The organism is Mycolicibacterium lutetiense (genome assembly GCF_017876775.1).
In the GTDB taxonomy this organism is placed as follows: domain Bacteria; phylum Actinomycetota; class Actinomycetes; order Mycobacteriales; family Mycobacteriaceae; genus Mycobacterium; species Mycobacterium lutetiense.
On record NZ_JAGIOP010000001.1, the window covers coordinates 1,768,417 to 1,857,441 of the forward strand.

An 89,025-nucleotide genomic window follows, 5' to 3' on the forward strand; every position below is an offset into this window, starting at 1 on the left:
ATACGAGGTAACGCGCCAGCCCCGAGCAGTCGAACCCGATCTTGTCGTAGTCGCCCGCGGCGTCGGCCGCTCCGCCGTCGCTGATGCCCTGGCTGGGCCCGTCGATGCTGCCTCCGCCCCATGCGTACGGAATACCTTCAGCGACAACCTGTTTAGCTAGCTCGATGATCCGCTGTTGGTACTCGGTGGAGCCAGGTGAAGTCGGCCCGCCCGCGCCGACTTTGCCCTTGGCGGTGAGAGAACCCGTGCCCATCGAGCCGTCGCCACCGAGCAACCTGGACAGTGCCTGCGCACCGTTCGGACTGGACAGGGGCGAATTGATCGATCCACCGGGACTGGAAGGCGGCACCTGCGGCATCTGCATCCCCGAACCCAGGTTGCCGGCACCGCCGAGCAGTGAACTCGCTCCGGCACCGAACGCGCTGAGCAAGGCAGCGGGGATCGCATTGACACCGTCGCCGCCCTTCTTGTCGATGCTTTTGACGCCCTCGCCAAACTTGCTGGTCTTGTCCGAGCCCTCCTTGACCTTGTCGCGCGCTCGCTCACCGTCCTTGGTGGTGTCGTCGACTGCTGCTGTTAAGCCGGGATGTACGCCTGGGCTGGCGGCGGTACCGCCGGAGCTGGCCGGCAGATCCTGCGCGATCTTGCCGGGCTCGGTGATGATCAGCTCGTTGCTGCTGATTTCCCCTGCCATGTCAGACCGCCCTCGCTGTCTCTGCCGCTGTCGTGTCGGTGCCAGTGATTCCCCGCAGAAGCGCCGCCAGGTCTGAGGTCACCGACCCGATAGAGCCGCCACCGGCGTTTACCAGCTCATTTACTTTGGTGATGTCTGTGTGCAGCGATGAGGTGAATGGCTCAAGTGCCGGGGCGATTTCGTCCGAAGCGCCGGTGCCGGGCTTGGCGGCTGCCTCGGCCGCCTCGGTCACCGCGTCGGAGGCCTTCAACGCAGAGTCGAGCTGACCGCGCAGCGTTGTGAGCGTGTTCAGGGTCGCCTGGAACTGCTCGGGCGAGCTGATAGTGACGTCGTTTGCCACAGTCTGTCCTTTCAGAGTCGTCTCGAAGTCGTTTCGGGTCTACTTCATCGAGAACGCGGGCGGTATCGACGGATCGGGTGTCAGCGGATTCGGCTTCGGCGTCGTTGCCGCGGCCGGGGCGGAGGAGTCGCCGTACGGTCCAGCGAAGATCGAGGAACCCGGGGCCGCCGGCACCGTGCCGGGCGGTGCTGGAGGCGGTGTCACCGGAAGCAGCGGTGCACCGTTGGGAGTGCCCGTAGCCGGGGAATCAGCGGTACCGGCCTTCGGCGCGGGATTGGAACCGCCGGCGCCGGGAACTGCGGCAGCCGCTGTGACATCGATGTTGTGCGTCGTCTTGGCCCACGTCTGCAACCCCGTCACCGCCGTACTCAGCGCGGCTGCCGAGGATTTCGCAGGCGCGCTCTCCTTGGTCAACGTGCTGGTGAGCGCGGAGACGAACGGCGACAAGGGAGCCGAAGCACTGGGAACCGCGCCCGCGGCCGGGCTGCCGCTTTTCGACGCCACGGTTGTCGCGACCGTCTCGGTTTCGGTTGCCACACTGGCCAACGCTTTTGCGACGGTGTCGAGTTTCTGCCACGCATCGCCGAACCTGTCACCGATGGTGACATCGTCCGCGCCATCCACGCTCATCCCTGTCCTCCTCAGTCCCCGGTGCCCAGTCAGGCCTTGCGGGCGTCGTCAGCAGCTTTCAGGTCGATGCCAACCATGGCGTAGCCCTTTGTCTTGGCGGTGTCTGCGCAGTTCTCGGCGCTGTCGCAGGTGGCGGTGATCGCGTCGTTCAACGCGGCTGCCCACGCCTTCAGCGAAGCGACCACGGGTGTGTACACGGGGGAGACCGCACCATCGGCGGTGAACGTCTTGGCATCAGATTCCGCCGCTGCCCCAACGGCGTCGAACGTCTCGACGAACCCGCGCAGCTCAGCTGCGATCCGCTTGATCTCCGCTGTGTCCCGATCCAATGCAGCCTTGTCGACTGCGATTGAGCCTTCATTGCCACCCATTGCGCGCCGCCTCTCGTTCGATGCCGTCACGGATACCATCAGTGTGTCGCAGCAAACGACATGGCACCTCGACCGGCATCCGCAGTGTAAGGCGATCGGGAACCCAAGGATCGCCGCGGCGCGGACTGGCCCCACCAGGCGACAGCCTCAGGAACGGGCTACGGCAGGCCCGCGCCGCTGGTGACGGGGTACGGCTCGGCCGCCTACCGTGCATTCCACGAGACCCTATGGACCAGGAGGACTACCTTGGACACCCCGTGCATCGTCCCGGTTCTGTTACCAGTTCACCGCGACCGAGCCTGGCGCGCCCGCTGCGGCGGCACATGGTCCTGGGACGAAAGCCGCGGCATGTGGCTCGACGAGTCGAAAGGCGAGGCCGACCGGGACGCATGGCGAGGCCAGAAGTCCATGGAGAGCTTCAGTCGCCTCGTCGGCCCGTTCACCGAAGTCGACTGAGCCAGAGAAGAGCCCACCGGTAGTGCATGGTGCAGAACCGAATCACCGGCGAGAAGGTGGAATTCGAAACCGACGACGCGGCCGATGCGATCGAGAGTCTGCGGTCTACCGCAGGTAACACCAGCTAGTTTGGGGGTGTCTACCCGTCATAGGTGTGGGGAGAGTGCGAAGGGAGCGAACTGATGGCGAAGACGACTAAAGGGGCTCTTCGATCTTGACCGGGCAATCATCTGCAAGTCCGGGTTGCGGCCCGCTGTTTGCGGGTGCAGTGGAATCGTATCCGTCGTACCGAGTTCTCCCTGTTCCTGAATCCGCAGGCGGTCCGCTTGACCGTCTTCACGAGCCGGTTGTAGCCCTCGGTGCGGGCGTTCGTGATCCCGGTCGTTACGAACGCGTTGATCTCCGGCCACCACACGTCGACGGTCTTAGCGAGGGCGAGAAGTTCCGGGATGTTGGAATCCACGCACCAGGCCAGGAACCGGTACAAACGGTGCCGGGTCAGGTGCCCATCGCCGCCGACACGGACGGTCGCCAGTAAAGTGCGGAGTTCCTCCTTCGCGATGTAAGCGGACAGGATCTGCCCACTCGGGTCCTCGTCGACAATCGCATTCCACATTCGTGCGAACCTGTTGTCCGACAGTCGCTCCCGCCCTGTGAGCAATCGACGGCGGTTCGCCCACTCCGGATCGACCCTGCGGCCGCGACGGTCCCGCAGTTCCCACGTCACTCGGCGGCGGACCTTCGTCACCGCCTGGTTTGCCAACTGAACCAGGTGGAAGTGGTCGACCACCAGCGTCGCATTTGGCAGCAGGCCCTCGGTATGGACAGCGGCCGCGTAGACGGCCGCCGGGTCGATGGCCACATACTCGATCGACTCTCGGAACTCGGGTGTGCGTTCCGTAAGCCAGCCGATCACGGCGGCAGTGGTGCGCCCTTCCCGTTGCCCCAGCAGACCCTGCCGGCCGGAGAGATCGACGAACCCGGTGTCCCACGGATCGATCCGCACCCAAGTGCAGGTCTTCTCGCATCGCTCCCAGCGGGGTTTGCCGCGCCGGGTCTCGTCGATGCCGAGTACCCGGACGGGCTCGGGCTCGGCGAGTAGTTGCTGCGCATGCTCGACGAACGCGCGGTGAGCTGTCGGCCAGGACACCCCATGTGCGGTGGCCACCTCGACGACCGATCGGGCGGCGTCGCCGATCGCGGCGCCTATCTGGGTGCGTAGCCGCAGGGTGGTGCGGGACCTGGCCGGAATCTGCCCGATGGACTCGGTGAATGAACCCCGTTCGCAGTAGTCCTCCAGGCACCGCCACCGGATTTTGTTCCATCGCAGCAGGATCCGATTCTCCCCGTAGGGGATGTCTTTGGGCCTGGTGGTGACTCGCTCCTTGACCGATGTCGATAACACCCCGCAGGACGGACATGCCGCCGCGGTCTCCTCATCGGTCACTAGCTCAAGCACCCGAGCCCCGTCCGCCTCATGATTGACGCCGACAACCCGGACGCCGGGCATCCCGAATAGCAGGGTTGCCTGCTCAGTCACCTGTGATCGCTGGAGTCGCTGCGACGGCTTGCTGAACGTCCTGCTCGAGGAGGAAGTGGTTGAGCGCAATCGCAGCTTTCGTGCCTGCACCTGCGGCGTTGATCAACTGAGCCGGCGAATCAACGACGTTGCCCACCGCCCACACCCCGGTCACACTCGTGTGGCCCGTGGGATCGGTGCTCACCCACCCGCCCTCGCCAGCTTCACAACCCAAGCAGGTCAGCAGCTCGTCGTAGGGTACGAACCGCGGACCGACAAACGCGACCGACCTCGGCACAATCTGGCCGTCGACAAACTCGACACCGCTCAACTGGTAATCCTTCACCACCAGGCCGGCAACCTCGCCTTCGACGATACGGATCCCTCGGGCGGTCAGCCGAGTACGTTCCTCGACGGTCAGAACTATCCGGTTCGGGAAAAAGATCACATCCGAGGACCACTGCCGCACCAGCGACGCCTGATGCAGCGTGAATGGCCGGTTGTTGCCACCGAGCACCGCGAGTGGCATGTCCCGCACCTCGTATCCGTGACAGTACGGGCAGTGCAAAACGTCGACGCCCCATTGTTCCCGCAGGCCGGGGATCTCGGGCAACTCGTCGCGCAGCCCTGTCGCGACGACAACGCCACGCGCTGTGAGATCGCCGGCGCCGTCGCATCGCACGACGAACCCTCGGTCTCCGAGTTGCTCGATCCCCGTCGCCCGAGCCTGCACAACCTGCCCGCCGTACCCGAGTAGCTCGTCCCTGCCGATTGAAAGCATCTGCGCCGGAGCGATGCCGTCACGAGACAAGAAACCGTGCACGTGCTGGGCCGGGGCGTTCCGAGGCTCGCCGGCATCGACCACCGTCACCCTGCGGCGGGCACGCGCCAGCACCGTCGCGGCACTCAGCCCCGCCGCTCCGCCACCGATCACCACGACATCGTCTTCCACTACAACTCCCCTCCAAAATTCCCAGGGCCCCGTAGACGCGCTTCAGTCAGGGCCGCTAGGCCGATAAACGTTGACGCTCACGGTTTTCCGGACAGCGTTGACGGCCACGCACTCCAACGGGCGCAGCACATCCCACCCGGCACGCGTCAGAGAACTACACGAGGCCATCGCGGTCACCGCCAGGAACCGTGGGTAGGCTCGCAACCTAACAGATTTGTTCACCAGTTAACAAAGGGGGCGGGATGTCCGATCCTTCGCTTCGAGCACAGACGATCACGCTATGGACTGAGCGCAACCCCGCGCTGAACACCTCCCCGATGGAGATCGTGGCCCAGATCAAACACATCTCCTCACTGCTCGATGCCGCCGTCGAACCGGTCTACGCCGAAGCCGTGCTTACCGCCGCGGAAGTGGAGCTCCTCGTTCCGCTGCGCTACGCAGACGAAGCGGTCACAGCCATCCGTCTCGCCGAGCTCCTCGGCATGTCGAGGGCAGGGGTGAGCAAGACCCTGACCAATTTAGAGCGCAAGGGAATGATCAGTCGCACAACTAATCCCGCTGACCGACGGTCAGCGCTGATTGCACTGTCGGATGCAGGAATGAGCGCCGTCGATGACGTGTTCCCCCGCGAACTCGAGGCACACGCAAGACTGCTGGCGGGGCTGGGGAAGGACTGGAACAAGGTGCTGAATGCGTTGACTCATCTCGCCGAGACTCTGGAATCTCAACTCAACCCGTCCGAGGGCAAGTAACTCCTCGCATGCCCGGTCAAGATCGAAGAGCCACTAAAGGCGTCACGCGCGATGCCGTTGACCCTTGTCGCTTGCCAGGGTGATGGGACCACCTGATTGCCAGGGGGATGGGACCACCGTGGCGCGTTATCGAGGATGCTCGTCGGGTTCTTCTGGGTCAAGCTGGCCGGGTCGAGTGCGTTGGCGGTAGGACGGTCCTTCGATGACCAGGGTGTGGGCCGCAGCGGTGAGTCGGTCGATGGCTGATTGGGCGAGCAGGGTGTCGGCGGTCATGGTCAACCATTCGGCGGGTTCCCGGTTTGATGTCACGATGGTGGTCTTGTTCTGGTGGCGTTCGACGACGATTTCGTAGAAGTCGCTGGTTTCGGTGGCGTCGAGGGAGCGCAGCGCGAAGTCGTCGATGATCAGGACGTCGACGGCCGCCAGCCGGCGGATCTCGGCGTCGACGGTGTGGTCGAGTCGGGCGGCGCGTAGCCGGGTGAACAGTTTGTCGGATCGGGCGAACAGGACGCTGTGGCGGCGCCGAATGGCTATGTGTCCCAGGGCTGTTGCCAGATGTGTTTTGCCTACGCCGACGGGCCCGAGGATGATTGCGGACTGTCCGGCGTCGAGAAATCGTAGCGAGGTCAGGTCGCCGAGCAGGGTGCGGTCGTAGCGCAGGTCCTGTTGTGCGGTCCAAGAGTCGAAGCGCATGCTCGGGTCGAGTCCGGCTTTGGCCGCCCGCAGGGCGGCTGAACGGGATTCGCGTCGGGATACCTCGTCGGCGAGCAGTGTTTCCAGGAATCCGATGTGGCTGAGTTTGTGCTGGCGGGCAAGTGCGGCCCGTTCGGGCAGGGTGTCGGCCAGGGCACCGAGTTTGAGTGCTTTGAGCAGTCGGAGCAGGTCAGCGCCCACCGGGTCTGCGGCCACGCGGTTGGTGGTAGTCATATCAGCAGATCCCCTCGGAGTCGGCATTGGCGATCACGGTCAATGATGTTGAGGTGGTGCTGAATTCAGAGGGATCACGCGAGAACCGGGTAGCGGTGTGGCCGACGGCCAGCGGCAGTACCGGGATCGTGTTCTCCGTGGCACGCTCGAGCATCGAGGCGATCTTGTTGACCGAGACGACATCGAGATCCAGTGCCACCGAACAGGCCTGCTCGACGCGTTGCGCGCCGTAACGACGCACCAGACCCTGGAGTCGGTAGACGGTGCGCATCCGCGTCCACGGCAGCGGATCGTCGAGGATGCGTTCGGCGTAGATCCCGATATTGGGGCCGTGCGCGGCGCAGGTGGCGATCAGCGTCGTCAAGTCCCGCAGCGCGTAAACGGCTTTGTGCTCGGGTAAATCGGCACGGTCGGTACTGCGGCCACCCGGAGGCTGACGGGGGTGGACTTTGACCAGCACACCGCGGTGATAGAACTTCACCAGCTCACCGTCAGCACGCACGTCGACGGTGGTGCCGATCCACTGCTCGGGAAGCGAGTAGAGGGCTTTGGCGACTTCGGCGTGGAAGTCGCGGTGCACCTTGACCGCTTTGAACACCGGCACGTCGTAGGCGCCCGGCACCGCCAGCAGCAGCGGTTGCTCCTCGGTGGTGAACACCTCCACCGGCCGTGCACAGGTGCTGCCGTGGATACGGGTCCCGGCAGTACGCAGACACCACACGGTGACAGCCTGCTGCGCCTGCTCAATACTGATGAATGTTTCACCGTCCCAAAAGTTTCGGCGGACGTACTGCACTGCGCGTTCCACTCGCGGCTTGTCCTTGGGGGAGCGCACCCGAGCCGGATCGGTGAGGAATCCGACATGGCCCGCGTAGTCGAGCCACCCCTGGGTGAACCGGGGATTGACCGCATCAGCGGCAGCGATCACCGGCTTGAGGTTGTCCGGGATCAGCACCGCGAACACGCCGCCGAAAAACTCCCACGCCGCCTGGCAGCCAGCGACCACCGCCACCAGGGTCTGCGAGTAGGTCAGCCACACGAACATGTGCCGGGAGTAGACGGCGGTGAAGATCAGCGCGTGCACCTTGCGGCGCCGCCCATCATCGGCGTCGGTGAGCATCCCGAGGTAGCCGAAATCGATCTGGCATTCCACCCCGGGATCCCCGTCGGCGACCCGCACCGTGGTGTCCTTGCGGCCGAAACCGCAACGCTCACCAGCGAATCGGTTCAACGTCCGATACGGCACCACGCACCCCTGACGGGCCAGCAGGGTCTCGATCTTGGTGATCGTCAACGGACGCTGCTCACCATCGCCGGCCACCCACGCGGTGATCTGGTCCTCGAACCCCAGCAGCTGTTCCCACGCTGCGCCGTGGCCATCCGGGCGTACCGGGCGCACCGCGTCGGCGACAACCCCGATCAACCCGTCATCGACGGCCTCAACGCCGTCGCTGCGGTGCAGACCAGCCGCTTGCGCGGCCTCGACGTAGCGGCGCACCGTTTTGCGGTCCACGCCGCAATGCGCGGCGATCGTGCGGTAGCCCGGTGCCGGTAGCCCGGCGACCCCCAGCCACACCCGCAGCACTTCCCTGATCTCGTTCACACTGACCTCCCGAAAAGCCATGCCCGCCGCCTCCGTGACTTGGACCGTCACGGCGATCAAACGAACAGATGAAGAGACCACCGACGCGACGCGCCGGTGGTCCCATAACTGGCAATCCAGGTGGTCCCATCACCCTGTCAAAATCAGCTCACACTGGTCCCATCCTCCTGGCAGACGACAACCCTGAGGCGCTTGCCCTGCTGCGCTCTGACCCCGACAGGTATATCCGCAGCACCCACCGGAAGCTGCCGTTCGGTTTCACCAAGCCCCGTCCATCAACCGGCGACAAGAAACAGTAGGTTCTCGGGCACCACTCAAGCAGCGATCCTTGACTTGACAGGTGCGTTCCACGCCCATCCGGGAAGAGTTTCAAGTTGAGTGATCCGCTCGCGTGACAGCTTTCCGGAACGGTATTCGCCGCGGCGACGTGCAACCCACCTTCCCAACCTGAAACCCGCAGCGGTGTCGTACCTCGATAGAACGCGTGCGTGACCATTCTCGGAAGCAAACGCTTGCAGTTCCCGGAACCCCTCATCCCACTGGTCGTCGTGGGCGTCCCAGGTCCATCCGGGAAGAGTTTCGAGTTGAGTGATCCGCTCGCGTGACAGCTTTCCGGAACGGTATTCGCCGCGGCGACGTGCAACCCAACTTCCCAGATTGAAACCTGCAGCGGTGAGGTGACGTAAGAGGACTCGGGCGTGACCATTCTCGGAAGCAAACGCTTGCAGTTCCCGGAACCCCTCATCCCACTGGTCGTCGCGGGCGTCCCAGGTCCATCCGGGAAGAGTTTCGAGTTGAGTGATCCGCTCGCGTGACAGCTTTCCGGAACGGTATTCGCCGCGGCGAAGTGCAACCCAATTTCCCAGATTGAAACCTGCATCAGTTTCGTACCTGTTCGGAACTCGAGCGTGACCATTCTCGGAAGCAAACGCTTGCAGTTCCCGGAGCCCCTCATCCCACTGGTAGTCGCGGGCGTCCCAGGTCCATCCGGGAACCGCTTCAAGTTGGGTGACCCGCTGGGTTGACAGCTTTCCGGAACGGTATTCGCCGCGGCGAAGTGCAACCCAATTTCCCAGATTGAAACCTGCATCAGTTTCGTACCTGTTCGGAACTCGGGCGTGACCATTCTCGGAAGCAAACGCTTGCAGTTCCCGGAACCCCTCATCCCGCCGCTGGTCAAGGTCGCCCAGTATCCGTAGCCCGAACCCACCGCTGAGTACACGTTCCGGCACATCCAGTGCCAGCAACTTCTCTGCCCATGTGACCTCGTCATCGCGGGGTCGATCCGGACTGCCCTGACTCGGCGTGTAGGCACGCGATAGAATGCGAGCAGCCTCGACAATCCGTGGGTCGTGATCCTCCAACGCGGCGAGCACCTGGCGGATCTTCTTGAACTGCTGCTCCTCGATCGCGGTCTCGACATCGTCACCGTCGCCGACACGTACACCGAGGATGATCAGCGCGGTGCGGTCACCATTCTTCCGGATTGCGCGGCCGACACATTGCACCACCTCGATTTGGCTGGCTCGCGGCTCGCCAAAAAGCACGGCGTCCAATGTCGGTACATCGATTCCCTCCGACAAGCACCGGGCGTTCGAGACGAGGCGGTAGCCCTCCTCACGAGGTTTGGCCAGCCGATCAAGCGCCTCCCGCCGCGTGTCCAACTTCATTGCACCGTCGATGTGCTCGGCAGTGCCCTCCGCCAGTTGCTCATCGGTGCACGCCGCGTGTACCAAGTTGAACGCGGCGACGAACGCCTTGCTTGCCTTTATGCTGTTGTAGAAGGCGATGATCGAGCGCAGGCCGTGTTCCTGCGCAGATTTCGAGAGCGCCACGATCGCGGCGACGTGATCGAGCGAGAGCTGCTGCCCGTTCACGGTCACATTGTCGAGCACCTGTGCGGCGGCGTGCAGCTCGCTGTCCTCGATACCGATCACGGCGACCTGATATTCGGACAGGATTTTCTTCTCGACTGCCTCGGCCACCGAGAGCGTGTAAACCGGCGGCCCGTACAGCTGCTCGTTGTCCATCGACGCCAGCAACGCCGACTTCTCGGGCGAGGTTTCCTTCTCTGAGACCATATGCACTTTTGGCGTCGCCGTGAGGAACAGGCGTCGGCGGGCCGGCACATGCTGGTCATGCAGCACCCGCGCGAACGGCTTCGTCTTCTTTCCTGCGGTTCGGTGCGCCTCATCGCACACCACCACCGACCACGGCGCCATTCCCTGGTCAGCATGCGCAGTGATCACAGCGCCGAGCGACTGGTACGTGCCGAACACGACGCGCACCGTGTCGGCACTGTCTGCGAGAAACGCAGCGAGCTCACCGGAATAGGTGGTGGCCGTCAGCGAGAGCTGATCGGTGTCAAGGTCCTCCTCGGTGCCGATCGCGCGGCACTCGGACGCAGTGAGTTTCGAGCACACGGCTATCGCGTCGAAAGCGAACGGGGCGTGCTCCGCCCACGCCTCGAACGTCTGCTGCAACAACGTCAGTGTCGGAACCAGGATCAGCACGGTGCCAGGCTCACCTTGGAGCAGCTTGGCCACCGCGTACATGCCGGTCAGCGTCTTGCCGGTGCCACACGCCATGATGAGTTGCTGGCGGCCGAGGTCAGCACGGATCGCCTCCACGGCGGTCCTCTGGTGGGGACGAAGCTGATTCGGCACTGCCTGTCGTCTGGCCGGGGGCGCAACCTGCGCGGAGCCCGCACCCTCTGCCAGATCGCGCACGGTTGCGGAATCGACTCTTGGGAAAACATCGTGAGACACGGTTACGGAGGCCCTTCCACCTTGAGGGTAATCTCTATTTTGGAGAGTAGCAGACGGTTTAAGTTGCCAGCTCCGTCAACGAACTCATCCTGAGCGCCATGTGACCTGGAGTGCGATGGCTGAGGCTCGAACGCACCACCTCAAGTTCGGTGTGAGTCGCACGCTCACGCTGCGTTAAGCCACGTTTCCTGGATCCAGCGGGTCCTTTTTAGCTATCGTTCCGCCACGGACCGACTCGGCGATGGTTTGTTCACCCCAAACTTCCGCGACGTCAGGGCCGACCTGCCGAACCCGAACCGGGTCAGCCTGTTTCGTGCTACCGCCGCCCTGTCCCACACCGCCCATTCCAGGCATGATCGGCACGCCGCCGGCACCGTGGGGCGCCGTAGCAGCAGGGGTTCCCTGCTTGCCCATCGCGTTACCGGATTCCGCGGCGCTCAGACGCGTCTGCGCCGTCGCGCCTTCGGGCCGGCCAGTCACGTTCGTTTCGGTCTTCATCCCCTGTACCGAGTTCCCGGTGGGGCCACCGGACACTTCGGCCGGCCCGGCTGCGGGCCCGCTAGCCGGTGACGGTACCGAAACCCGAGATGGCGGAGTTGGCGTGGTGGCCAGGGCAGCCAGACCTGGGGGTGTTCCGATCGCGTTGTCGAGGTCAGAGTTTGTGATTGCATCGGATTTGTCGTTCTTCCCCGGCTGGGTGGACGACACCGGCTGTGCAGTCGCTGCGGGCTGTTGACCGGTCCCGGCAGGCTGCTGTTGTTGTCCCGCGGCAGGCTGCTGGCGCAATGCGTTAAGAACCGCGACCGGGTCCACGCCACCGGAACTCGACGACCGAGTGTCGGGCGATGGGCCGCTGCCGGGCGCAGCGGCACCAGCCGCTTTGGCTGAACCCGGGGCCGCGTTGCCGGGGGAGCCGGCGGGGCGGGATGAATTGGTGACCGGATTATTGGGGGTGTTGCTGAAGTTGCCTTCGCCGGACACATCGTCACCATCACCCTGACTCGGAATCATCGCCGTTGCTTCGGCGACGGCGGCATCGAGTGTTTCGTCGGCCGTCTTGCGGGCGGCTTTCGCGTCGTCGTATTCCCGTTGCGCCGCAATGAAATCCCTCGTTGCGTTCGACACGGCGGTGCGGGCTTTGGTGATCCGGTCCGAGTCCTTGGAGCTCTGGGCATTCTGCAGCTCAGTCTCGGCGTCAGCCATCGCTGTGCGCTTCGAATCAAGCTGCGCACGCAGCCAGGTGAGCCACGTCTTGTCGTAGTGGCCGGTTTCGACGCCGTCACGCCACGCTTTGGCGGCTTTCTCGATCGCTGCAGTCGCCTTGGCCGCGATACCGATTGAGTCGCCGAGCCGTTGAGCTTCTGCCTGCTCTTTACGCATTTGGTCGAGGTTTGTGGTCGGGGTCGCGCCGGACGCCTGAGCGGCCATGCCTGCGATCGCAGCCTTCAGTTGTTCGGCGGTGTCGTGGTAACGGGCTGATTGTTCGGAAAGGGTTTTGCTCATGCCAAGATCGGCGAACGAGAGATCAGGATCTTCGGGTTCCATAACGAGAGTGTGAGCTGGTCAAGGGATGTGGGACGAGCGCGGCGCGGCCTGCGGTCAAGCTTCAGAGAACGGCCACGTCGACCCCTGTATCAGTTCTAGCTAGCTAGCTAGTATCAGTTTTGAGTGATGCCTTTGTCCTGTGCCGATACGACGGTGGGAGGTGGACACGACACTGATCCACGACTGGATCGTCGGCCTGGACGAAGCCACGCAGGACAGCGTCCTGTCGGCGTTGGAGTACCTGGCCGATAACGCCCCACCGCGGGTCGACCGTTCGTGGACCGCATCCACCACTCACGGCACCAGAACATGAAGGAGTTGCGTCCGCGCGGCCCGGCGGAAGCCGGCAGTTGCGCATCCTGTTCGCGTTCGACCTGCAATCGCACGCGATCACACTGGTCGCCGGTGACAAGACCGGCGACTGGAACAAGTGGTACCGGGACAACGTTCCGCCGGCGGACGATCTATTCGACCGGCACCTGTAACGGACCACCGAGAAGAAGCAGCGGAAGGGGAAGGGACGATGAGCACACTCGATGAACTACTGTCCGGTCTGCCCGTGGAGCGTCGCGAACGCATCGCCCGCGGTGCCGCCGACATGGAACGCGAGGCAGCTGAGTACCGCCTCCGCCAGCTTCGTGAGGACGCCGGCTACACGCAGAAGACTCTCGCCGGTCTCATCGGCGTGGGGCAGAACCGGGTCTCCCAGATGGAGCACGGGCAGATCGCCGCCGCGCAGGTGTCGACCCTGCGCAAGTACGTCGAGGCCACCGGCGGCGAGTTGGAGCTGATGGTCAAGCGCCCCGACGGGACCCGCATCCCGCTGGCGATCTGATCGCTTGCCTCGCTCGGGGTTTCAGCTGTGGCCCCGAGGCGACCGGGCGCAAGGAAGATCGAGCAGCGATGACGGCCGCTGTCAGGGGTGAAGGTCGGTGATTTCCTTGGGCGCCATAAGAACCAGGGACATCCAGGAACACTCCATCGGGCTGAGGCCGTCTCCAGATGGGAGATATCCCAGCTTTCGAGCTGCGGGTGTGTCAGCCTGTGACGATTTCGACACCGAGACGAGATAGGGCCGGTTCGAGGTATGTGGCCGAGCCCTCACGCTCGACCAGGCCTATCAGCACTGCTTGGTCGTGCTGATCCACAAGAAAGACTGGGCCGCCGCTGTCGCCCTTGACGGCCGTGCGTGGGAAGTGGATCACGGTGTCCATGCGCAGCAGCGGTGTGCACACAACCCCGCTGCGAGCACCGTCGAGACAAATGGGGGTGCCAACCGGCAGCTTCCGCACCTCGTCCACCGGCATCACGCCGGTAACCGCGAACTTGCCCGCGATCTTCGTCGCATCAGGGGCGGGTGCGAGGACAGTCGCCAGTAGCGCTGAGTCTTGTGCTTCGCCGTCGTCGAGCTTTCCGGCGAGCGTTCCCACTACTTTCGGGCCTTCACCATTGGGACCGGACCAAATGCTCACCACCGCCCCAGGGTGTTCGTCGCAGTGGCCAGCGGTCACGAAAACGTAAGCGCCGTCGGCGATCCTTCGGGCCAGTGGTCCGAGAGTGCACTTGTTTGGTGAGGTGCCGATCTGACCTTGTCCGATGTTGATACCTGGGTAAGGCTGCGCACCATACTGGATGCCGGCCGCATCTGCTTGGCGGACAGCGGTCCCTCCCACGTCGATCCACTGCTGTGCGGGTGCCGCCGGATCCTTCGCGGTCTCCGCTGCGGGAACTGCTTGTGAACCAGGTACAGGAGCGCTCTGGGCGGCATCGCTGGACGAGCATGCCGACACCGCTGCGCTGGCCGTAACCACCACAGCCGCCAACAGTGCCGTGCACCTGTTCATCGTTCAATTGTCGCACCCGTGTGCTACCGGCCTGCGCACGCGTTGTCACGTCCTTTAAGAATCCGGCTAATGGGCGTAGCCCGCTCTCAGCCCACGGCCGGAAGCAGCTTCCATTCCTGATGCATGCCCATGGAATCAGGAACTATGCGGTTGTGGTCAACCGCGAGGTGCCTCGCTGTCGTCTGCGTGCGGTGAAGCCCCTCCGGTGATCGCGCGGTCGTACAGGGGCCGTAGCAGCGATTTGAGCTCTGCAGCGGTCGCGGAATTTGCGGTCGTCATTACTTGGAACATCACGTCGGCCAGGAATGTCCGGAATTCGACAGCTCCCCGTTGGGCCTCGTGTAGGGACTGCTCGATTTCGGATGGCGTTGGAAACTCCGGATTATTGTCGGTCGCCGCCTCAAGTTGTCGGGCCAGCTGGGTCATCGCCTGATGTGTGGCCTGGCTGTTGTCGACCATGTCGAGCAGGGTTTTGAATCTTTCGGCGAGTTCTTCGATGGAAACCCCATCGACCAACATCGGATGCTCCGAGATGTACCTGGCGGCCGGATTCCCGAGAGCCTTGACCGAAGCGGTCTCAGCCGGCGTTTCGGGCTTGGGTTCCTGTTCGTCGAGCGCCGACATCGTCCGATCAGCAGCGGCGCGCATGATGTCAGCGGCATCGCTTCGGCCGACGGCGTCGAGTTCTTCAGGTGAGGCTTGAACGACCGTTGCCATTCGAGCCAAGGTATCGGCGGGTGCACGGACAGGGATACGCAGGTCTTTCGTCTCCTGCCGATAGCCCTTGATGATCTGTCGCCATCGCGAATCTGAGATGCCAGCCTCCTTGGCGGCCGCGCGTACCGAAAGGCTGGGCTTTGCTGCGGTACGCAGACGTTCTAAAAACTCCGCCTCTGGTGGCTGCATAGGTTCGCGCACAGGATAAGTGTCGGCTACGGGACTGGTGAAGTCCAGCAAGCTGCATAGTCGCCGATCTCGGGGACACGAACGTTGGGTCCGTGTTGAGGACGCGACTTTCTTGACGTACGCGCGAACGTACGCAATAGTGATCGTACGTTTTGAGACTTGGGGGATCTGATGAGCGCTGAACTCATTCCGATAGCACTGCCCGGTACCAACCGCGAAGTCGTCGCGACCCTGATCGACAGCACGCCGATGGTGTCGCTTCGTCACGGCTGCGAATCGCTCAATGTCGACTACTCGGGCCAACTTCAGAAGCTTAAGGGGAAGCCTTGGGCAACCATGGGGCTCGTCTCCACGGTCGCGGAGGATGGCAAGAACCGCGAGATGGTCATGATCGACCGCCGCACGTTCACGATGTGGCTGGCGACCATCGACACCAACCGGGTCTCCGATGAGACCCGTCCCATCATCGAGGAATTCCAAGCCGAGGCCGCCGACGCTCTCGATGCGTACTTCAACGGGACATCTCCAGCACTGGATCTACCCGCACCCGCAGCCGGGGCGATCGCTGAGGCCAACCCGCGTGTCGGTGGGGATCGGCTGGCGTGCGTCGTCGAGGCAGTGCACGCCAAAGCGACGGTGCTGCGCGCGTTTCGGGACCTTGTCGACGCGGATCATTTGGAAGCCGAGGCGCGCAGAGCCCTTGCCGGCGCACTCGGCGAGATCGCGGGCATCGACCCCGGCGATGCTCCGCTGCGCGTGCGCGACTACCTGCAGCAGCGGGGGATGACCTCGGCTGCTGCCGAGGCGATGGAGCCGGAGTTCGACGCATTCCTGGGCAATCGCGGCATCGAGTCCCTCCCTGCCCTTCCCAAGTCAGGGGCTCCGAGGGGGACAGGACTGCGATCGTTCACCTACACCGAAGCTGACCGGTCAGCGCTCGATGCCATTTATTTGGGAGCAGCTATTCGGTCCACATGCCGCCGTCTATGTCACTCGCCCGTCGAAAGGTTCGCGATGAAAACCAGCACCATCCCCACCACGCTCGTCTCCGCTGGGGCGATCGAAACGGTCAACCTGACCGACACCGAATACGCTGAGCTGCGGGACCGGATCGAGACGGTGTTCCTGCTCGCCACCGTTGCCGTGCGCGGTGCCAGCGTGCTCGACGGTGACGAGACCGTGCTGGTCGAGGACCGGGTCCGTTACGGTGTCGCCGCCCGGATCTGGTCCAACTTGCTCAGAGATATCGCGAACCTGGATCGGTGACTGCCGTCCACTAGCGAGTAGACATGGGCTGCTGTCTGGACGGCGAGAAAGCCTGTGGCGCCAAAGAATTCGGTTACTCCGTGGCGCTGATCGCTTCGACGTTCAGGATCGTTGAGGCGCGCTGCGACACAATTTCCCAATTCTGATGCAGCCACCCCCGCATGACGTGGGTTCTGCGGCCGGTGCGTGCCATCTCCTCCAGCGCCTCGGTCACCGCCGGATCTCCAGCCGCTATCTCGTTCGGCGGCTGGCCAGTCAGCTTGGATTCGGTTTCGATTGCGTAGAACAACACGGCGCCTGCGGGCAACGGGTCATCGCCGCTTGATTCTCGCGCCAGCTCCATCGCGGCGCGCTTAAAAGCCGCAATGCGGCGGGCCTGATCTACCGGGTCGGCAAGGTGGGTCCGGCGGGTCTCAACGAGGGCGGCCAGCCTGTCGAGTTGTTCGGCTGTCGCGCGCTCGATCATCGGCTCGAACGTGTCCATCAGACGCTGTGTCAGTGCCATTTCGAAGACTTCAAGCGGTCGATTGACTTCACAATTGGCCATTGCAGTCCCTTCCGTCGGCGCCCCGTTGTCGCGCACTGTGCCACAGCGCGCAGCTGACGCGGGTGTCCGGCGCGGCAGCGCTTGTAGCGTGCCTGCGTGCGGCGAATCAGGGGCGCCGACACCATTTACGCGGCGGTATCCCGCTGAGGACTATCGGCTCGGAAGGCGGATGCGCCGTGGGCACTCAATGGGCCGGTCGAAGGCACGTGCAGTGCGTCGTAACGAAAGGCCGGTCGGCCGGTCGGCAGGGGGACGTGCTCGCCGACCGTCGGCCAGGCGGGCGGTTACCAGGGGCCGAGGGAGAAGGTGGAGTCGAGGAAGGCTGCGACCAGGTCGGCCTGGTCATCGAGGGTCTCCTCGCAGAGGGACTCGACGCCCTCCTTGCGCCGCCACGCGGCCCACTTCGCCTGTCCCACTGCGCCGTAGCCCTCCAGGAGCGGGGCAACCGGACCGAGCACAACCTTTCGGTATCCCGCGACGGCCCGGGCCGCGCGCAGAAGCTCCGCCTCGTCGAAGCCCGCCCGCCCGAGCGCGACGATGTCGACATAGTCCCGCCAGCGGGTGCTGGTGATGCCGCGCTCGAGGATCGTCACGCCCTTCTCGGCCATGCTGGTCTCGGCGGCGTAGCCGAGCAACGTGATCGGGTCGCCGAGAATCCGCTCGATGGTCACCGGCCGGGGCGCCGGAACGACCGGGTCACCGGTGGAAACGTCCCACAGCGCTACGCCTTTCCACCGACCGATCGTCGCAGGAACCCGCACCCGCAAGCCGGGGTATTCGGCTTGCTCGCGGATGTCCTGAACGGTGATCGCGTCGATGTCGAAGACGACTCCGTCGTCGACGGCCACAGCGGCGATATCGCGGACCACGTCGACGAGGTGCTGCGCGGTGACGTCGGCGCTGACAGCGTTAGCGTCAGCGTCCTTCGTCGGTCGGCGAACACCGTAGGCGGCCAATAGGATCCCGCCTTTGAGGATGAAGTCACGGGCGTGCGGCGTGCGGGTGAGCCGGTCCAGGAACGACTCGAGAACATGACGGATCAAGTACTCCTGGGTCGGCGCGGCGGGGCCGCCCCTGTCCTTGGCCGAGCGGGCGGCGGACTGGATGCGGCGGAACACCTTGTCGCCGTCGCTCAACCCAACATCTCCAGCGCGCGCAGAGCGGGGGTCTTGGCCCTCGGAAGCCGGGTCGCGATGTCGATCAACCGCGCGGGCTTTCCACCGCGGCGCAGCCATTCGCGCAACGCATCGCGTGCCAGCTCGTGTCCGACCTCGCCGCGGAGGCGGAACGCGTCGGCGATCGAGCGTTCCGGGGAATAGATCCCGATCGTTTGGTCCGATCCGGCGATCGTGATCTGCTCGCGGCCAATGTCGAACGTGTCCCGATCGAACAGGTGCCACGTGATGGCACCTGTGCTGGCCGGTGGGCGCGCCCCTCGCCGGATCGCGACGTCCAGCGTGGAGGGGATCGCGTCGGTCAAGTCGTGATAGGCGAGAGCAGACGTCAGGCAGATCGTCGCGTCGGTACGTCGGGTCGCGGCTTCGAGTTGGTCCCAGTCGGCAGCCGGCGCGTTAACGGGCAGGTAGATCCCCCGTGCGATGCGGTCCATCCGTCCGTCGTTCGCGAGGCGGTAGAGCGCGCTGCGCGACAGTCCCCGCAGCTTGGCCGTGTTCGGGGTGAGGGCTTCCACAGGGCACCTCCTCAATCGCACAGTGAAACGAAACGTGTACAGATGATCATACCTGTGTACGTTTCGCTTCGAAAGGTGATTCGCACTGTCATTGGAACGTAACGTATGCAGATGAAACTATCTGTATACGTTATGTTCCGGATTGCCGATCCGCGACCGCGACACCGATCACTCAGCCGGCCAAGTGCAGCCCCGGTCGGCAGATGGGGCAGTTCGAACGTGCGGGACGCCTGGTTCTCCTGTCGGCAACCGCATTCCAGCGATCGATGAACAGAGTGAACGGCGATCACCCGAGGGGTGCCTCCCTTAGCGACCGGTGTCGGTATCGTGAAGGTATTGCTGAAGCCGTGATTAGTGGTGCGTCCTAAGTGATAGCTACGTCGGCCGGATTCAGTCGGATGGCGGCAAGAACTTCTCCCACAGCGAAGCCTCCAATGCCGCATGCTCAGAGCGGGACCGGCGGCGCAGCTCCTTCTCCGCCCGGGCGAAACGCCGGGACAAAACCCAATCCTCGCGACGTCCGGGCTCCACGTTTATTAACCAGCGCATCTGCTCATCAGTCAGACTTGCCAGTCTGCCAGCCGCGTCGCGACCGGAAACAACAACGCCGCCATACAGCAACGGAACATCGCGAGCTGTGAAATCCGACGCCGCGAGCAGCATCTCGACGCCAACATGATTCAGCACCTGGATGGTCCTATATGGCGAGAACCAGAAAACTAGGCTCCCGCCGGGACTTGTAATGGTCTCGAGTCGTTGCGCGCGGATGGTGTCTTCAATATCTGCGACGCCATGAATCCTGGCCTTGTACAGGCATTTGTTGGTGCTGGCGTGAAGCGTCCAGATCATGACCGCATCCTAATCGGGCAGCCGGGCCCGGTCTTCCGTGGCGTTGCTCGACACTCTTTAGTCGCGCGTCAGCCGTCTTCCAAAATGGCCGAGGCGATCAAGATCTCCAGCAGGAAGAAGGACGTGACAGCCAACGCGAGAATGATTTGCGCTTGCCGCGTTAGATTTGCTCGCAGCAGGCAACACTTGCACATCCGAACGGATCTGACGAAAGGAGCGGACCATGAAACAGCACGACCCCGGCGGTGCACTCTTCACAAGCGTTGGTCTGCTCGCGGTGGCCTTCTACTTTTCTGAAGGCGGCCCGACCTGGCTCGTGTTTGGGGGAGCGGCCGCAATCGTCGTCGGTCTCCGAAAGATCTGGTCGGACGTGCAGCGCGAAGAGCGTGAAGGCGTGGCGCCAGCGTCGCTGGTGGCCAAGCGGGTCCGGTTCGCCGGGACAGATTTCATGATCCTCGACGACAGCTCCCCGTCGCTGGTCAGCGCTCGCACGGGCGGGCGGGCGACGGTGACCGCCAGCTCCAGCGGCAAGATCGGAACCCTGTTCGTAGGCTTCGACGCCGACGGCAATCTGGTCGAGGCGGCCACCGAAGCCACACCATGGGACTCAGCGCAGCTGCTCGTGAGCTGACCTGATCCGGGCGCCGGCGGGCCACGCCACCGGACGGGGCGGTTTCGCCACCGTCCGGGCCGGTGCGATTACTGATCCATCCACCATCCAGGATGCGCAGACCGGGCTCTGGACCGCCACTGCACCAAGGTTCCGCTAGTTGTTGCGGGTCATGACGTTGTAGACGCCTGGGTGTAGGACCTCGACCGCTTCGCATACACGGTTGCAGATAGATCTACTCGTTCCTTCTGGTGGACGATCTCAGGATGAGCATCGATGGTCACTGGATGACGGCAGACGAAGCATCGGCCGCCCTCGGCGTCCGGAAGCAGACGCTCTACGCGTATGTGTCGCGAGGGCTTGTTCCACGGGACGTGGCCCATGACCCCGATGGGCGCCGGGTATCAAGATTCGACCGATCGCACATTGTGGCGCTCGCCGCCGAGCGGTCGCGTGCCCGCGCCGGAGTCCTCACTGTGCTGATCGAGTCCGATGTTTCCGCACTGGATCCCGAGGGACGGCTGGCCTTTCGCGGTCATTCCATTGCCGGTCTTGTCGATCGTGGGTCGTTCGAGGACGCGGCAGCACTGGTACTTCAAACCGATGGGTACCAGCCGCAGCCTGCACTGATTCCCGAATCGTCGGACGCTCTGCCGGTGAAAACGGCAGGTCGCCGCAGTGATGCTATCCGCGCAGCTGTGCTTACGGTCGCAGCGACCGATCCCGACCGTGGCAGCACCAGCGCCATGCATTGCGTGTCGGTGGCCATGACAGCCGTCGAAGCTGGCTGCGTCGCGATCACCGGACTCACCTTGGAATCCGGATCGGTCGCAACTCGGCTCAGCAGCGCGTTCGCGCGGTCAGCGACCACACCGGCCCTCGTCCGCTGTTTCAACGTGGCGCTCACGTTGCTGATTGACCACGAACTCACCGCGTCGACTCTGGCCACGCGTACGGCAGCCAGTGTCCAGGCCGACCCTTGGATGGCGATTCTCGCCGGCCAGTGCGCCATGAGCGGTCCACGCCAAGCTGGGGCAATCCAGTTGGCGGTCGATGTACTGCGCCGTTGGCTGGACGGAACAATGCTGGACTGGGGCAATCCATTGCCGGGGTTCGGGCATCGCGTGTACGTCGGCCCGGACCCTCGATACGAGCTGCTGATCACCGAAGTCGCCCAGCTCGATGCCGAACTTGTCCGGCGTGTCGAAGGACTGTGTATTGAAGTGGCGAGGAGGCAGAGCCGGTATCCCAACGTCGACCTGGCGTTGGCGGCACTGACCGTGGCGGTCGATGCGGATCCCGATTGCGGTGAGGTGCTGTTCACCCTCGCTCGAACGATTGGCCTCGCAGCACATGCAATCGAGGAGTATCCACACCGGCTTCGGTTACGTATGCGAGCACTCACGAGCCACCCTTGACGGTCGCGAGGTGGACACGTTGATTGAGTCAATGCCAGGCCCTGATCGGGACGGCCCGAGTCTGAAGAGATGGACGAGCACACTCAGATTGGTAGGCGGTATCGACAGTTCGCCAAACAGCAGGCTCACGGCAGTTCGCCAACGTTGGAAGCATGGGCCCACGTCGTCGCCGATGACCCGATCCTTCAGGGACGTCTGGCAACTCTTCCTTCATACAAGCAGCAGCCGAACCTGGTGTTCGCGGCCCTCCGCTGGCACGGTGCCACACCAGGCGACGAAACCTCCTTGCGCCACGGGCTACTCGAGATTTGGCGCGATGTCGAGCAGACCATCCTGCTGCGATCAACCCAGACGAACGAAGCGGCGAGATGCGCCATTCTCCTGCCGCTGCTGCACCATATCGGTGGGCCGATTGCGCTGATCGAGCTCGGAGCCTCGGCCGGACTCTGCATGATTCCCGATCTATACAGCTACCACTACTCCGACGGAACGGTGGTCGTTCCGTCGGCAGGACGTAGCGACCTGCTGATCGAGTGCGACGTCACGGCAGGACACCTGCCACCGACGCTCACGCCGCCGCAGATCGAATGGAGAGCCGGCATCGACCTCAACCCGCTCGATCCGGCAGACTCCGACACGCGTGCGTGGCTGACTGCCCTTACCTGGCCCGAACACGAGCAGCGACGCCAACGGCTTGAGACCGCTCTGCGTCTCGCAGCACAAGCAGATGTGCGCATCACTCGAGGCGATGTCAGGGACTCAGCCCAGATCGAGGCACTCGTGGCCGAGGCACCCTCCGGCACCACGCCTGTTGTTGTTCACTCCGCCACGCTGGGTTATCTGAGTCCTGACGATCGCGCCGCGACAGTCGAAGCCATCAAACGGACGCGTGCCCGCTGGATCAGCTTCGAAGGCCGCGGCATTGTCGAGACCACACGGACGATCGTCGAACCACTGACCCCGACCACACTGTTCGTCGGTTCACTCGATCAGGTCCCACTCGTGCTCGCCGACGGACACGGTCACACGATGGCGTCGCTCGACGATCACCGAGACAGCATGCGCGCCGCACAGACCGGTAAGGGAGCCGCACTGTGACCCACCAAAACTCACCGCTTTCCGTGGAAGGGCGCCGGAGGCTCGTCGCGCGTTGTCAGCATCGTCCCATTGCTCATGTCGCTGCCGAAATGGGTATCTCCCGAGCCTGCGCCAGCAAATGGGTGAACCGGTATCGCCGACACGGTGACCTCGGTCTCCAGGACCGCTCCAGCACCCCTCACCATCAGCCGACGGCTACAGATATCGAGGTGATCGCCCGGATCGAGGTCCTGCGGCGAGAACGCAAATGGCCCGCCACAAGGATCGCGTTCGAACTCGCACGTGAGGGCATCAAGATCAGCCGCCGCACCGTCACTCGCCATCTGCACGACCTTGGGCTCAACCGCCGCAAATTCATCGATCCGAGTGGCGAATCCAACCGGGTCCCTCGCACGATCGTCGCTTACAGACCCGGACACATGGTGCACGTCGACGTCAAGAAGGTGGGTCGGATCCCGGACGGGGGCGGCTGGCGCACTCACGGCAAAGGATCAGCACAAGCGAGGGCAGTCGAACGGGCCAAGACCGCCGGAGCCCGTGGCGGTTACGTCTACCTGCACTCAGCAATCGACGGATTCTCACGCCTCGCCTACACCGAAGCACTCACCGACGAGAAGGCAGCCACAGCAATTGGGTTCATGCACCGAGCGCGAGCCTTCTTCGACGCGCACGGAATCACCCATATCCAGCGGATCGTCACAGACAACGGCGCCTGCTACCGCGCCAAGGACTTCGCCAAGGCACTCCTGGGGGCACGGCACCAGCGAATCACGCCGTACACCCCACGGCACAACGGAAAGGTCGAGCGCTACAACCGGATCCTTGCTGAAGAGTTCCTCTACGCCCGTGAATGGCGCTCTGAACAACAGCGGTCGGAGGCCCTCGGCGTGTGGAACATCCACTACAACTATCACCGGCCACACAGCACGGCCCGAAATCAGCCGCCAGTGACCCGGCTCCAGAAAGGCGTCACCAACGTCATGGCCTCATACAGCTAGTGCTCGTTCATGAGGCGCAAGTGCATGCCAGCACGACCAGTTCCAATGCTCGAACGCCTACTCGGGTGTTCGTCTTCGCTGCGGTTCGCCGCTAGCTGGACCTCCCCGAGTTTCGGCGAAAATTTCCCATTTGACCTGCGGTAACTGTCAGTAAATCGGTGACTTTTCGGTTCACCTGCAGCAATGCGTAGCTGTCGTGGCAATGGGGGGTGCCTCGGACAGCTCGGCGTGACAGAAGGCAACAGGGTCTATAGGTGAAAGCTCATTAGTTAGTTGTTCTAGATACGTATCTTTACCTGCATTCTCTCTGAAACAGAGAATATCCGCTGTCGGAGGCACCCCCTATTCCCACGACAGTTGCGTGTTTGCCCAGTTGGGCAGTGAAGTAACCGGATCGGTGACAGTTACCGCAGGTCAAATGGGAAATTAACATGGAACTACGGGGAGGTTCAGCGCGACCGGGACAATTCGCATCCGACAAATCCAGCCGGACACGGGAACCGGATACGGGACCCGGTCTGTCGAAAATCTGGTCGGGCGTGTCGTGATTTTGTCGGCTGCTCGGCGTGCCCCGCGTCGTGGGAAAGCGCATCCGCGTGTGGCCATTACGTTGGCGCCCATGGCCGCGGACTACACCCAGTGCGACTTCGACGAGCTGCCCGAGTGGCTCCGTTCCGCGTGCGAAGGCCTGACCCCCGAAGAGCGCCAGATGATGCTGCAGTCCATGACGGCGATGGCGGCCTACGACGAGCAGCAAGAGCAGCAGACGCGGATCGAGGTGCCCGCACCGCCGTCAGTAGACGACCGGGAACTGGTCACCGGGCTGCTCTACCCGGGACGCGACCTCGATGCCGAACCGCTGCCGGCCGACCGCGCCGGTGAGATCGACGCATTGCTGGGCACGCCAAACCCGGACCGCGGCTTCTACCCATCGAGCTACAACCAACCGGTCCGCATGCTGACCCTCGCCGAGACAGCAGCAGAGCTGGGACTGGGGATGGCTCGGGTCCGCCGAATGGCCCGGGGCGGTGGACTGCCTGCGCTGCGGATGTTCGGAACGATCCGTATCAGATCGGATTACGTGTGGGCGATGGGCAACATCTTGGAGGCAGGCCTGCCTCCAGAGATGGGCTGCGGCTGGGCCACAGACCGACCTCGCGGAGCGCTCGACCGCGGTGTGCCAGCCGAGGAGGTGGCCCGCATCTTGCGGGTGCACCCGCAAACGATGTGGCGGTGGTGGCGCAGGTTTGCCAAGGCCAACCCGGATATGAAGCCGCGCAATTTGATGTGGCGCTGTATGGGTCGGCGTGAACGGGCGCTGGTCCCCGAAGACATCCTGATGGTGTGGGGGATTCCTTACGAGAAATCCTCGCTGCGGCGCATCTATTTCGAGGAGGCTTATCGCATCGACGCCGAAGTGCGCGCGGCGATCGCCGAGAACCGCCGCCGGACCGATGGTGTCGCTCCCGACCTGCTTCGGCGCAAAAACAGGATGATCCGCGACCGGGTATCGGGGCTGCAGTGTTTCACGATTGCCGATGCTGCCTCGATGATGGGGATCAGCGCCTCGGGGACCCGCAAGGCGTTGCAGCGCGGAGGGGCCGTCACCTGGACCATTGCGGGGACGACGCGAGTCTGCCAAGACGACTTGTTCGCTGTGCTCCAGCTGCGCAGCGACAAGATCCGCAAATCTCGGGGCCTTCCGCCCGGCGGCTTGATGAAAGACCCACTGCTGGTGCCGATCGCGATGGCCGCCGACAAGATCGGTGTCACCGTACGCACCCTGCGCCGCCGTGCCGCTGCTGGCAAGCTTGAAATAGTCACCTCCGGATCCAAGCTGTGGTTGCGGCGCCACGAGGTGGATGCGCTCGTTGCCGCCCAGGCCGCCAAACCGGCACGCGCCGCCGAGGCTCGCGACCGCCGCCGCGCCGCTGCTGAACGGGGTGCGAACCTGACCGATGCGCACGTGGAGAACTTCCTGGCGTGGCTGAAGTGGAGCCAACCCGACATCGACCCCGCATTGGCGCTGCACACGCGTTCCAGCGCAGCTACGTTCGCCGGCACCCGACCGAATGTCATCGAGGCGCTTGTCGCCGAAGGGCTGCTGCCGGCCCAGCGCCGTGGCCGCGATCTTCGGATCCGCACCGTCGATCTGGTTGCGGCAGGGGTGTTCAGTGCCAAGGTGGCGCGGATGTGCCCGAAGCTGCGGATCGGTGATCCGCGTCAACGGCGCAGCGTCACCGCGGAATACCTCACTTTTGACCAGGCCGCCCAGATTGTCGAGCGACCCGCATCTGAGGTTCGCTATCTGGCCAGGATCGGAACCTTGCACGCGGTGCGCTTCGGGTCGGGGAACCATCGATTGCATGAAAGCGAGGTTTACGGCCCCGGTTTGGTGCGCTACCGGCAGACGGCCCGGCCGTATCGAACGATCAAGCACAGGCGGTTCGGTGGCTACAACCAGACTGTCAATGAGACGGCCAACCACCTCGGTGTCAGTGAACGAACCGTGCTGCGCATGATCGAACGGGGAGCGCTGTTGGCGATCGAGGCGGCCAAGCAGCGTTGGTGCCGCATCGAGGGCGGGGCATGGGTACAGCGCGACTTCCCCGTCAACCATGGCGGGTTCCTGGTGTCGGACAAGAGCGTTCGTACCGCGATCCGGCTGCGACAGTGCCGCGGTGACCTGCCGCGGACACCGATCCCGGTCACTGTCGAGCATCTGCGTGACGGCCGCGCCCCAGAGCTGGAACCGTGGCAGGAGTATCAGCTTGTCGACCGGCAGGGGAACCGTGTCGACGAGTACGGCCGGGCGAGTTGATCGGGTGAAAACTGTAGCCGGAGTGCTACCGGCGCTTGAACTTCTTGCCGTAGACGCCTGAGACACGTGGCGGCGGTGGGCCGGTCGGGTCGGGTGCGTCGGGATGGCCGGCGGTGTGCAGGGAGACGTAGATCAGTTTGCGCAGGCTGTTGTGTGGGCCGTGTGGTTGGTGCTTGTAGTGGCCACGTACGAACCATCGACGGTAGGCGCGATCGTCGTTGTCTGGGTTGCCGTTGACGCCGCTGACCCCGGGTGGGCGCAGAATGTCGAGCATCGTGACGTCGTTGCGTGTGGTGCGGGTTGATTTCTTGGCCGGGCCAGTGTTGACCCGTTTCTGGGTGACAACGCGCTGCTGGCCGATCAGTGCGAGCAGCGAGAGCACTGTGGCGGTCAGTGTGGGTGGTCCGGATCGATTCAGTTCGGGGTCGTCGAGCGGGCTTACCAGGTCGAGGACGCCGGAACCGCGGTCGACCACTGTGGCTAGCTCGTGCTGGTCGAAGCGGAGTACTTTTCCTGGTGATGTTTTGGGGCGCATGTCGCTGAGCTGTCCGTGCTTGCGTGGATCGCGCATCTGGGAGAGCAGGTAGCTGGTGATGTGGGTCTGGTCGTAGATCCAAGCGATACCGTCCCAGGTGACCGGAACCGTTGATTGGCCCGCGTCTTTCATGTCAATGCTTCGCCAGCTGAATGTTGCGAGCGGTTTCGGCCACAGCATCAGCCCGACTGGTGCCAGATCTGACGTGGTGATCAGCTCTTGGAAAGTGGTCTCCGGCATATCGCGGCTGGCGAGGTCGGCTGCAACGGATGCCGCTGTGCGGCTCATCCAGTACAGCTCGGCGTCAGCGATGTTGTCGGCGAACATCTTCATGTACGGCCTGGTGGGGTGGTTCTTCATCTCGTCTGGGACGGTGTCGATCTCGTCGATCGAGGCCTGGTAGCAGCGTTCGGAATCTGCGAGTGCCTCGGCGATCCACGGCATGCTGAATGCATCCCACCGGTGCGAACGTCCAGCCATTTCCCCTCCCGACCTCCAGGCAGCGTGTGAGTCGCAATATAGCGGCGCAGGGCGACAGTGCCGTGGGCCCGGCCCCGGGAAAGCTGGGCGCGGAATTCTCAGGTCTTGGATTCGGCGTCCGTCGCCGCGACGCCGCCGCGCTTCAACACCGTATAGGTGAAACCGGGTTTGACGAGGTGGTAGCCCTTGTCAGTGAACAGATCCCGGTACGAATCACCGCCGAGGATGGACCGGATGTGGCAGTTCACGCCGCTGAGAACAACCACGTCACCCTCTTTCAGATCCCGTCCGAATACGCGCATCGTTCGTCCCTTCCCGTTCAGAAGCAGGCGTCGCAGGTGCAGTGGTGGTGGCCGCCGGAGCGGCACGCTGGAGAGGGGCGGTGATTGGGCATGAGCTCGTTGACAGCGGTGCGCCCCTGGCACATCCGGCACGCGGAGTCCCAGAACACCCCGTCAATGTGGCGGTAGAAGATCACATTTCGACCCTCCAGAGTCCCGGGGGCCAGATGCTGTGGGAGAACTTGTGCCCAGTCGGGGAGTGCGGGCTTTAGCGTTGATGTGGGCACGGGTGACATTCCTTGTCTGTTCTGGTTGACGGCGTTTGGAGCGGTGATCGACCGCGGCAGCTGTGGAGGCGGTTCGGGTTCTGCGGGTCTCGCGACAGGGTCGGTGACTGCTCTTCGTAAATCTCTAAAATAGAGAATATCACCGAAGGGGCTTCTCTGCATCCCGCCGTTCTCGCCGCGCTGGCCGCCACACCGGGTCCTATTCAGAGCGGCGTTCAGGCGTCGTTATGTGCCCGTACGCATCGGCGTGTGCTCTGATCGACGCGACAGTCGCCGTGCCACAGCCTCACGAGCACACCTGAACTGATGACAGGTGCGTCCTGAACATCCACTACATCCTGCGGTCCGTTCAGGTGTCGAGTTCGCGGTAGTCGAACTCGTATCCCTCGCCGTGGAGGTAGTTCTGCAGACTCCCGCTGCCCTCGTCGGCGTAATAGCCGCCGGGATCGTAGGTGGCGCGAATATGGTCGAACACCTCGTCGTAGGTGGCGTGACGCGTGACTACAGGCTCGCCCGCGCTTGGGTCGGCGGTGGTTAGTTCCCAGACCATCAGACGTCCCAGCTAAATTCGCGGCCGACCAGCCCTGGATCGGCGGAACAGGTGGCGATCTCGGCGAAGTAACCGGACTCGTCGGCACCGACATTGCTGCCAGTGCGTGGGCGCAGATGTTCATCGGCCCACTCGTCGAGGTCGCCAGTCGGAGCTGGCACGTCGAAGGTCTCTGTGCGCGGATACTCCTGGCCGTCATAGACGTCGGTGAATTTCACGGTGATCTGCACGGGGGCGGTTCCTTTCGTAGGGGCGAGGTGCGTCGCCACGGTGTCAGGTGACTCCATGGGCAGGAGCACGCGGCGCGACGTGCTCGGGCTGGTGGCTGTCACGTCCCTTCCTTCGGGCGAGTCGCAGCCCGTGGCCGGCGGCGGGCCGTGGCCCGGTGTGTCGGTGCATGTGGCTAGGTCGAGCGGCCGGGGAATGGTTTCCTGCTCACGGTGTCCCGCCTGGAATGCAAGGAGAATCCATGTCTGAGAGCGCATCGCGAGTCGCAGCCGAAGCGGCGCTGTTCCTGGCCGGCCGCAGCGCCGATGATCTCGGCTGGCCCGACCGCTCCTGCGTGGCACGGCAGTTCGACGCCGCGCTTATGGGTGGTCTCGGTCCCGCGCAGTGGGTACCCGATCCGGTTATGTGGTGCATCGCGGTGCTGGAGCCGGCCATCGAACGTCGCATGCCCGGTCCCAGTGACGATCTGCGCGCCTTGGGGTGGCCGCACGCGCCCACAGTTGCAGCGCGGCTGGTTCAGTGGCTCGTCGAGGACGGAATCTTGACTGACTAGTGGCTGACTAGCACCGCTTTTATTGCACAACGCGAACTTGTCGGTGGCTGTGTGTAATCTCTAAAATAGAGATCAACCGACACCCCTTCAGGAGCTTGAGATGCGTCTTCCCGCCCCCGTTTCGACACTGGTCACCACTGGCGATGTCACTGCTTCGGCACCGACGATGGCTAGCCGTGTGGACCCCGAGGGGGCGCGGCGCATGATGGACATTCTCATCAACCTTTACGCCGACCGCCGCCTGGCGGTGGTGCGCGAGTACGTCTCCAACGCCGTCGATGCCACTCGCGTGGCGGGCAGCACCGCCCCGGTGCAGGTGACCAGCCCGACCGAACTGGAACCCAACCTCATTGTCACCGATGCCGGTATCGGTATGTCCGCAGCCGAGGTCGAAGCCACGTTCCTGGCGTTCGCTGCCTCGACCAAGCGCGACAGCAACGACCAGATCGGCGGTCTTGGTGTCGGAGCGAAATCGGCTCTGACAGTGGCCGAGTCGTTCCTGGTGGACACCATCAAGGGTGGTCGCCGCACCCTGGTGCGCGCCGCCCGTGACCTCACCCATCAGGTGCTGCTCGCTGATGCGCCCAGTGACCTGCCCAACGGCACCACGATCACCGTCGCCGTGGAAGTCGCAGGCCAGCTCGACAAGTGGAACACGGTCATCCGTGAGGTCTCCTCGGCCCACCCCGAAGGTGCCGTCCTGGTGGACGGTAAGCCGGTGGCGAGCCTGTCGGGTGGGCTGCGCTGGATCGGACCCGTCGGCTGCCTGCGCGCGGGGGATCGCACTGTCGCGGTGCTGTCCGGCGGCACCCTGTTCGACGCCGTTCCAGAGGTGGTCAACCGAGTCCTCGCAGCCACACGGTTGCAGGCGGCGGTGATCGAACTGCCCATCGGATCGTTCGATCACACCCCCAGTCGCGAATCAGTGGTCGCCACCGAGCGCACGCTGAGCGCCGTGGACGCCGCGCTCGAGACGTTCGCGCAGGTCTACGGAGACCTTGAGGAAAAGGTGGCGACCCTGGCCCTGACCGACGTGCACGCCGCTGCGACCCTGCGTGCCAGCATCCTGGGCGATGTGGCCCGCGCCGATCTGCTGCCGGTCCCGTTTCACGCCGTGGTTCCCGGCGGTTCGGGTGTTCGGTTCGGGTCGGAAAAGGGGCGCCGGACCAACCGGCGTCGCTGGAAGATCGCCGAGGCCGGCGAGGTGGTGTTCACCGCATTGGGGGCCGAGCGCGTCCTCAAAGACGTTGTGGTGGTTACCGATGTGCCCGCGCGACGCGGCCTGCGAAGCTTCGCCACGCTGATGGCTGAAACGCACTCTGAGGCTCGGTGGGTGGTCCCAATCGTCGAAGGCACCGACCGCATCGATCTTCCGATACTGGGAGAAGGCGACACCGCTACCGGGCAGGTCTGGCCGATCAGTGCCGACACCCCCGGTGTCACCGTGTACAGCTTCACCGAGTGGCTGGCGGCCACGACGACTAAGCGCGCACCGCGCAGCGGGCTGTCCGGATACGAGACCCGCATGGTCGCCACGGATGGCGGGCCGCAGACCCGGCAGGTGCTGACCGGCGCGGAGATCGCCGCGCTCGGGTTGCCGGTCTGGTACATCGAGGGCGACCCTCACTACAGCCACGATTCCCGACTGGATTCCATTGTGGCAGTGGCGGTCTACCTGGGTAGGCGCAAACCGGGTCCGTTGCTGGCTGCGGTCCCCGAGGCGCAGCCCTATCACCAGTGGGCGCGGGCGCGGTTCGACGCCGAGTCCGCCGGTTGGACCGACATCGAACGTATCGCTGCTGCGGTGGATGCGCAGCCCTACTGGACCGGCGACAAGATGCGCCTGGCGCTCGCCACCGATGCGGTGGCCCGGATCGCTCCGGGCCACCCGCTGCGCGAGATGGTGGTGCGCCTTGCCGAGATCGAGACTGCACGCCGGGCGCTGTCCGCTGACCATGCCACGGTAATGGCCCGTGCGGCCGTCCTGGGGGTCGGCAGCGGCGCCCTGGCCGAGGTGCGGCAGCTGACTACAGCACTGAACAAGGCGTACCCGCTGCTGGACCACATGCGCAGCAACGTCTCTGAATTCGACCGCCGGAAGTTTGTGGACTACATCGTGCACACCCCGCCGCGATTGCCCACCGCCGACAACGCCTCCGCTAACGCTGCCTGACCGGTATCTCCCATCGAGCTTCGAAAGACAAGGAAACACACACCATGCGCGCATTCATCGACGCCAACTCCATCATCGTCACCGAAGGCGATGACACCGTGATGGTCGGCTCCGCCGACCCCGCCTACCAGAACGTGCGGACCTACCTCGTTGATGACCACGGCCAGGACTTCGCCACCGTCAAGAGCCTGGTGGAGGTGGTGCGGGTCACCGTAAGAGCAGCCGTCGCCGAGGCGGTGTCGGTAGTGGACGGCAACGACGACGACGCCGACGACGCCTACCGGGTCACTCACGGTGACCCGGTGGCCGAGACAGTGCTGTCTACCGCTCTGCGGCTTGCCCGCGAGACCGCCGACATGGCACCACTGGGGGCGTTCCTGCGCCGTCTGGAGCGCAACCCGTCGGCCGCATCGCGCTCACAGCTGTTCGGCTGGCTCAAGGCCGGAGGCTTCGTGCTGACCACCGACGGGCTGATCGTCGGCTACAAGTCGGTACGCAACGATGGCTTCTCGGCGCACGCCGGTCGTGAGGCGGTGACGGTGGTCCACCAGGACGGCACCAGCGAGACCATTACCGGGAACATTCCGTACCCGGTCGGTGCGACGGTGTGGATGGACCGTGATCTGGTCAACCCAGACAGGCACTCGGCGTGCTCGGTGGGCCTGCATGTCGGAACCTACAACTATGCCAGCGATTTCAGCGAGCAGATGCTGGTGGTGTTGGTGGACCCGGCCGATGTGGTGTCGGTGCCCGCCGATCACAACGCGCAGAAGATGCGGGTGTGCCGCCTGACGGTCGCCGCTCGTCACGACGGTGAGCAGATCTCGGACGCGGTGATTGAGCATATCCGTACGGTGCCTGATTTCGAGGCGTCCGACGAATACGCCCGCCGAGAGGGGAATAAGCCACGTCCGACGTTCGGCGTCGTGGTGTCGTTCGGTGATTCGGACGACGAACTCGATAGCGATCACGAAGACCACGAAGGTGATGAACAACAGGGCGATCAGCGCTGCGATGAGTACGCGGGTGGCGACGAGGATGAGATCGTTGTGCCGCTGGGGGAGACGCCGTGCATGCCGGATCAGTGGTCGCTATGAGGACTACCGAGATCCACGCTGAGCCGCTTCGGGCGGGAGACTTCTTCGAGCATGGGGCTCGGCTCCGCGTAGAGGATCCCTCCATTGGAGGAGTCCGAGAGGGGTACGTCACTTACGGCCCACACGCGATTGTGTCGCGTCTCAGGGAGATGTGAGCACGGCCATGCATTTAGTGAAGCAGACGGATCTTCCCAAGGATCTGCCCGAGTTGTTGACCGCGGAGCAAGAAGTGGAGCTTGCCAAGCGGATAGAGGCCGGCTTGTACGCACAGTTCCTACTCGCCAAGGGAGCCTCGCAGTACACCCCGGCACAGTTGAGATTGGTCGCTGCGGACGGTCGAGCAGCATTCGAGCATTTCGTGACCGCGAATGTTCGTCTCTCCGCGTGGTGGGCGCGTAAGCGGGCGGTAAGGGGCGCCAGTGCGTTGCTGACAGTCGACGACCTCACCCATGAAGGGATGCTCGGCGTCATTCGGGCTGTTCAAAAATTCGACTACACACAGGGATTCAAGTTCTCCACGTACGCGCTTCATTGGGTGCGTCTCCATCAACAGCGAGCGATCGCCAAGGCAACCCCCGCCGCGCTGTCTTCCAGCGACCAGGAGCGTTGCAGGGAACTGCTTATGGTCACCTCCCAGCTGGGTACTGACCTGGGTAGGACGCCTAGCGATGCCGATGTCGCGGCTGTGATGGGTGTCAGCCCAATGGGCATCGCTCAGATGCGCGCCATGATGTCCCGCGCAGTTTCGCTGGACGCACCGCTAAGCCTTGATCCACCGATGAATGGGCTGGTTGTTGGGGTGTCGGAATGAGGAAAGTGCCCTCTGAGCTGGAAAGATTGGTGTTCTCTACGCAACAATCCGACCAGCACAAGAAAGGCACTTCCAGTGCGAGTGTCCCACACGTTCGGTCCCGACTCCGCGGTGTTCGACGAGGACAACCTCGTGTCGTGCGCCGGGCTGGTCCCGGTGATGGCCCTGGCCGAGCAAGCTGGCCTGACACGGTTGTTGGACAACACAATTCACATCAGGTCGTCTCGGGTCAAGTCCGGGGCGGCTAACCCTCGATCCACCGATGAATCGCCTGTTCGGAGGGTGTTGATGTAAGGAAAGTGCCCTTTGAGCTGGGATGATTGGAGTTACCACACTTCGATCAGCCCACGTTCAGAAAGGCGCTTCCGGTGCAAGTGTCCCATAGGTTCGCCGTGTCGTCGGCGGTCTTCGATGATGCACATCTCGTGTCGTGCGCCGGGCTGGTGCCGGTGATGACCCTGGCCGACCAGACCGGTCTGTCGCAGCTATTGGCCGACAAGATCCGGTTCACCTGTGAGCGGATCCGTTCGGCCGCGGCCCATCCGTCACCGAAGCTGACCACGCTGATCGCCGGGATGTGCGCCGGCGCGGACAGCATTGATGACCTAGACGTTGTGCGCTCGGGTGGGATGAAGACCCTCTTCGGTGGTGTGTACGCCCCGTCGACGATCGGAACCTTATTGCGGGAGTTCACCTTCGGGCATGCCCGCCAGCTCGAATCTGTCCTGCGCGAACACCTGGCCGCGCTGTGCGGGCGTGTCGATCTGTTGCCCGGCGCCGACGGACGGGCGTTCATCGACATCGACTCACTACTACGCCCGGTCTACGGGCACGCCAAGCAGGGCGCCAGCTACGGACACACCAAGATCGCCGGCAGGCAGATCCTGCGCAAAGGCCTCTCACCGTTGATCACCACGATCAGCACCGACCACGGTGCGCCGGTGATCGCCGGGGCGAGGTTGCGGGCGGGCAAGGCCAACTCCGGCAAGGGCGCAGCCCGCATGATCGCTCAAGCGGCCGCTACCGCCCGTGCTGCCGGGGTCACCGGGCAGATCCTGGTGCGTGGCGATTCGGCCTACGGCAATAGCACCGTGGTCACCGCCTGCCACCGAGCAGGTGTCCGGTTCTCGCTGGTGCTGACCAAGACCGCAGCAGTTGCCGCCGCCATTGACGCAATTCCCGAGACCGCGTGGACCCCGGTGAACTATCCCGGTGCTGTGCGTGACCCCGACACCGGCGCCTGGATCTCCGATGCCGAAGTCGCCGAAACCACCTACACAGCCTTCGGTTCCACCAAGACTCCGGTGACCGCCCGGTTGGTCGTGCGCCGGGTCAAAGACGCGCGGTTCCTCGATGCGCTGTTTCCGGTGTGGCGGTACCACCCGTTCTTCACCAATTCCGACGAACCCGTCGACGCCGCTGACATCACTCATCGCCGCCACGCCATCATCGAAACCGTGTTCGCCGACCTCATCGACGGACCTTTGGCGCACATGCCCTCGGGGCGGTTCGGCGCGAACTCGGCCTGGATCCTGTGCGCCGCGATCGCCCACAACCTGCTGCGCGCCGTCGGCGTCCTGGCCGGAGGTGCCCACGCGGTCGCCCGCGGGGCGACACTGCGCCGCAAGATAATCACTATCCCGGCCCGCCTGGCCCGTCCGCAACGCCAACCTATCCTGCACCTACCAGCGCACTGGCCCTGGACAGAGCACTGGCTCACGTTGTGGCGCAACACCATCGGCTACAGCCCACCAGAAATCGCCACCACCTGACCATATGCCGAAAGGCCCGACCGGAGCGCACAGGAACAGCTGGACAGACCAGCAGATACCCCCTGCCCGCGACCAGGACCAGCCCTCAACAGCCCAGCGAGGCACACCTACCCCAATTCATCAGTGGATCGAGGCTAAGCGAGGGAGGTCGCGATGGCTCCTCCAGCCTGCTCGACTTCCTGGCAGGTCGAGACTGTGGCGGCCACGACAATGATCATGACATTGCCGCCCAACAGCTTTCGCAGTTGATGGAGCGGCTCTCTCATCGCGAGCGGCGAGTCATCTCTGAGGTGTTCGGTCTGGATAGGGGAGAGCCGCAGTCGGTGGCCGAAGTCGCAGACAAGTATCGGCTCCCCGTCGTCAAGGTCCGCGGGCTCATTGAAGGGGCGATGGCCAAACTTCGCGGCGAGCAGCAGGTGGCGGCATGACTGCGCTACTGCAGGGGTGCTCACCGATCAGTGACGCTGTGCCGCAACCGCGTCCGCATCAGCGTGCCGCGCTCGACGAGCTAGCCGACGCAGGGGAACGAGCGCAGCTGCGGATGGCGTGTGGCACCGGTAAGACTCTCATCGGACCGTGGCACGCGCTCGAAGTCGGGGCCCGCACAGTTGCGGTGTTCACGCCCAGTATTGCGTTGGTGGCACAGACCGCCGCCGAATGGCGACGCGTCATACCTGGTGTGCGCGTATTGGCCGTATGTTCAGATCCGACAACGGATGCCGGGCGCGCGGAAATCGGCGTTGACGGAATCGACCCGTTCGAAGGGCAACACGACCAAGGCGGCAACGTGACCACCCGAGCTGAGGTGGTTGCCGGGTTCCTTGAATGTGCTGAGACATTCGGTGCGTCCATGTCTCTCGTGGTGTCCACTTACCATTCCTCGCAAGTGGTCGCTGACGGGATCGGCTTGACGCGCAGCGGACAACCCCTGGATCTGGTGGTCGCTGACGAGGCTCACCACCTTGCCGGCCGCACCAACGCTGCATTTCTCCCGGTGCTCGATTCGCGCAGTGTGCTGGCGCGGCGCCGAGTATTCGCAACGGCAACGCCCATAGTCCTGAAAAGCCGTGGCGGCGCTGAGGCCATCGACGATTTGTCCGGAGCGAGTGCGGTCGCAAGATCCATGGATGACACTGGGTTGTTCGGGGAGATCGCATACACCTTGAATGTCGGGGAAGCCGTCAGCGCTGGATTGTTGGCCGACTACCGCGTCTTGGTGACCACCACAACCGAACCAGCAGGGGAAGCGACCGGAGAGCGAGCTGCGTTGGCCGCGCTGCTCGATGTAGTGCGCCGGTACGGTGTGCGGCGCATCCTGACCTTTCACAATCGAGTAGATTCTGCACGGGCATTCGCTGAACGTGTCAGCGCACTCATCGATGTGGACGGCACACCCATCCGTGCGCTCGCCGTTGACGGTTCAATGCACGACTCAGAGCGCGTGAAGATCCTGGCCAGACTCGCCGACACACGGATGGATGGGATCACTGTGGTTGCCTCGTCGCAGTGCCTGCGTGAGGGCATCGACGTACCGGCAGTCGACGCCGTCGTGTTCGCCGATCCACGCACCAGTCAGGTGGGAATCATCCAGGCCATCGGTCGAGCCTTGCGTAAGCATCCCGGAAAATCCCACGGCACCATCGTCATTCCGCTGATTCTCGACCCCGACGCTGATGATCAGGACCAGCTGTCCACGTCCTCCTACGCCCACGTGTGGCGGGTTCTGCAAGGGCTGCGTGCCCATGACTCGCGGATCGGTCACGACATCGACAGGGCACGCCGCACTGGTACCAACGGCTACATCGACCCGGATGTTGTGGACTGGTTGGAAGTCACCGGGAGCCAGTCCGGGACGATAATCACGCGGCTGCTGCAGCGCACATCGTCGGTATGGGAGCGCAACTTTCAGCAGCTGTGCGACGAGGCGGATCGGCTAGGGTCAGCCGCGCGGATTACCACGCAAAGCACAGCGCTGGGCCAGTGGATCACCCTGCAGCGCATTCTATTCCGTGATGGGATGCTCGACGAAGACCGCCGCAAGAGGCTTGAATCGGTCAACGGCTGGCGATGGGATGCGAAAGAGGCCTCCGACGAGCGAACCTTGGACCGGCTCCGCGCTGTTTGCACTGGTCGGGGAAGCCTTGATGACACGTCTCCTGGCGATTCGATCTTCACGGGATACGTCGACGGACTGAACCGGCCACTGCGGCTGTGGGTGGCGACGCAGCTGTGCCGATACTGGGACAACGAGCTGGACAGCTGGATCGCCGAGGCGCTCCGGCAGATGCCGGGCTGGGACTGGTATCCGTTGTCAGAGGTCGATCAAGCCGGCGTGGCGGCATTTCGCTCCTTCGCCGCGTGGGAAGGTCACGCCGATGTCCCACCGGGGCACATCGAGGATGACATCGACCTCGACGCTTGGCTCGGAACAGTTCGGCGCCGCAAGATCTACGGGACACTGCCACCGATCCTGGAATCGGTCCTACTGGCATCGACACCGACCGGCCGCAAAGGAGAACGGCGCTTCCTGTGGAAGCCATCGGAAACTCATTGGCAGATAGCGGAAATGGCGTGCCATCAGTACATCGCCAAGCACGGCACACTGGCGCGGATGCCGATTGGGACCGTCGAGGACGTCGAAGGCAAGCGTTTCGAGCTGTACCAATGGTGTGCGGCCACCCGGTCTCGGCGCAAGCGCGGAGACTTACGGCCGCAGGATAGCGCTATCGAACGATTCACTGGATGGACCTGGGGTTCACCCGGGCAGGGCGGCACCGACATGATCACCGGTCCAAAGCCGGGCGTCACCGACCACAGCACCCGTGGATTCCAACAGGGTTGCCGCTGCGTTGTCTGCGTCACCGAGAACCGCAGTTACATGCGACGCGTCGCATCGGAGCGGCGAGCGACGTACCGCGCTGATTGGGTGTCCGCACAGGACGTCCGTGAACACCTCCAAGGCTTGCTTGCGCTGGAGACAAGCAAGGACCGATCTGATGCCACATTCACGATCGGTGCGATCGCCGCGGCTGCATGTGTCTCGCGAGGTCTAGTGTCGCTGCTCGTTGGGCGAGCAGCGGAGCCCAGGTGCAGCAAACTGCATCGGCGCATACTGCTTGACCTCACCGCGGACGACGTCCGCGCGGTGCGGACAGTGCAGCGGTCCCGGGGACGTCAAGGCATCCGTGACTACAACGCGCAGGTCGACGACCCGGAGCCCACCTGGATGCTGCTCAACCAGGCCGCAGCGGCGGGTTGGACACGCCAGCAGCTGACCGCAGCGCTCGGTTACAGCAGCACGGCCAACACGCCGATCAGCGGCAAGCCCATAACCATCGCCCAGGCCAAACTCGTCCATGTCTGGTTCGAGTCGCTGGACGGCGACTTGACCCCGCCCCCGTTGCCACCAGCGAAGAAGCCGGGAAAGAAGAAATCGCCCGCACGGCGAAACAAGCGAGTCGACCGCGCTAAGTCGGTGACACCCGATGCGGAGGCTTGGGCCAAATCGTTTTTAGATCAAGGGTATTCGGTCAAGCATTCCGCTGAGAGAAGCGGAATGCCAATTGAATTTGTGTCCACGTTGGAAAAGTTGCGGCGATGAGTGATTTTGGTCGAACGCGCCGAACAGGCAGCCGGCTGTCGCTTCCCTCGGTGCGGCATCTGCGACCCGCCGTGGCTCCTCGCAGTGGTCGTTTTGTACGCGGGATCCCCTCACATGGTGCAACTTCTCCCGCCTGCACGCGCTCACCAGCCAGCCGCTTTCTCGCACGCTTGTTGCGCGCTGCTGGCGTCGATGTGATCTGCCCACGACTGGAATCCGTTGTAGTTCAGGGCACCGTCCACGCGCAGCCCCTCGGCGCGGGGATGAGGTGCGCCCGGTGATCACGGCATAGACAGCGGTATGCTAATCTCTAAAATAGAGATTAGGCTGACGGCGGGAGCTCAACGCCATCGACCCGTGATGTCAACTGTTGAAAAGGGGTACGAGCATGAGCAACGTTCTGTTCACTGCCGACTTGTACCGGATTATCAAGCAGGCGATGGCATTCGCCGAGCACGACAAAGTGCTCGCATACACGGGAGCGGCCAAGAGCTATCACCAGATCCATCTGGCCTCATTCGGTGAAAACCTGCTGTCGGTGGCCACCGACGGGAAGGCCATGGGCGTCTCGAAGGCGAAGTGGATTACTGAGATCAGCGGGGAATGTGACATCCCGTCGCCATCGCAGTTCGACAACCAGCCGGGGCCGGTGTTCGGGCTCAATGTTTCGCTAGACGACGCCAAAGAACTGATACGGCTGAGCCGTACGCTCAAAAGTGACCGCTGGAGGCGGACTGTATCGGTGAATCCGGCCGGCAACTACGCCGAGTTCGTGTTCAGTTCCGGGGAGACGCTGACCGCCAAGGACACTGACGTCTATTTCCCGCGCTGGCAAGCCCTCTTCCCTGAGTCAACCGAAGGCGTGCCGCGCTCGGTGACGGGCCTCAACCCCAAGCAGATCGCCAAGTTCGCAGTCGTCGATGACTCCCCGATGTCCCTGGTGACGCGCGACGACGTCCATGGCAAGTCGCAGAAGAGCATCCTGGTCACGATCGGAGACGCCTTCATCGGTGTCATCATGCCGGTCAATCTTCGCGACGGCACCAACGAACACCCACAGTGGCACCGCCCCAACTGGATTGGGGAACTGTAATGCACGGAGGCCATGTAGGGCAGACGTTTTCCGGCCCCTCGTTCGAGATCCCGATCGATGAAAAACGGGCACGCGCGGACAGGTCGGAAAGATTCGAGATCCCGCGACGGCATGAGAGTCGGATGTGCTTCCTATGACGAGCTTCAAACGCGGAGACGGAATCGTGTTCGTGCGCAATGAGCGGGTGGCCATGATCGGTCAACCGTCCTACGACCGAACCACCATCAGTGTGGGTCTTGTGACCTCGGTGACCCGCGAAGGCGCGATCAAGGCCTATCGTCACTCGACCTACGACCAGCCGGAAATCAAGCTCCACAAGCATTCGCTGGAGCACGGTATGCAGAAATACCTACTGCCAAAAAGTGACTGGGACATCGGCGCAGTCATGGACTACTGCCGCGATCGTCCGTGGGCGCACTCCCCTGAACACACCGGAGCTCCGTTCGACAGCCTTGACCAGCTCCGCGCCGAGCTCAAGCAGTTCCGAATCCAGGAGAAATCACCATGACCGAGATCGATTGCCGTAAGCCGGCCACACACCGAGAAGGCGTGTCGGCGCTGAACCTGCGACGAGGCACCGGTATCCGCCGCAGAGTGGACTGGAACCACATCAAGACACGAGACGTGTCACCGGAATATCCCATCAACGTCACACCCGGCAACGAGCTGACAATCGTGGTGTGGAGCGGTATTCCGAGGCTCATCGTCGAATCCGGCCACGTCACGATCGACTTCCGTTCATCCTGGGGCAACTCACTCAAGGTGCGGCCCGCCGCCAGTGCTCACGTCCTCACCGATGGCCACACCAAGGTGACAATCGACAACGAGGGAAATCTGCATGTCGACGCACCCGAGGACAACCGTGTTCATGTCTATGGGCCAGGGCAGGTCACCGGCGGAGAGTTTCCCAAAAGCATCTTCGGCACAGTTATCGACGCAGTTCGGGGGCGGGATGGCTGAGTTCGGCACGTCCCGCGTTGCGGGCTGCCGCACGCCGCTTTCTGACGAGCATCGGCTCAGCGCCCTATCGACTCGCTGCGATTCAGTAGCCGGTACCTCCTGCTCGGACTCCAGCCGGGTGGTGCGATGCGACCGACGAGGGATCCCGCACCACCCGGCTGTCACCAAAGTGCCGCCGGCACTGACATCATCGCGCCGCAAACACAGCCCACGCGTCAGCGGAGGTAGACAGCTCACGCAGCGACCACAAGGAAACGGGGGACCGTGATCAACACCTACCATCGGGGAAACGTCGCCTTGACCGTCGATGAGCCGATCGGCGCAGGTCAGGTCACGTTCACCATCACCCGCACAGCTGAGCTCACCGACGACGACGTGCGGCGCGTCAACGCCGAACTCGCCGATTACCCCGCAGCGCAGGGCGCGCGGCTGGTGCAGTCGCGTAGCGCCGGGGAGTGGGAAATTCGAAGCGGCGTCACGGTTCTCGCGACCGGCATCGCCATCCCGACCGCGCCGCTGCAGTGGACGGCACGGCGATGAGCGGCTGGGTTCGCGGTGATACCTGGGGCGGCCGGGCCTGCTACCGACGCGAAGTCGGCGGCGATCGGATCATGGCCTACGTCGCTTTCGATCTGCCGGACCCAGATCTTGACGGCGGCCGCACGCAGCCCTACACGTACAACTGGTCAGTAGAGGACGGATCCTGCGGGCGCGTCATCGAACAGGGGAGCTCGGACGGCGACGACGGCCTCGAAACCGCACAACTGGCCGCGGACGAAGCGGCGGCTCGTCTGTTCCCCGAGCTGGCGGGAGACTGACCAGAATGTCGGAATGCCAGATTCGCGACCACATTGAGATCGGTCGAGGCGACATCGTGCGTGAGGTCTGGAGCGGAATCCCGGGAACGGTGGTCGATGTCGACCAGGACGAGGCCGTGATCAAGTACCCGTCTGATCGCCGACTGAGGAGCCGCATCAAGTGTCTGGTGCTGGTATCGGTCGGTTTAACGTCCGCCAACAACGATCCGACTCGTCAAGATTGAGGACCTGATGATCGATTCGTCCCCTGGCAGCTGCCGTTACGGCACCAAGAAGGTCGGTTCGTTGATCACTGCCGCTGCTGTCATCTCGCTCGCGGTCGCCGGGTGTGGCGCGGAACCGGCGCCCGTCGCCGGCGACGTTGCATCGACGACCAGTCGCACCGCCGCGCCAGGCCCCAGTGCGGCCACTGTCTCGGTCGGCGGGGTGCCGCTCGACATCGAATCCGCAGTGGCCTGCAGCACCGTTGGCGGAAAAGTGCGCATCGTCATCGGCACTGGTGAATCCAAGATCACCGCCATCGTCACCGACGCACACGAGCCGATCGTCGAGCAAGTTGACCTGGGCGCCGTGGACGGTCTCACGTTGCGGTATGCCTCCGACGTGGCCGGATCTGGCGCTGTGGCGAGCCGCAGCAACGATGCATTTACCGTGCGGGGCAGCGCTGCGGCAATCGAATCGGATGGGTCGACTGGTGCGGTCTTGCGGTCTTTTGCCATTACTGTCCTGTGTCCTTAGCGCTTTCTTCCCGCAGCGGCTGTAGGACGTGACAACCGAGTAGCTGCTGGTACGAGCCGGTTTCTGGCGCAAAATCTGCACCGTGTTGGTGGTAGTATCTAAAATAGAGATACTGACCTCGGGGAGGGTAAGCGTATGTCGGTCCCATCGGACATCTTGGAACTGAAGACGAGCTTGGAAACCCGCGAATATCGCATCGACGCGATCTTCGCAGACGCGCAAGCGGCTTTCGCTGGCACCGTGGCAGACGGCGGCGCAGGCGGGGGATCGCTGTGACGGCGCCAGTCACCACCGGCACGTGCGCCGATTGTCCACATGAACATGACGAGCACACCGGTGCATCCGCGTCGTGCGTTGCGTTCGTCGTCGAGTTCGGTCGCGAACGCGTCTGCTATTGCACCGGATTCGAACCTGAAGACCCCGCCGAAGCCGACAAGATCCTGCGGGACGGTGCACCGTGAAGGCGCGGCTGATCGAAGATCAGCTCTACGAAGTGGTCGACGGCCGCAAGTGGTACACAGCAAGCCGCCGACCGGACGGGTCGTACTTCGTGATGAACCACGTGGGCCGGGCCATCAGCGAGGGCTCCGATATTCATCGCCGCGTAGTCCAGGCTGTCCAGGCGGACTGATGACTGAGCCCGGTTGCCGTTCCCACGCCGCGTCGTCTGGACACCGGAGGCATCCGAATGAGTGACCGCATCAAGGTTCAGCCGGTCCGTGCTGCTGATAGACGCATCCAAGGATGGGCAATCAGCCGAGGAAACCGGAACTGGACTTCTATGGGGTGTCGCGGTGTGTGGCGCTGGGTGGCTTAGTTCGCTGGCGCGACTTCCAGCCCAGCAGGGTCCTCCCACCATTCGTGAACCCCGCGGTCGCGGTCCATCCAGAACACGGGGATGAGACCGGTGGTGGCGGCCGGCGGGCGTGGAGTTCCCGGTTCCCAGCCGAGGACCGGGTTCAGTCCGCCCATGGATCCACTGTCGGCGAGCACCTCGCCCTCGACACCGGAGCCACCTCGACGCGTGACGCGGTCCCCGACTCTGAATAGGTGTGCCGCGGGCTCAGACGACATAAGCGTCAGGGTCGCGGGTGAGAAGCTCGGCGATCGTCTTCGCCCAGGTTGGCGACTCGGCCGTGGCGATCAGTACTCGATCCTGAGTAGGACCGCTGAATCCGTACACGTGAACGTCGTCAGCGACGAACTCCTGGTCCATGTCGTGGCTCCCCTTCCGTTGCCGCGGTGAGTGATACGCCCGCTGATCGTGGCATGGGGGCCGGAAGAGCGGGCCGCCAGGCGCGTAGCTCAGATACAGCCACCATGGCTGCTTGTCAGGACTCGGCGAGGCATGCCAAGTAACCGTCAGCGCGATCAGCCGCCTCGCCGGCGAGTTCACCGATTCGCCGAAGCGCTGCGGCGGCGTCACAGCTGCGGTCATATCCCGGGTCGTCGAACAACCCGCTGCGGGAGGTGTACCAGTCGCGAACCTGCGCGGGTGCAGCATCTTCGGCAAGCGCGCAGATCAAGAGTAGGGCCTCGGCGCGGTAACCCTGCTTGCCGATCACGTCTGCAGGCTCGTGCAGCCACTGCGGCCACGGCAATCCGGCGATGACCGACGCCACCGCATCCAGCGCCACTTCGGCGGCCTCTGCACGGTCGCTGAAAGGGGAGCCGATGCCGGAGATGAACCGGTGAAACTCGCCGGCCAGCGATGCGGGTTCGGCGACACTGTCACATGTGTGCGGCGGCGCGAGGATGCCGGCACTGGTGAGGTTGGCGCAGGCGTCGTCCAGGAAAGTGTCGAACAGCTGGTCCTGAGTGCTGGTCACGGTGATCCTTTGGTGAAGTCGGGGTCCACCGTGAGAATCCGCCTCATGAGGGAGCTGATCGACGCGCGGCGCGGCGGGGCCGCGATCGCCACACAGAATCGCCCGGACGGCCGCGTGTTTAGGCGGTGACCAAGTTGGTGCCGTCGTGAGCTCGTGTGTGGACCGTGCCGTCGAACGCATCGAGCACCCGGATGGCGAACGCTGGCGTCATCGCGGCCTCGACCTGGTCCCTGGTCATCCAGCGGACGTCTTGAGCCTCGTCGGTCGGGTGAACCTCACCGGCGACAGGGCGGCACCGAAAAACCAGCGCAACAATGCCGCGGCTGAGATTCTTGTAGACGCCGGTCAGCTGCTCGACGTCGACCTGTAAACCGGTCTCTTCGCGAACCTCACGCCGTACACCGTCCTCGAACGATTCATCCAGCTCCAGAACACCACCAGGAGCTTCCCAGCGGCCGTTGTCGTCACGTCGAATGACGAGAACTCGATTGTCGCTGTCGACGACGATCCCTGCCACACTGACCGAGTGTTTCGGTGTGTCTGCCACCGTCCGACCTCCATTGGACTCGGGTGCTGCTTCGTGACACGCGTGAGCGATACCTCTAGGCTAGTCGTCTAGATATGCCATGAAAGGCCGACACGTGCTGCAACTTGACGGGATCGACAAGGCGGACGACCGTCCGCCCTATCGGCAGATCGCGGCGATTTTGCGTGCAGCCATCGAGTCGCGCCAGTTTGCGGCAGGCGAGCGGCTTCCGTCCGAAGCGGACCTGATCGAGCATTTCGGTGTAGCGCGCATGACTGTCCGGCAGGCAGTCCAGGAGCTGCGCGGCGAGGGGCTTGTTGTCTCCGAACACGGTCGTGGTGTTTTTGTGCAGGCACGTCCGCCGATTCGGCGACTGGCCTCTGATCGGTTCGCACGCAGGCACCGTGACGAGGGCAAAGCCGCGTTCAGTGTTGAAGCTGAGAAGTCCGGTTATTCTCCCCGCGTCGACAGCATCACGGTTCGGCGACAGAAGCCAGGTTCCCTCGTTGCCGAGCGACTTCGCGTCCCCGTCAGCGATGACGTCGTTGTACGGTCGCGGCGTTACCTGGCGGACGGGCAGCCAATCGAGACCGCCGTTTCCTACATCCCGGTGGCTTTTGCTGCCGGCACCGCGATCGAACAAACCGACACGGGTCCCGGCGGTATCTATGCGCGTCTCGAAGAATCCGGGCATGTCCTAGCACGGTTCACTGAGGAGGTTGGAGCACGGATGCCCACCCCTGACGAACGCCGTGTGCTCAACATCGGTTTGGGCGTGCCTGTTTTGACCGTGCTGCGTACCGCCTACGACGTGAACGATGTGGCGGTCGAAGTTTGCGACACCGTGAAAGTTGCACCTTCCTACCTGCTCGAATACGAATTCTCGGCGCGCTAAATCCCCGGAAACCCTTTCGATGGGGCCGCCATGCCTAGAACTTGTCTAGACGTCTATGTATGCTCAACCTATCTGGAGACGGGTCCATCGGATCAGCCGACCGGACTCTCATTTGCGCCACCACCAAGGACGCAGTGACGTGAGATAACCGCAACAGGAAGGGCATTCGGAATATGACCACCATCACCGCCACGGAAACCGACCTGATGCAGCGATTGCGCGTGGCAGGTGATGGGAAACAGTTCGAGGTACGTGGCGGGTCCACTCATGGGCGATCGCTGACTGTCGACGAACTGATTGCGGAACTGTCAGCGGTCACGTATTTCCCCAGGTTTGAGGGGTTGTCCGTCACGTAATTCCCCACCCTGGCTGTCACGTAATTCCCCACCCTGGGCGGTGTGTCTGCCTGGTGTGGGCCTCGTTTACCGGTTCGCTCTGCATCCATCTGATGGTGGATGGAAGGGCGCTGATGGCGAGGAGAAGTATCGTGATGCTCGATTTGGTCGAGTTGTTCACCCACTGGCACGCGGGCCGTTCGCAGGTCCAGTTATCGGAGTCGCTGGGCATTGACCGCAAGACCGTCCGCAAATATTTGGCTCCGGCGGTCGCGGCGGGTATCGGCCCGGGTACCGAGCCGCTGACCGCGCCACAGTGGTCGGAGCTGATCGGCGGGTGGTTCCCGGAACTGTCCGATCCTGCGGCGCGGGCGCTGACCTGGCCGCTGATCGAACCGCACCGGGACCAGATCAAGACCTGGCTCGATGCCGATGTCACGATCGCCACGATCGCTCAGCGGTTGCGGGACGAGCATGCGGTAGCGGTGTCGGAGTCCTCGGTTCGGCGTTGGATCGCAACACATTTCGCGGAAGAGGTGGCACGAGCGAAGGTGACCGTGCCGCGCGGGCCGGTCGAGCCGGGCAGTGAAGCGCAGATCGACTACGGTCGCCTGGGCATGTGGTTCGATCCCGCGGTGGGCCGCCGGGTGGCGGTGTGGGCGTTCGTGATGGTGTTGGCGTGTTCGCGGCACCTGTTCGTGCGCCCGGTGATCCGGATGGACCAAACCACCTGGTGCGCTTGCCATGTCGCGGCGTTCGAGTTCTTCGGCGGGGTCCCGGCCCGGTTGGTGTGTGACAACCTCAAGACCGGGGTGGACAAACCCGACCTGTATGACCCGAAGATCAACCGCGCCTATGCCGAGCTGGCCACCCACTACGGCACCCTGATCGACCCGGCGCGGGCGTTCAAACCCAAAGACAAACCCCGCGTCGAACGGCCCATGCAATACATCCGGGATTCGTTCTGGCGCGGCCGCCAGTTCGACGGGCTGCCCGCGATGCAAACCGACGCCCAGCGCTGGAGCATCGAGGTGGCCGGGGCGAGGTCGTGTCGGGCACTGGAGGGCGCGCCGCCGTTGCGGGTGTTTGAAGCGATCGAAGCCAGCGCGTTGATCGGGTTGCCGCCCAGAGTATTTGAACTGTCCACCTGGTCGATCGGCACCGTCGGCACCGACGCGCACCTCAAGGTCGGCAAGGCGTTGTACTCGGTGCCGTGGCGGCTGATCGGGCAACGCCTGCATGCCCGCACCGCCGGCGACGTGGTACAGGTCTTTCACGCCGATGCGGTGGTGGCCATCCACGTGCGCCGCCCATCGGGGCGCTCGACCGACTTCGCCCATTACCCGCCGGAGAAGGTCGCGTTCGCGATGAAAACCCCGACCTGGTGCCGGCGCACCGCCGAACTGGTCGGCCCGGCCTGCGTCGCGGTGATCGCCGCGTTCATGGCCGACAACGCCATCCACCATCTGCGCGCCGCGCAAGGAGTGCTCGGGCTGCGCGACAAACACGGCTGCGACCGGTTGGAGGCCGCGTGCGCCCGCGCCATCGCCGTCGGTGACCCGTCCTACCGCACCATCAAAGGCATCCTGGCCGCCGGCACCGAACACGCCGGCGACGAACCGCCCGCCAGCACCGGCGCGGCGGGGGCGTTTCTGCGTGGCCCCGACCAGTTCGGCACCGATACCGGCATCATCGCCTGATCGTCACCAATTCCACACTGCTGCAACATAATCAACCTTCAAAGGAAGCCCACCATGTCTATCTGTGATCCGGCGCTACGCACCGCGCTGCGCACCCTGAAACTGTCCGGCATGCTCGACACCCTCGATGCCCGGCTCGCCCAAACCCGCGACGGCGGCCTCGGCCACCTCGAATTCCTGCAAGCCCTCTGTCAAGACGAGATCGCCCGCCGCGAATCCGCCGCTCTCACACGGCGATTGCGCCGCGCCAAGTTCGAAGAACAGGCCACCTTCGAAGACTTCGACTTCACCGCCAACCCGAAACTGCCCGCCGCGATGCTGCGCGACCTGGCCGCCCTGCGCTGGCTCGACGCCGGCGAATCAGTCATCCTCTACGGCCCCGTCGGCGTCGGCAAAACCCATGTGGCACAAGCACTCGGACATCACGTAGCCCGCCGCGGCGGGGACATCCGCTTCGTCAAATGCGCCCGCATGCTCGCCGACCTTGCCGGCGGACACGCCGACCGCACCATCGGCCAGCGCATGCGCGAGTACACCCGGCCCCTGGTACTGATCGTCGATGACTTCGCGATGCGTGAGCACACCACCACCCAATCCGACGATCTCTACGATCTGGTCTCCGACCGGGCCATCGCTGGCAAACCCCTCATCCTGACCAGCAACCGCGCCCCCAAAGACTGGTACCCGCTGTTCCCCAACCCCGTCGTGGCCGAATCCCTACTCGACCGACTGATCAACACCAGCCACCAAGTCCTCATGGACGGACCCAGCTACCGACCCCGGAAACGACCCGGCCGCACCACCACCTAGACAACGCCCGCCCCGACCGGTAAGACCAACACGAGGCCCACACCTGGGGAATTACGTGACAGCAACCCCTGGGGAATTACGTGACCGACGACACGGAACTTCTTCCCGGGCCCTTCGTGTTGGGTGCCGCCGTCGAACGGCTTGAAGCCGGGTACCCGGCACTTGTCGGGATCGTCGACGCCGAAGGCGAGCGGGAAATCTGGGTGAAGACCCAGTCTCAGGACGTCAGCGCATAGTCAGTCGTTGCTGACTGTCACTTGGAACAGACCGTCTCGGGACAGGCCGATGCCGCGCACCGACCGAACACCCCACGCCGCAAGCAGGTGGCTTTTGACCAGGGAAATGGCCGTTCCTTCAGTGATTCCCTGAAGCTCGAGAATTACTTCAGCGTCCCCGTCTGGGCGCGGGTCGACTCTGACGAGAACCAGCGCGTCCGACATGCCGACTGCGGCGCACGCGCCGACGGTCGCCCATCGAGCACGGGTGCAGCCTCCGTCGGAATCCAGCAGTGCACCCGCCGCTGACTCAGGAGTCGGCGGCACGAAAGCCGACTCCTGGCTGGGAGGTTGCTCTGCTTCTGTCGATGGGGGATTGCTGCCTTTTGATCGGCCTACGGCGATTCCGGCGATGCCGGCGATGAGAAGCAAGGCTCCAGCAACTATCGACCAGGAATCCTTGTCTCCGTCAGCCAGCTTTCTCGGCAGCGATCGATCCTCTTGAGCCTGGTACCAGGCATATTCCGCCTCGCAGGCGGCATTCGTGGCATCCCTCAGTGCTCCGTGGAGGGAAGAGTTATCGTCTCTGCACGTCGGTTTCGGGGGCGATTCTTGGCACCCGGCCACGAATGTCGCAACCAGTACCACAAGAAGAAGGGTGATTGCCTTCGTCGGCATCTTCCGCATCCAGCCCCCTGCGCCCTGCGTCCGTTCGAATCACCCACGAACACAGGGTGATGTCTCACCCTGTTGGGTTACACGAATTTACGTGGTGTGGATCGGGTGCCGGTCAGCCTGGTCCGTTTTCGTCCTCAAAACGCCGCGCTACGTCGCCGCGGCCTTCGCCCGGTCATAGTTGGTCAAGGCCTGCTTCCTCCCGGATCTCGGGTACGCCGCGAAGGTGCTGGTCGGCCAACGCCGCAGGATCGGCTTCTTGGGCCTCGGCTGCCCTCGCATTCTTGCGCGACAACGTGCGCAGCGCCGACTGACTCCAGCTGCAGGATTAACGAACGCGCTCGACTGCGCGAGGAGTGCCGAGATCTGGAACTGATGCACGGTCCGGCCGCCTTAGTGCCGATCACGATGCCCCGAGGCGACAGTCCTGGTGCCGACAACCCACGGGGGCAGTGCGTACCCGATCAGTTCGCCGGAGCCACTCCGGCAGCTGCGCCCTTCACCGAGGCCTTCGCACGCTTCTCGGCGCGTATAGGTTTTCCGTCGCGCACGAAGCCAGCGGTGGAGGCGACCGTAGAAACGAGCATGCTCTCATCGCTGATGAACGGATGGAACCCAACACCGCTGCCGCCACGTCCTTTCGTCGGAATATCCCAGACAGCAGTGACTTTCCAGCCCTTCTCTGAGATCGACAAGATCGCTTCAGACTCAGCTCCAGTGAGCTGGAACGCGGCGATCACCGCGTCACCTCCATCGGAGGCCAGCTTGATGCCGAGCACCCCGTTGCCGGCGGCGCCCTGTGGATTAACGGTCGCGGGATCCAGTCGCAAGACCTTGCCGCGCCGGGTGATCAGTCCGAGGTGCGCACCAGGGGCCAACACCCCGGAGCACAGCAGCCCGGTGATGTCTGGGGCGACTGGAACGTCGCGCGTCTTTGTCGGCAGGCCTTTGCCGTCAGTCAGTTTCACTCTGCCGTCAGTCCATACCGCCCAGCCGAGACCATTCGAGAGCAACTCACCGTGACTGTCGGAGAACACGCCCCGATCATCGAGTCGCCAGTTCTTGTTGATCGTGCGCTCACGGGGGCCGTCGTCGGAGCCCCCACCAGTCACCGGCACCGCATCGAAGTCCAGGTGCGTACGGCGATCGAACTCGGGCGCGTTGAACAATCTTGTCGTCTCGACCAGCTCCGCGTCGATCACCGCGCGGCGCTCGGTCGGTGACGAGACCAGTCGAGTGAGCGTGGCGTGTTCAGCATCCAGCTTCTTCGATTCAGCCTGCAGTTCCAGCACGTCGAGCCGGGTCAGCCGGCGCAGCTGCATCGCCAGTACGTAGTCGGCCTGCTCTGCGTCGAGCGTGAACCGCGCTTGCAGCCCAGTGCGTGCGTCGTCGACGGTATCGGAGCCGCGGATGATCGCCACGGCGGCGTCGATGTCCAAGTGCACCGCCATCAGGCCGGCCACCAGGTGCCGCCGCGCCTCGACCTTCTCCAGCCGGTACTCGCTGCGGCGCAACACCACTGAATCACGCAGGGACAAAAATGCCGAGATCAGTTCGCGCACAGTCCACCAGCGCGGAACCCGGTCGCCATCAAGCGCAACCACGCTGGCCGCGAACGTGCCCTCCAGCGGAGTCTGGGCCAGCAGCTGGTCACGCACCGTCTCAGGATCGTGCCCGCGCTTTACTGTGACTGCAATGCGTAGTCCGTTGCGGCGGTCGGTTAGGTCGGACATGTCGGCGATGCCCGGAGCTTCCCCCGACTCGACTAGAGCACGGATTCGTTCCTGCACAGTGGAACTGGCAACACCGGGCGGAAGCTCAGTGATCGTGATCGTCTTACCGTCGACCACCGCCGTGCCGCGTACGGTGAACGCACCTTTTCCGGTGGTGATGTAGTCGCGAAGCCCGTCGGAACCGACCACGGATGCCCCGCAACCCCAGTCAGGGCCAGGCAGCAGTTCCATGAGCGCGTCATCGGACAACTGTGGATCAGCCAGTAGCGCCCGGCACGCCGCCATCACCTCGCGAGGGTTGTGTGCGGGAACCTTGGTGGCCCAACCTTCGGCGATGCCGACGGCACCGTTGCAGAGCAGGAACGGGAATTGCGCCGGCAGCACGGCCGGCTCAATCCATTCCCCGTCGAACGTGTCGGTCATCGGTACCGCGTGGTCTCCGAGTTCAGAGGTCAGTGCGGCACCCGTTGGGGACAGGCGCATTTCTGTGTATCGGTCGGCGGCCGGTGTGTCACCTTGAATGCGCGGGAAAGCTCCCTGTCCGTCAATGATTTTGACGCGCTGGAAGTCGGCGGCCAGAAGCGCCGCTGCGCCATACATCGCTGCACCACCGTGCGGGTGCAGGTTGCCGGTAACCGCCGAGCAGACCTTCGACGACTTCTGCGGCTTGTTGCCCGGCAGCAGCTTTGAGGCGTGCATCTGGTACAGCAGACGGCGCTGTCCAGGTTTGAGACCATCGAATGCTGACGGTATCGCACGATCGCTGACGCTGTAGAGCGCGAAGGTGAGTTGGTATCGGTTCCAGTAGTCCTCGGCGCTCTGCTCGAGCACAAGGTCACGGTTCTGTTCTGTGGCAGTCACGGTGTTGCGCTCCTAATCCAGGTCCAAGGACGAGGTATCGATGCGCGAAGCGGCGTCGGCCATCCACGTGCGCCGGCCTTCAGGAGCCCCGCCAAACAAGGTGTGGTGCAGTGCGCCGCCGAGGGCGTCGGGGCGTACCTGAATGACGGTCCGCTGACCTGGATCCAGCACGGTGTTCCAGAAGTCGTCGGCGTTCATTTCGCCGAGGCCTTTGTTGCGTTGTACCTCGACCCTCGACCGGCCTCCTGACCTCAATCGAGCTACGGCGACGTCACGTTCGGTGTCGTCCTGGCAGTAGATGCGCTGCGAGCCGTCGGAGACCACGAACAGCGGCGGAAGGGTGACGTAGACCATGCCGGCTTCGACTAGAGGCCGGTAGAAGTCGAGGAACATCGAGATCAGCGACGAGTTGATGTTGCCACCATCGGGATCGGCGTCGGAGGCGAAGAGAATCTTGTCGTATCGGCACTTCTCCGGGTCGCAATGGTCACGTACCCCGCAGTCGAGAATCCGCTCGATAGCCTGAAATTCCTCCTTGCCGCGAGCTTTTGCGACCGTCCACCCGTAGACGTTCGGTGGTTTGCCCTTGAGCGGGAACGCTGCCTGGAACGTTGCGTCCCGCGCGGCCTTGATGGTGCCCAGAGCCGAGTCACCCTCTGCTATGAACAGCTCTGCTCCAGAACCGCGGCCAGTTTCACGGCAGGGCAGCAGCTTTGGCGGCAGTGAGAGATTCGTCCCCAGCCCCTTGGCTTTAGATGCCGCACGGGACCGGGATTTGGCCCCCTCAGCGCTGCGGCGAGCTCGTGCGGCTTCGAGAGCGAGTTTCGTCCACATGGTCACGGTGTCGGTGTTCGCCGGGTTGGCCGACCACACCGCGGTGCTGCGTGCCACGTCGGTCGACATTGCCGTGTTCAGAGACCGTGACGACACTCCGGTCTTGTCTTGGCCGTTCCAGGAGACATCAGGCGCACGGGTATCGACGGCCAGCGCGGTGACCGCGGCGAAGTCCTGCGGCTCGGGGCCATCCTCTCCTTTGGCCAGGCCGAGGTCGCGCAGCCGCGCGGCGCGGGACGCCAGGGCCTCGGTCAGTCCTTTTACAGCCGCGTTCAGATGTGATCCGCCATCAGCGGTGTAGACGGTGTTGCAGAAAGAGGACACCGTTGCGGGCTCGGCCGGTCCGGCCGTCAGCGACCAGCGAAACGGCGTAGGTCCACGACCAGTCACGTACTCGCCGCGGCCCTCGACGGAGGCCCGAAGCGCGGGTATGGGGGTCTGCGCGCAGGCACACATGAAGTCCAGCACTGCGCTCGTACCCCAAGGCCCGGAGAATGACCCCAACAAAGCTGCGGGTAGGGGACCGCTTGGCCAGCCTTCGTCGATCACGGTCAGGTGCACGTTTTGGGTCATGCGCACCGCCGCGTGGGCACGCAGCAGAACCTCGGTGATGTCGAGTGCGGTGTCGGGGGCCACCGACGGGTCGAGCAGCATGCGTACAGAGGTGCCGTGCACGGCGGGCTCGCCGTTGGACACTCCACGCAGCTTCTGAGTGTCATCGCGGGTGAAGTCGGCGTCGGGATTGAAGCCGTCACCCGCGAAGCGGCCAGGATACCCACCACCAAAGCTCTGCTTGTACGTTTTCCCGGCGCGGTACACGGTGACGTCAGTGCGTCGGGAGATGAATACCGCAGCTGCAGCACCGATCCCGTTGAGGCCGGCACCGGTGGACTCGGCGTCGGCATGCGCGGTGAACTTCCCACCTGACCGCGCCGTGCCCAGTGTTTTGACGACGCCGTTCTTTCCGGCCGGGTCGGAGTCAACAGGTAAGCCCCGACCGTCATCAGTGACGGTGAACGATCCGTCGGATCTCAAGATGATCGACACCGTGGACCCGTGAGCACCTGCCTCTTCCACGGCGTTGTCGACGATCTCGCGAGCGGCGGTCTGGTAGACCCTCGCACCGAGGTTGACCTGTGGCCGCATCCGGGTGTGCTGGATGTCGTCTAGCTCGATGACATCCGCGGCGGTGTAGCTCACTGACTAGATCCTTCCGTCGGTGGCGGGGGCTGGTGCCGCGCACCTTCTTGGTCCGGGGAGGCGCATCTGGGATTGCAGTCGCGGATCGGTCGGACCTGATGCGTTTCAGGGACACCTTGCCTGCGCGCGGTGCGTTGGCCCAGGGAGCGAGCACGACACGCCGGGGGAGCGAGAACGGCCGGACCGCGCCGCAGAATCGCTCGCTGTCATCAATTCCAACGCGGGTCAGGAAGCGGCGAGCAAAGTTCAATCCAAGCCCGATTGTTGTACTTCTCGTGCTGCGCGCAGGATCCTCTGAACCTTGCTCGGTGACGTACCGAGTTCAGCTGCAATCTCCCGACTCGGCTTCTTTTCCGCGTTGTGATCCAGGACGGCGCAGATCATGTCGGGGGCAGCGGCGACACGCTTCGAGTCGAAGAGCTGGTGAGCCAAAGCGGCGTGTTTGGACCGCGACAGCTGCGACCGTCGGGGCGCGGGGTACGTCGAGCTTCCTGGCTGTGGGCGGTTCGTTTGGTCGCTGCCCGAAGTGGCGGCAGGTTCAGACGTGGACAGTGACGAAGCGGATATGGGTGCTTCAAGACCAGGTGGTGGCAGCGTTGCGCGTGTCTGGTTCTGATGCGCCCCGTCACGTGTGATGGCGGGCGTTGCTTCGCGATGCGTCGCGTCAACAGGTGCTTCACGAGCGTCGTTTCGCTGCATCACCGCGGGCCGGGCTTGCGTCACCGGCCCGCTCCGGTTGAAGCGATGCACCGCGGTGGTGATGCAGCCGCGCAGGCGAGAGATGCGGTGGCGTGCTGCGTCAGGTGCGTCATTGGTTGCGTCAGCTGCGGCGCTTTGGTGTGCCATCGCGGCGATCTCGATACGCGTCAGAACGACTAGTCCGAGAGTGCAGACCGCGATGATTCCATCGATCATCACGGGGAAGAGAGCCGCCTCGTTCGCCGTGTATCCGTACTCGATGGCCAGCGACCGCAGTGCGTCGAACGAGAGCCTGAATGCCGTGGCGGACAGGGCAATGATCGCGACAAGGAAGCACCAGTAGGTCGGACCGCGCGCGGCGATATGTGACCACAAGCCAAGCAGGTGAGTGAGACTCAACAGTGCGAACGGTGCCAGCGCGGCTGCGACAATCGGTCCGACAGCGGCGGCACCGGAGTGCGTGATCACGGTCCGAGCAACGTTTCCAGACAGGCTAGCGGTGGTGGCGAATGCCAGCAGTGCCCACAGCAGGCGACGTACGCGTGTGTGTATTTCGTAGGGGGTCACCGCATTCCCTTTCTGGCCCGCGCGCCGGGTGCGTTGGCCGCGATTAGGAAACCAGAAGTTGCAATGTGATTCGGGTGCAGGACGCGCATCGGACGAGGGGCGCTTTTTGGGGTACTGCGAGCTGTGGCACCCATAATCGACTGTGCTACAGGCCTCTCGCATCGTCGGCCGGCTGATGCGAGCCTCCTATAGTCCGCACGATGTCGTAACGCGCATGCGTGAGGAGTATTTGTTCGATGACGGCTCCGCGCTACAGGCCGCGCTACAGCGCACGCTACGGACTTCGCTACAGCGATAGCTACACAGATAAATACAAGTACCGATACAACGCCAGATACGGCTTCCCTCAAAGTCTTTGGCGATGGATAACTGACCCCGAACCCTCCGCTGTGAACCAACCGCCGACGTGCTCGTGCACGGCGGGATCAGCGGAGCGGAGGTGCACCCGTTGCGGCTCGAATTCCGCGCCGACTGATGGGCGCATGCAGGTAGCCGGCTCGCGGGTCGTGCTGACTAGCCGGGGTTGCATCTGCACCTGTGACAGCGCCTAGCGCGGACCGATGGTGGGCTGTCACGTCCCTCGATAATCACGCGGTTAAAGGCTCGCAGTCTCCATTTTGAGTCACCCGCCGCCGTCGCGCCGTGGGGGCAGGCGGGGGGAGTGTCAGCACATCCGACCATGCGGTTTTCGCGACAGCATGCGACACCCCGGCCGGCTTCCACATCCATCGCTCGGCGGCGAAGCTGGAAGCTGGCGCATGCCTCCGCAGCTGTTTGGTAGCCACGAAACTCCGGGGCGCCAGAAGAACTGATTTGCGTCACGCCGACGCATCAGTGCCCGCGGTGATTGCGTCACCAATGCAGAAGCGGTGCGTCATGAACCGTATGACGCGGTACAGCTTCGCGGAATGTTTTCCGTGTTCGCGTGATGCAGCACTGCGTCACGCGCTGCATCACGCAGCTGCGTCACGAGTCCGTCTGCAATGCGCTCAGCCGCGTCAAGCCACTGCGTCAGGTGACGCGGCGGTTGTGTCGTGCTGGTGCGTCACTCGTGCCGAATTGTTGCGTCACGAGCGCCGCGAATCGGACTCTTCACACGTCGGCGCAACAGATTGTCAATGCCACGACCAAGCCGCGTTGGCGGTCTTGTGTGACTACTTGTCAGACCCGTCCATTAATCTCTATTTTAGAGATAACCAGACAGGGAGAAAACATGACCACCGCCACGACACCCACCAATGCAGTCGAGACCGTGACCCTGATCCAGGTCAACGCGGCCGGCAACAACAACAAGTTCTACGAGCTGTCGAGGATGCCTGACGGATCGACACTGGCACGGTGGGGCCGCATCGGCGCTGGCAACGCCCAGACCCGCACCTACCCCGGACACGGCAGTTTCCAGGTCAAACTCAATGAGAAGCTGCGCAAGGGCTACACCGTGTTCGACGGAGCCTCCACCCGGGCGTGCAAACCTCGCGCAGCAAACGGCGCGTTGCGCCGCCACGTCGCTGCCGGTCTGTTCCCCGGTGCCGTGCCATCGACGTCAGCCGAGCTGCTGGACCAGCTGGTCCGCTACAACAGGCACGCTATCGACAGCGCCACCGGTGGCCGAATCACGGTCAGCGACAGCGGATCGGTGACTACCGCACTGGGACCCGTGTCGCTTGACCAAGTCACCGCGGCGCGGTCAGCACTCGCCCAGCTGCGTTCCGGATACGACCGCTGGGCAGTGGAGAAGTACCTGACGTTGATCCCGCAGAAAATCGCCAACGTTCGCGAGACGGACTGGGTGACGCCCGCATGGTGCCGACAGCAGGACGACCTACTTGACGCGTTGGAATCGGCGGTCGTCATGTCAGCCGCGGCTGCCGACGACGAGGCTGAGAATGTGGCAATCCCGTTCCGTCACACGATGACCGAGCTGGGAACGGGGGATGAGGATTTCGCACGCATTGCTGCGAAGTTCGACCATTCTCGCAACTCCATGCACGCTGCGAACCGGCTCAAACTGCGCCGTGTGTGGACGCTCGTCGACGGCCACAGCGCAGCCTGGGACGCCCGTAAGGACTCCCTCAAGCACACGCGTGAGTTGTGGCACGGCACCACTACGGGGAATGTGCTGTCGATCTTGCGTACCGGCTTGATCTGCCCACCGTCGACGGCAGGTGCCTACAACACGACCGGCCGCATGTTTGGCGACGGCGTCTACTTCTCCGACCAGTCAACGAAAAGCCTCAACTACGCGATCGGCAGTGCCCCTGGGCAACGAGGTCGTGGTGGACAGGGCAATCCTCTGATGTTCCTCGCCGACGTGGTGATGGGCCGGGAATGCCGCTCTACTGCGGGCGCATATGGGTCTGATCTGGTACGCAGATCCCGCACCGGCACCGACGATAAAGGCCGCAAGTTCGACTCGCTCTACATCCGTGGCGGCCACTGCGGTGTACTCAACAACGAGATGATCGTCTGGCGCACCGATCAGATCAAGCTCACCCATCTGTGCGAGTTCCAATGAGCTCGTCGCAGTAGTGTCCCGATTCGAACCGCCAACCAGAGCGCAGCGGCGTGCTGGACGCTAATCGCAGCAGCCTGTGCCACTCGCGTTCTCCAGCCAGGTACTCCTCCACCTCGGGCGGCAACTGCGGCCCCGTCAGATCCTCCGCGTATTCGTCCACAACCAGTTGGACGCGCCCCGGCCGCGATCGGTTCCACTGAGTTTTGGACCCGTCCACGCGAAATCAGCGTCGGAGCCATCCCCGGCGCGGCGGTGCGCGCCGAGTTGCGCGGGGTGGCGCGCGAGTGGTGCGGGGTGGCGCGCGAGTGGTGCGGGGGGTGACGCGGAGGCGTAGGCCGCCACGAGTGGCACGGCACGGTAGATGCAGAATCATGTCGGGTGTCCGGGTTGAATGGAAACGAGCATTCGAGATCCCGACGACAGTGGCAACACGATCGGGTTGGAGCAGAGGAGTCCGCCCGTGCCCGAGAGCCGACATCGGTACCTCTACGAGCGCCTGGGCGACCACGACTTCCAACAGCTAGCCAGCGCGCTGCTGGCGAACCAGTTCCCGAACTACATTCCGATGGCGCTGCGGCAGGCCGACGGAGGCCGGGACGGTCTACGCAAGCTCGACGCCTCGAAGGTGATGGTCTACCAGGTCAAGTGGTCGGTGAACGGCAAGGAGAAGGACCCGGTCAGTTGGCTGGACGGCATCGTGAGGTCCGAGGAGGCGAGTCTCCGACGCCTTGCAGAGCAGGGCGTACGTAACTACGTCCTGGTCACCAATGTGGGAAGCACTGCCAAGCCAGAGTCGGGCACCTTCGACCGGTTGAACACGAAGCTCGAAGAGCACGAGAAGAACTTCGGCTTCGACCAGATGACCGTGATATGGCGCGAGGCGCTGGATCCGTGGGTCGACAACGCACCGACGGAGACCAAGTGGGCCTACGCCGACATGCTGGCTGGCTGGGACCTCGTCAGGTACCTCGTCGCTGAACACGTCGGAACGAGTAAGGACAAGGCCCACCGTGACCTCATCCGTAAGGTTGCCGCAGCTCAGTGGGAGGACGACAAGCGGGTCAAGTTCAGCCAGTCCGATGTGGATCGAGAGCAGGTTGTGGACCTCTTCGTTGACGTCACCGCGGACCGGGTACACGCAACGGCGAACAGCCGTGCGCACGCACACCTGCCAGATTCGGTCGGTGGGGCTGCCGCCTATCTGGTCCGTGCGACGGCGCCGTTCACGTTGGTGCGCGGTGCCCCTGGGCAGGGCAAGTCGACCCTGAGCCAGTTCGTTTCCCAGGCGCATCGGATGTCGTTCATCCCGGAGTCGGAACGCCCCGAGTCGATGCGCGAACTGGAGATTCCTCGATTCCCGATCAGGCTGGATCTCAGCGACTACGCGCTCTGGCTAGCTGGGCACGATGTGTGGGATCACACGGACGATTCCAAGTCCAAGGGCAAGGCACGTAAGGGCGAGCAGGCGACCATCGAGTGCTTCCTCGCCGACCTGATGGCGAACGAGAGCGGTGGACTGGCCGTCGATGCGAAGACAGTGCAGGACATCTTCGAGCGTGTTCCGAGCCTCGTTGTCCTCGACGGGCTCGACGAAGTCGGCAGCGCCACGATGCGCAACCGAGTCGTCGGGGCGATCGACAAGTTCGTCAGCCGCGGCAAGGCGTACGTCGACCCGCCCAAGGTAGTCGTCACCACACGGCCGAGTGCGGGTGAGCTTCCGGAGCCGTCACTCGACTTGTTCGAGGTCGTCACTCTCAACCCGCTGACGGGACAGCAGCGGGCCGATTACCTGCGCAAGTGGTGCTTCGTTCGGGGCATCCGGAGCGGCGACGGCCGCGCGCTCCGAAGGAGTTTCAACGAGAAGAGCCGAGAGCCCTACATCCATGAGCTCGCCGGCAACCCCATGCAGCTGACGATCCTCCTGGACCTCCTCCATCAGCAGGGTGCCGCCACACCCACCCAGCGGACCGACCTCTACGACAAGTACGTCGACCTGCTCCTGGCGAGAGAGGCGAACAAGCACCCCAAGGCCGTGAAGGATCACAAGGAGGAACTCCTCGAGATCATCCCGTTCCTCGGCTGGTACCTCCACGCGAACACCGAGGAGTTTCAGATCAACGGCCGCATGAGCGTCGACGAGTTGAAAGAGGCGATGCGTCACTTCCAGCGCACGTACGGCAAACGTGAGTCCGTCGTCGATCAGCTCTTCGAGGGTGTCAGCGACAGACTCTGGGCGCTGACGAGCAAGGTGGATGGCAGCTATGAGTTCGAGGTCTTGTCGCTTCGTGAGTACTTTGCAGCGCGGTTCCTGTACCGCAACGCGGGAGAGGACAACCCCGACTTCGACAGCACGACAGTGCTTCGGGAGCTTCTGCGGCGCCCGTACTGGCTCAACACCGCCAGGTTCTACGGAGGCAACGCGAAAGGCAGCAGTCTCTACGCTCTCACTGCTGGGATCGAGCAGGAGCTGGCGCAGACCTCGGCACCTGCGTCGTACCTCGCCGCGTGGGCACTGTTGACGGACGGGGTATTCGTAAGCCGACCACGCGAGGCACGCAAGGTGTTGACCGCGCTCTGCTCCGATGAGGGGATCGCGATCCTGTTATCCGCACTCGACCGGCGCGACATCGTCGCCCTCCCCGAATTACCAGACCTCCCCGCCGAGGACGGTGCTGATCCGACCTGGACGCGCCTAACGACTTTGATCAGCAACGACCCGACCGCCGCGGAGAACCCGCAGCGCATACGCGTTCTACGAGAACTGCTCAACCAGCGCAGCGAGTTCGCTGCCTGGTGGTTCGAACAGCTCACCGGAGCGATAGGCACGCCACAGCAGAACGCATGGCTTGCAATCGGGGCCGGGTGCGAAGCTGGTGCTGGGACCACCGCGGCATTCGAGAACATGTACCTCTCCGACGGCGCCGCCGAACTTTTCCTCAGCACGGGCCTTGCTCCGGACCCCGGCAGTGCGTTCGAAGCAGCACTACTCGCGGCAGTACTAGATGGTGAGTGTCCTTACGTCACGTCGACCCGGTCCATGCCGGCGCAGGTCGCAGTCGCTCTTGCTCCAGGCGAATTCCTGACAAGTTCCGATACTGGGTTCAGCGCTGGTGATGACCGAGCGAGGCGTCGCAGAACCGAAGCGCTCAACCAGCTTCGGAAGGGAGCGTCTCCCTGGGAGAAGATCGGGAAGCAGCGCGCATTCAAGGCCGGCCATAAGGGCAGCACGTTCCCATGGGCGAATACTGCCTCCGCCGTGTACGAGCACACCGGCCGCGGCTGGATTGCGTCAGAGATCGCGATCATCGGCGCCGCGTCGCCGCTCCGGCTCGCGTACTCGAAGTGCGCCGGCGCGACGGCGTTCGGCGCTGCGAGCCACCCCGCCGAACTACTTGCTCAGACACGAGCCAACGAGGGCAACGCCGACTGGTGGCGCGAGCAGCTGGCGGCCATCGACGACGACCTCTCCCGAGCCGAATGGACGCTCGCACTGTGGGCTACCGCATCGGGCGACGTCGTCTCCGAGCTGCTCCCCGAGATGACCGAAGTCCTCGCGCAGCTTCCGACGACGCGGCGGCGTACGGTTCTTCGCGCAGCGGAACAGATCGCACGATTCGGATGGCTGAGGAAGCGCCCCGTGAATGTCGACATCGCCGACGCCGAGCTGGCGACGTTGAACCAGCTCCGAGTGCAGACGGTGAAGGTCGGGGAAGGCGGACGTTCGACCAGCCCGCGAGACGTGACAGAGCAGCCTTCACTTCGCAGCGTGGCGAGGACCGAGAAGTGGCTGAAGGTTGACGCGAAGCCTGTCTACCGGTAGCTCGTAAGGAGCTCCGCGACTTGCACGAGCAGCCTAGTAGTCCATCGCGTCGTCCGACTCGTACAGCGCCTTCGCGTCGGCTCCGTCGCGAACGTCCTTCCGCACCGACTCCTTGGTCAGGTCCAGCACCCGTAGCTTGTCGCCGACCTTCGCCACAGCCTCAATGCGGCCGTACTCGGAGCCGAACGTCTCCGCGAAGTCGGCGAGCCCTCGCAGCTTGGGCATCGCGTGGGACATGTGGTGCCCGCGCGGCGGGAGAAGAACAGGAAGTCAGGCCGCAGCGCCTTAAAAGCGCAGCTCGACATGTCGCGGTACGCGATCGCCAGCGAGTCCTTCGCGGTGCGCGACGGGTTGCGCCACCAGGCGACGAAACCCGAGGCCTTCATCTCCTGCGTCAGTACGAGCGTCTCCCAGCCGTTGAGTGTGGTCGGCACGTCACCGTTCTCGTCGCACAGCAGGTGATGCTTCTGCATCGGCAGGTCGGATTCGCTGCCTGGCGGCGTCGCGGACCTTGGTGTCGGGGCCAGGTACGTCTCCGCTGAGGCCGGCAGCCTCGGCCTGGGCAGATCCTCCGAGAACTCGTCCACAACACGGTTAGACACGCCGCGGTTCGATCAGTTCCACTCGGTTCCGAACCCGCCCCGCACCTCCAATCTCGTGTCACGTCCCCCAGCAATCGTGAGGTAGCCTCACGACCAGGTGTTCGCCGGTTGGGGGATTGGCATGGCAAACAAACTGAACGTGAACTCTGACGGCCTGCGGGCGGCGGCCGCCGACAGCGATGTCGCTACCGCTGCACTGGCCGGCGAGGGCGGGACGTCCAGCAACGTCGGCATCGCCGCGATGGACGCGGCGCTGTCCTCGCTACGCCGACGCCAGGCCGACCGGATCAGCGGCCAGGCCGGCGACCTGTCCACCGGTGGTGCCCGCTACGACACCACCGACGGAGACGGCGGCGATGCCATCACCACGGTGAGCGTGTGAGCGCTGCTCCCTCCGGCCGGTTCACCACACGTTCGGAGATCGAGGACCTCACCACGTCCGACTTCTCGGACGCTGCAGCACGGTGGCGCACCGCGGCAGACCAGTCCGACGAGGTGTTCGACCGGCACCGCCAGAACATCGCCTCGCCGGGCGGAACCACCTGGGAGGGTGACGCCAAGGACGCGGCGTTGGATTGTGCGACCGCGGACGGTGTGGTGGCCGGTGACCAGAACGGAGTCGTGCGCGAAGCCGCCGGCATCGCCGAGGACGCCGTCACCGACATCAACGCGGCCCAGCGCGAGGTGGTGGCCGCGATCACCACCGCGGAGAACGACGGGTTCACGGTGAGCGAAGACCTCAAGGTGACCGACGCACGCAAGTACGACATCAACACGATCGCCGAGCGGAACAAGGCCGCTGCCGAGCATGCGGAGGACATCAGGTGGTACGCCGAACGGCTGGGCCAGACCGTGGCCTTCGCGGAGGGGCGGCTGCAGGCGAAGGCCGGTGAGCTGGAAGGGATCCGGTTCGAAGGCGAGGGTGAGGGACGCGACGGCGAGGGCGAGGGACGCGACGGCGAGCCCACGGTGCAGCTCGTCGACAACAAGGTTCAGGACAAGCCGAGCGACGATGGCAAGGGCGAGAAGCCCGGTGCGGCACCCGGGCAGATCGGCCCCTTCGCGGTACCCAAGTCCGTAGAGGACGCGGCGAAGAAGGATGGGCTGAAACCCGAGGAGAAGCCCGCCGCGAGTGACGTCGGCGGTGATCTCGGAGACCTGCTGGGTGTCAACGACCCTCCGGCCGCCGGAGCAGAACCGAAGCCCTCGGCGCCGCCGATAAGCCCGCAGGCAGTCGAACAGTTCAAGTCCCAGGCTCGGAACCTATTACGGCAGCAGGGCGTACCACCGGACCAGATCGAGTCGCAGGTCAACGCCATGGTGGCCGACGCGCAGCGGATGAACGCCGCGCTCGCGGACTCAGCTGCTCACACCCCGGCCAAGCCGGACACCACGCCGGGTCCCGCCCCCGTCGACACTCGCAGCTTCGGCGAGAAGCTGGGAGATGGGTTCAACAACTTCGTCAAGGAAGCCCACGACCAGTTCTATAACCGCCTCGACTCCACGGTGGAGACGCTGCAGAACCTCACCGGCACGGGTGGTGAGGGCCGCCCCGGCGTCCTCGAGTCATGGCAACAGCTGGGGGAAGCGGCCGTCGAGAACCATATGAAGGATCCGCTGCATCTGCGTGACCCGATGGGGCCTCTGGGACCGTGGGGCGCCGTCAACGGGGTCGTGGACGACATACCGGAGATGATCGAGAACCCGGGCAAGCACGCCGGCGACGTGTTGTTCGACGCCACCGCCATGGCCGCCACGGCGCCGCTGGGCGCGGAGGGGTTGCTGGGCAAGTCGATGCTCCCCGAGCTGGGTGCGCTGGAACGTGGCGTGCTGCCCGAGGTAGGTGCGCTGGAACGTGGCGTGGTGCCGGTCGTCCCGCACACGGCCGAACCGCCGGTGGTTCCGCACACAGCTGAGCCGCCCGTGGCGCCCCGCACCGCAGAAGCGCCTCCGATCCCGCACAGCGCCGAGCCGGTCGCTCCCCACACTGCGGAGCCGCCACCCGTCCCGCACACGGCAGACCCGCCGGCCGGGCACCACACGCCTTCCGCCGACGCGCCAGTGGAACACTCTGCGCCGGCGCCCGATACCCCGGCACACCACGTCCCCGACCAGGTGCCGACCCACCGGCCACCAGCGCCCGACACTTTCGACCCGGGCCAAGGGTTGCACTACCCTTCCGCCGACTCCCACCACCCCGGCATGTGGCCGCCGCAGACGCCCGACATCACCTACAACAAGGCCGAGGGGCAGTCGGGCTGGACGCATATCCAGCACAACGTCGACAAGGACTGGCTGCCCTACCAGGGCCAGATCGGAGGTGTCGAGCGCACACCCGAGGGCGCGATGCCCGAGTGGAGTCAGATCAACCCTGAAACGGGTGCGAAAGTCGATTTCGACGGACACGACTACCGCGGCCCCCAGGAGGTGTTCCTCGAAGCCAAGGACGGGTTCCGGGGCTTGGCGTTCGCGCCGGACAACTCCTACTGGGAAGGGCGAGCGGAGAAAGCACTCGCCCAGGTCCAACGGCAGCTCGAGGCGATCCCTCCAGATGCCGTGCTGGAATGGCACGTGTCGGACCCCTACGGGGCGGCTGCACTTCGGCAACTGTTCCAGGACCGCCAGATCTACGACGTCGACGTGTTCTACACCCCGAAAGCACCATAGGATTCAGAGACGATGAGTACCGCCGTCACAGCCCCGGTGTGGGGCAATCAGCGCGCGAATGTCCGCGCGATCCGCGTAGCTGCTGGTGAGTCGCCGGAATCGATCGCGGCCCGCACTGACGCACTGCTGCGCGAGTTGAAAGCAGCGTTCGACGTACCGGAATGGCGGCTGACTAGCGGTCAGGTGTGGGAGGGCTCCCCAGATGCGCTAGTGGACCTCGTGCGTAGCAACCCCGTGCGTGAACTTGTCGGCGGGTCCGAGGAGATCGGGGAGGCCCTGCAGGGCGAGGGGTACTCGTTCGTGCTGTCCGGTGCTGGGGGGCGCGTTTCCCCGCGGGTCTGGATCGCAGCTGGGAACCCCGTCGTCGGACGGAGGCTACCGACCCACCATCTGCTCCTTGAACTCCGTGAGATGTACGTCGGCGCCATTACCGCGGGCGACGGCGACGCTGCGTGCGCCGCGGTCGCGCAGACGTGGGAGTCTGCCACGTTCACTCTGTCCGACGACCCGGTTCGTCAGCTCGCGCGGCGGGGCAACTGGAAGATCGGCATCGGCTACCGCACCTGGATCAGCTCCGAGGTCGGGATGGTCAGTCGGGTCGCGCACGGGCTCACCGCGTCGGAACTGGCTGGGGGAATGTTGATCTCGGCGCCGGACGACTGGGCGGCCGAGCGGGTGGTCGCCGCGATGACGGAGACGCTCGCCGCGAACGGTCTCGACGAAGTGCCGCACTAGGCCAGCTGCGGTGACCAGGTATATCGAGTTCATCCCCCACGCCGGCGCGTGCTTGGCGACGACCAACGTCATGGACCGCCGGGGCAAGGTGCGGTGGATGGTGAGGGTGCCGTCCACCGGCGGTGCGGACAACGGCTGGCAGATCATGAGCCACATCGACACCACCGAGTACCTCACCGACAAGAGCAACTGGCGGATCGTCGCGTTCAACGATGTGTGCAACATCGAACCAGCACTCATAGGTATCTATGACTTCCCGGTCGGATCCGACCTGCAGATCGTGCGAGACGAACGCGGCATCAGCATCTACGACACACCGACAGGACGGCAGATCCCCGTTGAGGACTTCTACGTGCCACCTCAGTTCCGAGACTGAGCGCGACCGAGAGGCATGGCGATGTCCTACATGGCGGGACAGCTGCTCTTCTTCGCGGTCGTCGCGGCGCTGATCGGCGGCGTGATCTTGGCGGTGGTGTTGCGCAAACCGCGCCCGCCGCTTGAGGAAGCGGACGACGAAGACGACGAGTGATGAGTCGATTGCGCAATAGGCCGCCCGCGGGCTCGGATTCCCTTCCTGCCGTACAGTCCACCCCTGCCAGAGCCAGGGGTGTTGGCTCGGCGTAGAGCGCTTGGTACTCCGCCGGGATCGGCACGAAATGATCATCGCGGTCACTGCGTGCAGCTGCTATCCAGGTAGGTCGACGAAGAACTGCCGGGTTGCTGGCCAGACTGCTGATGGATCTTGCTGGCCACTAGCCGCCGCGTCGCTGTCGTAGCTGCGCGCGCCGGCGAACGTCGACGGCACTGTCTGCAGTGCAGCGCCCCCAAATATTGGGCCCGGGGACGGCATCGCCTGGGGTGCGGATCGATTGGCGGCGTTCAGCGCATATGCCACCGAGCGGGAGAGCCCGGGATAGGGATCGACCCCCGGCGGCAACAGGCGGCCCTGCCTGCGCAGCGTGTCGATCACAGCCATGAGCGCAGTGCGGCCGGCTTCGGCGGTGAGACTGTCGACCTGCAATGAGAAAACCAGATCGGAATCGGCCAGCGCGGTGGCCTGTACATCGGTCACTTCACGGTCCTGCAGGCGCGCAGGACGAGAGCCACACAGCGTCACTGGCTGGTGTATTTGGTCGGTTCGGCTCGACCAAACCGTGGTGAAAACGCGTACGGTGTCGGGTATTTCGGTGCTGTCGATGGTGACGACGGATTCCTCGATATCCGCATCGGGTGCGATGGCGCTAGCCACGCGCAGGTACTCGCTCGCGCGTGCCGGGTCAGTGAACATCGCGTCGACGGCGGCGCCCGCGGGTTCGTCAAACGGGTCGCCGCAGCGGGTGATGACGCGCACCTGCTGGCCGGCGAGCAGATCCGCCGGGCACGTCGCGTAGCCGGCGGATGCCAGCGCGGACATCACGACGTGGGAGTACGGGATGGCGAGGTCAGCCGCGATGCGGCGCAGCGTCTCCGGGGCGGGGAGGCTCGCCTTCCATCGAGTCACGGTGAGTCGGTTCACGCCGATGCGGTCGGCGAACGCTGTCACTGTCTCATCGCGTGCGTCCAGGATCCGATTGATCAACTCAAGCAGATTCTCCATGTGACGCAGCGTAACGCAATGCATATCATAAGATGCGGATTGCACATCGCACGATGCGCAAGAAGTTATGCAGCTGCGTGCGATCGCGCGCATGGACGCCGCGATTTCAAAAGGTATGTGCAGCCCGCCGACCACCGCGCCACCACCTTCCAGGGCCGCGGCACGCCGTTACTGTCCCGGCCCATGCGACTGCATCACATCTGCGAGGCGTGCGGGACCGAAGCGATCCTCGACTCGGAGGCGGCGTTCACTGCCGGATGGGATTACCCGCCGCGGATGGGCCAGTTCGGTGTGATCGGCCCGCGCGTCTGCCCGAACTGCGCCATCAACCGCACCGTGTGGTGGGCGCTGGCCATGGAGGGCTACACCGCCGACATGCTCAATCCGCAGCAACAGGCGGTGATTGCACGGATCCAGGCCGAGCCGGGGTCGATACTGACGTCCGACGGCGACGGTCAAGAGACATGCTGACCGCGCCGCTCAGGGCCGCGAACGACGAGCCCGGCACATGCTCTCCGACATGGCTTTCGAGATTCCGAACAACATCCCCGCTCAGATAACGATCGTCAAGCGGGCCAAACGCGGCGATACCGAGGCAATCGGTGCGATCGAAGCGCTGCCTGAAGGTGTGTGGATGCGTCAGGCATTGGCTGACCCTAACTGGCCACGTCTGCGAACCCGGGTAGACCCTGTGTACTGAACCCCGCCGCGGCTGCCGCATCTTCGGGCAGCGGCGCGTCGGCCGGCATCCGTACCTGGCGATCGGTGATCATGCAGTACGACGCATGCTCGCGCACTCGCCAGCGAAAACTGGACTGCATACCGGAGCGGTCGTGGAGCTCCCACTACTTCGCGTTGACGGTGTCGAGTTCGATGTCGAATCCCCGCTCGGTGGGCGACACCTTGTACTGGGAGTCTTCGGCAGCGGAAGCCACCACATCACCGAACGCGCTCACCAGGAAGCCTGCTGCGGCAGAGCAGACTGAGGTGTCCACGGTGCGGGTGTATGTCGTCGCCCGCTATCCGAACAGCTCTTGAAGCCGCTGCTGGACCCTGTCTGCGAACACCGATGCTCCGGCCAGGCTGAGAGCGTAAGGAAGCGGCCGGCGCCCGGGTTTGGCGCTCCAATACGCATGCTGTTTGGCGGTTACCCGCCGGACCAGTCCCGGCGAAGAGTCGTCGACCAGAGTCAAGAAAGTGTCGGCGGTGTGCGTCTCGAACTCGAGGTCATCGTTTCCTGCCAGGCGCTCAAACTTGGCATCGTCAGTCACGAGGTAGCCGACACAGCCAGAGGCGGCTGCATTCACGACATGCCAATCGTGGCGATCCGGGTGATCGCGGTTGGTGATCTCAAAGCCGTCGATCCGGCCGTCAGGGAAGAGCTCGCGGATGCGGTCGAACCGCGCCGTCAGGTACCCGTCAGAGATCTCGGGTTTGTTCTTGCGAAGGTGATATCTCGCCTCCGCGAGCACATCCTCGGTCCACACGACCTCGTACATGTTCCCGTAGACGCTAAGCATGCTGACCCAGTCGAGCAGCGTCCTCGAATAGATCACGTTGGCATCGATCAGCACACGTACCACGGGCATAGGTGGGACCGTACCGGATGCCTGAACTGCTGAACTGCTAAGTGTCCAGGCCCATTTCCTCATCGAGATCCCGGAGCGCAGACAGAGCTGCCAGCTGCTGCGCGCGTCTACGCTCACGGAACTTTTGGACATCCTCGGCGTGCAGACGTGCGTGGCTTCCGACTCTGTGTGCTTCGATGTCGCCGCGCCGGATCATTTTCATCAGCGTCGTCCGCGACACCCCAAGCTGTCCTGCAGCTTCAGTCGTGGTCAGCTCTGCGGGGAGCATGCCCACGGTGACCGTGCCTCCGGCCGAAACCGTGGAGATGATCTGGCCCAGTAGGTCAGCCAGTTCACGGGGAAGCTTGATCGGTTTGCCGCTGACGGGCAGGACTGCGAGGGCATCGGAGTGTTCGATCCGTCGCTCAGCCTCTTTGGCCTGTTCAACCGCCTGCTGCTCGACCACAATCGAGCGCTGCAACGTAGCGGTCACGGTGCACCTCCTTCATCCTTTAACCAGGCTAGGGGGTGTCACTTGTAAGTGCAACCCCGTTGCGATGCAGAACACCGACCATCCGTTCAACATTCCAGTTCCTACCCGGGAACAGGACGTGACATACTTCTGACCAGCCACAATGGGGCACGCAGCGCCGATCGGTGCGCGCCGGGACGGAGCCGACGGAAGCGGTTCCGGCGTCGATCCTGGACCGGAGCACAGTCACTCGAGGTTTATCGGCGGTGACCGACGGGAATTTCCATTCCCGCAGCGAGTCCAGAGAAAGCGCTGGTGAGCGCGTCTTGGGTGCACGATGCAGGGGAGTAACCGCCGGTCAACCGCGGTGCGGGCTGGTGGCGGCTCAAGGTTGGTGCCCGGGGTGGGGGCTAGACGTTGGCCGCCGTGTCCTAAAAGTGTGTGACTATCCCGGCCATGAGCATGATCGCACTCCTCCTCATCCTCGTGGCCGGGATCGCCGTCTGCTTTTTGATTGTTGGTTGGCGACGTAGCGACGAGGTGGCCACCGCTATCGGCGTCCTGCTGCTTTTCGCACTCGCGTTCGTCGGCCTTCCCGTCGCCATGTCCGACGACCCGCCACCTCAGCGGCCGGCGCAGGTCTCAACCCGCTAAACGCACGAACCTTGAGCTGAGCCGTGCCGAGGAGGTGCCACCAGCGCCATCCGAGGCGGTCGACCCGGCTATGTGGAGAGTTGCCGACCTGTTGACCGCGCGCCCGGACAGACAAGCGGTGCCCGGGTGTGGTTCCGGCGCATGAATCGGGGTGGAACCGATCACCCGCGGCGTGCGTCTAGACCGGTGTGGATGAGTACGCGGAGGATCTGCCGGGGCCGCGACTGCCGCCCGCGGTGGAGACGTACTTGGCTGGGGAGCGAGCCTGGCACAGGCTGCTGCGGGGGACGGGCGCGGTGACGGGGAAGGAGTCGGCCGAGGCGCTGTCGCGGTGGTTGGAGGCTTAGGCCTCGGGCACCAGTTCGGCGGCATCGTCGGGCTTGGCTGTGAGCAGCGCCGTGATCGGTACTCCGACTAGATCCTCCAACTCGGCTTGACGATCACCGGACAGCCGCGCCCACACCTGGTCGAACGGATGCCATGGCCTGTCACCTGGGTGGGCGCTGGCGCCCCACTCGCCCCAGTGGTCGGTACGCAGCTGCTCGCGGAACGTCTCCTCAGGCTCCCCGGAAATGAACAGCAGCAGGTCGTCGTCCACCCTCGCGGGCACCGGGGTGAAGCCGCGCGCTGTGATGTCGCCGGGATCGACCAGCCACTCGGGTGTCTTGCGGAACAAGCGGTGCTCCTGCACCACTGCGTCCGGGTCACCCGACTCGATCGCGGCGAGGAAGCGCTCTGCGGCCTTACGGCCGCTCTGCGGCCTTACGGCCGTGTCGATTGCGAATCGCCCCGAGCGGCGCCATCGCCTCCAGCACTGCCGGCGGGTCGGCCAGTCGCTGCGCGAGTACCCACAGGTGCCCCTCGTCCGACATGTTCCAGTCCCACCCGAGTTCCGGGTGACGGATTCGGTACACGGCCCACAGCGTCTCCCAGGTGGCCTCCGGTGCCCGGTCGGCCCAGCTGCCGGCCTTCACCTGGTTGCCGGTCGTGAACACGGTGTCCGTCCGCGGGTCGGCGAACACGAATCTGTTGTACGCCTTGAGATCTGCCCTCAGCGCGTCCACCGTGACGTTGTGGTCGGCGGCGACGGCCTCGATCAGCTCTGACACCGGTGAGGGCGCAAACCCGTCCCGCATGATCCGTTCCGCCAGCGAGACGCGGGTGCCGTGGTAATTCGGCACTTCGAGTTGAGCGACCTGGTCGGCCATGCTGATGTCCACGGGGACAGGGTTACTCATGACTGAGCGGCGTCGGCGGCCGGGGCGGCGGATTCGGTCACGGGTCGGGAATGACTTCTCGAACCGGCTGCGCCTGGAGAGCCGCGAGGGTGCGCGCAGGGTTCTGCACCAACTCCGCGAGCAAGCGGAACATGTGGTGTGCGGCGACTCGGTCGCTGCGGCTGTACCTTCGTGCGTCCAGCAACTTCGAGCGTGTTCGGTAACCAGCCAGTGGCACATGCTCGTTCGTCATCGCCCGCTTGTACCGGTCCTCGGTCGCCCACATCGCCTGATCGCACTCGTGGTCCGCATCGGCGATCGCGGCGATCTCCGGGGTCCGCCGCATCAGCAGGTCCATGCGACGGAGCCCCTCGGTGGACGGCCGCCGGGCTTCCACCTCGTCGAGCTCGGCGGTGTAGCTGGCGAAGATCTCCCGGGAAGCCGCCGACTCCTCCGTGTCCAGGTTGAGCGGCACCGCGAGCGTCTGCACGTGCGTGATCACAGACGGCACCACCGCGAGCGAGATAGACCCGGGGTGCTCGTGCACGTTGACGTAGCGCACGACCCGGTAACCCGCCTCGTAGAGCGCGCTGAGCCACACGTTGCCCATGAAGTCGGTGGGCTCTTCGCCGAGAGGCGACATCTCGGCGAGTGGGCAGGAGATCCGGACGCGGTGCAAGTAGAACTGGCTGTCCGCGTCGCTCTGATTCTGCATGCGCCGGAACATGTTCTCGATCGCCGACTCGAAGGTGCCCAGGTGCGTTGCGCTCGCCGAGGGTGACTCGTCGGTCGGCGGCCAGTCCGCGCGCGTGCTGCTGTGGTACCAGGCCAGCCGCTCGATCACGTCGGGGTCCGTCGCCGCGTCGGCCAGGTCAGTGAGCGCCGGGTACTCCGTCCTCGCGGAGACGTCGTGTCCGGAAGAGCAGGTTCGGGATTGTCCTCTGTCGCGGTCCTCGAACGTCATGACCACGCGATCGCCGCACTGCGCGCACTCGAACCAGCAGGCGTCGTAGGAGAAGTCGATCGGCTGCTCGATTCCGTCGCTGACGAAATCGCTCATCGGGGCGGCTGGATGAACAGCGGGCGGGACCGCTTGGTGGGATGGATGTATCGCTCCCAGCCGAGAGACGCCCAGAAGCCGTCGGCGCCCTCGGAGTACGCGATCAGACGTCGGTCCGGGTTTCGTTCCTCCACACCGCGGATCACCTGGGTGCCGATCTTGCGCCCGCGCGCAGCGATCGCCACCTCGATCCGGTGAATCATCAGCCGCTCGGCTCCGACCACCGGCACTCCCGTGTAAGTCGGGTTGACATCGCCGCCCTCTGCGAACTGGACCCGAGCGACCTCCACGCCATCCTCGAGCACCTGCACGGACCACGGGTCGTCCAGGTGATAGGGGACCTCGTCCCACCATTGCGGGTTGTCGTAGGCGACCTCCACGTCGAACGGCGGCATCCACGAGTACCTGTCCGCGGAACCGCGGCGGCGATCAATGAACTCCAGGGTCATGGCGCTCTACTCCGCGCTCTCGGCCAGGCTGTCCACGATCTTCATCGTCTCGACCGCGACGGTGGTGACCTTGGCGATGAGATCGACGACGTACTTCGGGTCGTCGTGCTCATCGCACCAGTCGTTCGGGTCGTTGACGATGCCCGACGCCGAGTCGGCCTTCACCAGGTAACGGTCGATGATCCAGGCCAGCGCCGACCGCGAGCCGATCATGTACCGGTTCGCGATTTCCGGGATGCCGGCGATGGTGACCTTCGGGCTGTAGATCAGCGTCGTCACGTCGTCGACCCGCTTGCCTGACTCGGGGTCCTTCTTCTTGGCCCACTTCATCTTCTTGTCCGTCACGCGCCAGGTGTCGCGGTTGCCGGGATCGACGCCCGCTTTCACCTGGATGTCGAGCGGATACGGGTCGACGGTTTCGTAGCCGATGTGGAGGTGGCTCAATGCTCGGCCGGCGGCGGTGAGCTGCTCGAACCGTTCCTGGGATTCCGGCGTCGGGATGTGCGGCAGCATCTTCTTCAGGTCCGCCGCGAAGGTCTCCCGGTAGACGGGGTCGTGGAGCAGGCCGTAGACGTAGAAGAAGATGTCGTCCTTGGTGACCTGATCCCCGATCGCCTCCCGGTAGATGGCCAGGATCTCGTCGGTGATGTTGTCCACGCGCCGGTACCCGTACTTGTCAGGCTCATCGTCGCCGGTTTCGAAGTCCAGTGCGCCATCGGCAGCTGCGGACATGTACGTCCAGCGGGAGAAGAACTGACCACCGCTGCCAGCCCCGGTTAGGTGCCTGTCGGGGACGTGGTCGGACATGATCGCGGAGAACGGAACGCTCGATCCCGCGCCAACCACGTAGAAGCCGAAGTTCGAGTGATGCCGGGTCGGGAACATCGCCGGCAGTCGGTACACGCGGCAGTTCACCTGGCGGTCGAACGCAACGTGTTGTCGGCTGAAGGGGCGGTACACCGCGTCTACAAGAACGTCGTCGTTGTAAACCATCCGAGAGCCTGTGCCGAGTCCGGACTGGAGCCCACCGCCCCAGCTGATCTTGGTCGGGTCAGGGTCGATGAAACTGTCGATGCTTGCTTTCCGGTCGACCGCCGAGATCCTGCGTTCCTCACAAAACGCTTCGAAGGCGGCAAGTTGACTGTTGTAGAACGCGATCATGCTGCGCACGTTCGACTCGAGTCGCGCCATCGAGAAGTTGTAGACCCAAGGGTCACGGGCCGTTAGCAGTCCGCCCGAGTACTCGCCAAACACGCGGAGACCACCGTCCTTGTCGCCGATCGCCGGCCATCCGACGAAATCCCCGCTGCGCTGGTTGATCCAGTCGCCGTGCTCGTTCGGCATGATCGATTGCCACTCAACGGTTTCCAGATCGCCGGCCGCGACGATCTCCAGTTTCCGCTCGCGGGTCAGGTAGTCGCCGATGTCCCGGTACTGCACTTCACACGGCCCTGAGTGGTCGGGATCCTTCACGCCGATGAAGATGGCTACGGTGTTGCGGCTGCCGGACCCGAACACCTTGCCGCCCTCCTTGCGAGACAGCTCCCCGGAGGTGCGCTGGTTCCCGCGCAGGTTGTAGACGTAGACCCGGCTGTATTCGTCGGCCAGGGACAGCCGGACGCCATCGGCAGTGTTGCTATCGATCCACCCGCCGTTGGAGACGTACGCAACGACCCCGTGGTCGCCCACGCGGTCGGTGGCCCACCGGAACGCCCGCAGGTAGGAGTCATAGAGGCTGTTCTTCAATGTCGCCGTCGAGCGCTTCGCGTACGTGTCGGCGATCCGCTTGTCCAGCGTCGGGTACTTGAGGTTGGCATTGAGATCGTTCGCCGAGTCCTGCCCCGCCGAGTAGGGCGGTTCCGTACAGGGTTTCGGCGTGTTGCGATCGCGCTCGCTGATCGGTCTGTGATTGAAGCCGTGGTGGACACCGAGATTCCACAGGTACCCAACATGTCGTGCCCCGATAGATAGAAGGTTGACCACGTTGTCTTCGCTGACAGCAGCCGAGTAAACGTCTAACGTCTCTCCCGTGGATGACACGTCCGATCGCCTACTGAACTACGCCAGCCTCGCTCTCGGCGCCGCATTCAGTGTTGCGGGTCAGTTCTTGCCGAGATGGGCCAGCTGGCCGTTCTTCGTTGTCAGCCTGGCGATTCTGAGTTACTCGGTTTGGCAATTTGCCAAGCGGCGGTTCTTGCGTGGCCCATTCGGTGGCTCATTGGAGCGATTCTCGTTTGGGGAGTACGAGACGCGCTGGGGCAACTCCCCTTCTGACGTTCGCACGGCTGCGCGACTGATGCTCGAACTTGCGGCGACCGAATCTTCCCATCATCAAGTCCTTCAAGAGCTGCATCAGCGCAATGATCGCTGCATCCGCTTGATCGAGCCTACCTCCACTTCAAAGGTGGTCGTCAGACCATTGTTTCGGGCGAGAAGTTTGAACAGAGCTTCACCGACAAACGCATGACCGAAATCTATTAGGCTGGCTGGATGATCCACAAGCATCACGAGTGGCTTACCGACGTGAATGAGTCCATCGTCAGGGATTACGAGCGTGAGCAAGAGATGGCCCGTACTAAGGGGCGCACCCAGGAGACCGGGCATGTCGTCGAGTCACTCTGGGACGGTGTGCTCACCGAGTGGCTGCCGCCGCAATACGAGGTCGATAAGCGGAAGTACATCTTACTCGAAAACGAAGATGGTACGTCGCTCCCGAAGGAAACAGACATCCTCGTTTACCACCCTCACTATCCGGAGAAGCTACGCAAGAAAAACTATATTCTTGCCTCTGGCTTGGCTGCCGCTTTCAGCGTGAGGCGAACGGTCGGCAGAAAAGACATCGAGGATGCGTACAAAGAGGGCATTGCCCTCCGGCGCGGCATGAAGTTACGTGAAGCGACTCTCCAGGCCCACTTGATCCCGCCGGTCTTCTTCGGACTGCTCGGTGAATCTCACGATTGGAAGGCTCCGGGCAGCAAGCCGAAGGAAAACGTCAAAGCCATAACGGATGAGTTCGACCGAGACCTGGTTAAGGCGCCCCGTGAAGGACTCGATCTGTTATGTGTCGCAGATCTGGGGACATGGGGCCGAACAACTGCGGTGTTGCCTGAAAAGTTCATGAGGGGGCCCGTGTGGTCGGAAGAATTCAGGTCAGCCTTCAGTGGCAGCGCTGAAGCCCAATCGCTTGTTCTTTCCGGTATGAAGCATGACTATGAACAAACGAATCTGTCACCTCTGACTAATTTCGTTGGTTCATTGTGGAATATGCTGGCTCTTAATGACCCCACTCTGAAACCGCTCGCAGCCGGTTTCCGCATCACGAAGACTGTGGAGACTACCGGCGGCCTCAATATGGGGTCGGGGCCATACAAACTTGCCGACTTGGTTCCTCCGAAGATCGCAAATGGATACCGGAACGGAGAGCCCTGGTCCTACTGACGGCCTAGGGGAGTTGTTTAGCGCACCTAGTTAGCGCCCTCGTAGCCGAGTCATCCTGTCCCACTCCATCTTTCACCACAACTGTGACACCTTGGCAAAACTGTGGGGTGGTGTTGGTCTAGAGTCCGCGAATATCGTGCCGCGTCGGTACCTTACGCTTAGCAGCTTCGAACAAGCGGCGAGCGGCTTCCATTCACGACAGGCTGCGTAACGCAACCTCATCCTGCGAAGATCCGTGGCCATTCGGAGTTCCAGTTATCACGCTGGTTGCTGAACCGTTCCGACTGTTCGGTCGCTGATGCGAGCACAGAATCCTGCACCCCAGCTTCGATCAACAGACGAAGCGTCAGCATCCAATGCAGCGACTGGTTGAGGGCGAGCATCTGGCGGAGCCTTTCGCCACCGAGGCCGTTCTGCCCGAGTCCGTGGGCTAAGGCGATGCGCTGATCGACAACTTCTTTTTTCCACCGTCCTAGACGTCCAATACAGGCTGGAACAGCTTGGACAACCGGGCCGGCCAGCGCCGCCACCCGCTGTGGGTAGCTGCACTCGTGCCAGTAGTTCCGTAGCGCCGATGAGAAGCTCTCGGCGATCTCAGGAGGTATGTTTGACGAGCCTACCGCCGACAGCGATGCGCCGATCTGTTCAGTGCTGAACCGGCGAGCATCGGGATGGAGCGTCCGGTGGAGAGCCTCGACGGCAGTGGCCAGGGATAGCGCATCGGATTCAACTGTCGGGAACTCGTTGCGGATCACGGCGGCGAGAATTTGCGGCACCGGCGTGGTGCGACGATGCACCTCGAGCCATCGAGGAAGAAACTCGAGGCCCACGTCCATCCGCGTGAAAAGTAGCTCACCCGCCGCCTCAGGGGCAGAAGGGTCGATGCGGTAGCCATGCACCGAACACCATTTGCCTGCCCAAACGTCTAGCGACCTTATGGAGCACGGTTTGCCCGAGATCAGGGTCATGAGGTCGGCGAGCGGGTTCAGGACACGCACCCCCACGTCGGTAATGCTCCAGCCGTTGAAGAGTTCGAACTCCAATTGGCTGGTTGCCTTGACATGGAAGCCTCGAATGCCAGGGGGTCGGTGCGTCACGGAAGGACCAAGCGTGACATAACCTGCGTCGTCGACGAGTTCGGCGTCGAGAGATTTGTTTCGCAGATCCATGTGCCAGTCGAGCTTCAGCCGATCATCGAGATGGACAGTTGTTGAAAGCGCGGGGATAGCGGCCCATTCGGCGAGGTTCGTGACATCAGGGCGGATTCCCTGCAACGGGAGATCAGGATCGGGCAGGTGTTCGCCGACGATGCACCACGTGGCCGCAAGCCTTTGCATGGAGGGGCCGGTGTTAGGCCTGCCAAGGAAGGACCTGCGACGGGTTGTGTACGAGTCCCACAAAGTGATCTTGCTCGGTCGTAGTGGGATGGATCCCAAGACGACCATGTCGTCAGGATCGTCACGCATCTTCATTGTTGACCCGCTAGACCCGGTCGCCTCTATCGAAAACCGTGGTGTTAGTTCGGGGCTCACGTCAAGGCGGACTTCGGTACCGTCCACCTCAAGCATTCCGGTTACACGTAAATCACCGAGGTTTGGTAACCAGAACTGACCAAGGGAACTCGTTGTCTGCACGGGAAAATTGTTACTGGACATGCGCAGTCATGTTTCGTTGCTGCGGAGGAATCCTGCGCAGCGGGCTGGTCTCGCTCACCCCGCTACTACCCCCACTTCTCATCGGCGAGCGGAGCGTCGTTGAGTCGATCGCGTCGGGTTCGCCAGTCGGGCATCGCCTCATCCATGAGCTTCGTGAATTGGTTGCCATGGTTGCGCTCGAAGTAATGCATCATCTCGTGAACGACGATGTACTCCAAGCAGTCCGGATGCTTCTTGGCGAGCTCGACGTTGAACGTCAGCCGCCGGGTTTCGCGATTGCAGGTTCCCCATTTGGTTCGCATGCGACGGATAATCCAGTCCGGTACCTGCGTGGCGAGCTTCGACTCCCAGGTCGAGATCAAAGCTGGGATCGCCGCGCGCAACTGCATCCGGTACCAGGTGTCGAGCACGGTGCGGCGCTGCTCGGCGTTACGGTCAGACGGCACATACAGGATCAGTCGATCACCATCGATCTCCACGAGGGCACGGCCCGGCCGCTCAACGACCGTGAGCCGGCGGCGCACACCCCACACGTAGTGGGATTCTCCCGTAACCATTTCGCGCTCTGACTGCCGGTCGGTCGAACGGAGCTGCGCACGTTGACGCTTGATCCACGGCAGCCGTTGGATGACAGCGAGACGCACCTGGTCGTCATCGAGCCGCCGCGGCGCGGCCACACGCACGCGGCCCGTCGGTGGGTAGACACCGATGTGCAGGTTCTTGATGTCCTTGTAGACGACGTCGATGTCGATGCCGCGGACGGTGAGGTAGGCGCTAGCGGTATTCATTGCGTGCCTTCACCAGTTCAAACAGTTCATCGAGCCGGTCAAAATCGTCAGGAAGTGTGCGGCTGATCGCTCTCTTGACGACCTTCTCCTTCATCGTGTTGCCAACCCAGTCATGCGGCTTGCTCGTCAGGATCGCGGTGTCGACCCGGATGGGCATCGTAGGGTCGGGCCATCCGAAGTCGATCAGAGCGCGGCGTGCGCCGTTGTCGGCCCAGTCTGGGTATTTGGTATCGGATTCCTTACTGCCGAGCTTCTTGGCGGCGTCGAGCAACTTGGCCAGGAACTCCCGGTAGTCAATGGCCTGCTGGCGGCGCTGTTCAATAATGGCGTCGAGCAGCTCACTCATCTTGTCGTAGTACTTCGGGTTCATCGCGTGCTCGTCGATGATCACCTTGCGCATGTTGTTGGTGATCGTCTCGGCGACCGCCTCGGGGTCCTTCTTGATCCCGGTCGGTAGCTTGTCGATTGCCCCCGCACCGAGCTTCACGATCAGATCGATCAGGCCCGAGTCCTCGAAATTGGAGACGACTTCGGAGGCGCCGGCGTGGATGTAGGTGTCGAGCAGGAACCGCATCCCTGCCTCGTACTGCTTGAAATCGACGTCCTCGCCCGCACCGAGCTTCACCTCAGCGCGCACGTTGACGTAGTGCGCGATCTCGGATTTGATCGCCTCGGCCTCGGCCGCGCTGTACCCGGCGGTGGTCATGTCGTTGGCGAGGTTGGCGTAGGCGCGGGTGACGGCGGCAACAGCTTTGTACAGTTCAACGCGCTTGGGTTCGTTGGCCTTGAGCTGAATGGCGTTGCCCTGCTCCAGGGCGCAGAAGTACTGCTGGTAAAGCAGCGTGCTCTTAGGCTGCGCAACGGGTTCGACCAGGGCGCGGATACGTTCAAGGGCTTCGTCAAGGTCGTCGCGGGCCTTCTCAATGCGATCGGAGAGCAGTCCCTCGATGTCTTTCTTCTCGTAGCCGTCCAGTGCACCGGAGGTGTAGTCGGTGATCGCGTCTTCGAGCGAGTTGAACAGGTCCTGGTAGTCGACGATGTAGCCGTAGTCTTTGTCGTCGCCGTCGAGGCGGTTGACGCGGCAGATGGCTTGGAAGAGGCCGTGGTCGCGCATCTTCTTGTCGATGTAGAGGTAGGTGGCGCTGGGTGCGTCGAAGCCGGTGAGCAGTTTGTCGACCACGATCAGCAGCCGCATCTGGCCGGGGTTCTCGATGAACTGGCGCTTGACGGCCTTCTCGAACTCTTCGACCTTGCCCATCGCGGTGTCTTCGGGCTCGTCGAAGTAGTCGGCCAGCATCTTGCGGTAGATGTCGTACTGGCGGATCTTCTCGGTCTTGCCTTCGCCGGAGTCTTCTTTGGCTATGTCGCTGGCGTTGGGGGTGTAGCTGGTGACGATGGCGCACTTGCCCTTGAAGCCGGCGTTGCAGAACAGCTCGTAGAACTTGCAGGCCTGGTAGATGGATGAACCGACGAGCATGGCGTTGCCGTGCCCATCCATCAGGCGGGGCTTGGTCTCCATGTCGAGCAGGATGTCGTTGACGATCTGCTTGGCGCGTGGCTCACTGGAGACGACCTTTTGCATGGTGCCCCAACGCTTTTTGAGCTCAGCCTTGGATAGATCGGTCATGCCTTTGGTCTTGACCTCGAACCACTTGTCGACCTGATGAGGCGACATCAGATCCTGGTCGATGTTGCGGGCCTCGTATTGCAGGTCGAGCACGACGCCGTCGGTGACGGCTTCGTCGAATTTGTAGGTGTGGATGAACGTGCCGAAGGTCTCGATGCTGGTGGCCTTATCGGCCTTGAGCAGCGGGGTGCCGGTGAAGCCGATGAACATTGCCTCGGGCAGCAGTGCGTTCATGGCGGTGTGCATCTTGCCAGACTGGGTGCGGTGGGCTTCGTCGACGAAGACGAAGATGTTGCCTTTGGCTTTGAAATCCTGCGGGACGGTTGCCTGCAGCTCTTTGATGAACTCGGCGGTCGCCGCGTCGTCCTCGTTGTCGTTGTCGGCGGCGCGGAACTTGTGCACGAGCGAGCAGATCAGCCACTCCTCGCTGGCGTTGAGTGTGCTGATCAGGTCGGCGCCGCTCGTGGTGCGGTAGATCTGCTCGTTGACACCGTTGAAGACCTTCTCGATCTGGTCGTCGAGTTCGGTGCGGTCGGTGATCAGCAGCACCCGCGCATCCGGTTCGTTCTCGCGAATCCACTTGGCCAGCCACACCATCGTCAAGCTCTTGCCCGAACCCTGGGTGTGCCAGATGATGCCACCCTCGCGTTTCGAGATGCGGCCTTGGGCGGCTTTGACGCCGAAGTATTGGTTGTGGCGCGGACCCTTCTTGATGCCCGCATCGAAGACGATGAAGTTATGGATCAACTCCAGCAGACTGTACTTGTTGCACATTTGAAGCAGTGCCCGGTCGAGTGGGTCACCGACATCGGACGGCTCTTTCCACTCCAGCCAGTACTTCTCCTGCGTGTCGATGACGCCGTAGCGCAACCCTTCGACGTCGTTGCCGGCGAAGACGAACTGCACCGTCGAAAAGAACGACCGGATGAACTCCGGCTTCTGGTTACCGATCGTCTGCCGGATACCCTCGGACACAGCGACTTTGGAACGCTTGAGTTCCAGCGTGGCGAGCGCCAGGCCGTTGACGTACAGCACCACGTCGGGGCGCTTGGTGTGGTGGCCGGCGACGGTGACTTCCTCCACGACAACGAAGTGGTTGGCGTCGGGGTTCTTCCAGTCGATCAGCCAGACCGTCTCGGCCTGCTCGCCCACGCCAGGCTTGACCTTCACGCCGTAGCGCAGCAGCCTGTAGACGTCCCTGTTCGCTTCATACAGGTCGTGACCGGCGCCGACCGAGGCAGCTTTGCCGAGCTGGTCGAGCGCACGGTTGATCAGGTTATCGTCGTAGCCGCGCGCCGTGAGGTTTTGGGTGAGCAGATCGGTTTCAACGTTTGTGTTGTGCTCGCGGTGCCCCCAATTGCCGAGATACTCGTAACCGAGCTGGTCGCGAAACAGCGCGACGACGCGGTTCTGGGTCCTGCGTTCAGGCTGGCCGACGTCACTCACGAACCGGCCCCCCGGCTCATCGCCTCGTCCACACCTTCGGTCTCCCACTGCCCATACCGAGTAGATGTGCCCTGGATGATCCACTTCGTGCGGCCGTTCGAAGCGCGGCCCGCCACCACCGCTGCGGCAGCGCTCGGACTAGCGAAGACATGGTTGCGGGTAAAGCGCATGTTCGCGCCGTCAGGCGCCGGTTCCAGAGTGCCGTCCTGCTCCAGTTTTTCGCGCAGCCGCCGGTAATTGTGGGTGGCCACACCAGTCCAGGAAGCCCGCGCCTCAGACCGCTCGAACACGGTGAACTCACCGTCGATCACCTGTGCAGTGGCGGTCACACCCACCTTGGGTAGAGCCATGGTGAACAGCGGTGAGTTGGTGCGTCCATTTGCCGGATCGGTGGTGGATACAGCGGGAGCCGTTCGTGGTGACCGCAGAATATTCACCCCGAGCACCGGCAGCACGATCTTGGCTTGTTCGATGAAGTACTCCATGTCCGACACGTCCGCCTCCGGCAGGGTGATCGGTGGAGGTGTGGTGCCGTTGGTGAGCTTCGCCCGACTGGCCTGCAAGGCAAGGGTTATCAGCCGACTTTCCAGGTAGCGGGCGTGTGCCTTCGTCAGGTTGGTGTCTTTGCTCGTCAGCATGATGGCTCGATCCCAGAAGTCTTTGCCGTTCTGGTCTTCCGAGCGGGCGTGCTGATACAGCCGCTTGCTGACGTCGTCACCTTCGCCGATATAGGCCTTCTGCCCGCCAAGGCTGTCCGGATCATCACCGAGCAGGATGTAGATACCGGTGCGCGTCGCCTCCGGACGCTGCAACAGTGCCGCCAAGTCCGAACGCGGCGCCGCCACAACGTGACCGGTCCAGTTCATGATCTCAGCCGTGAGTAGGCCACCTGGTGTGCCGTCAGCCAGGAACAGGCGAACGGACTTGCCAGCGCTCATGACGTAGCCTCCACAAGTAGGCGCGTGCGCCCTGTTAGCAGCTGCTGCATCATGCCGGCCTTGATGTCGCGCATCTTGTCGAGACGCACGTGAAGCGCGGCGAGTTGTTCGTCCACATCCCAGAGCGCCTCTCCGATGCTGTGTTGCTCGGCTGGCTCCGGTACGCGAACACGACCACCTCTGATAACGCGTGAGTCAATACTGGGAAATGTTGATCCCGATTGGAGCTTCAGCAGTTCCGTGACGACTGCATCCAGCGCATAGCGGATGTAATTCTGATCGTTTCTGCCCTTCGCGCGGACTGCCGCTATTCCTCGGCCGATGCAGTACGGCCGGTCGGCGGTGTTCATGCGTCCGGTTGAACTCCCGCGGACGCAGATCAGAATGTCTTCGGGTTCGCAGAATCTAACCGGATCAGTGGTCCACTGTTTAACAGTTGGATGCCGATCCGTGAATTCAGTGGGGCCGTTGATGAGCGGCACACCAGCTCCATCACGGTTGTAGGAGGCTCCTGCCGGTGACTGCCCCATTATGACGTCAGCTATGTCGCCGAGAACACCGCTCCGCAGTGGCCCGTTGAAGCCCGGCAGGCGGGTGCGACCGGTCAAGAGCTGCTGCATCATGCCCTGCTTGATCGCCTGCTTCTTGGCGATGAGGCGTTCGAGGGCTGCGATCAGATCATCGGCTTCTTGGAGCGCATCACCAATCCGACGCTGTTCCGTTTCTAAAGGCAACGGCAGCGGCATCAGAACGAACTTCTCGCGCGGAAGGTGCGCGATGCTTGTCTGAGTCACAAAATCAGAAAAGGCGCCAATTGACGACCAGTACTCCAGAAAGGCCAGCATCAGACGCGCGTCGTAGCCTCTCTTCGCGCGCAGCCGATGAAGCGCCTTTTGGTAGTAGCACTCGGGCAGCTCGTTTCGCCAGATCGCCCCTCGCCCAACGTCGCCACCTTCACATACCAGGAGGTCACCGTCTCGCAAGCGATAGCGCTGAAGGTCCGAACGAGTCATGGGAACAATGCCACCGACTGAAACATCGATCCGTCCCCACTGAACCGCGCGATTTCCAAGATATGGTTTCGGAACGCCAACATTCTTGGCTGCGTCAAGCATCTTCCCAAGCTGAACGTCGAATTGTTCGCCTACTGTTGACGTAGCCCACGCCCCGGTCACGACACAACTCCCATGTCGGCAAGATGGCCTGCGATCCTGGCTTCGAGCTTGTCGAGTTCGGCATCGAGATTGGCGACGGTCGATGCGTAGCGTTCGCCGAGCTGCTGGATTCGTGCGACTAGGTCGAGGGTGAGGGCTTCGACTTCACCGGCGACTCGTCGCACAACTGTCGCCTGCCATTTGTCATCGAGTACGAGTGTCTTGATCTCGTCCTCGGTGAGCTCGCCGTACTTCTTGAGCGTGGCGAGGTCGAGCTCACCTTGCGCATCTTTGACGGCCTTCTTGGCGGTCGCTTCGGCGTTGTACAGCTTTGTGACGTGATGCAGTGCCTTGATCTCGTCAGGATCGCCGCCAACCTTGATGGCCTTCAATCGTGCGGCGACGAGCGCCTTCGAAATCTTGTCGTCGTCCATAGAGTCGGCAAGCAGTCCGTCTTCGACGGCGTGCTCTTCGACGTACTCCTCGACAGCGCGAGTTGCTTCCTCTGCCGCAGCGGTGAGGTCGTCGACTTTGGCCTGTTCATCAGCAAAGTAGCGGGCCACGATAAGTGCGGGCGGGATGAGGTCCATCTTGTACTTGGTGGCGCTGCCACCGGAACCGACGACCAGATCGGGGGTCTCGGTTAGTTTGCGTTCCTTGTCTTCGATCGTCTTGCGTGGTTTGGCGGCGCCCTGCCAGCCGTCGGCCATGATCAGGTAGACGTCGTCGTGCATGGTGTCGTGCCAGTAGGTCATGAGCTGCTCGTAGACGTTGTACTCGTCGAGCAGCGGCATCGGCTTGAAGCGGGCCAGCAGGTCGTCGCTGATGGTGGCGATGAGGTCGTTCGGTGTGGTGTCGGCGGTGATGCCGGCCAGTGCGTCGCGGTGGGTGGCGAACCAGTCTTGGACCAGTCCTGTGGCTTCGTCCCGGAGCTTGTGGAAGCCGGGCGCGTCGAAGATGGCCTGCTGCACGGCGCTGACGTCGATGGCCAGGTCGCTGTAGCCGGGGCGATTCGGGGTGAAGATCTGGCTGCGCAGCTGCGGGAAGGCATCCCAGTAAGGCTGGAGCGCGTCGAGGTCGCGGTCGGGAATACCGCCCTGCAGGTGTGCGGACAGGTCTTGCAGGTCCTCAGGTTCGGAGGAGTCGATGTAACGCGGGATATTGAGGTTGTAGTCGTTCTTCGGGTCGGCGATCTCGCTCATCGGCACCATGCGCGAGTAGCGGTCGATCTCGATCTGCTTGTTGAAGGTGTCGACGATTTTGTGGATGTCCTGGCTGCGCAGGCGGTTCTTGTTGCCATCCTTCATGAAGCCCTTGGAGGCATCGATCATGAAGACGCCGGTACGTGCCTGGGCGTTCTCCTTGTCGAGGACGACGACGCAAGCCGGGATGCCGGTGCCGTAAAACAGGTTGGCCGGCAGGCCGATGACGCCCTTGATGAAGCCCTGCTTGAGCAGGCGGGTACGGATGGTGGCCTCGGCGTGGCCGCGGAACAGCACGCCGTGCGGCAGGATGATCGCGGCCTTGCCCGCGCTCTTGAGCGAGGTGAGCGCGTGCAGCAGGAAGGCGTAGTCGCCGTTCTTCGCCGGTGGGCGGCCGTATTCGAAGCGGCCATAGTCGTTCTCGAGGCCGTTGGTCCACGCCTTGTCCGAAAACGGCGGGTTCATGACGATGTAGTCGAAGCTCCGCAGGCGGTCACCCCTGGTGAATTGCGGGCTGCTGATGGTGTTGCCCTTGGCGATCTCGGCGATCTCGTTGCCGTGCAGGATCATGTTCATCTTGGACAGCGCCCAGGTGGCGTTGTCCTTCTCCTGGCCGTAGATCGTCATGCCGCGCGGCGCTTCGGCGGCAGCCTTGAGCAGCAGCGAGCCCGAGCCACAAGCGGGGTCATAGACAGTCTGGTCCTGGCGGGTGTTCGGTCCGATGCCGACAACCTTGGCGAGGATGCGGGAGACCTCGGCCGGGGTGTAGAACTGGCCCTTACTCTTACCGGACTCGGTGGCGAAGTGGCGCATCAGGTACTCGTAGGCGTCGCCGAGCAGATCGTCGCCCTCGGCGCGCGAGCCTCGAAAGTCGAGGTCGTTGAAGATGGTGACGAGCTTGGAGAGGCGGTCCTGCATATCCTTGCCCTTGCCGAGCTTCTCTTCGTCGTTGAAGTCGGCCTGGTCGATGACGTTGCGCAGATCGTTGGCCTCGGCGAGCTTGGCGATGATCTTGTTGAACCGGTCGCCGATCTCCTTGTCGCCCTTGGCGGCGAGCATGTCGTCGAACGAGCCGCCGGCGGGCACGTCGATGAGGCTGTTGGCGTCGCTCTTGGCCTTATCGGAGACGTACTTCACGAACAGCAGCGTCAGGATGTAGTCCTTGTACTGGCTGGCGTCCATGCCGCCGCGCAGCTGGTCGCAGCTGGCCCACAGCGATGAGTAGAGATCCGACTTCTTCAACGCCACCTGGTGTACTCCTTCTTCCTGCGATTCCTGCCGGCGGACAGGTCTGATGCGTACCCGCCCGGCCCGACAAGTCTGTCAGCATCAAGACCATTTCTGGGCAAGTCGGGCTACGCGCGCCCACACACCAGCGGACATGGCGTCATGAGCCGGCGCCGGTTCGCAGCGGAACGACTTTACGCACGTCCGGACCGCCTGACCGGAGCTGCTGGTTCTCCAGCGCGAGCACCTGGATGATGCGCTCCAGCTGATGAATCGTCGCGGTGAGGGCAGTGACGTCAGCGGTTAGTGCCTTTACCTTCTTCGTGGCTGCCGCGTTCTCCTCCGAGAGTGCGCGTATCGCCGGCGGTTCCATGTCGGTGTTCGCGATCCGGGAGCGGAACTCGTCCTGGAGGTCGGTGTGCCGGTGCGTGAGGAGCCATCGTTTGACGCGGGCCTCCTCGGCGAGTGACTTCACGGTGAGCTTGCCGTCGGAGCGCAACGCCTTGCCGGCGATGAGCCGGTTCATCGCGTCGCGGATCGCGCGGCGCACGTTCTCGTCAGACTGGCCGGTCATCACGACCTCGCATTGTTCTGATGCTCGTCGACGATGCCTTGGAGGGCGGTGATGCGTTGTTCGAGCCGGCCACGTAGCGGTATCGGCGTTGTGGGCGACGCGATCTCGGCCTCATGCTGAGCGATGACATCCCGGATTTCGTTGACGTTCTGGTCGGTCCGGGCGATGTTGCCGCATCCGGGTTGGCAGTGTGAGACATCAGGTGAGCGGTGCTGGCTTGCCGTGACCTGGCGGTCTGGGTGGCATAAGGCTTTGGCCTGGTCGTAGCAGCAGGTGACGAACTGTTGCGGGTTGTCGTATATGCGCAGTTGGGGGTTGGCGCGCAGGGCGGCTGCCTGCTTGTTGCTCATGTAGCGGCCGCGGAATTGCCGATCGAACAGATGGATGGCCTGGGTGTATCGGTCGGCGGCCGGGCCGCTGACCTGTTCACCGTCTTCGAGGCGTTGATGGGCGTCTTCGAGGTAGTCGGCTCGGGCGAGGGCTTCCTCCATCGGGAAGACGTCTCGCAGGCCGCTGGCGACCCGTGAGCCGTAGCCGTCGGTGGTGTAGCCGCGCAGGTGTCCGTACTGCACGCCGAGGGCCACACGTCCGCCTGGTTTGCGGTAGATGAACCACGCCAGTGTTCGCCTGAACCGCTTGACGGTCACGGCGTCGTCGGGATCAGCGGGGATCACCTCGTGAGGACGTTCGAACCTCTCGGCGGCGTGATTGCTCCAGTCGATCAAGTCCTGGATCCGGTCGCGGACCATGCGGGCGTGCACGGCCTTTCCGGCGTTGACACCGCAGGGCCACAGCGAGAACGCGTCGATCGGAAACAGAAGTTGGGAGGAGGGGTTCAGTGCTTCCATCACGGCGACGGCTTTGGCCACGGGTGCAATCGCCAGCCAGGGTTGTTCCCGTTCGACACCGGCGGGTATGGCGTTGCCCGACTGATCAAGTGCGCCTTTGAAGGTTCTGCCGTGAATACGGTAGTGGAGTTGACCGGTCGCGGAGTCGGTGTGGGTTTGGCAGCAGCCACGCTCCAGTGCGCGGCACTCCTCGCCGCGCATCCCGGTCAGGTAGGCAACGACGACGAACGCGGCGGTGGCCAGGTGGCGGCAGAGTTCCTCGACCTCGTAGAAGCCGATCGCCGGCGTCCAGCCTTTCCCGTCAACAGATCCTGTGATCGGCATGGGCAAGTGCGCTTCGTCGCTGGCACTCAGGCCGGCTATCGGCCAGTGCGGATTCATCATCTGTGATTCTTCGGGAGATAGGCCGAGCTGCCAGCCGATGAATCCTTTTGCCAGAGAGCGTATGTGCGGCCGGTTGCTGCTGACCCATCCGGGCACCGTCTGTGAATCCTGGCGCCGCTGCTGGATGTACGCGCGAAACCGTTGATAGGGCGTGAGGGACTGGAGGCTGGGCGGGACATCGCGCGGTGTCGCTTTGAGTGCCTTTGCGGTGAGGATGTCGTCGCTGAAGTCGGTGACGAAGCGCAGTGCCCAGACCAGTAGGCCGGCCATCGTCTGCGGATGGATGGGGGTGGTCTTGTTTTCGCTCGACCAGTTCGCCGGCCCGAGCACCGAGGTGCGCCCGAGGTGGCTGTTTTCCCATGGTGGGCGTGCGAGGCGGTCGGCTTCGGGAAGGTACGGGGCGTAGAGCCAGGCACGGGTGACGGCGAAGAGTATGTTGCCCACGTTCTCGCGTGAGCCGCGGTGTTGTTTGAGGTGCTCGGCATAGTCGTCGTAGGTGGCGTCGGTGACCGCGCTGAACTGGTGAATGTCCTTCTCTGCCAGCCATGTCATCCATTGCCGTAGGAGGCGCGCGAAGGTGCACACGGTTGCCGGTGCGAGTTGGCTGCGCGCCGCCGAGGAGCGTTCCAGATCTTCGAGCGGGGTCGGCTTGTTGATGCTTGCCCAGATCAGTCGTTTGGCGGTGGCGGCATAGCTCGGCGGGAAGGTGTCGAAGACGATGCTCAACGTGCCCGCCACGGTCTGTTTCTGCACCAATGGTGTGAGATCCCAGCGGTTGTCGCCCACGGTGGAGAGGTTTGCTCGCCGTACTTCAGGCACGCGCTCGATGTCGGTGATGACCGGTTCGGCGTCGTCAAGTTCGAGCTGACCAGTCTGTTGTGGCCACGGGTTGGCTGCTGCGGTGCTCACGCGTCGAGGTTCCTTCCGA

Annotated in this window: 91 protein-coding genes and 1 pseudogene (1 of these 92 only partly in view); 46 read left to right on the forward strand and 46 right to left on the reverse strand. The window is 63.6% G+C overall.

Features of this window, described 5'->3' with window-relative positions:
• The 4 genes in view from JOF57_RS08520 to JOF57_RS08535 are tightly spaced (at most 39 nt apart) and all read right to left on the reverse strand, a layout consistent with a single transcriptional unit that may run on beyond the window.
• A protein-coding gene (locus tag JOF57_RS08520; RefSeq protein WP_070946518.1) for a C40 family peptidase crosses the window boundary here: on the reverse strand, window positions 1-694 show its 5' portion. 245 nt of this gene lie to the left of the window's left edge; the window shows 694 of its 939 coding nt (coding positions 1-694); the start codon lies at window positions 692-694; its stop codon lies beyond the left edge, outside the window.
• A gap of 1 nt (window position 695) precedes the next feature.
• Complete coding sequence (locus JOF57_RS08525) at window positions 696-1,034, reverse strand: hypothetical protein (protein WP_019345500.1); 339 nt, start codon at window positions 1,032-1,034, stop codon at window positions 696-698.
• A gap of 39 nt (window positions 1,035-1,073) precedes the next feature.
• Window positions 1,074-1,664, reverse strand: coding sequence for a hypothetical protein (locus tag JOF57_RS08530; RefSeq protein WP_019345501.1), 591 nt, complete (start codon window positions 1,662-1,664; stop codon window positions 1,074-1,076).
• 29 nt (window positions 1,665-1,693) lie between these two features.
• Complete coding sequence (locus JOF57_RS08535) at window positions 1,694-2,035, reverse strand: hypothetical protein (protein ID WP_019345502.1); 342 nt, start codon at window positions 2,033-2,035, stop codon at window positions 1,694-1,696.
• Window positions 2,036-2,281: 246 nt separating this feature from the next.
• Between JOF57_RS08535 and JOF57_RS08540 the strand changes: the two genes are divergently transcribed.
• Window positions 2,282-2,491 (forward strand): hypothetical protein, encoded by a 210-nt coding sequence (locus JOF57_RS08540; protein ID WP_209915580.1) that lies wholly within the window; start codon window positions 2,282-2,284, stop codon window positions 2,489-2,491.
• 226 nt (window positions 2,492-2,717) lie between these two features.
• Here the strand turns inward: JOF57_RS08540 and JOF57_RS08545 are convergent, their stop codons facing one another.
• Window positions 2,718-4,031, reverse strand: coding sequence for an ISL3 family transposase (locus JOF57_RS08545; protein ID WP_209915581.1), 1,314 nt, complete (start codon window positions 4,029-4,031; stop codon window positions 2,718-2,720).
• Window positions 4,024-4,962 carry an NAD(P)/FAD-dependent oxidoreductase gene (locus JOF57_RS08550; RefSeq protein ID WP_039379662.1) on the reverse strand — a complete coding sequence of 313 codons (939 nt, stop codon included), beginning with the start codon at window positions 4,960-4,962 and terminating at the stop codon, window positions 4,024-4,026. The genes JOF57_RS08545 and JOF57_RS08550 overlap by 8 nt, the downstream gene beginning before the upstream one ends.
• A gap of 242 nt (window positions 4,963-5,204) precedes the next feature.
• On the opposite strand from JOF57_RS08550, the gene JOF57_RS08555 reads away from it, so the two are divergent.
• On the forward strand, window positions 5,205-5,714 hold the full coding sequence (locus tag JOF57_RS08555; RefSeq protein WP_039379661.1) for a MarR family winged helix-turn-helix transcriptional regulator: 510 nt from the start codon (window positions 5,205-5,207) through the stop codon (window positions 5,712-5,714).
• Between the two features lie 126 nt (window positions 5,715-5,840).
• Here JOF57_RS08555 and istB (JOF57_RS08560) read toward each other — a convergent pair whose 3' ends face one another.
• The 4 genes from istB (JOF57_RS08560) to JOF57_RS08575 form a co-directional block, all read right to left on the reverse strand.
• Entirely contained in the window at window positions 5,841-6,641 is an 801-nt protein-coding gene (gene istB / locus JOF57_RS08560; RefSeq protein WP_209915583.1) for an IS21-like element helper ATPase IstB, read from the reverse strand.
• Window position 6,642: 1 nt separating this feature from the next.
• Entirely contained in the window at window positions 6,643-8,265 is a 1,623-nt protein-coding gene (istA, locus tag JOF57_RS08565; RefSeq protein ID WP_209915585.1) for an IS21 family transposase, read from the reverse strand.
• Window positions 8,266-8,558: 293 nt separating this feature from the next.
• Window positions 8,559-11,012 carry a DEAD/DEAH box helicase gene (locus tag JOF57_RS08570; protein WP_307869982.1) on the reverse strand — a complete coding sequence of 818 codons (2,454 nt, stop codon included), beginning with the start codon at window positions 11,010-11,012 and terminating at the stop codon, window positions 8,559-8,561.
• A 174-nt stretch (window positions 11,013-11,186) separates the two neighbouring features.
• Window positions 11,187-12,557: a hypothetical protein gene (locus tag JOF57_RS08575; RefSeq protein WP_209915589.1), complete on the reverse strand. Its 1,371-nt coding sequence runs from the start codon at window positions 12,555-12,557 to the stop codon at window positions 11,187-11,189.
• Between the two features lie 160 nt (window positions 12,558-12,717).
• On the opposite strand from JOF57_RS08575, the gene JOF57_RS30835 reads away from it, so the two are divergent.
• The 3 genes from JOF57_RS30835 to JOF57_RS08585 are packed head-to-tail and all read left to right on the forward strand — an operon-like array spanning window position 12,718 to window position 13,392.
• Window positions 12,718-12,870, forward strand: a complete 153-nt coding sequence (locus JOF57_RS30835; protein ID WP_234937750.1) for a hypothetical protein — start codon at window positions 12,718-12,720, stop codon at window positions 12,868-12,870.
• Window positions 12,871-12,907: 37 nt separating this feature from the next.
• On the forward strand, window positions 12,908-13,042 hold the full coding sequence (locus JOF57_RS30840) for a type II toxin-antitoxin system RelE/ParE family toxin (protein ID WP_234937751.1): 135 nt from the start codon (window positions 12,908-12,910) through the stop codon (window positions 13,040-13,042).
• A gap of 38 nt (window positions 13,043-13,080) precedes the next feature.
• Window positions 13,081-13,392 carry a type II toxin-antitoxin system RelB family anti-toxin gene (locus JOF57_RS08585; RefSeq protein WP_209915592.1) on the forward strand — a complete coding sequence of 104 codons (312 nt, stop codon included), beginning with the start codon at window positions 13,081-13,083 and terminating at the stop codon, window positions 13,390-13,392.
• Window positions 13,393-13,594: 202 nt separating this feature from the next.
• Here JOF57_RS08585 and JOF57_RS08590 read toward each other — a convergent pair whose 3' ends face one another.
• Together JOF57_RS08590 and JOF57_RS08595 are read right to left on the reverse strand one after the other, a co-directional pair.
• Window positions 13,595-14,401 carry a chymotrypsin family serine protease gene (locus tag JOF57_RS08590; protein ID WP_209915594.1) on the reverse strand — a complete coding sequence of 269 codons (807 nt, stop codon included), beginning with the start codon at window positions 14,399-14,401 and terminating at the stop codon, window positions 13,595-13,597.
• A 156-nt stretch (window positions 14,402-14,557) separates the two neighbouring features.
• On the reverse strand, window positions 14,558-15,358 hold the full coding sequence (locus JOF57_RS08595; RefSeq protein ID WP_209915596.1) for a helix-turn-helix domain-containing protein: 801 nt from the start codon (window positions 15,356-15,358) through the stop codon (window positions 14,558-14,560).
• 120 nt (window positions 15,359-15,478) lie between these two features.
• On the opposite strand from JOF57_RS08595, the gene JOF57_RS08600 reads away from it, so the two are divergent.
• Window positions 15,479-16,573, forward strand: a complete 1,095-nt coding sequence (locus JOF57_RS08600; RefSeq protein ID WP_209915599.1) for a phage antirepressor N-terminal domain-containing protein — start codon at window positions 15,479-15,481, stop codon at window positions 16,571-16,573.
• Between the two features lie 73 nt (window positions 16,574-16,646).
• On the opposite strand, the gene JOF57_RS08605 is transcribed toward JOF57_RS08600, so the two are convergent.
• The 4 genes from JOF57_RS08605 to JOF57_RS08620 form a co-directional block, all read right to left on the reverse strand.
• Window positions 16,647-17,120 carry a hypothetical protein gene (locus tag JOF57_RS08605; protein ID WP_131823430.1) on the reverse strand — a complete coding sequence of 158 codons (474 nt, stop codon included), beginning with the start codon at window positions 17,118-17,120 and terminating at the stop codon, window positions 16,647-16,649.
• A 284-nt stretch (window positions 17,121-17,404) separates the two neighbouring features.
• Window positions 17,405-18,256, reverse strand: a complete 852-nt coding sequence (locus JOF57_RS08610; RefSeq protein ID WP_019345523.1) for a nucleotidyl transferase AbiEii/AbiGii toxin family protein — start codon at window positions 18,254-18,256, stop codon at window positions 17,405-17,407.
• Entirely contained in the window at window positions 18,253-18,810 is a 558-nt protein-coding gene (locus JOF57_RS08615) for a type IV toxin-antitoxin system AbiEi family antitoxin domain-containing protein (RefSeq protein ID WP_019345524.1), read from the reverse strand. The genes JOF57_RS08610 and JOF57_RS08615 overlap by 4 nt, the downstream gene beginning before the upstream one ends.
• Window positions 18,811-19,200: 390 nt before the next feature.
• Window positions 19,201-19,659 carry a hypothetical protein gene (locus JOF57_RS08620; protein ID WP_019345525.1) on the reverse strand — a complete coding sequence of 153 codons (459 nt, stop codon included), beginning with the start codon at window positions 19,657-19,659 and terminating at the stop codon, window positions 19,201-19,203.
• Between the two features lie 223 nt (window positions 19,660-19,882).
• On the opposite strand from JOF57_RS08620, the gene JOF57_RS08625 reads away from it, so the two are divergent.
• From JOF57_RS08625 to JOF57_RS08645, 5 genes are all read left to right on the forward strand, one after another.
• A complete protein-coding gene (locus tag JOF57_RS08625; RefSeq protein WP_019345527.1) occupies window positions 19,883-20,290 on the forward strand; it encodes a hypothetical protein in 408 nt (135 codons plus the stop codon).
• Between the two features lie 245 nt (window positions 20,291-20,535).
• Window positions 20,536-21,687 carry a citrate/2-methylcitrate synthase gene (locus JOF57_RS08630; protein WP_204161223.1) on the forward strand — a complete coding sequence of 384 codons (1,152 nt, stop codon included), beginning with the start codon at window positions 20,536-20,538 and terminating at the stop codon, window positions 21,685-21,687.
• Between the two features lie 69 nt (window positions 21,688-21,756).
• Window positions 21,757-22,785 (forward strand): DUF2332 domain-containing protein, encoded by a 1,029-nt coding sequence (locus JOF57_RS08635; RefSeq protein ID WP_019345529.1) that lies wholly within the window; start codon window positions 21,757-21,759, stop codon window positions 22,783-22,785.
• Window positions 22,782-23,783 carry an IS481 family transposase gene (locus JOF57_RS08640; RefSeq protein ID WP_050979143.1) on the forward strand — a complete coding sequence of 334 codons (1,002 nt, stop codon included), beginning with the start codon at window positions 22,782-22,784 and terminating at the stop codon, window positions 23,781-23,783. The genes JOF57_RS08635 and JOF57_RS08640 overlap by 4 nt, the downstream gene beginning before the upstream one ends.
• 619 nt (window positions 23,784-24,402) lie before the next feature.
• Window positions 24,403-26,604 carry a helix-turn-helix domain-containing protein gene (locus JOF57_RS08645; RefSeq protein WP_019348874.1) on the forward strand — a complete coding sequence of 734 codons (2,202 nt, stop codon included), beginning with the start codon at window positions 24,403-24,405 and terminating at the stop codon, window positions 26,602-26,604.
• Window positions 26,605-26,629: 25 nt separating this feature from the next.
• Here the strand turns inward: JOF57_RS08645 and JOF57_RS08650 are convergent, their stop codons facing one another.
• The 4 genes from JOF57_RS08650 to JOF57_RS08665 all read right to left on the reverse strand — a co-directional run bounded on the left by JOF57_RS08650 (window position 26,630) and on the right by JOF57_RS08665 (window position 28,967).
• A complete protein-coding gene (locus JOF57_RS08650) occupies window positions 26,630-27,619 on the reverse strand; it encodes a hypothetical protein (RefSeq protein WP_131823431.1) in 990 nt (329 codons plus the stop codon).
• 98 nt (window positions 27,620-27,717) lie between these two features.
• Window positions 27,718-27,921 carry a hypothetical protein gene (locus JOF57_RS08655; protein WP_070946519.1) on the reverse strand — a complete coding sequence of 68 codons (204 nt, stop codon included), beginning with the start codon at window positions 27,919-27,921 and terminating at the stop codon, window positions 27,718-27,720.
• A 615-nt stretch (window positions 27,922-28,536) separates the two neighbouring features.
• Window positions 28,537-28,737 (reverse strand): hypothetical protein, encoded by a 201-nt coding sequence (locus JOF57_RS08660; protein ID WP_019346796.1) that lies wholly within the window; start codon window positions 28,735-28,737, stop codon window positions 28,537-28,539.
• Window positions 28,737-28,967 carry a hypothetical protein gene (locus JOF57_RS08665; protein WP_019346797.1) on the reverse strand — a complete coding sequence of 77 codons (231 nt, stop codon included), beginning with the start codon at window positions 28,965-28,967 and terminating at the stop codon, window positions 28,737-28,739. The genes JOF57_RS08660 and JOF57_RS08665 overlap by 1 nt, the downstream gene beginning before the upstream one ends.
• Window positions 28,968-29,206: 239 nt before the next feature.
• Here JOF57_RS08665 and JOF57_RS08670 point away from each other — a divergent pair, with 239 nt between their 5' ends.
• The 17 genes and pseudogenes from JOF57_RS08670 (at window position 29,207) to JOF57_RS08745 (ending at window position 43,212) form a co-directional block, all read left to right on the forward strand.
• Complete coding sequence (locus JOF57_RS08670; protein ID WP_131823432.1) at window positions 29,207-29,518, forward strand: hypothetical protein; 312 nt, start codon at window positions 29,207-29,209, stop codon at window positions 29,516-29,518.
• Window positions 29,519-29,684: 166 nt separating this feature from the next.
• Window positions 29,685-31,691, forward strand: coding sequence for an ATP-binding protein (locus JOF57_RS08675; RefSeq protein WP_043369580.1), 2,007 nt, complete (start codon window positions 29,685-29,687; stop codon window positions 31,689-31,691).
• A gap of 44 nt (window positions 31,692-31,735) precedes the next feature.
• Window positions 31,736-32,788 (forward strand): hypothetical protein, encoded by a 1,053-nt coding sequence (locus JOF57_RS08680; protein WP_019346800.1) that lies wholly within the window; start codon window positions 31,736-31,738, stop codon window positions 32,786-32,788.
• Between the two features lie 151 nt (window positions 32,789-32,939).
• A complete protein-coding gene (locus JOF57_RS08685) occupies window positions 32,940-33,599 on the forward strand; it encodes a sigma-70 family RNA polymerase sigma factor (protein ID WP_209915601.1) in 660 nt (219 codons plus the stop codon).
• A gap of 75 nt (window positions 33,600-33,674) precedes the next feature.
• Window positions 33,675-33,851: pseudogene (locus JOF57_RS30845) on the forward strand (IS1380 family transposase); the annotation flags it as partial.
• Between the two features lie 116 nt (window positions 33,852-33,967).
• Entirely contained in the window at window positions 33,968-35,371 is a 1,404-nt protein-coding gene (locus JOF57_RS08690; RefSeq protein ID WP_065204061.1) for an IS1380 family transposase, read from the forward strand.
• Window positions 35,372-35,619: 248 nt separating this feature from the next.
• Window positions 35,620-35,799, forward strand: a complete 180-nt coding sequence (locus JOF57_RS08695; RefSeq protein WP_209915603.1) for a sigma factor-like helix-turn-helix DNA-binding protein — start codon at window positions 35,620-35,622, stop codon at window positions 35,797-35,799.
• Window positions 35,796-38,972, forward strand: coding sequence for a DEAD/DEAH box helicase (locus JOF57_RS08700; RefSeq protein ID WP_209915605.1), 3,177 nt, complete (start codon window positions 35,796-35,798; stop codon window positions 38,970-38,972). Before JOF57_RS08695 ends, JOF57_RS08700 begins: the two co-directional genes overlap by 4 nt.
• A 388-nt stretch (window positions 38,973-39,360) precedes the next feature.
• Complete coding sequence (locus JOF57_RS08705; protein WP_209915607.1) at window positions 39,361-40,065, forward strand: hypothetical protein; 705 nt, start codon at window positions 39,361-39,363, stop codon at window positions 40,063-40,065.
• Window positions 40,066-40,228: 163 nt separating this feature from the next.
• Entirely contained in the window at window positions 40,229-40,573 is a 345-nt protein-coding gene (locus JOF57_RS08710) for a hypothetical protein (protein ID WP_209915609.1), read from the forward strand.
• Window positions 40,570-41,025, forward strand: a complete 456-nt coding sequence (locus JOF57_RS08715) for a hypothetical protein (protein ID WP_209915611.1) — start codon at window positions 40,570-40,572, stop codon at window positions 41,023-41,025. The genes JOF57_RS08710 and JOF57_RS08715 overlap by 4 nt, the downstream gene beginning before the upstream one ends.
• Before the next feature lie 264 nt (window positions 41,026-41,289).
• Window positions 41,290-41,565 carry a hypothetical protein gene (locus tag JOF57_RS08720; RefSeq protein ID WP_047036649.1) on the forward strand — a complete coding sequence of 92 codons (276 nt, stop codon included), beginning with the start codon at window positions 41,290-41,292 and terminating at the stop codon, window positions 41,563-41,565.
• Window positions 41,562-41,843 carry a hypothetical protein gene (locus JOF57_RS08725; RefSeq protein WP_131721840.1) on the forward strand — a complete coding sequence of 94 codons (282 nt, stop codon included), beginning with the start codon at window positions 41,562-41,564 and terminating at the stop codon, window positions 41,841-41,843. The genes JOF57_RS08720 and JOF57_RS08725 overlap by 4 nt, the downstream gene beginning before the upstream one ends.
• 231 nt (window positions 41,844-42,074) lie before the next feature.
• The gene (locus JOF57_RS08730; RefSeq protein WP_019346811.1) at window positions 42,075-42,581 is read left to right on the forward strand and encodes a lipoprotein LpqH; all 507 of its coding nucleotides are present in this window, start codon (window positions 42,075-42,077) and stop codon (window positions 42,579-42,581) included.
• 135 nt (window positions 42,582-42,716) lie between these two features.
• Entirely contained in the window at window positions 42,717-42,857 is a 141-nt protein-coding gene (locus JOF57_RS08735) for a hypothetical protein (protein ID WP_019346812.1), read from the forward strand.
• Window positions 42,854-43,042 carry a hypothetical protein gene (locus JOF57_RS08740; RefSeq protein ID WP_019346813.1) on the forward strand — a complete coding sequence of 63 codons (189 nt, stop codon included), beginning with the start codon at window positions 42,854-42,856 and terminating at the stop codon, window positions 43,040-43,042. The genes JOF57_RS08735 and JOF57_RS08740 overlap by 4 nt, the downstream gene beginning before the upstream one ends.
• Complete coding sequence (locus JOF57_RS08745) at window positions 43,039-43,212, forward strand: hypothetical protein (RefSeq protein WP_019346814.1); 174 nt, start codon at window positions 43,039-43,041, stop codon at window positions 43,210-43,212. Before JOF57_RS08740 ends, JOF57_RS08745 begins: the two co-directional genes overlap by 4 nt.
• 182 nt (window positions 43,213-43,394) lie before the next feature.
• Here the strand turns inward: JOF57_RS08745 and JOF57_RS08750 are convergent, their stop codons facing one another.
• From JOF57_RS08750 to JOF57_RS08765, 4 genes are all read right to left on the reverse strand, one after another.
• Window positions 43,395-43,655 carry a hypothetical protein gene (locus JOF57_RS08750; protein WP_209915613.1) on the reverse strand — a complete coding sequence of 87 codons (261 nt, stop codon included), beginning with the start codon at window positions 43,653-43,655 and terminating at the stop codon, window positions 43,395-43,397.
• Window positions 43,645-43,797 carry a hypothetical protein gene (locus tag JOF57_RS08755; protein ID WP_019346816.1) on the reverse strand — a complete coding sequence of 51 codons (153 nt, stop codon included), beginning with the start codon at window positions 43,795-43,797 and terminating at the stop codon, window positions 43,645-43,647. The genes JOF57_RS08750 and JOF57_RS08755 overlap by 11 nt, the downstream gene beginning before the upstream one ends.
• Window positions 43,798-43,912: 115 nt before the next feature.
• Complete coding sequence (locus tag JOF57_RS08760; RefSeq protein WP_019346817.1) at window positions 43,913-44,410, reverse strand: hypothetical protein; 498 nt, start codon at window positions 44,408-44,410, stop codon at window positions 43,913-43,915.
• A 118-nt stretch (window positions 44,411-44,528) separates the two neighbouring features.
• On the reverse strand, window positions 44,529-44,957 hold the full coding sequence (locus tag JOF57_RS08765) for an NUDIX hydrolase (protein WP_019346819.1): 429 nt from the start codon (window positions 44,955-44,957) through the stop codon (window positions 44,529-44,531).
• 79 nt (window positions 44,958-45,036) lie between these two features.
• On the opposite strand from JOF57_RS08765, the gene JOF57_RS08770 reads away from it, so the two are divergent.
• From JOF57_RS08770 to JOF57_RS08790, 5 genes are all read left to right on the forward strand, one after another.
• Complete coding sequence (locus tag JOF57_RS08770) at window positions 45,037-45,831, forward strand: GntR family transcriptional regulator (RefSeq protein WP_019346820.1); 795 nt, start codon at window positions 45,037-45,039, stop codon at window positions 45,829-45,831.
• 173 nt (window positions 45,832-46,004) lie between these two features.
• Window positions 46,005-46,187: a hypothetical protein gene (locus tag JOF57_RS08775; RefSeq protein ID WP_209915615.1), complete on the forward strand. Its 183-nt coding sequence runs from the start codon at window positions 46,005-46,007 to the stop codon at window positions 46,185-46,187.
• A 134-nt stretch (window positions 46,188-46,321) separates the two neighbouring features.
• On the forward strand, window positions 46,322-47,866 hold the full coding sequence (gene istA, locus JOF57_RS08780) for an IS21 family transposase (RefSeq protein WP_109558051.1): 1,545 nt from the start codon (window positions 46,322-46,324) through the stop codon (window positions 47,864-47,866).
• A 54-nt stretch (window positions 47,867-47,920) separates the two neighbouring features.
• Window positions 47,921-48,676, forward strand: coding sequence for an IS21-like element helper ATPase IstB (gene istB, locus JOF57_RS08785; RefSeq protein WP_074360265.1), 756 nt, complete (start codon window positions 47,921-47,923; stop codon window positions 48,674-48,676).
• An 80-nt stretch (window positions 48,677-48,756) separates the two neighbouring features.
• A complete protein-coding gene (locus JOF57_RS08790; RefSeq protein ID WP_209915617.1) occupies window positions 48,757-48,912 on the forward strand; it encodes a hypothetical protein in 156 nt (51 codons plus the stop codon).
• On the opposite strand, the gene JOF57_RS08795 is transcribed toward JOF57_RS08790, so the two are convergent.
• From JOF57_RS08795 to JOF57_RS08810, 4 genes are all read right to left on the reverse strand, one after another.
• On the reverse strand, window positions 48,913-49,569 hold the full coding sequence (locus JOF57_RS08795) for a hypothetical protein (protein ID WP_131823433.1): 657 nt from the start codon (window positions 49,567-49,569) through the stop codon (window positions 48,913-48,915).
• 461 nt (window positions 49,570-50,030) lie between these two features.
• A complete protein-coding gene (locus JOF57_RS08800; protein ID WP_019346823.1) occupies window positions 50,031-52,160 on the reverse strand; it encodes a DNA gyrase subunit A in 2,130 nt (709 codons plus the stop codon).
• 12 nt (window positions 52,161-52,172) lie between these two features.
• A complete protein-coding gene (locus tag JOF57_RS08805) occupies window positions 52,173-54,194 on the reverse strand; it encodes a toprim domain-containing protein (RefSeq protein ID WP_070945708.1) in 2,022 nt (673 codons plus the stop codon).
• Window positions 54,195-54,440: 246 nt separating this feature from the next.
• The gene (locus JOF57_RS08810; RefSeq protein WP_234709440.1) at window positions 54,441-55,460 is read right to left on the reverse strand and encodes a DUF2637 domain-containing protein; all 1,020 of its coding nucleotides are present in this window, start codon (window positions 55,458-55,460) and stop codon (window positions 54,441-54,443) included.
• A gap of 1,213 nt (window positions 55,461-56,673) precedes the next feature.
• On the opposite strand from JOF57_RS08810, the gene JOF57_RS08815 reads away from it, so the two are divergent.
• Window positions 56,674-57,975 carry a WGR domain-containing protein gene (locus tag JOF57_RS08815; RefSeq protein ID WP_209915619.1) on the forward strand — a complete coding sequence of 434 codons (1,302 nt, stop codon included), beginning with the start codon at window positions 56,674-56,676 and terminating at the stop codon, window positions 57,973-57,975.
• Between the two features lie 460 nt (window positions 57,976-58,435).
• Window positions 58,436-61,795: an NACHT domain-containing protein gene (locus JOF57_RS08820; protein ID WP_209915621.1), complete on the forward strand. Its 3,360-nt coding sequence runs from the start codon at window positions 58,436-58,438 to the stop codon at window positions 61,793-61,795.
• A 33-nt stretch (window positions 61,796-61,828) separates the two neighbouring features.
• Here the strand turns inward: JOF57_RS08820 and JOF57_RS30850 are convergent, their stop codons facing one another.
• Window positions 61,829-62,032, reverse strand: coding sequence for a hypothetical protein (locus JOF57_RS30850; RefSeq protein ID WP_234937752.1), 204 nt, complete (start codon window positions 62,030-62,032; stop codon window positions 61,829-61,831).
• Between the two features lie 66 nt (window positions 62,033-62,098).
• Between JOF57_RS30850 and JOF57_RS30855 the strand changes: the two genes are divergently transcribed.
• The 6 genes from JOF57_RS30855 to JOF57_RS08850 all read left to right on the forward strand — a co-directional run bounded on the left by JOF57_RS30855 (window position 62,099) and on the right by JOF57_RS08850 (window position 66,328).
• Window positions 62,099-62,257, forward strand: coding sequence for a hypothetical protein (locus tag JOF57_RS30855; RefSeq protein ID WP_234937753.1), 159 nt, complete (start codon window positions 62,099-62,101; stop codon window positions 62,255-62,257).
• 261 nt (window positions 62,258-62,518) lie between these two features.
• Entirely contained in the window at window positions 62,519-62,779 is a 261-nt protein-coding gene (locus JOF57_RS08830) for a hypothetical protein (protein WP_209915624.1), read from the forward strand.
• Window positions 62,776-65,064: a Tox-REase-5 domain-containing protein gene (locus JOF57_RS30860; protein ID WP_307869983.1), complete on the forward strand. Its 2,289-nt coding sequence runs from the start codon at window positions 62,776-62,778 to the stop codon at window positions 65,062-65,064. Before JOF57_RS08830 ends, JOF57_RS30860 begins: the two co-directional genes overlap by 4 nt.
• A 12-nt stretch (window positions 65,065-65,076) precedes the next feature.
• Window positions 65,077-65,799 (forward strand): hypothetical protein, encoded by a 723-nt coding sequence (locus JOF57_RS08840; protein ID WP_019348531.1) that lies wholly within the window; start codon window positions 65,077-65,079, stop codon window positions 65,797-65,799.
• Window positions 65,800-65,809: 10 nt separating this feature from the next.
• The gene (locus JOF57_RS08845; RefSeq protein WP_019348532.1) at window positions 65,810-66,175 is read left to right on the forward strand and encodes a DUF2185 domain-containing protein; all 366 of its coding nucleotides are present in this window, start codon (window positions 65,810-65,812) and stop codon (window positions 66,173-66,175) included.
• A 15-nt stretch (window positions 66,176-66,190) separates the two neighbouring features.
• The gene (locus JOF57_RS08850) at window positions 66,191-66,328 is read left to right on the forward strand and encodes a hypothetical protein (protein ID WP_165588886.1); all 138 of its coding nucleotides are present in this window, start codon (window positions 66,191-66,193) and stop codon (window positions 66,326-66,328) included.
• A gap of 156 nt (window positions 66,329-66,484) precedes the next feature.
• Here JOF57_RS08850 and JOF57_RS08855 read toward each other — a convergent pair whose 3' ends face one another.
• Complete coding sequence (locus JOF57_RS08855) at window positions 66,485-67,396, reverse strand: hypothetical protein (protein WP_070945704.1); 912 nt, start codon at window positions 67,394-67,396, stop codon at window positions 66,485-66,487.
• 183 nt (window positions 67,397-67,579) lie between these two features.
• On the opposite strand from JOF57_RS08855, the gene JOF57_RS08860 reads away from it, so the two are divergent.
• Window positions 67,580-67,867: a hypothetical protein gene (locus JOF57_RS08860; RefSeq protein WP_043371028.1), complete on the forward strand. Its 288-nt coding sequence runs from the start codon at window positions 67,580-67,582 to the stop codon at window positions 67,865-67,867.
• 49 nt (window positions 67,868-67,916) lie between these two features.
• Entirely contained in the window at window positions 67,917-68,096 is a 180-nt protein-coding gene (locus JOF57_RS08865) for a hypothetical protein (protein ID WP_131827525.1), read from the forward strand.
• Between the two features lie 145 nt (window positions 68,097-68,241).
• On the opposite strand, the gene JOF57_RS08870 is transcribed toward JOF57_RS08865, so the two are convergent.
• From JOF57_RS08870 to JOF57_RS30865, 3 genes are read right to left on the reverse strand one after another with little or no spacing between them, the layout of a single operon-like run.
• Window positions 68,242-68,391 carry a hypothetical protein gene (locus JOF57_RS08870; protein ID WP_019348820.1) on the reverse strand — a complete coding sequence of 50 codons (150 nt, stop codon included), beginning with the start codon at window positions 68,389-68,391 and terminating at the stop codon, window positions 68,242-68,244.
• 24 nt (window positions 68,392-68,415) lie between these two features.
• Window positions 68,416-68,970 (reverse strand): PIN domain-containing protein, encoded by a 555-nt coding sequence (locus JOF57_RS08875; RefSeq protein ID WP_131823401.1) that lies wholly within the window; start codon window positions 68,968-68,970, stop codon window positions 68,416-68,418.
• A 52-nt stretch (window positions 68,971-69,022) separates the two neighbouring features.
• Complete coding sequence (locus tag JOF57_RS30865; RefSeq protein WP_019349036.1) at window positions 69,023-69,457, reverse strand: helix-turn-helix domain-containing protein; 435 nt, start codon at window positions 69,455-69,457, stop codon at window positions 69,023-69,025.
• A 435-nt stretch (window positions 69,458-69,892) separates the two neighbouring features.
• Here JOF57_RS30865 and JOF57_RS08885 point away from each other — a divergent pair, with 435 nt between their 5' ends.
• A complete protein-coding gene (locus tag JOF57_RS08885) occupies window positions 69,893-70,090 on the forward strand; it encodes a hypothetical protein (RefSeq protein ID WP_019348779.1) in 198 nt (65 codons plus the stop codon).
• Between the two features lie 343 nt (window positions 70,091-70,433).
• Here the strand turns inward: JOF57_RS08885 and JOF57_RS08890 are convergent, their stop codons facing one another.
• The 5 genes from JOF57_RS08890 to JOF57_RS08910 all read right to left on the reverse strand — a co-directional run bounded on the left by JOF57_RS08890 (window position 70,434) and on the right by JOF57_RS08910 (window position 74,799).
• Complete coding sequence (locus JOF57_RS08890) at window positions 70,434-70,766, reverse strand: hypothetical protein (protein WP_131823400.1); 333 nt, start codon at window positions 70,764-70,766, stop codon at window positions 70,434-70,436.
• 67 nt (window positions 70,767-70,833) lie between these two features.
• Window positions 70,834-71,310 (reverse strand): hypothetical protein, encoded by a 477-nt coding sequence (locus tag JOF57_RS08895; protein WP_043368406.1) that lies wholly within the window; start codon window positions 71,308-71,310, stop codon window positions 70,834-70,836.
• A gap of 55 nt (window positions 71,311-71,365) precedes the next feature.
• Window positions 71,366-72,367 carry a hypothetical protein gene (locus tag JOF57_RS08900; RefSeq protein WP_019345321.1) on the reverse strand — a complete coding sequence of 334 codons (1,002 nt, stop codon included), beginning with the start codon at window positions 72,365-72,367 and terminating at the stop codon, window positions 71,366-71,368.
• The gene (locus tag JOF57_RS08905) at window positions 72,364-72,816 is read right to left on the reverse strand and encodes a hypothetical protein (RefSeq protein WP_019345320.1); all 453 of its coding nucleotides are present in this window, start codon (window positions 72,814-72,816) and stop codon (window positions 72,364-72,366) included. The genes JOF57_RS08900 and JOF57_RS08905 overlap by 4 nt, the downstream gene beginning before the upstream one ends.
• 6 nt (window positions 72,817-72,822) lie before the next feature.
• Window positions 72,823-74,799 carry a type ISP restriction/modification enzyme gene (locus JOF57_RS08910; protein WP_050979142.1) on the reverse strand — a complete coding sequence of 659 codons (1,977 nt, stop codon included), beginning with the start codon at window positions 74,797-74,799 and terminating at the stop codon, window positions 72,823-72,825.
• Window positions 74,800-74,845: 46 nt separating this feature from the next.
• Here JOF57_RS08910 and JOF57_RS08915 point away from each other — a divergent pair, with 46 nt between their 5' ends.
• Together JOF57_RS08915 and JOF57_RS08920 are read left to right on the forward strand one after the other, a co-directional pair.
• Window positions 74,846-75,283 (forward strand): hypothetical protein, encoded by a 438-nt coding sequence (locus JOF57_RS08915; RefSeq protein ID WP_209915625.1) that lies wholly within the window; start codon window positions 74,846-74,848, stop codon window positions 75,281-75,283.
• 23 nt (window positions 75,284-75,306) lie between these two features.
• The gene (locus JOF57_RS08920) at window positions 75,307-76,254 is read left to right on the forward strand and encodes a DUF6602 domain-containing protein (protein WP_019345318.1); all 948 of its coding nucleotides are present in this window, start codon (window positions 75,307-75,309) and stop codon (window positions 76,252-76,254) included.
• A 218-nt stretch (window positions 76,255-76,472) separates the two neighbouring features.
• Here JOF57_RS08920 and JOF57_RS08925 read toward each other — a convergent pair whose 3' ends face one another.
• The 8 genes from JOF57_RS08925 to JOF57_RS08960 form a co-directional block, all read right to left on the reverse strand.
• Window positions 76,473-77,909, reverse strand: coding sequence for an ApeA N-terminal domain 1-containing protein (locus JOF57_RS08925; RefSeq protein WP_209915627.1), 1,437 nt, complete (start codon window positions 77,907-77,909; stop codon window positions 76,473-76,475).
• 65 nt (window positions 77,910-77,974) lie between these two features.
• Window positions 77,975-78,697, reverse strand: coding sequence for a M48 family metallopeptidase (locus JOF57_RS08930; protein ID WP_019345316.1), 723 nt, complete (start codon window positions 78,695-78,697; stop codon window positions 77,975-77,977).
• Window positions 78,684-81,770 carry a type I restriction endonuclease subunit R gene (locus JOF57_RS08935; RefSeq protein WP_209915629.1) on the reverse strand — a complete coding sequence of 1,029 codons (3,087 nt, stop codon included), beginning with the start codon at window positions 81,768-81,770 and terminating at the stop codon, window positions 78,684-78,686. The genes JOF57_RS08930 and JOF57_RS08935 overlap by 14 nt, the downstream gene beginning before the upstream one ends.
• Entirely contained in the window at window positions 81,767-82,708 is a 942-nt protein-coding gene (locus JOF57_RS08940) for a GIY-YIG nuclease family protein (protein WP_209915631.1), read from the reverse strand. The genes JOF57_RS08935 and JOF57_RS08940 overlap by 4 nt, the downstream gene beginning before the upstream one ends.
• Complete coding sequence (locus JOF57_RS31325; RefSeq protein WP_234937754.1) at window positions 82,705-83,823, reverse strand: restriction endonuclease subunit S; 1,119 nt, start codon at window positions 83,821-83,823, stop codon at window positions 82,705-82,707. The genes JOF57_RS08940 and JOF57_RS31325 overlap by 4 nt, the downstream gene beginning before the upstream one ends.
• Window positions 83,824-83,879: 56 nt before the next feature.
• Window positions 83,880-86,312, reverse strand: a complete 2,433-nt coding sequence (locus JOF57_RS08950; protein WP_019345312.1) for a type I restriction-modification system subunit M — start codon at window positions 86,310-86,312, stop codon at window positions 83,880-83,882.
• A gap of 139 nt (window positions 86,313-86,451) precedes the next feature.
• Window positions 86,452-86,865, reverse strand: a complete 414-nt coding sequence (locus JOF57_RS08955; protein WP_209915634.1) for a hypothetical protein — start codon at window positions 86,863-86,865, stop codon at window positions 86,452-86,454.
• The coding region (locus JOF57_RS08960) for a hypothetical protein (protein ID WP_234937755.1) at window positions 86,865-89,025 on the reverse strand (2,161 nt) is incomplete at its 5' end. The genes JOF57_RS08960 and JOF57_RS08955, both read right to left, overlap by 1 nt.

Coding starts and splice junctions, on each gene's coding strand:
- JOF57_RS08530 (WP_019345501.1), bottom strand. CDS start 1,664: ATGAGCGTGGATGGCGCGGACGATGTCACCATCGGTGACAGGTTCGGC.
- JOF57_RS08535 (WP_019345502.1), bottom strand. CDS start 2,035: ATGGGTGGCAATGAAGGCTCAATCGCAGTCGACAAGGCTGCATTGGAT.
- JOF57_RS08555 (WP_039379661.1), top strand. CDS start 5,205: ATGTCCGATCCTTCGCTTCGAGCACAGACGATCACGCTATGGACTGAG.
- istB (WP_209915583.1), bottom strand. CDS start 6,641: ATGACTACCACCAACCGCGTGGCCGCAGACCCGGTGGGCGCTGACCTG.
- istA (WP_209915585.1), bottom strand. CDS start 8,265: ATGGCTTTTCGGGAGGTCAGTGTGAACGAGATCAGGGAAGTGCTGCGG.
- JOF57_RS08575 (WP_209915589.1), bottom strand. CDS start 12,557: ATGGAACCCGAAGATCCTGATCTCTCGTTCGCCGATCTTGGCATGAGC.
- JOF57_RS08585 (WP_209915592.1), top strand. CDS start 13,081: ATGAGCACACTCGATGAACTACTGTCCGGTCTGCCCGTGGAGCGTCGC.
- JOF57_RS08590 (WP_209915594.1), bottom strand. CDS start 14,401: ATGAACAGGTGCACGGCACTGTTGGCGGCTGTGGTGGTTACGGCCAGC.
- JOF57_RS08600 (WP_209915599.1), top strand. CDS start 15,479: ATGAGCGCTGAACTCATTCCGATAGCACTGCCCGGTACCAACCGCGAA.
- JOF57_RS08605 (WP_131823430.1), bottom strand. CDS start 17,120: ATGGCCAATTGTGAAGTCAATCGACCGCTTGAAGTCTTCGAAATGGCA.
- JOF57_RS08620 (WP_019345525.1), bottom strand. CDS start 19,659: ATGATCTGGACGCTTCACGCCAGCACCAACAAATGCCTGTACAAGGCC.
- JOF57_RS08625 (WP_019345527.1), top strand. CDS start 19,883: ATGAAACAGCACGACCCCGGCGGTGCACTCTTCACAAGCGTTGGTCTG.
- JOF57_RS08630 (WP_204161223.1), top strand. CDS start 20,536: ATGAGCATCGATGGTCACTGGATGACGGCAGACGAAGCATCGGCCGCC.
- JOF57_RS08635 (WP_019345529.1), top strand. CDS start 21,757: ATGGACGAGCACACTCAGATTGGTAGGCGGTATCGACAGTTCGCCAAA.
- JOF57_RS08645 (WP_019348874.1), top strand. CDS start 24,403: ATGGCCGCGGACTACACCCAGTGCGACTTCGACGAGCTGCCCGAGTGG.
- JOF57_RS08650 (WP_131823431.1), bottom strand. CDS start 27,619: ATGGCTGGACGTTCGCACCGGTGGGATGCATTCAGCATGCCGTGGATC.
- JOF57_RS08655 (WP_070946519.1), bottom strand. CDS start 27,921: ATGCGCGTATTCGGACGGGATCTGAAAGAGGGTGACGTGGTTGTTCTC.
- JOF57_RS08660 (WP_019346796.1), bottom strand. CDS start 28,737: ATGGTCTGGGAACTAACCACCGCCGACCCAAGCGCGGGCGAGCCTGTA.
- JOF57_RS08670 (WP_131823432.1), top strand. CDS start 29,207: ATGTCTGAGAGCGCATCGCGAGTCGCAGCCGAAGCGGCGCTGTTCCTG.
- JOF57_RS08675 (WP_043369580.1), top strand. CDS start 29,685: ATGGCTAGCCGTGTGGACCCCGAGGGGGCGCGGCGCATGATGGACATT.
- JOF57_RS08680 (WP_019346800.1), top strand. CDS start 31,736: ATGCGCGCATTCATCGACGCCAACTCCATCATCGTCACCGAAGGCGAT.
- JOF57_RS08695 (WP_209915603.1), top strand. CDS start 35,620: ATGGAGCGGCTCTCTCATCGCGAGCGGCGAGTCATCTCTGAGGTGTTC.
- JOF57_RS08700 (WP_209915605.1), top strand. CDS start 35,796: ATGACTGCGCTACTGCAGGGGTGCTCACCGATCAGTGACGCTGTGCCG.
- JOF57_RS08705 (WP_209915607.1), top strand. CDS start 39,361: ATGAGCAACGTTCTGTTCACTGCCGACTTGTACCGGATTATCAAGCAG.
- JOF57_RS08715 (WP_209915611.1), top strand. CDS start 40,570: ATGACCGAGATCGATTGCCGTAAGCCGGCCACACACCGAGAAGGCGTG.
- JOF57_RS08725 (WP_131721840.1), top strand. CDS start 41,562: ATGAGCGGCTGGGTTCGCGGTGATACCTGGGGCGGCCGGGCCTGCTAC.
- JOF57_RS08730 (WP_019346811.1), top strand. CDS start 42,075: ATGATCGATTCGTCCCCTGGCAGCTGCCGTTACGGCACCAAGAAGGTC.
- JOF57_RS08735 (WP_019346812.1), top strand. CDS start 42,717: ATGTCGGTCCCATCGGACATCTTGGAACTGAAGACGAGCTTGGAAACC.
- JOF57_RS08750 (WP_209915613.1), bottom strand. CDS start 43,655: ATGTCGTCTGAGCCCGCGGCACACCTATTCAGAGTCGGGGACCGCGTC.
- JOF57_RS08755 (WP_019346816.1), bottom strand. CDS start 43,797: ATGGACCAGGAGTTCGTCGCTGACGACGTTCACGTGTACGGATTCAGC.
- JOF57_RS08770 (WP_019346820.1), top strand. CDS start 45,037: ATGAAAGGCCGACACGTGCTGCAACTTGACGGGATCGACAAGGCGGAC.
- JOF57_RS08775 (WP_209915615.1), top strand. CDS start 46,005: ATGACCACCATCACCGCCACGGAAACCGACCTGATGCAGCGATTGCGC.
- istA (WP_109558051.1), top strand. CDS start 46,322: ATGCTCGATTTGGTCGAGTTGTTCACCCACTGGCACGCGGGCCGTTCG.
- istB (WP_074360265.1), top strand. CDS start 47,921: ATGTCTATCTGTGATCCGGCGCTACGCACCGCGCTGCGCACCCTGAAA.
- JOF57_RS08795 (WP_131823433.1), bottom strand. CDS start 49,569: ATGCCGACGAAGGCAATCACCCTTCTTCTTGTGGTACTGGTTGCGACA.
- JOF57_RS08815 (WP_209915619.1), top strand. CDS start 56,674: ATGACCACCGCCACGACACCCACCAATGCAGTCGAGACCGTGACCCTG.
- JOF57_RS30850 (WP_234937752.1), bottom strand. CDS start 62,032: ATGTCCCACGCGATGCCCAAGCTGCGAGGGCTCGCCGACTTCGCGGAG.
- JOF57_RS30855 (WP_234937753.1), top strand. CDS start 62,099: ATGTCGCGGTACGCGATCGCCAGCGAGTCCTTCGCGGTGCGCGACGGG.
- JOF57_RS08830 (WP_209915624.1), top strand. CDS start 62,519: ATGGCAAACAAACTGAACGTGAACTCTGACGGCCTGCGGGCGGCGGCC.
- JOF57_RS08840 (WP_019348531.1), top strand. CDS start 65,077: ATGAGTACCGCCGTCACAGCCCCGGTGTGGGGCAATCAGCGCGCGAAT.
- JOF57_RS08850 (WP_165588886.1), top strand. CDS start 66,191: ATGGCGATGTCCTACATGGCGGGACAGCTGCTCTTCTTCGCGGTCGTC.
- JOF57_RS08855 (WP_070945704.1), bottom strand. CDS start 67,396: ATGGAGAATCTGCTTGAGTTGATCAATCGGATCCTGGACGCACGCGAT.
- JOF57_RS08860 (WP_043371028.1), top strand. CDS start 67,580: ATGCGACTGCATCACATCTGCGAGGCGTGCGGGACCGAAGCGATCCTC.
- JOF57_RS08865 (WP_131827525.1), top strand. CDS start 67,917: ATGGCTTTCGAGATTCCGAACAACATCCCCGCTCAGATAACGATCGTC.
- JOF57_RS08885 (WP_019348779.1), top strand. CDS start 69,893: ATGAGCATGATCGCACTCCTCCTCATCCTCGTGGCCGGGATCGCCGTC.
- JOF57_RS08900 (WP_019345321.1), bottom strand. CDS start 72,367: ATGAGCGATTTCGTCAGCGACGGAATCGAGCAGCCGATCGACTTCTCC.
- JOF57_RS08905 (WP_019345320.1), bottom strand. CDS start 72,816: ATGACCCTGGAGTTCATTGATCGCCGCCGCGGTTCCGCGGACAGGTAC.
- JOF57_RS08920 (WP_019345318.1), top strand. CDS start 75,307: ATGATCCACAAGCATCACGAGTGGCTTACCGACGTGAATGAGTCCATC.
- JOF57_RS08925 (WP_209915627.1), bottom strand. CDS start 77,909: ATGTCCAGTAACAATTTTCCCGTGCAGACAACGAGTTCCCTTGGTCAG.
- JOF57_RS08930 (WP_019345316.1), bottom strand. CDS start 78,697: ATGAATACCGCTAGCGCCTACCTCACCGTCCGCGGCATCGACATCGAC.
- JOF57_RS08940 (WP_209915631.1), bottom strand. CDS start 82,708: ATGAGCGCTGGCAAGTCCGTTCGCCTGTTCCTGGCTGACGGCACACCA.
- JOF57_RS31325 (WP_234937754.1), bottom strand. CDS start 83,823: ATGCTTGACGCAGCCAAGAATGTTGGCGTTCCGAAACCATATCTTGGA.
- JOF57_RS08955 (WP_209915634.1), bottom strand. CDS start 86,865: ATGACCGGCCAGTCTGACGAGAACGTGCGCCGCGCGATCCGCGACGCG.